The 112696-nt window shown below is 69.5% G+C and carries 100 protein-coding genes, 2 tRNA genes and 1 pseudogene (2 of these 103 cut by a window edge); 41 read left to right on the top strand and 62 right to left on the bottom strand.

Annotated elements, in window-relative coordinates; genetic code table 11:
* A protein-coding gene (locus JM664_RS09160; protein ID WP_227419604.1) for an EamA family transporter crosses the window boundary here: on the bottom strand, positions 1-682 show its 5' portion. Its footprint begins 218 nt before the window's first position; the window shows 682 of its 900 coding nt (coding positions 1-682); the start codon lies at positions 680-682; the stop codon falls past the left edge of the window.
* 57 nt (positions 683-739) lie between these two features.
* On the opposite strand from JM664_RS09160, the gene JM664_RS09155 reads away from it, so the two are divergent.
* Complete coding sequence (locus tag JM664_RS09155; RefSeq protein ID WP_227419603.1) at positions 740-1237, top strand: MgtC/SapB family protein; 498 nt, start codon at positions 740-742, stop codon at positions 1235-1237.
* Positions 1238-1241: 4 nt separating this feature from the next.
* Here JM664_RS09155 and ftsY read toward each other — a convergent pair whose 3' ends face one another.
* Together ftsY and JM664_RS09145 are read right to left on the bottom strand one after the other, a co-directional pair.
* A complete protein-coding gene (ftsY, locus tag JM664_RS09150; RefSeq protein ID WP_227419602.1) occupies positions 1242-2648 on the bottom strand; it encodes a signal recognition particle-docking protein FtsY in 1407 nt (468 codons plus the stop codon).
* A 142-nt stretch (positions 2649-2790) separates the two neighbouring features.
* The gene (locus JM664_RS09145) at positions 2791-4458 is read right to left on the bottom strand and encodes an NAD(P)H-dependent oxidoreductase subunit E (RefSeq protein WP_227419601.1); all 1668 of its coding nucleotides are present in this window, start codon (positions 4456-4458) and stop codon (positions 2791-2793) included.
* Between the two features lie 156 nt (positions 4459-4614).
* Between JM664_RS09145 and JM664_RS09140 the strand changes: the two genes are divergently transcribed.
* Positions 4615-4688 (top strand) — tRNA-Gly (locus JM664_RS09140).
* Positions 4689-4714: 26 nt separating this feature from the next.
* Here JM664_RS09140 and JM664_RS09135 read toward each other — a convergent pair.
* Together JM664_RS09135 and JM664_RS09130 are read right to left on the bottom strand one after the other, a co-directional pair.
* Positions 4715-6748, bottom strand: a complete 2034-nt coding sequence (locus tag JM664_RS09135; RefSeq protein WP_227419600.1) for a tetratricopeptide repeat protein — start codon at positions 6746-6748, stop codon at positions 4715-4717.
* An 11-nt stretch (positions 6749-6759) separates the two neighbouring features.
* On the bottom strand, positions 6760-7239 hold the full coding sequence (locus JM664_RS09130) for a hypothetical protein (RefSeq protein WP_227419599.1): 480 nt from the start codon (positions 7237-7239) through the stop codon (positions 6760-6762).
* A gap of 284 nt (positions 7240-7523) precedes the next feature.
* Between JM664_RS09130 and JM664_RS09125 the strand changes: the two genes are divergently transcribed.
* From JM664_RS09125 to JM664_RS09115, 3 genes are all read left to right on the top strand, one after another.
* A complete protein-coding gene (locus JM664_RS09125) occupies positions 7524-9305 on the top strand; it encodes an ABC transporter transmembrane domain-containing protein (RefSeq protein WP_227419598.1) in 1782 nt (593 codons plus the stop codon).
* Between the two features lie 106 nt (positions 9306-9411).
* Positions 9412-11298 (top strand): acyl-CoA synthetase, encoded by a 1887-nt coding sequence (locus tag JM664_RS09120; protein WP_227419597.1) that lies wholly within the window; start codon positions 9412-9414, stop codon positions 11296-11298.
* A 1-nt stretch (position 11299) separates the two neighbouring features.
* Positions 11300-12361 (top strand): ATP-grasp fold amidoligase family protein, encoded by a 1062-nt coding sequence (locus JM664_RS09115; protein ID WP_227419596.1) that lies wholly within the window; start codon positions 11300-11302, stop codon positions 12359-12361.
* Here the strand turns inward: JM664_RS09115 and JM664_RS09110 are convergent.
* Positions 12349-14025: a PRC-barrel domain-containing protein gene (locus JM664_RS09110; protein ID WP_227419595.1), complete on the bottom strand. Its 1677-nt coding sequence runs from the start codon at positions 14023-14025 to the stop codon at positions 12349-12351. The two genes, JM664_RS09115 and JM664_RS09110, sit on opposite strands and share 13 nt — an antisense overlap.
* Before the next feature lie 206 nt (positions 14026-14231).
* A complete protein-coding gene (gene purD, locus JM664_RS09105; RefSeq protein WP_227419594.1) occupies positions 14232-15476 on the bottom strand; it encodes a phosphoribosylamine--glycine ligase in 1245 nt (414 codons plus the stop codon).
* Between the two features lie 156 nt (positions 15477-15632).
* Between purD and xseA the strand changes: the two genes are divergently transcribed.
* Positions 15633-17183 carry an exodeoxyribonuclease VII large subunit gene (gene xseA, locus JM664_RS09100; RefSeq protein WP_227419593.1) on the top strand — a complete coding sequence of 517 codons (1551 nt, stop codon included), beginning with the start codon at positions 15633-15635 and terminating at the stop codon, positions 17181-17183.
* Positions 17184-17195: 12 nt separating this feature from the next.
* Here xseA and JM664_RS09095 read toward each other — a convergent pair whose 3' ends face one another.
* Together JM664_RS09095 and JM664_RS09090 are read right to left on the bottom strand one after the other, a co-directional pair.
* A complete protein-coding gene (locus JM664_RS09095) occupies positions 17196-17582 on the bottom strand; it encodes a hypothetical protein (RefSeq protein WP_227419592.1) in 387 nt (128 codons plus the stop codon).
* Between the two features lie 40 nt (positions 17583-17622).
* On the bottom strand, positions 17623-18279 hold the full coding sequence (locus tag JM664_RS09090; protein ID WP_227419591.1) for an SOS response-associated peptidase: 657 nt from the start codon (positions 18277-18279) through the stop codon (positions 17623-17625).
* A gap of 170 nt (positions 18280-18449) precedes the next feature.
* Between JM664_RS09090 and JM664_RS09085 the strand changes: the two genes are divergently transcribed.
* Positions 18450-19790 (top strand): sensor histidine kinase, encoded by a 1341-nt coding sequence (locus tag JM664_RS09085; protein ID WP_227419590.1) that lies wholly within the window; start codon positions 18450-18452, stop codon positions 19788-19790.
* A complete protein-coding gene (locus JM664_RS09080) occupies positions 19790-20161 on the top strand; it encodes a response regulator (RefSeq protein ID WP_227419589.1) in 372 nt (123 codons plus the stop codon). The genes JM664_RS09085 and JM664_RS09080 overlap by 1 nt, the downstream gene beginning before the upstream one ends.
* Before the next feature lie 35 nt (positions 20162-20196).
* Here JM664_RS09080 and JM664_RS09075 read toward each other — a convergent pair whose 3' ends face one another.
* The gene (locus JM664_RS09075) at positions 20197-21756 is read right to left on the bottom strand and encodes a bifunctional metallophosphatase/5'-nucleotidase (RefSeq protein WP_227419588.1); all 1560 of its coding nucleotides are present in this window, start codon (positions 21754-21756) and stop codon (positions 20197-20199) included.
* A gap of 109 nt (positions 21757-21865) precedes the next feature.
* Here JM664_RS09075 and JM664_RS09070 point away from each other — a divergent pair, with 109 nt between their 5' ends.
* Both JM664_RS09070 and JM664_RS09065 read left to right on the top strand, forming a co-directional pair.
* A complete protein-coding gene (locus JM664_RS09070) occupies positions 21866-22195 on the top strand; it encodes a DUF952 domain-containing protein (protein WP_227419587.1) in 330 nt (109 codons plus the stop codon).
* A 4-nt stretch (positions 22196-22199) separates the two neighbouring features.
* A complete protein-coding gene (locus tag JM664_RS09065) occupies positions 22200-23240 on the top strand; it encodes a quinone-dependent dihydroorotate dehydrogenase (protein ID WP_227419586.1) in 1041 nt (346 codons plus the stop codon).
* Between the two features lie 82 nt (positions 23241-23322).
* On the opposite strand, the gene JM664_RS09060 is transcribed toward JM664_RS09065, so the two are convergent.
* The 3 genes from JM664_RS09060 to JM664_RS09050 are packed head-to-tail and all read right to left on the bottom strand — an operon-like array spanning position 23323 to position 25623.
* On the bottom strand, positions 23323-24654 hold the full coding sequence (locus JM664_RS09060; RefSeq protein ID WP_227419585.1) for an MATE family efflux transporter: 1332 nt from the start codon (positions 24652-24654) through the stop codon (positions 23323-23325).
* Entirely contained in the window at positions 24647-25150 is a 504-nt protein-coding gene (locus JM664_RS09055) for a PaaI family thioesterase (RefSeq protein ID WP_227419584.1), read from the bottom strand. Before JM664_RS09055 ends, JM664_RS09060 begins: the two co-directional genes overlap by 8 nt.
* Positions 25147-25623, bottom strand: coding sequence for a PaaI family thioesterase (locus JM664_RS09050; protein ID WP_227419583.1), 477 nt, complete (start codon positions 25621-25623; stop codon positions 25147-25149). The genes JM664_RS09055 and JM664_RS09050 overlap by 4 nt, the downstream gene beginning before the upstream one ends.
* A gap of 93 nt (positions 25624-25716) precedes the next feature.
* Here JM664_RS09050 and JM664_RS09045 point away from each other — a divergent pair, with 93 nt between their 5' ends.
* The 8 genes from JM664_RS09045 (at position 25717) to JM664_RS09010 (ending at position 34198) form a co-directional block, all read left to right on the top strand.
* A complete protein-coding gene (locus tag JM664_RS09045; protein ID WP_227419582.1) occupies positions 25717-26082 on the top strand; it encodes a MerR family transcriptional regulator in 366 nt (121 codons plus the stop codon).
* A gap of 173 nt (positions 26083-26255) precedes the next feature.
* The gene (locus tag JM664_RS09040; RefSeq protein WP_227419581.1) at positions 26256-26654 is read left to right on the top strand and encodes a MerR family transcriptional regulator; all 399 of its coding nucleotides are present in this window, start codon (positions 26256-26258) and stop codon (positions 26652-26654) included.
* An 11-nt stretch (positions 26655-26665) separates the two neighbouring features.
* Positions 26666-28444 carry an acyl-CoA dehydrogenase C-terminal domain-containing protein gene (locus tag JM664_RS09035; RefSeq protein WP_227419580.1) on the top strand — a complete coding sequence of 593 codons (1779 nt, stop codon included), beginning with the start codon at positions 26666-26668 and terminating at the stop codon, positions 28442-28444.
* Between the two features lie 163 nt (positions 28445-28607).
* Complete coding sequence (locus JM664_RS09030; protein WP_227419956.1) at positions 28608-29249, top strand: glutathione S-transferase family protein; 642 nt, start codon at positions 28608-28610, stop codon at positions 29247-29249.
* Complete coding sequence (locus JM664_RS09025; protein ID WP_227419579.1) at positions 29246-30457, top strand: acetyl-CoA C-acetyltransferase; 1212 nt, start codon at positions 29246-29248, stop codon at positions 30455-30457. The genes JM664_RS09030 and JM664_RS09025 overlap by 4 nt, the downstream gene beginning before the upstream one ends.
* Complete coding sequence (locus JM664_RS09020; protein ID WP_227419578.1) at positions 30457-30924, top strand: cupin domain-containing protein; 468 nt, start codon at positions 30457-30459, stop codon at positions 30922-30924. Before JM664_RS09025 ends, JM664_RS09020 begins: the two co-directional genes overlap by 1 nt.
* Entirely contained in the window at positions 30921-33107 is a 2187-nt protein-coding gene (locus tag JM664_RS09015; RefSeq protein WP_227419577.1) for a 3-hydroxyacyl-CoA dehydrogenase NAD-binding domain-containing protein, read from the top strand. Before JM664_RS09020 ends, JM664_RS09015 begins: the two co-directional genes overlap by 4 nt.
* A gap of 77 nt (positions 33108-33184) precedes the next feature.
* Complete coding sequence (locus tag JM664_RS09010) at positions 33185-34198, top strand: hypothetical protein (protein WP_227419576.1); 1014 nt, start codon at positions 33185-33187, stop codon at positions 34196-34198.
* 4 nt (positions 34199-34202) lie between these two features.
* On the opposite strand, the gene upp is transcribed toward JM664_RS09010, so the two are convergent.
* From upp to JM664_RS08975, 7 genes are all read right to left on the bottom strand, one after another.
* Positions 34203-34835, bottom strand: a complete 633-nt coding sequence (gene upp, locus JM664_RS09005) for a uracil phosphoribosyltransferase (protein WP_227419575.1) — start codon at positions 34833-34835, stop codon at positions 34203-34205.
* 67 nt (positions 34836-34902) lie between these two features.
* The gene (locus JM664_RS09000; RefSeq protein WP_227419574.1) at positions 34903-35217 is read right to left on the bottom strand and encodes an MmcQ/YjbR family DNA-binding protein; all 315 of its coding nucleotides are present in this window, start codon (positions 35215-35217) and stop codon (positions 34903-34905) included.
* Positions 35214-36167, bottom strand: coding sequence for an adenosine deaminase (locus tag JM664_RS08995; RefSeq protein ID WP_227419573.1), 954 nt, complete (start codon positions 36165-36167; stop codon positions 35214-35216). The genes JM664_RS09000 and JM664_RS08995 overlap by 4 nt, the downstream gene beginning before the upstream one ends.
* On the bottom strand, positions 36164-37357 hold the full coding sequence (locus JM664_RS08990) for a phosphopentomutase (protein WP_227419572.1): 1194 nt from the start codon (positions 37355-37357) through the stop codon (positions 36164-36166). Before JM664_RS08990 ends, JM664_RS08995 begins: the two co-directional genes overlap by 4 nt.
* A gap of 97 nt (positions 37358-37454) precedes the next feature.
* Positions 37455-38744, bottom strand: coding sequence for a thymidine phosphorylase (locus tag JM664_RS08985; protein ID WP_406675787.1), 1290 nt, complete (start codon positions 38742-38744; stop codon positions 37455-37457).
* Entirely contained in the window at positions 38744-39151 is a 408-nt protein-coding gene (locus JM664_RS08980) for a cytidine deaminase (protein WP_227419571.1), read from the bottom strand. Before JM664_RS08980 ends, JM664_RS08985 begins: the two co-directional genes overlap by 1 nt.
* 69 nt (positions 39152-39220) lie before the next feature.
* Positions 39221-39793 (bottom strand): transglycosylase SLT domain-containing protein, encoded by a 573-nt coding sequence (locus tag JM664_RS08975; RefSeq protein ID WP_227419570.1) that lies wholly within the window; start codon positions 39791-39793, stop codon positions 39221-39223.
* A 165-nt stretch (positions 39794-39958) separates the two neighbouring features.
* Between JM664_RS08975 and gatB the strand changes: the two genes are divergently transcribed.
* On the top strand, positions 39959-41470 hold the full coding sequence (gene gatB, locus JM664_RS08970; protein WP_227419954.1) for an Asp-tRNA(Asn)/Glu-tRNA(Gln) amidotransferase subunit GatB: 1512 nt from the start codon (positions 39959-39961) through the stop codon (positions 41468-41470).
* A 76-nt stretch (positions 41471-41546) separates the two neighbouring features.
* Positions 41547-41921 (top strand): DUF4177 domain-containing protein, encoded by a 375-nt coding sequence (locus JM664_RS08965; RefSeq protein WP_227419569.1) that lies wholly within the window; start codon positions 41547-41549, stop codon positions 41919-41921.
* 9 nt (positions 41922-41930) lie between these two features.
* Here JM664_RS08965 and JM664_RS08960 read toward each other — a convergent pair whose 3' ends face one another.
* Entirely contained in the window at positions 41931-42188 is a 258-nt protein-coding gene (locus tag JM664_RS08960; protein ID WP_227419568.1) for a BolA family protein, read from the bottom strand.
* Between the two features lie 66 nt (positions 42189-42254).
* On the opposite strand from JM664_RS08960, the gene JM664_RS08955 reads away from it, so the two are divergent.
* Positions 42255-42884 (top strand): J domain-containing protein, encoded by a 630-nt coding sequence (locus JM664_RS08955; RefSeq protein WP_227419567.1) that lies wholly within the window; start codon positions 42255-42257, stop codon positions 42882-42884.
* Here the strand turns inward: JM664_RS08955 and JM664_RS08950 are convergent.
* The 3 genes from JM664_RS08950 to msrB all read right to left on the bottom strand — a co-directional run bounded on the left by JM664_RS08950 (position 42859) and on the right by msrB (position 44611).
* Entirely contained in the window at positions 42859-43320 is a 462-nt protein-coding gene (locus JM664_RS08950; protein ID WP_227419566.1) for a PACE efflux transporter, read from the bottom strand. The genes JM664_RS08955 and JM664_RS08950 overlap by 26 nt on opposite strands.
* A gap of 143 nt (positions 43321-43463) precedes the next feature.
* Complete coding sequence (locus JM664_RS08945) at positions 43464-44054, bottom strand: exopolysaccharide biosynthesis protein (protein WP_227419565.1); 591 nt, start codon at positions 44052-44054, stop codon at positions 43464-43466.
* Between the two features lie 53 nt (positions 44055-44107).
* Positions 44108-44611 (bottom strand): peptide-methionine (R)-S-oxide reductase MsrB, encoded by a 504-nt coding sequence (gene msrB / locus JM664_RS08940; protein ID WP_227419564.1) that lies wholly within the window; start codon positions 44609-44611, stop codon positions 44108-44110.
* Positions 44612-44856: 245 nt separating this feature from the next.
* Here msrB and cobS point away from each other — a divergent pair, with 245 nt between their 5' ends.
* Positions 44857-45828: a cobaltochelatase subunit CobS gene (gene cobS, locus JM664_RS08935; protein ID WP_227419953.1), complete on the top strand. Its 972-nt coding sequence runs from the start codon at positions 44857-44859 to the stop codon at positions 45826-45828.
* 46 nt (positions 45829-45874) lie between these two features.
* Here cobS and JM664_RS08930 read toward each other — a convergent pair whose 3' ends face one another.
* The gene (locus JM664_RS08930) at positions 45875-46750 is read right to left on the bottom strand and encodes a prolipoprotein diacylglyceryl transferase (RefSeq protein ID WP_227419563.1); all 876 of its coding nucleotides are present in this window, start codon (positions 46748-46750) and stop codon (positions 45875-45877) included.
* Positions 46751-46951: 201 nt separating this feature from the next.
* Here JM664_RS08930 and cobT point away from each other — a divergent pair, with 201 nt between their 5' ends.
* From cobT to JM664_RS08915, 3 genes are all read left to right on the top strand, one after another.
* Positions 46952-48826: a cobaltochelatase subunit CobT gene (gene cobT / locus JM664_RS08925; protein ID WP_227419562.1), complete on the top strand. Its 1875-nt coding sequence runs from the start codon at positions 46952-46954 to the stop codon at positions 48824-48826.
* A 72-nt stretch (positions 48827-48898) separates the two neighbouring features.
* Entirely contained in the window at positions 48899-50692 is a 1794-nt protein-coding gene (locus JM664_RS08920; protein ID WP_227419561.1) for an aminopeptidase P family protein, read from the top strand.
* 58 nt (positions 50693-50750) lie between these two features.
* On the top strand, positions 50751-51089 hold the full coding sequence (locus JM664_RS08915) for a DUF427 domain-containing protein (protein ID WP_227419560.1): 339 nt from the start codon (positions 50751-50753) through the stop codon (positions 51087-51089).
* Positions 51090-51157: 68 nt separating this feature from the next.
* Here the strand turns inward: JM664_RS08915 and JM664_RS08910 are convergent, their stop codons facing one another.
* Positions 51158-52819: a chloride channel protein gene (locus JM664_RS08910; RefSeq protein ID WP_227419952.1), complete on the bottom strand. Its 1662-nt coding sequence runs from the start codon at positions 52817-52819 to the stop codon at positions 51158-51160.
* 121 nt (positions 52820-52940) lie between these two features.
* On the opposite strand from JM664_RS08910, the gene JM664_RS08905 reads away from it, so the two are divergent.
* A complete protein-coding gene (locus JM664_RS08905) occupies positions 52941-54314 on the top strand; it encodes an FAD-binding oxidoreductase (protein WP_227419559.1) in 1374 nt (457 codons plus the stop codon).
* On the top strand, positions 54311-54760 hold the full coding sequence (locus JM664_RS08900) for an SgcJ/EcaC family oxidoreductase (protein ID WP_227419558.1): 450 nt from the start codon (positions 54311-54313) through the stop codon (positions 54758-54760). Before JM664_RS08905 ends, JM664_RS08900 begins: the two co-directional genes overlap by 4 nt.
* A gap of 208 nt (positions 54761-54968) precedes the next feature.
* Here JM664_RS08900 and recN read toward each other — a convergent pair whose 3' ends face one another.
* From recN to JM664_RS08790, 22 genes are all read right to left on the bottom strand, one after another.
* On the bottom strand, positions 54969-56618 hold the full coding sequence (recN, locus tag JM664_RS08895; RefSeq protein WP_227419557.1) for a DNA repair protein RecN: 1650 nt from the start codon (positions 56616-56618) through the stop codon (positions 54969-54971).
* Between the two features lie 4 nt (positions 56619-56622).
* Positions 56623-57465 carry an outer membrane protein assembly factor BamD gene (locus JM664_RS08890; protein WP_227419556.1) on the bottom strand — a complete coding sequence of 281 codons (843 nt, stop codon included), beginning with the start codon at positions 57463-57465 and terminating at the stop codon, positions 56623-56625.
* A 97-nt stretch (positions 57466-57562) separates the two neighbouring features.
* A complete protein-coding gene (gene lpxC / locus JM664_RS08885) occupies positions 57563-58483 on the bottom strand; it encodes a UDP-3-O-acyl-N-acetylglucosamine deacetylase (protein ID WP_227419555.1) in 921 nt (306 codons plus the stop codon).
* Between the two features lie 171 nt (positions 58484-58654).
* The gene (gene ftsZ / locus JM664_RS08880; protein WP_227419554.1) at positions 58655-60178 is read right to left on the bottom strand and encodes a cell division protein FtsZ; all 1524 of its coding nucleotides are present in this window, start codon (positions 60176-60178) and stop codon (positions 58655-58657) included.
* Positions 60179-60544: 366 nt separating this feature from the next.
* Positions 60545-61879, bottom strand: coding sequence for a cell division protein FtsA (ftsA, locus tag JM664_RS08875; RefSeq protein WP_227419553.1), 1335 nt, complete (start codon positions 61877-61879; stop codon positions 60545-60547).
* A gap of 13 nt (positions 61880-61892) precedes the next feature.
* On the bottom strand, positions 61893-62747 hold the full coding sequence (locus JM664_RS08870; protein ID WP_227419552.1) for a cell division protein FtsQ/DivIB: 855 nt from the start codon (positions 62745-62747) through the stop codon (positions 61893-61895).
* Positions 62735-63658: a D-alanine--D-alanine ligase gene (locus JM664_RS08865; protein ID WP_227419551.1), complete on the bottom strand. Its 924-nt coding sequence runs from the start codon at positions 63656-63658 to the stop codon at positions 62735-62737. Before JM664_RS08865 ends, JM664_RS08870 begins: the two co-directional genes overlap by 13 nt.
* 61 nt (positions 63659-63719) lie before the next feature.
* Positions 63720-64634, bottom strand: coding sequence for a UDP-N-acetylmuramate dehydrogenase (gene murB, locus JM664_RS08860; protein ID WP_227419951.1), 915 nt, complete (start codon positions 64632-64634; stop codon positions 63720-63722).
* 39 nt (positions 64635-64673) lie between these two features.
* The gene (locus tag JM664_RS08855) at positions 64674-64913 is read right to left on the bottom strand and encodes a DUF2484 family protein (protein ID WP_227419550.1); all 240 of its coding nucleotides are present in this window, start codon (positions 64911-64913) and stop codon (positions 64674-64676) included.
* Positions 64914-65000: 87 nt separating this feature from the next.
* Positions 65001-66401, bottom strand: a complete 1401-nt coding sequence (gene murC, locus JM664_RS08850) for a UDP-N-acetylmuramate--L-alanine ligase (RefSeq protein WP_227419950.1) — start codon at positions 66399-66401, stop codon at positions 65001-65003.
* A 22-nt stretch (positions 66402-66423) separates the two neighbouring features.
* On the bottom strand, positions 66424-67530 hold the full coding sequence (locus tag JM664_RS08845; protein ID WP_227419549.1) for a UDP-N-acetylglucosamine--N-acetylmuramyl-(pentapeptide) pyrophosphoryl-undecaprenol N-acetylglucosamine transferase: 1107 nt from the start codon (positions 67528-67530) through the stop codon (positions 66424-66426).
* Between the two features lies 1 nt (position 67531).
* Positions 67532-68698 carry a peptidoglycan glycosyltransferase FtsW gene (locus tag JM664_RS08840; protein ID WP_227419548.1) on the bottom strand — a complete coding sequence of 389 codons (1167 nt, stop codon included), beginning with the start codon at positions 68696-68698 and terminating at the stop codon, positions 67532-67534.
* A gap of 112 nt (positions 68699-68810) precedes the next feature.
* On the bottom strand, positions 68811-70217 hold the full coding sequence (gene murD / locus JM664_RS08835; RefSeq protein WP_227419547.1) for a UDP-N-acetylmuramoyl-L-alanine--D-glutamate ligase: 1407 nt from the start codon (positions 70215-70217) through the stop codon (positions 68811-68813).
* A gap of 109 nt (positions 70218-70326) precedes the next feature.
* Entirely contained in the window at positions 70327-70983 is a 657-nt protein-coding gene (locus JM664_RS08830) for an SDR family NAD(P)-dependent oxidoreductase (protein WP_227419546.1), read from the bottom strand.
* The gene (gene mraY, locus JM664_RS08825; protein WP_227419545.1) at positions 70983-72068 is read right to left on the bottom strand and encodes a phospho-N-acetylmuramoyl-pentapeptide-transferase; all 1086 of its coding nucleotides are present in this window, start codon (positions 72066-72068) and stop codon (positions 70983-70985) included. Before mraY ends, JM664_RS08830 begins: the two co-directional genes overlap by 1 nt.
* Complete coding sequence (locus JM664_RS08820; protein ID WP_227419544.1) at positions 72068-73531, bottom strand: UDP-N-acetylmuramoyl-tripeptide--D-alanyl-D-alanine ligase; 1464 nt, start codon at positions 73529-73531, stop codon at positions 72068-72070. Before JM664_RS08820 ends, mraY begins: the two co-directional genes overlap by 1 nt.
* Positions 73532-73643: 112 nt before the next feature.
* On the bottom strand, positions 73644-75134 hold the full coding sequence (locus tag JM664_RS08815) for a UDP-N-acetylmuramoyl-L-alanyl-D-glutamate--2,6-diaminopimelate ligase (protein WP_227419543.1): 1491 nt from the start codon (positions 75132-75134) through the stop codon (positions 73644-73646).
* A 13-nt stretch (positions 75135-75147) separates the two neighbouring features.
* Positions 75148-76929, bottom strand: coding sequence for a peptidoglycan D,D-transpeptidase FtsI family protein (locus JM664_RS08810; RefSeq protein WP_227419949.1), 1782 nt, complete (start codon positions 76927-76929; stop codon positions 75148-75150).
* Positions 76926-77273, bottom strand: coding sequence for a cell division protein FtsL (ftsL, locus tag JM664_RS08805; protein ID WP_227419542.1), 348 nt, complete (start codon positions 77271-77273; stop codon positions 76926-76928). The genes JM664_RS08810 and ftsL overlap by 4 nt, the downstream gene beginning before the upstream one ends.
* Before the next feature lie 46 nt (positions 77274-77319).
* Entirely contained in the window at positions 77320-78273 is a 954-nt protein-coding gene (gene rsmH, locus JM664_RS08800) for a 16S rRNA (cytosine(1402)-N(4))-methyltransferase RsmH (protein ID WP_227419541.1), read from the bottom strand.
* A gap of 1 nt (position 78274) precedes the next feature.
* On the bottom strand, positions 78275-78778 hold the full coding sequence (gene mraZ / locus JM664_RS08795; RefSeq protein WP_227419540.1) for a division/cell wall cluster transcriptional repressor MraZ: 504 nt from the start codon (positions 78776-78778) through the stop codon (positions 78275-78277).
* Between the two features lie 941 nt (positions 78779-79719).
* Positions 79720-82173 (bottom strand): ATP-dependent helicase, encoded by a 2454-nt coding sequence (locus tag JM664_RS08790; protein ID WP_227419539.1) that lies wholly within the window; start codon positions 82171-82173, stop codon positions 79720-79722.
* 196 nt (positions 82174-82369) lie between these two features.
* Between JM664_RS08790 and JM664_RS08785 the strand changes: the two genes are divergently transcribed.
* Positions 82370-83518, top strand: a complete 1149-nt coding sequence (locus tag JM664_RS08785) for an alpha-hydroxy acid oxidase (RefSeq protein WP_227419538.1) — start codon at positions 82370-82372, stop codon at positions 83516-83518.
* A 16-nt stretch (positions 83519-83534) separates the two neighbouring features.
* Here the strand turns inward: JM664_RS08785 and JM664_RS08780 are convergent, their stop codons facing one another.
* Complete coding sequence (locus JM664_RS08780) at positions 83535-83930, bottom strand: EF-hand domain-containing protein (protein ID WP_227419537.1); 396 nt, start codon at positions 83928-83930, stop codon at positions 83535-83537.
* Between the two features lie 172 nt (positions 83931-84102).
* Between JM664_RS08780 and JM664_RS08775 the strand changes: the two genes are divergently transcribed.
* Positions 84103-87540 carry a pyruvate carboxylase gene (locus JM664_RS08775; RefSeq protein ID WP_227419536.1) on the top strand — a complete coding sequence of 1146 codons (3438 nt, stop codon included), beginning with the start codon at positions 84103-84105 and terminating at the stop codon, positions 87538-87540.
* Positions 87541-87543: 3 nt separating this feature from the next.
* On the opposite strand, the gene JM664_RS18700 is transcribed toward JM664_RS08775, so the two are convergent.
* The gene (locus JM664_RS18700; protein WP_264465592.1) at positions 87544-87666 is read right to left on the bottom strand and encodes a hypothetical protein; all 123 of its coding nucleotides are present in this window, start codon (positions 87664-87666) and stop codon (positions 87544-87546) included.
* A 246-nt stretch (positions 87667-87912) separates the two neighbouring features.
* Here JM664_RS18700 and JM664_RS08770 point away from each other — a divergent pair.
* The 3 genes from JM664_RS08770 (at position 87913) to ccoS (ending at position 90981) form a co-directional block, all read left to right on the top strand.
* Positions 87913-87987 (top strand) — tRNA-Gly (locus JM664_RS08770).
* Positions 87988-88582: 595 nt separating this feature from the next.
* The gene (locus JM664_RS08765; protein WP_227419535.1) at positions 88583-90760 is read left to right on the top strand and encodes a heavy metal translocating P-type ATPase; all 2178 of its coding nucleotides are present in this window, start codon (positions 88583-88585) and stop codon (positions 90758-90760) included.
* Positions 90757-90981 (top strand): cbb3-type cytochrome oxidase assembly protein CcoS, encoded by a 225-nt coding sequence (gene ccoS, locus JM664_RS08760; RefSeq protein WP_227419534.1) that lies wholly within the window; start codon positions 90757-90759, stop codon positions 90979-90981. The genes JM664_RS08765 and ccoS overlap by 4 nt, the downstream gene beginning before the upstream one ends.
* Here the strand turns inward: ccoS and JM664_RS08755 are convergent.
* Genes JM664_RS08755 through ccoN form a run of 6 tightly spaced genes read right to left on the bottom strand, consistent with a single transcriptional unit; the run spans position 90951 to position 95513 of the window.
* The gene (locus tag JM664_RS08755) at positions 90951-91790 is read right to left on the bottom strand and encodes a DUF2189 domain-containing protein (RefSeq protein WP_227419533.1); all 840 of its coding nucleotides are present in this window, start codon (positions 91788-91790) and stop codon (positions 90951-90953) included. The two genes, ccoS and JM664_RS08755, sit on opposite strands and share 31 nt — an antisense overlap.
* Before the next feature lie 12 nt (positions 91791-91802).
* Complete coding sequence (locus JM664_RS08750) at positions 91803-92006, bottom strand: hypothetical protein (protein ID WP_227419532.1); 204 nt, start codon at positions 92004-92006, stop codon at positions 91803-91805.
* A complete protein-coding gene (ccoP, locus tag JM664_RS08745; RefSeq protein ID WP_227419531.1) occupies positions 92003-92878 on the bottom strand; it encodes a cytochrome-c oxidase, cbb3-type subunit III in 876 nt (291 codons plus the stop codon). The genes JM664_RS08750 and ccoP overlap by 4 nt, the downstream gene beginning before the upstream one ends.
* On the bottom strand, positions 92869-93039 hold the full coding sequence (locus tag JM664_RS08740) for a cbb3-type cytochrome oxidase subunit 3 (RefSeq protein ID WP_227419530.1): 171 nt from the start codon (positions 93037-93039) through the stop codon (positions 92869-92871). The genes ccoP and JM664_RS08740 overlap by 10 nt, the downstream gene beginning before the upstream one ends.
* Positions 93040-93043: 4 nt before the next feature.
* Positions 93044-93853: a cytochrome-c oxidase, cbb3-type subunit II gene (gene ccoO / locus JM664_RS08735; protein WP_264465590.1), complete on the bottom strand. Its 810-nt coding sequence runs from the start codon at positions 93851-93853 to the stop codon at positions 93044-93046.
* 4 nt (positions 93854-93857) lie between these two features.
* A complete protein-coding gene (gene ccoN / locus JM664_RS08730; protein WP_227419529.1) occupies positions 93858-95513 on the bottom strand; it encodes a cytochrome-c oxidase, cbb3-type subunit I in 1656 nt (551 codons plus the stop codon).
* A 327-nt stretch (positions 95514-95840) separates the two neighbouring features.
* Here ccoN and JM664_RS08725 point away from each other — a divergent pair, with 327 nt between their 5' ends.
* Positions 95841-96200: a hypothetical protein gene (locus JM664_RS08725; RefSeq protein WP_227419528.1), complete on the top strand. Its 360-nt coding sequence runs from the start codon at positions 95841-95843 to the stop codon at positions 96198-96200.
* On the top strand, positions 96193-96795 hold the full coding sequence (locus tag JM664_RS08720) for a DedA family protein (RefSeq protein ID WP_227419527.1): 603 nt from the start codon (positions 96193-96195) through the stop codon (positions 96793-96795). The genes JM664_RS08725 and JM664_RS08720 overlap by 8 nt, the downstream gene beginning before the upstream one ends.
* A gap of 196 nt (positions 96796-96991) precedes the next feature.
* Here JM664_RS08720 and JM664_RS08715 read toward each other — a convergent pair whose 3' ends face one another.
* Together JM664_RS08715 and JM664_RS08710 are read right to left on the bottom strand one after the other, a co-directional pair.
* Positions 96992-100054, bottom strand: coding sequence for an efflux RND transporter permease subunit (locus JM664_RS08715; RefSeq protein WP_227419526.1), 3063 nt, complete (start codon positions 100052-100054; stop codon positions 96992-96994).
* Entirely contained in the window at positions 100051-101241 is a 1191-nt protein-coding gene (locus JM664_RS08710; protein ID WP_227419525.1) for an efflux RND transporter periplasmic adaptor subunit, read from the bottom strand. The genes JM664_RS08715 and JM664_RS08710 overlap by 4 nt, the downstream gene beginning before the upstream one ends.
* 113 nt (positions 101242-101354) lie before the next feature.
* Here JM664_RS08710 and JM664_RS08705 point away from each other — a divergent pair, with 113 nt between their 5' ends.
* Positions 101355-101909: a TetR/AcrR family transcriptional regulator gene (locus JM664_RS08705; protein ID WP_227419524.1), complete on the top strand. Its 555-nt coding sequence runs from the start codon at positions 101355-101357 to the stop codon at positions 101907-101909.
* Positions 101910-102308: 399 nt separating this feature from the next.
* A pseudogene (locus tag JM664_RS08700) lies at positions 102309-102428 on the top strand (integrase core domain-containing protein); the annotation flags it as partial.
* A 189-nt stretch (positions 102429-102617) separates the two neighbouring features.
* On the opposite strand, the gene JM664_RS08695 reads toward JM664_RS08700, so the two are convergent.
* The 4 genes from JM664_RS08695 to JM664_RS08680 all read right to left on the bottom strand — a co-directional run bounded on the left by JM664_RS08695 (position 102618) and on the right by JM664_RS08680 (position 108227).
* The gene (locus JM664_RS08695; RefSeq protein ID WP_227419523.1) at positions 102618-104453 is read right to left on the bottom strand and encodes a putative bifunctional diguanylate cyclase/phosphodiesterase; all 1836 of its coding nucleotides are present in this window, start codon (positions 104451-104453) and stop codon (positions 102618-102620) included.
* Positions 104450-105892: a sensor histidine kinase gene (locus JM664_RS08690; protein ID WP_227419522.1), complete on the bottom strand. Its 1443-nt coding sequence runs from the start codon at positions 105890-105892 to the stop codon at positions 104450-104452. Before JM664_RS08690 ends, JM664_RS08695 begins: the two co-directional genes overlap by 4 nt.
* A 66-nt stretch (positions 105893-105958) precedes the next feature.
* Positions 105959-107296: an aminotransferase class I/II-fold pyridoxal phosphate-dependent enzyme gene (locus JM664_RS08685; protein ID WP_227419521.1), complete on the bottom strand. Its 1338-nt coding sequence runs from the start codon at positions 107294-107296 to the stop codon at positions 105959-105961.
* Between the two features lie 97 nt (positions 107297-107393).
* Complete coding sequence (locus JM664_RS08680) at positions 107394-108227, bottom strand: outer membrane protein (protein WP_227419520.1); 834 nt, start codon at positions 108225-108227, stop codon at positions 107394-107396.
* Positions 108228-108485: 258 nt separating this feature from the next.
* Between JM664_RS08680 and JM664_RS08675 the strand changes: the two genes are divergently transcribed.
* From JM664_RS08675 to hisA, 5 genes are all read left to right on the top strand, one after another.
* A complete protein-coding gene (locus JM664_RS08675; protein WP_227419519.1) occupies positions 108486-109931 on the top strand; it encodes a sensor histidine kinase in 1446 nt (481 codons plus the stop codon).
* Positions 109932-110118: 187 nt separating this feature from the next.
* Positions 110119-110730 (top strand): LysE/ArgO family amino acid transporter, encoded by a 612-nt coding sequence (locus JM664_RS08670; RefSeq protein WP_227419518.1) that lies wholly within the window; start codon positions 110119-110121, stop codon positions 110728-110730.
* Between the two features lie 356 nt (positions 110731-111086).
* Positions 111087-111674: an imidazoleglycerol-phosphate dehydratase HisB gene (hisB, locus tag JM664_RS08665; RefSeq protein WP_227419517.1), complete on the top strand. Its 588-nt coding sequence runs from the start codon at positions 111087-111089 to the stop codon at positions 111672-111674.
* On the top strand, positions 111671-112306 hold the full coding sequence (gene hisH / locus JM664_RS08660) for an imidazole glycerol phosphate synthase subunit HisH (RefSeq protein WP_227419516.1): 636 nt from the start codon (positions 111671-111673) through the stop codon (positions 112304-112306). The genes hisB and hisH overlap by 4 nt, the downstream gene beginning before the upstream one ends.
* Positions 112307-112516: 210 nt before the next feature.
* Positions 112517-112696, top strand: partial view of a 1-(5-phosphoribosyl)-5-[(5-phosphoribosylamino)methylideneamino]imidazole-4-carboxamide isomerase gene (hisA, locus tag JM664_RS08655; protein ID WP_227419515.1) — the beginning only. 561 nt of this gene lie beyond the right edge of the window; the window shows 180 of its 741 coding nt (coding positions 1-180); the start codon lies at positions 112517-112519; its stop codon lies off the right edge, out of view.

The raw sequence follows: 112696 nt of genomic DNA, 5'->3' as shown, positions 1-112696 counted from the left end.
CGCGCACCGCCAGGCCGAGGTCGAGCGGCGTCCGGTCGTGCCGCCACCGCACCGCCACGATGAGCGGCATGAACCAGGCGTCGAGCAGGAAGAACCAGACGACGAAGGTGAAGGGGTCCGCCGTCGCCCGGATGCCGTAGGCGTCGTAGGTGGTATAGAGCGCCACGAAGCAGCCCGTCAGCACCGCAAGCCATAGCGCCAGCGGCAGTCGCTCGCGGTCCGCAACGATGTTGCGCAGGTTGTAGAGGGCGAGGCCGTAGATGCCGGCGAGCAGGACGCCCACGCCGCCCCACTGGACCAGCGTGAACCGCTCGCCGAAGATCAGGTAGGCGCCGATCACGGTGAAGAGCGGCCCGGTCCCGCGTACCACCGGATAGACCACCGTGTAGGCCCCGCGCGAATAGCACCAAGCCTGCGACAGCTTGTAGCCCTGGTGGATCACGAAGACGCCGACGAAGATCGGCCACATGTGCGGCTCCGGCCACGGCACCACGAAGAGCGCGAGCGGCAGCGCGATCAGGAAGGCGAATACGTCGATCGCGCCGCGGCTCATCCACGGGTCGTGCCGACCCTTCTGCAGCGCACCGAAGAGCGCGTGCAGAACGGCCGCCGACAGCGCGAGCACCGTGGCCAGCTGCCGCCCCGCCTCCGTCCCCTCGAGCGAGACGAGCCACTCGCTCATGCGGTGGAACAGGCGCCGGGTTCGGGCGTCATATTGTCGCTAAAAGGGACTATCCGGATGTTCGACGAATTCATCACCGACTTCGGCGACCCGTTCGCCGCGGTATCGTGGCAGGTCGCCTCGATGCGAATGCTCTTCGCGCTGCTGCTCGGCGGGATCATCGGCTGGGAGCGCGAGGTGGCGACCAAGCCGGCGGGCCTGAGGACGCACATGCTCGTCTCCCTCGCGGCGTGCATCTTCACGCTGCTCACCTTCGAACTGATGCAGCTCGAGGTGGCGGGCGGCAGCGACGCCATGCGCACGGATCCGATCCGCCTGATCGAAGCGATCACCAGCGGAGTCGCGTTCCTCGCGGCCGGCATGATCTTCACCGACCACGACAAGGTGCGCGGCCTGACCACCGGCGCCGGCCTGTGGCTCGGCGGCGCGATCGGCGTCGCCTGCGGGCTGGGGCAGCTGATGCTCGCGAGCCTCGCGACGGGCGTCGCGCTGATCGTGCTCTGGCTGATGCGGCTCCTGCTCGCGAGGCTCACGTCGCAGAAGGAGCCGCGCTGACGCGTCAAGCCGCGGCGCCCGTCAGGGCGCGGGCAAAGTCCTGGGGATCGAACGGCTGCAGGTCGTCGATCTGCTCGCCGACGCCGATCGCGTGGATCGGCAGGCCGAAGCGGTCCGCCAGCGCGACGAGGACGCCGCCCTTGGCGGTGCCGTCGAGCTTGGTCATCACCAGGCCCGACACGTCCGCCATCCTTCGGAACGTCTCGACCTGGCTCAGCGCGTTCTGACCGGTGGTGGCGTCGAGCACGAGGATGGTGTTGTGCGGCGCGTCGGGATCCTTCTTGCGCAGCACGCGGACGATCTTGGCCAGCTCCTCCATCAGGTCGGCGCGGTTCTGCAGCCGCCCGGCGGTGTCGATCATCAGGAGGTCCGTCCCCTCCGCCTGCGCCCGCGTGAGCGCGTCGAAGGCGAGGCTGGCAGGATCGGTCCCCTGCTCGGCCTTCATCACCGGCACGCCGGCGCGCTCGCCCCAGACCTGGAGCTGCTCGACCGCCGCCGCGCGGAACGTGTCGCCCGCGGCGATGATGACCGACTTGCCGGCGGCGCGGAACTGGCTCGCCAGCTTCCCGATGGTGGTAGTCTTGCCTGACCCGTTGACGCCCACGACCAGCACCACCTGCGGCTTCCTCGGATAGAGCGGCATCGGCCTCGCCACCGCCTCCATGACGCGGGCGATCTCGGCCGAGAGCAGGCCCTTGATCTCCTCGACCGAGAGCTTCCGTCCGAAGTGCCCCTCGGCCAGGTTCGCCGTCACCCGCAATGCGGTGTCGACGCCCATGTCGGCGGAGATCAGCAGTTCCTCGAGGCTCTCGAGCATGTCGTCGTCGAGCGTCCGCCGGATCACCGGCGCGGCCGCGCGGCCCCGGCCCAGCAGGCGGTCGAAGAAGCCCGGACGCGGGCTCTCGGCCGCCGGCGAGGCCGGGGCGTCGGCGACGGTGCCGCCCGGCGTGGGCGGCACCTCCATCGGCGGCGTCTGGCGCGTCGGCTCGGGCTCGCGCGGGGGCACGCCCGGCGGTTCGGGCGCCGGCTGCGGCTCGCGTACCGGCGGCTCTTCCGGCTGCGGCACGTCCTGCGGCACCTCTTCCGGCGTGGCCGGCGGCACCGGCTCCGGCTCCTCGGCGGGCGTGGGCTCGGTCTCCGGCGGCCGCACCGGGTCCGGCGTCGAGGGCGGCACCTCGTCCGGCCCGGGCTCGGGTCCCGGGCCCGGCACCGGCGGCTCCCCCGGCGGCAGGTCGGGCTCCGTCGGCGTCGGCTGCGACGGCGGGATGTCGGGGCCCGGCGCCGGCGGTCCGGGGTCCGGCACGTCCGAGGCCGCGACTTCGCCGCCCTCCGCCACGATCGCGTCGAGCCCCTCCTCGAGCTTCGAGGAGGACTTGAAGAGCCGGTCCTTCAGCTTTCCGAAAAACGACATGGGCAGATCCTCTCGCGGTTCACCTAAGCCAACGCCCGGCCGAGCGAAAGGTGCCGCCACCCCGCGCCCACAGCCGACGCCGCGCGGAGGCGCGGGCGGCGGAACATGTCTCGCGCCGCAAGGCGCACATTCAGGCAGCCGGTCAGACCTCGTCGGGGAAGTGCTTCATCGTCAGCAGGAACGGATTCGACGCCGCCTGCCCCAGGCCGCAGATAGAAGCGTCGCGCATCACCTCCGCCAGCTCCTCCAGCAGCGGCCGGTCCCAGCGCTCCGCCCCCATCAGCTTCACCGCCTTCTCGCAGCCCACGCGGCAGGGCGTGCACTGGCCGCAGCTCTCGTCCTCGAAGAACCTGAGCATGTTCAGCGCCGCGCCGCGCGCCGAATCGTGCTGGCTCAGCACCACGATCGCCGCCGAGCCGATGAAGCTGCCCTCCCCCGCCAGGGTGTCGAAATCGAGCGGCAAGTGGTCGAGCCGCGCCGGCAGCAGCCCCGAGGACGGCCCGCCCGGCTGGTACGCCTTCAGCTCGTGCCCATCAGCCATGCCGCCGGCCGCCGCAATCACGTCACGGACCGTCGAGCCCGCCGGCAGCAGGTACATGCCCGGCGCCCGCACCCGGCCGCTGACCGAATAGGACCGGAGCCCCCGCCGGCCGTTCAACTCCACCCCGTTCAGCGTCTCCGGCCCCTCGCGGCAGACCCGTGCGACCCAGTAGAGCGTCTCGACGTTGTGCACGAGCGTCGGCCGCCCCCAGAGCCCCACCTGCGCGACGAACGGCGGCCGGTGCCGCGGCATTCCGCGCTTGCCCTCGATCGACTCAAGCATGGCGCTCTCCTCGCCGCAGATGTAAGCGCCCGCGCCGCGTCGGATCTCCAGAAAGCCCGGCGCCGCGATCTCCGCTCGCTCCAGCGCCGCGATCTCCCGCCGCAGGATCTCTATGGCGGCAGGATACTCGTCGCGGATGTAGAGGTAACAGCGGTCGACCCCGACTGCCCACGCCGCGATCAGCGTCCCCTCGAGGAAGACGTGCGGCGTCCGCTCGAGGTAGTAGCGGTCCTTGAAGGTGCCGGGCTCGCCCTCGTCGCCGTTCACCGCGAGGTAGGTCGGCGGCTCGGCTCCGCGCACGAAGCTCCACTTCTTCCCGGTGGGAAAGCCCGCGCCGCCGAGGCCCCTCAGGCCCGATTCCACCACCTGCGCCTGCACCGCGTCCGGGTCGCCGCCCCGCCTGAGCTCCGCCAGCGTCTCGTAGCCGCCGGTCCGCAGATAGGCGTCGAGCCCCTCGTAGTCCGGCATCCGCGGATGCACCGCGCCCGCCTCGACCGCCGCCAGCACGGCCTCGGGCGTGGCGCGGTCGACATGGTTGTGCCCGACCTCGGCGGTGGGCGCGACGTCGCACCGGCCCATGCAGGGCGCGCGCACCACCCGCACCTCCGCCGGATCGGTCCGGCCCATCAGCGCCGCCATCAGCTCCCGCGCCCCCGCCATCTCGCAGGAGAGCGAGTCGCAGACCCGCACCGTCAGCGGCGGCGGCGGCAGGTCGCCCTCCCGCACCACGTCGAAGTGGGCGTAGAAGGTCGCGACCTCGTAGATCTCCGCCTGCGGCAGCGTCATTTCCTCCGCCAGCGCCCGGATGTGCGGCGCCGAGATGTGGCCGTGCGCATCCTGGATCAGGTGCAGGTGCTCGATCAGAAGGTCGCGCCGGCGCGGCCGCGTGCCCAGCAGGTCGCGCACCTCGCGCAGCGCCTCGTCGTCGAGCTGCCGCCCCTTCGGAACCGTCCGGCCGCGCCGGACGGTGTCTTGCGGTGCTGCCATGTAATCCTCCCATCGGCAGACTAGCCTCTGGAGCGCAAACCGCCAGCCCGTCGGCACGGCTCGCTCCCGGCCCCGCAGCGCCGGTCGTATCGCTCCGCAGGCGACGCGTGGCGCAACTTGACGGAGACGGCCGGCGGACGTAACTCAAGGGCGCGCGCGGGTATGGTGTAATGGTAGCGCCCCTGCCTTCCAAGCAGGTCGTGCGGGTTCGATTCCCGCTACCCGCTCCACGCTTCCGGACGTCGCGCCTTGACCCTCAGGCGCCGGGACCGGCAAGCCGCCGGCTTATCTCGACGTGCTCCGCCTCGAGCGCCCGCGCCCTGTCGTGCTCGCCGCAGGTTTCGAGCACCACGGCGAGGTTTGCGAGGCACGTCGCGGTTTCGGGATGCTCGCCCGGGTGCAGCGTGCGCCGGATTGACAGCGCATGGTCGAGGAGCTGCGCCGCCCGCCGGTTCCGGCCGGCGAGGAAGGCGGCGTGGCCGAGGTTGTTGAGCGCCGTCGCCGTGACCGGGTGCCCATCCCCGACCGCACGCCGCGCCGCGCGCAGGGCATGCCGCGCGGCCGGCAGAGCCGCGCGCAGGTCGCCGCGGTCGAGATGGAGGCGCGCGACGTTGCAGAGGCCCTGCGCCACCGCGACATGATGCTCGCCGAATGACCGCCGCCAGACCTCCAGCGCCGCGAGATGATCGGTCTCCGCCTCGTCGAGGCGCCCCACCGCCTGGCGGAGGCTGCCGCGGAGGCTGAGGCTATCGGCCGTCGACGGATTGCCCGCGCCGAACTTGCCCATACGGATCGCCAGCGCGCGCGCACACGCCGCCTCCGCCGCCTCCAGGTCCCCGAGGCGGAGAAGCGCCCCCGCAAGGTTGTGAATCGCGTCGCCGCAGTCCGGGTGGTCCTCTCCCAGCGCGGCGGTCAGCATCTCGACCGCCGTGCGAAAGGATTCGCGCGCGCGGTCCGTCTCGCCCGCCTCGAGCTCGACGCAGCCGAGGTTGTTCCACGCCTGCCCGACATCGGGATGCCGCTCACCCAGGGTGCGGCTCGCGAGCGAGATGGCGCGCTTGTAGAGGTCGCGCGCCCTGGGCAGGTCCCCCCGCTCGGCGGCGAGGCCCGCGAGATGGTCGAGGCTGGTGGCGACGTCCGGGTGCGTCGGGCCGAGGACGCGGACGAGGGTGGCGTGCGCCTCGTCACAGAGCGCCTCGGCCGCGCCGAGAGCGCCCGTGCGGCGGTGAACGAGGGCGAGGTCCATCATCGCGCGCGTCGTCGCGGGATGGTCGCGCGGCAGCGCGTCGCGCCGGATCTCCAGGCAGCGCCCCAGCGCATCGGCCGCGGCGCCCCAGTCTCCGGCCGCGAAGCAGGTACGCCCCAGCCCGTGCAGCAGCCGCGCCAACGCCAGTTGCGCTCCGCCGCCCGCGTCGGCCAGTGCGCCCCCCAGCTCATCGAATGCGGCGCGGGCGCGCGCGATCCGGCCACGGTCGCGCATCAGGTCGGCCCGGTCGATCATCAGCTCGACCCGCGCGTCTGCGTCCGGGCCGGCGTCGGCAAGCGCGGCGTCGAGTGCGGCCTCGGCACCGTCATAGTCGCCGAGCTCTCGCAGGGCGCGTGCGCGCAGCCACCGGCTCCGCGCCGTCGGCCATTCGGGCGAAGCCTCTGCGAAGCCCAGCGCCTCGTCCGCAGCGACGAGCGCCTCGCGGAAGCGGCCGGACAGCCGTTCGGCCTCGCTCAGGCGCTCGAGATAGCCGGCGCGCTCGGTGGCGCGCCGCGGCAGCAGGCCCAGCGCCTCGCGCAGGATCTCCGCGGCTGCGGCATAGTCGAGCTGGGTCATAGCGAGGTCGGCGCGCATCGCCGCCAGGTTCGCCGCGCCCGAGAGCCGCGCCTCGGCGGCCCGCTGCGCCGCCCGCGCGCGCTCGACCTCCAGCCGCTGTGCCGCCAGCAGGCGGCGCCCTGCCTCGTCGAGCTCGCCCGCCTCGACCGCCTGCGCCGCCGCGTCGCGCAGCGCCTGGACCTCCACGTCGTCCGGGCGGAACGCGCGGAGTTCGGCGCGCAGCCGCTGGTAGCTTGTCGCGATCCGCCGGAGCTCGTCGTCGAGCCGCTCGGGCGGCACCGCCTCGCGGTCGAGCGTGCGGAAGAAGCTGGCAAGCGCCTGCTCGCTGACGTCGAGCTCGCGCGCGTAGCTCTCGAAGAGCTCGAGCGAGATGGCATAGCCGCGGACGATCCGAACATCGCCGTCGCCAAGATGCGTGACGGCGACACCGCCATCATGCGCCACCGTCTCGATTCGCTCGCCCGGCATCCGCACGGCCGTCAGGCGCCGCGGCCCTTGCGGCGCAGCCGGGCATCCAGCGCCTGCAGCTCGACCCGTGCAGCCGCCGGATCGTCGCTTTCCAGCGCTTCGGCGAGCGCATCCCAGGCGCCGCCGTCGCTTTCGGTGCGCAGATCCGCCGTCAGCGCATCGACGCGATCGGGCGAGAGCTGCGCCGCATCCATCGCGCGCACCAGCCGCGCCGTCGCGGTACGCGACAGGCCGAGCCGGGTGCGCCACTCCTCGAAACGATCCGTCGAGACCGTTTCGTTCAGCCGCACGTCCACGTTGCCGTTGCCGATGCTCGTGACCGCGGCCGAGCCGCCGCTCGCCTCGGTGCGGATCCCGCCGCGGTCGTCGCTCTTGCCGCCAATCAGCTGCCGCACGATCAGCGTCCCGGCTCCGCCCGCCCCGAACAGCGCCAGGACCGCGATCACCAGTGCCTCCTGGTTCGAGAGCCAGTCGAGCATCAGGTATGCCAACGCCTCAGGGCGACGAACGTGCTCTGGCCGAGGAAGTCGTACCTGACGAGAGTGCCCTGATCTGCGACGACGCGCGCGAGGAGGACGCGTTTCCGGAGCTGCATCGCGAGACTCCTCCCGAGGTTGAAGGTGACTTTGAGTTAATCACGTTCGCCCGTTTCTGTGTAGCGAATCCCCTCTCGCCGGCGCCTTCTTCGATCCGCCTCGCCGCGCAGCGCACCGGTCCGCCCGCGGCTTGCCGCGCGAGCGGGACGCGGCTAATCCTGCGCGGCGGCGGAGGTGTCATGGCGCAGGCGGTGAGCGAGCGGGACAGATCCAGGCGCGTCGGCGCGCTGGCGGCGCTGTGGCCGTTCCTCAGCCCCTACCGCGCGCTGCTCATGGCGGCGCTGGCGGCGCTGGTGCTGACCGCATCCGTTTCGCTGATGCTGCCGATTGCGGTCCGCCGCGTCGTCGACGGATTCGAGACCTCGGCGGTAGCGCTGCTCGACGAGTACTTCATCGCGGCGCTCGGCCTGGCGGCGCTGCTCGCGGTGGGAACGGGCCTGCGCTACTACCTCGTGACGCGGCTGGGCGAGCGGGTGGTGGCGGACATTCGCAAGGCGGTCTTCGACCGGGTCATCGGCCTCTCGCCGGCGTTCTACGAGCGGATCATGACGGGCGAGGTCCTGAGCCGCATCACCACCGATACCACCGTGATCCTGTCGGTAGTCGGATCGTCGGTGTCGGTGGCGCTGCGCAACGTCTTGATCCTGATCGGCGGGCTCGCGCTGCTGTTCTGGACCTCGGCGAAGCTGGCCGGGCTGGTGCTGCTGATCGTGCCGGCGATCATCGTGCCGATCGTGGTTCTGGGCCGCCGGCTGCGCGTCCTGAGCCGGCAGAACCAGGACTGGATCGCCGCCTCTTCCGGCAGTGCGTCCGAGGCGCTGCTGGCGGTGCAGGCGGTGCAGGCATACACCCACGAGCGCGCGAGCCGCCGCGCCTTCGCCGACGTGACCGAGCGCAGCTTCGACGCCGCGCGCAAGCGGATCGGCGTCCGGGCGGTGATGACGGTGATCGTGATCCTGCTCGTCTTTTCGGGCATCATCGGCGTGCTCTGGGTCGGCGCCCGCGACGTGCGCGCGGAGGCGATGAGCGTGGGCGAGCTGGTGCAGTTCGTGATCTACGCGGTGATGGTCGCAGGCTCGGTCGGCGCGCTGAGCGAGATCTGGGGCGAGCTGCAGCGCGCCGCCGGAGCGACCGAGCGGCTGGTCGAGCTGCTCGGCACGACCGACGCAGTGCAGGATCCGCCCGCGCCGCGCGCGCTGCCGAAGCCGGTCCTGGGGCGGGTGACGCTGGAGAACGTCACCTTCCGCTATCCGTCGCGCCCCGAAGACGCCGCGCTCGAGGGCGTCAGCGTCGACATAGAACCGGGCGAGACCGTGGCGCTGGTCGGCCCGTCCGGGGCGGGCAAGACGACCGTGATCCAGCTCCTCCTGCGGTTTTACGACCCGCAGGGCGGCGCGGTCCGGCTCGACGGGGTGGACCTGCGCGAGATGGTGCGCGCCGACTTCCGCCGCGCCATCGCGGTGGTGCCGCAGGACCCGGTGATCTTCGCCACGACGGCGCGCGAGAACATCCGCTTCGGCCGGCCCGAGGCGTCCGACGCCGAGGTCGAGGCAGCCGCCCGCGCCGCCGCTGCACATGACTTCCTCGCCGACCTGCCGCAGGGCTATGACACCGAGGTCGGCGAGCGCGGCGTGATGCTGTCGGGCGGGCAGAAGCAGCGCGTGGCCATCGCGCGGGCGATCCTGCGCGACGCGCCGGTGCTGCTGCTCGACGAGGCGACCAGCGCGCTCGACGCCGAGAGCGAGGCGGCGGTCCAGCGCGCAGTGGACCGGCTCAGCCGTGATCGCACGACGCTGGTGGTCGCGCACCGGCTCGCGACGGTGAAGCGGGCCGACCGCATCCTGGTCTTCGACAGGGGCCGGATCGTGGCGGAGGGGACGCACGACCGGCTGGTGGCACAGGGCGGACTCTACGCCCGGCTCGCGCGGCTCCAGTTCACGGAGGGCATCGCGGCCGAATAGGCCGCAAGGTCGCGCTTTCCGGCGCTGCGACCCGTTGCTAGTGTCGGGCACCGATGGCGCCGCCCGGGTGGCGCAGCCGAAGGACGACAGGGGAGGGTCGCCCGCCATGGCTTCATTCGCGTCCAAGGCAGATGCCGAGGCGATCCAGAACGAGATGCCGTGGAACGCGCGCGGCGTCCCGCAGACGATCTACCGGATGTTGAGCGAGACGGCCGGACCGCACGGCGCCCGCAGCGCGGTCAGCTACCAGATCCAGTCGGGTCCGCGCGACAAGGCGATAACGCTGACGTGGAGCGAACTGCACGCCCAGGTGACGCAGGCCGCGAACCTCTTCCGCAGCCTCGGCGTGGGAGAGCGCGACGTGGTGGCCTTCGTGCTGCCCAACTCGGTCGAGACGGCGGTAACGCTGCTCGGCGGCGCGGTGGCGGGCATCGTCAATCCGATCAACCCGCTGCTCGAGTCCGGACAGATCGCCGGGATCCTGCGCGAGACGCAGGCAAAGGTCGTGGTGACGCTGCGCGGCTTTCCCAAGACCGACATCGCCGCCAAGGTCGCCGCCGCGCTGGAGGAGGCGCCGGGGGTGGAGACGGTGCTCGAGGTCGACCTGCGGCACTACCTCGCGCCGCCGAAGTCCTGGCTCGTGCCCCTGATCCGGCCCAGGACCAGGGTGCGCCACAAGGCGCGCGTTCTGGACTTCGCGGCGGAGGTCGCGCGCCAGAACCGCACCCTCGACTTCGCCGACAGCGCCGGCGACCGGGTGGCGGCCTACTTCCACACGGGCGGCACGACGGGCCTGCCCAAGATCGCGCAGCACCGCTATTCCGGCATGGTCTACAACGGCTGGATCGGCGCGACGCTGCTCTTCCGCGAGGACGACAACCTGATCTGCCCGCTGCCGCTGTTCCACGTGTTTGCCGCTATCGTGGTGGTGATGTCCTCGCTCGCCTCCGGCGCACACGTCGTCTACCCCACGCCGGCCGGCTATCGCGGCGAGGGCGTGTTCGACAACTTCTGGAAGCTGATCGAGCGCTGGAAGATCAGCTTCGTCATCACCGTCCCCACCGCGATCAGCGCGCTGATGCAGCGCCCGGTGGACGCCGACGTCTCCTCGCTCAAGCTCGCCTTCTCGGGCTCGTCGCCGCTGCCGGTCGAGCTCTACAACCGCTTCGAGAAGGCGACCGATGTAAACATCGTCGAGGGCTACGGCCTGACCGAGGCGACCTGCCTCGTCTCATGCAACCCGCCGGGCGGCAGCAAGAAGATCGGCTCGGTTGGGATCCCGTTCCCCTACACGGACGTCAGGATCCTGCTGCACCGCCATGGCGAGGTGCAGGAGTGCGCGACCGACGAGGTGGGCGAGATCTGCATCGCCAGCCCCGGCGTCAATCCCGGCTCGACCTACACGGAGCGGGACAAGAACAACGACCTCTTCCACCACGACGTCTACCTGCGCACCGGCGACCTCGGCCGGATCGACTCGGACGGCTACATCTGGATCACCGGCCGCGCCAAGGACCTCATCATCCGGGGCGGCCACAACGTCGACCCCGCGCTGATCGAGGAAGCGCTGGCGGGGCACGACGCCGTCGCCTTCGTCGGCGCCATCGGCCAGCCGGACGCGCATTCGGGCGAGCTGCCCTGCGCCTACGTCGAGCTCTGCGAGGGCGCCGAGGCGACGGTCGAGGAGTTACGCGCCTTCGCCCGCGAGCGGATCACCGAACGGGCGGCGATGCCTAAGTACATCGAGATCCTCGACGAGCTGCCGAAGACGGCCGTGGGCAAGATCTTCAAGCCGGATCTGCGCAAGCGCGCCATCGCCCGGATCTACGACCAGGCGCTCGCCGCCGCCGGGCTGGAGACGCGGGTGGCCGAGGTGATCGATGACCGCAGGCGCGGGCTCGTGGCTCGCCTGCACCGCGCCGGCCCGGAGGAGGACGTGCGCGTGGCACAGGTGCTCGGCGACTATACCCGCCCCTGGGAGTGGGCCGACTGACATGAGCACCAACTTCGGGCGCAAGCTCAGCGGCGCGTTCGATGCCGCGCTCTTTCTCGCCGTCGATCTTCATGCCTGCCTCTCGCACCCCGTCGCGGCGCGCTTCGCCTACCGCCACGGGGGCCGGCGGCGCCCGCGCATCGCGATGCCGCAGACAGTCAACGAAAAGTTCGCCTGGCGAAAGATCTTCGACCACGATCCGCGCTTTCCTGTGATCTCGGACAAGCTCGCGGTGAAGGCATGGGCGCGGAGGGTCGTCCCGAACCTCGTCGTGCCGCGAACGCTCTGGTCGGGAACCGAGCCCGATCAGATCCCCGAGGAGGTCTTTGCCCACGACGTCGTCGTCAAGGCGAACCACGGCAGCGCGATGAACCTCGTCGTCCGCCGGGGCGAGCTGGACCGCGCGAAGCTGCGAAGCAAGGCGGTGCGCTGGCTCGCCGCCGACTATGCCGGCTACTGTGGCGAGTGGGGCTATGCCCAGATCCCGCGCCGCCTGTTCGTCGAGGAGCATGTCGGCGCCCCCGGCACGACGCTGCACGAGCTGAAGTTCTACACCTATGGCGAGCGGATCCTGCGGATGGTGCAGATCGTCGGGCGGTTCGGCGAGATGGCCGGCCGCCGCTACGCCTGTGACGCAGACGGCATGCGCCTTGTCGACACCGGCCAGCGTGCCGACGTTTCCGACAAGCTGTGGGAGGGCGGCCTGCCCGCGACCTTCGACGTGGCCGAGGACGTGGCGAGGCGCCTCGGTGCGCAGTTCGACCAGATGCGGGTGGACCTGCTGACGGACGGGCGCACCGTCTGGCTAAGCGAGCTGACCGTCTACAACATGGGCGGCCGGCTGAGCGCGACCGGCAACGAGGCTGCCGGCCCAGAGACCGAGGCCTGGGATATCCGCCGATCGCACTTCCTGCGCCATCCGCCCGCCGCCGGCTGGCAGGCGTTCTACGCGCGGCGCCTCGCCCTCGCCCTCGACCGCCAAGACAAGGCGAAGGGTCAGCATAGAAAAAGGGCCGCCCGGAGGCGGCCCCTTCCCGAAACGGAGAGCGCTCACCCTTCGTAGGCTTCCATCGCCTCTAGCTCTTCCTCGGTCGCGTCGATGTAGACACGCAGGTCGTCACCGGCTTCCGAGCGCAGCAGCGTCAACTGGTCGAAGGGGACCATGACCTGCTTCTCGCCCAGGCCAAGGAAGCCTCCGACGCTGATGATTGCGCCTTCGACCATGCCGTCGGCCGACAGGATCAGGTCGCTGACCTCGCCGACGTCCTCGTCGTTCATGCCGTAGACATCGGTGCCGGTGAGGTTCTCGACGTCGACCTCGTTCACCTCGACCATCGCATAGCCTTCACGCTCGACCATGCCGGCACCCATTCCGGCGCCCATGCCCTGGGCGGCGGGCTCGGCAACCGGGTCGGCGACCGGCTCGAGCTCGGCCTCGGCTCCTTCGACGGCCTGTTCGGCCTCCTGGCCAGCCTCCTGCATCTCGGCTTCGACGCCTTCGACTGCCTGCTCGGCCTCCTGGCCAGCCTCCTGCATCTCGGCCTCGACGCCCTCAGCCGCCTGCTCGGCCTCCTGACCGACCTCTTCAGCGGCCTGCTCGACCTCCTGTCCGGCCGCGTCCATTTCCGCCGCGGCGTCCATCTCTGCCTCGGCCTGCTCACCCTCGGCCAGCGGCATCTGCTCTGCGCCCTCGGGCTGCTCACCCTCGGCGGCCTGCATCTGCTCGCCTTCCTCGGCCTGCTCGCGGAAGGTCACCTGGGGCTCGCCCACCTGCGTGAACTGCACCTGCGGATCACCTGCGGAGCTGAACTCGACCGTCGGCTCGGCGCTCTCGAAGCGGATCGTCGGCTCAGCCCGCTCGACCTGCACGTTCGCCTGCTGCGAGCCTTCCTCGGCGGCATAGCTCACGCGGGCCTGCGCTTGGGTCATGTTGACCTGCGCCTCTTCGGCCTGACGCTGCTCGCCCTGCGCGATGGTCTCGCCGGTGGCGCGGTCCTGCACCTGGACGCCCTGCGGCTCTTCGCCCTCCTCGACCCGACGCAGCTCCAGCTCCACGTTCGGGTTGGTCTGCGTCACGCGGACCGTCGGCTCGGCCTGACGGACCTCGATCTGAGGACGCGCGCTCGCCACATCGACGCCCGGCGGCGGCATGGTCACGATGATCTCGGGCGCGGGGTTCTCGATCGTGATCGTGGGTTGGGGCATGTCGACGCGGATCGTCGGCGACGCCTGGCGGATCAGGATCTCAGCCGGCTGCTCGCGCACGGTGACGTCCGGCGCGGTCTCGTTCACCACGACCTCCGTCTCGCCCTGCTCGATGTCGACCTGCGGCGCGGTGCGCTCGAGGAACACGAGGCCCTCGATGACGACCTCGTCCTCGAGCTGGACGCGCGCGGTCGAGGTTTCGGCCAGCTCGCCCTCGGCGGCGACCTCACCTTCGGCCTGCTCGGTCTCCTGAGCCTGGTCGGTCTCGCCGGCGGCCTGCTGCTCCTCCTGCAGGCGTCCGATCTCTACGGCGACCACACGGCACTGCTCGAGGTCGGCCGCCTGGATGATCTGGTTCAGCTCCTCCTCGGTCTGGCTGACGCCTTCAGGGAGATCCTGCTGCAGGAACTGCTCCAGCTGGACGCAAGGGTCCTCCTGAGCGGCGGCGGGCGTGACTGCAAAGGCGGCGGGCAGCGTCAGGGCCGTACCCATCATCAGCCGCTTCAAATGTACCGAAACCATGTTCGTCCTCCGTAGCGTGGTGGTTCTGGCTCACCAATCGGTGAAGCGCCAATATGTTCCGCTACCGCCTGGATGGCTGCGTCGCATGCACCGCCGCGCAGTCGCCTTTCTGCGCGAAGGCGGCAGCTGAAGCTATTGATGCTGACGCATTTTTTGCGACGGCAGGAGTGCACTCCGCCGCTGCGCGGCGTGAGGTCCGTGACGGATCAGCCGTCGAGCGCCCGCCAGCCGATGTCCCGCCTGCAGCGGCCCTCGGGCCACTCCACGGCATCGACCATCGCGTAGGCCCGGTCGCGCGCCTCGGCCAGCGTCGCGCCGCGGGCCGTGACGTTCAGCACGCGCCCGCCGATGGCTACGATCCGACCGTCCCGCTCGGCGGTGCCGGCGTGGAACGTCATGTGGCTGCTGTCCTCGGGCAGCGCGTCGAGGCCGCGGATCTCGCTGCCGCTCTCGTAGGTGCCGGGATAACCCTCCGCCGCCAGCACGACCGTCAGCGCATGATCGTCGGCCCAGTTGACCCGCGCCTCGTCCAGGCGCCCCTCGGCGCAGGCCTGCATCAGGTCCAGCGCTTGCGCGCCGAGGCGCATCATCAGGACCTGCGCCTCCGGGTCGCCGAAGCGGACGTTGTACTCCACGAGGCGCGGCTGTCCATCCTCGATCATCAGCCCGGCATAGAGCAGCCCGCGATAGGGCGTGCCGCGCCGCACGAGCTCCACCAGGGTCGGCCGGACGATGCGCTCCATCGTCAGGGCCGCGATCTCGTCCGTCAGGACCGGCGCGGGCGAGTAGGCGCCCATGCCGCCCGTGTTCGGTCCGCGCTCGCCGTCAAGGGCGCGCTTGTGATCCTGCGCCGTGCCGATCGGCAGCGCCATCTCGCCGTCGCAGAGCACGAAGAACGAGGCCTCCTCGCCCGTCATCATCTCCTCGAGGACCACCGGCCCGTCGAGCGCCTCGAGCGCCGCCAGCGCCTCCGCCTCCGTCAGCGCCACGGTGACGCCCTTGCCCGCGGCGAGGCCGTCCGCCTTGACCACGATCGGTGCGCCGTTCATCCGCACATGCGCCGCCGCCGCGGCGGGGCCGTCGAAGCGCCACCAGGCGGCGGTCGGCACGCCCGCCGCGTCGCAGATCTCCTTGGTATGGGCCTTCGACGCCTCGAGTCGCGCGGCCGCGGCGCTCGGGCCGAAGACGGTGATGTCCGCCTCCGCCAGCGCGTCCGCCACGCCCGCCACCAGCGGCGCCTCGGGGCCGACGATCACGAAGTCGACAGCGTTGTCTCCCGCGAACTGGACCACCGCCGCCGGGTCGAGCACGTCGATCCGCGCGCATTCCGCGATCGCGGCGATGCCGGCATTGCCCGGCGCCACGATCAGCCGGTCGCACTTCGGGTTCTGCATCGCGGCCCAGGCCAGCGCATGCTCGCGCCCGCCGCCTCCGAGTATCAGGATGTTCACAGGGACGCCTCGCTTAGCTCCGGCCCCTGCCTAGGAGAGGACGCCACCCGCGGCAAGCGCCGGCCCCCTCGGCGGGACGGGGTGGGCGGGCGGGCGGCCCGCCGAGGGGGCCGGCGCCGGGCTTGATCCGTCCGGGCGGGGCTGGCACCAAGCGTCATGTCCGACCTCATCGAAGACATCGCCGGCGGCAACGCGCCCGAGTTCACCGTCTCCGAGCTCTCCGGCGCCGTGAAGCGCACGATCGAGGGCTCCTTCGACCACGTCCGGGTGCGCGGCGAGGTCGGGCGCGTCTCCCGCCCGCGCTCCGGCCACGTCTATCTCGACCTCAAGGATGACCGCGCCTGCCTCGCCGGGGTGATCTGGAAGGGTCAGGCGGCGCGGCTGGAGACCATGCCCGAGGAGGGGATGGAGGTCATCGCCACCGGCCGCCTCACCACCTTCCCCGGTCAGTCCAAGTACCAGATCGTGATCGAGACCATTGCCCCCGCCGGCCTCGGCGCGCTGATGGCGATGCTCGAGAAGCGCCGCGCCGCGTTGCAGGCCGAGGGACTCTTCGCGCCTGAGCGCAAGCGCCCGCTGCCGTTCCTGCCCGAAGTGATCGGCGTCGTCACCTCGCCCTCCGGCGCCGTGATCCGCGATATCCTGCACCGCCTGCGCGACCGCTTTCCGCGCCGCGTCCTGATCTGGCCGGTCGCGGTGCAGGGCCAGTCCTGCGCCCCCGAGGTCGCCCGCGCCATCGCCGGGTTCAACGCGCTCGCGCCCCGCGGCCCGATCCCGCGGCCCGACCTCCTGATCGTCGCGCGCGGCGGCGGCTCCATCGAGGACCTCTGGGGCTTCAACGAGGAGGCGGTGGTGCGCGCCGCGGCGGCGTCGCAGATCCCGCTGATCTCCGCGGTGGGGCACGAGACCGACACGACGCTGATCGACCATGCCGCCGACCGCCGCGCGCCGACCCCGACCGCCGCGGCCGAGATGGCGGTGCCGGTGCGCCGCGAACTGATCGCCTGGGCCGACGGCCAGGGCGCGCGCCTCTCCCGCGCTCTGGCGCAGGGCTTCGGCACGCGCGGCCAGCGGCTCCGCGATCTCTCTCGCGCGCTGCCCCGGCCGGATACGCTGACCCAGACGCCGCGCCAGCGCCTCGACTGGGCATCGCAACGGCTGCCGGCGGCGCTGCGCGCGGTGGTGACGCGGCGCCGGGCCGAGCTGCAGGCGGCGGGCAGCGTGCTCCGGCCCTCGACGCTGAAGGCGCGCAACGACCGCTGCCATGATCGGCTGGAGACCCTCCAGCGGCGGCTCGGGTCCGCTGTGGCGAATGGCGAGAGGCTGCGCCGGAGGGAGCTCGAGCGCTGCGCCGCGCGCCTCAGGCCGCAGGGCCTCGTGCGTCAGCGCGACCGCACCCGCCTCCGCCTCGAGGAGGCGCTGCGCCGGCTGTCGCGGATCGCCGCGACACGCACGGCCGAACAGCGGACGCGGCTCGAGGCGCTCGACCGGATGCGCGAGTCACTGGGCTACGAGGCGACGCTTGGGCGCGGTTTCGCGGTCGTCTGGTCCGGCGACGAGGTGTTGACCGAGGCGGCGGCCGCGCGCGCGGCGACTACCCTCAGGGTGCAGTTCCGCGACGGCGACGTCACCGTCGCGCCCGAAGGCGCGGCGCGGCCGAAGCGACGTCCAGGCCGCAAGCCACCGGCACAGGGCTCGCTTTTCTGAGCGTTTCGCGGCTCAGACGCCGAGGTCGGGGCCGGGGCAGACGAGCGGATCGGTCTGCTCCACGGCGGTCAGGTCGCGCTCCGGCGGATCGCCCGCGAAGCGGGCGGCGAGGCGGCCGTCTTGGCGATAGAAGGTCCAGCACTGCAGGTCGTCGAGCGCGTTGTAGCGAAAGCAGATCATGTCGCCCGCCGGGAACCACTCGCCCTCGATGCACGCGCCGTCGAGGTAGGACCAGCGCACGCGGCGGTTCGGCAGGTAGTCCTCGGCGCCGTAGGGCACACCCTGCTCGGAGTAGAGGAAGGTGCGGCCGCGGGTCAGGGCGTCGAAGGCGTCGGCGCCGAGCGACGTTTGCGCGGGGGCCGCGACGGCGGACGCGAGGAGCAGCAGGATGGCCTTCAATTCTCGTTTCCCGGCAACGGGTTGCGGACAGCGCGGGCGTTCATGCCGCCAGCGGCTCGACGAGGTGCGGACCGCGGGCGCGATTCGAGTTCACGGCCGGGTCGACGCGATGGTAGTCGAGGGTGCCGTCGGGGGCGCCGCCGAGCAGCCGGGCCGCGCCGGGGCCCGCCTCGCCCAGCCAGAGGGGCCAGTCCACGGGCTCGAGGATGACGGGCATCCTGTTGTGAAGGCTCAATATTTCGGCGTTGGCGGCGGTGGTGACGATGGCGACGGTGGGCTGGCGTTCGCCTTCGCGGCCCCAGTCCTGCCAGATGGCGGCGAGCGCCATGGGCGCGCCGTCGCGGCGGGTGATGTACCACGGCAGGCGGTTGCCGTCGGTGTCCTTGGTCCATTCGTAGAAGCCGCTCGCCGGGACGAGGCAGCGGCGCTCGCGCACGGCCTGCCGGAAAGCCGCTTTATGTTCAATGCCTTCCGCACGGGCGTTGATGAGGAGCGGGCCGTCGTTCGGCGCCTCGTACCACGAAGGGATCAGGCCCCAGCGCATCGAGACAAGGCGGCGGCCGGCGGTGGCGACGTGTATCGGATCGGTGGGGCAGACGTTGTAATTCGGCACTTCCGGCAGGTCATTCGCCGGGAGCGCGTCGAAGAGCTGCGCCATCGCATCGTGGGGCAGCGTGATCGCGAACCGTCCGCACATGCGCCGGATTCTTGCAACTTCGTACAAGAATGGAAGGCGTCATATGCAAGTTCGTGCAACTTTTCAATATGATTCCCGATGTCGTCGGACCTAGGTCGGCGGGCAGTCAGACCGGGCGTGGCGGGAACAGCCGGCGCAGTTCCCTCGTTACGAAGGAGGAGGTAACACGAATGTCATCGAGCGACACCCGCTACGCGGAGCAGATCGTGGCGACGGTGTCGCAGCCAATCGTGGTCCTGACGGGCGACCTCGAGGTGGAAATGGTGAACGAGGCCTTCTGCCGGGCCTTCGCCGTGACGGCGGAGGAGACGGAGAAGCGCCGGCTCTACGACCTCGGCAACGGACAGTGGAACATCCCCGAGCTGCGCCGGCTGCTGCAGGAGGTGCTGAGCGAGCAGGAGGCGGTGCACGACTATCGCGTCGCGCATGACTTCGAGCAACTGGGCGAGCGGATCATGCTATTGAACGCGCGGCGGATGCATCGTCCCGAGCGTGGCGACCGCATCGTCCTCGCAATCAACGACATCACGGAGAGCGAGCGCCAGCGCGACGAGATCGAGGGCCGCAGGGAGTTCGGCGAGAAGCTGATCGACAGCGTGCGTGAGGGCCTTCTGATTCTCGACTGGGATCTCTGCGTGCGTTCGGCGAACCAGCCGTTCTACGAGCAGTTCGATGTCACGCCGGAGGAGACGGAGGGCCGCAAGATCTACGAGCTCGGCAACGGCCAGTGGAACATTCCTGATCTGCGCGAGGTGCTGGAAAGGATCCTGCCGGAGGAATGGTCGTTCGACGACTACGAGGTCGAGCACGATTTTGAAGGACTCGGCCGTCGCACCATGATGCTGAACGGCCGCAGGCTGGACCACCTCGACCTCATCATCCTCGCGATCCGCGACGTAACGGAGAGGCGGAAGCACGAGCGGCGGCAGCAGGTCTTCATGGCCGAGCTGCAGCACCGGGTGAAGAACATACTTAACAACGTCCGCGCGCTCGCCAACCAGACGCGCCGGCGCAACGACACGTTGGACGGCTTCTTCGACGCGTTCATGTCGCGGGTCGCGGCGCTGGGACGTGCGCAGGATCTGCTGCTGAAGAGCCCGGAGGACGAGGTCGAGCTGGCCAAGATCGTGCGCGTGGAGCTGGAGGCGGTCGGCGCCGAACGCGGCGTGAGCTACACCGCCGACGGGCCGTTCCTGTGCCTGAGCCCGCATAACGCACAGGCGCTCGCCATGGCGGTGCACGAGCTGGCCACGAATGCCGGCAAGTACGGCGCGCTCAAATCTGGCGGCCGCGTCGCCGTGACGTGGCGCGTGGAACGCAATGGCGGGAATGTTCATTTCCACTGGCGTGAGACGGGGGTGGAGATCGATGAATTGACGCCCATTCGCGGCTTCGGAGCCGAGATCATCAAGCGGAGCGTGCCGCACATGCTGGATGGCACATCGGAATTCACGCTGCACTCGGACGGCGCCGAATGCCGGATCGTGTTTCCCTTGCCCAAGGACGACTGATGACAGAGCGGTTTCTGGAGGGGCGCCGCATTCTCGTCCTCGAAGACGAGTATCTGGCTGCACTCGACGTGCAGCAGATGGTCGAGGAACTGGGCGGCACGGTCGTGGGACCCGCAGGTCGGCTGGAACAGGCACGGGAACTTGCGCGGGCGCATTCGCTTCAGGGCGCGATCTGCGACGTCAAGCTGAACGGCCACACCTCCTACCCGCTGGCGCGGGAGCTCCTGTCGACGGGCGTGCCGGTGGTGTTCCTGACCGGGTACGAGGCGAACTCGCTCGAGCCCGAGTTCCGCGACGTGCCGCGGGTGACGAAGCCCTACGACACGCGCCAGATGCAGGACCTGCTCAGGGCCGTCTTTCGCGCAGGCTGAGGGCCGGGGCAGCTGTGGCCACCCCGGCAGGGTGATCACTCGACGCGGGTGATGCGCCCGTCGGTGTAGGGCTCGTAGGGGCCCTGCTCGGCCAGGTATTCGGCCGTCACGTCGGCGAGGTCGGGGCCGTAGTCGTAGGCGTTCTCGGCATCGACGAACATCGAATAGCCGTCGCCGCCGTTGCGGACGTAGTTGTTCGACACCACGCCGTAGGTGGCGTTGGAGTCGATCGGCTCGCCGCCGACCATCACGTCGCTGACACGGCTGCCGGGGTTGGCGGAGGGGTCGAAGCTGAACGACATGCCGGCGACCTGCGGGAACCGGCCGGCGCCCTCCTCGATCTGGCTGACGCCGTTCTCGAGCGCCTCGACGAGGGTCTCGCCGGTGACCTGGAAGGTCGAGAGCGTGTTCTGGAACGGCAGCACCGTCAGCACCTCGCCCATCGTCACCTCGCCCTCGTCGATCGAGGCGCGAATGCCGCCCGAATTGGCGATGGCGACGTCGATGCCCTGGTCCTGGACGCGCGCGAGCATGGCGTCGGCGATCAGGTTGCCCATCTCGCACTCTTCGGCGCGGCAGACGTCGCGGCTGCCCTCGATCGGGGCCGCGGTCTCGGCGACGACGCGGTTGCGGATTTCCTCCAGCGGCTGGGCCAGCTCACCGATGCGCGAGACGGTCGCCTCGTCCTCCGAGATCGCGGCGTCGAGCAGCAGCGGCTCGCCCTCGGCCGAGATCACGTTGCCCTCGTCGTCGAAGGTGACGTTCAGCTCGCCCAGGAACTTGCCGTAGGCGTAGGCCTGCACGATGGCGGTGTCGCCGACCATCGTCGGGTACGGACCCTGCGCGCCCTCCATGTCGCCGAGGAGCGTGTTGGTGTGGCCGCCCACGATGACGTCGACGCCCGAGGTCTGGTCGGCGACGCGCTGGTCGACGTTGTAGCCCGAGTGGCTGAGCACGATGATCTTGTTGACGCCCTCCTCGCGGGTCAGGCGGTCGACCTCGGTCTGCACCGCGGCGACGGGGTCGGAGAAGGTGACGTTGGGGCCGGGGCTCGCCAGCTCGTGGGTGTCCTGGGGGGTGAGGCCGATGAGACCGATCTTCTCTCCGCCCTTCTCGATGACGGTCGACTTCCGGATCGCGTCGGCGAGGAGCGGCTCCTGCGTGACGTCGGCATTCGACATCAGGATCGGGAACTCGACGGCGTCGACGAACTCGCGCAGCACCTCGGGGCCATCGTCGAACTCATGGTTGCCGACGGTCATCGCGTCGTAGCCCATCTTGTTCATCATCTCGGCCGAGGCCGCGCCCTTGTAGTAGTTGTAGAAGAGCGTGCCCTGGAACTGGTCGCCGCCGTCGACGAGCAGCCAGTTGTTGGTGCGGCGCTTGGCCTCCTCGATCGCGGTGACGAGGCGGCCCGAGCCGCCGAAGCACTCGCCGGCCTCGTTGTCCTCGGGCGCGCAGGTCGAGTCAAAGGCGCTGATCGGCTCGAACCGGGCGTGGAAGTCGTTGGTGTGCAGGATGGTAATCTGGTACTCGGCCGCGGCCGAGCCGGCGCCGAGCGCCAGTACGGCGGCCGAGATCATCAGGCGGTGCATGGTGGTCCCCCTCGTTGGATGCAGGCGACAGATTGGCGTTGCGGCCGTCACCTTGTCCAGCGATTGCTACGCCTTGACGACAGGCCGCCGTCGCGTCATCCCCGTGGCCATGCTGATCTACAAGATCCTGCGCGAGGACGAGTGGCGGGCTCTGGAGCGCGACGGCCAGACCGACGGCGCGCCGGTGGACGTGGAGGACGGGTTCATCCACTTCTCGACCGCCGAGCAGGTGTCGGGGACGCTGGCCAAGCATTTCCAGGGCGAGGCGGGGCTGTGGCTCCTCTCGGTCGAGGCCGACCGGCTGGGCGACGCGCTGAAGTGGGAGCCGGCACGGGGCGGCGAGATGTTCCCGCACCTCTACCGGCCTTTGGAGCGGGCCGAAGTCGAGCGGGCGGTGCAGATCGACCCCGAGGCGCCCCTGCCCCACGTGATCTCCTGAGCCCATGATCGAGCGCGCGGCGCTGGCGCTGATGCACCGGCTGGACCCGGAGCGGGCGCACGGGCTCTCGCTCGCGGCGCTCCGGTCCGGGCTGGTGCCGCTGCCGGGAGTGGTGACGTCCGCGCGGCTGGCGACGCGGGTGGGCGGGCTGGAGCTGCCGAACCCTGTCGGGCTGGCGGCGGGCTACGACAAGAATGCGGTGGCGCTGGGCGCGCTCTCGCGGGCGGGTTTCGGGTTCCTCGAGGTCGGGGCGGCGACGCCGCGGCCGCAGCCGGGCAACCCGCGGCCGCGGCTCTTCCGGCTGGACGAGGACAGGGCGGCGATCAACCGCTTCGGCTTCAACAACGACGGCGCCGAGGCGATCGCGGCACGGCTGAGGGACCGGCCCCGCGGCGTGCCGGTGGGGCTGAACCTCGGGGCGAACAAGGACAGCGCGGACCGTGCGGCGGACTATGCCGAGGTGCTGCGGCTCGCCGGAGCGCATGCGGACTTCGTGACGGTCAACGTCTCGTCGCCCAACACCGAGCGGCTGCGCGACCTGCAGGGGCGCGACGCGCTGGCGGCGCTGCTCGCCGGCGTCATCGCGGCGCGGGGCGAGCGGCGGCTGCCGGTCTGGCTGAAGATCGCGCCGGACCTCGACGAGGCGGCGCTGGCCGACGTGGCGGCGGTGGCGGAGGAGACCGGCGTGGACGCCATCGTGGCGACCAACACGACGCTGTCGCGCGAGGGCCTCCGCTCGCGCCATGCGGGCGAGGCGGGCGGGCTCTCGGGCGCGCCGCTCTTCGAGCGCTCGACGCGGGTGCTGGCGCGGCTGTCGCGGCTGACCGACGTCCCGCTGATCGGCGTGGGCGGCGTCGCCACCGCCGAGCAGGCGCTAGCGAAGATCGAGGCCGGCGCGTCGGCGGTGCAGCTCTACACGGCGATGGTCTTCGAGGGCGTCACCGTCGGCGCGCGGATCGCCCGCGACCTCGACCGCCTGCTGGCCGCGCGCGGCTTCGCCAACGTGGACGAGGCGGTGGGCACGAGGCGCGACCGCTGGCTCTGACCGCCGGGCCGGCGGAACGCCGGGCCGGCCGGCGCGGGACGAGGCGGGGTGGGCGGGCGGGAGCCTCGGCCCGCGCCGGCGCTCAGGTCGCCGCCCGCGCCTCCAGCGCCGGATAGCGCAGCCCCAGCGTCACCGCCCGCGCCGCGTTCAGCACCATCAGCGCGGCCCAGAGGCCGTGGTTGCCGAAGGCCGGAACCAGAACGCCAAGCGCGCCGATGTAGATCGCGACGCTCAGCAGCATCGCGTTCCGCATCGCCCGGGTCTCGGTCGCGCCGATGAAGATGCCGTCGAGCATCCAGGAGGCGATGCCGATCAGCGGCGCCGCGACGACCCACGGCAGGAACTCCCGCGCCGCAAGCCGCACCTCCGGCGCCGTGGTCATCACGTCGATCACCGCCGGCCCGCACAGCGCGAAGAAGATCGCGAGCGGCAGCGACAGGCCCACGCCCCAGAGGCTCGACATCACCGCCGCGCGCCTGAGCCGGTCGCGCCGCCGCCCGCCCATCGCCGCGCCGACGAGCGCCTCGGCCGCGAAGGCGAAGCCGTCGAGCGCGAAGGCGGTGATCTGCAGGAACTGCAGCAGGACCTGGTTCGCCGCGAGGTTCACGTCACCCCGCCCGGCACCGAGGAAGAGGAAGGTGGTGAAGGCCGCCTGCACGAGCACCGACCGGATCATGATGTCGCCGTTGACCTGCGCCATGCGGACGATCCGCGCCCGGTCGAAAATCCGCCCCCAGTCGCGCCAGGCGGTGCCGCCGAACGCCGCGCGGCAGAGCCAGAGGCCGAGCGCCAGCCCGCTCCACTCGGCCGTCAGCGTGGCGACCGCGACGCCCTCGACCCCCCAGCCGAGGCCGAGAACGAACCAGAGGTCGAGCACGACGTTCACGCCGTTCATCCAGAGCTGCAGGAGCAGCACGGCCCGCGTGCGCTCGACGGCGATCAGCCAGCCGGTGACGGCGTAGAGCGCGATGGCCGCTGGCGCGCCCCAGATCCGGATCGCGAGATAGGCGCGCGCCAACCCCTCGACCTCGGCGCTGGCGGGCGCGAGGCGGAACGCGGCCCAGAAGATCGGCACCTGCAGCAGGATGAATACGAGTCCCGCCGCGCCGCCGAGGATGAGCGAGCGCATCAGAAGCGCGCCGCTCTCGGCCACGTCGCCCGCGCCGCGCGCCTGCGCCACCATGCCGGTGGTGCCCATGCGGAGAAATCCGAAGACCCAGTAGATCGAGGTGAGGATCACCGCGCCGATGCCGACCGCGCCGATCGGCGCCGCTTCGCCCATTTGTCCCACGACGGCGGTGTCCACGGCGCCGAGAATCGGAATCGTCGCGTTGGAGACGACGATCGGCAGCGCGATGGCCAGGATGCGGGCGTGGGTGATCGGCGTCTCGGCGGCCGTCGGCCCGTCAGCCATCCGGTCCGGGCATCAGGAAATGACCCGTCGCCTGCGCGAAGAGCCGGGCGCGATTGTCCTGCCACGCCTCGACATGGACGCTGGCGTACCGCCGGCCCGAGCGGTTGACCCGCGCCCGCGCATAGGCGTCACGCGGCAGGCCGGAGCGGAGATAGTCGACGGTGAAGTCGATGGTCTTCGGCATCCAGCGGACCGTGTTGAGGTCGATCTGCTCCGGCGTCATCGCGCCCGATTCGATTTCGGGCCATACGGTGGCCCAGCCGAGCTCGACCAGCGCCGTTGTCTCGAGGAAGGCCGCGGTCACGCCGCCGTGGATCGCCGGCAGGATCGGGTTGCCAATCAGCTTGTCGTCGTAGGGCAGCACGGCCGTCAGCTCGTCGCCGCGGCGGTCGAAGACGATGCCGAGCCAGCGGAAATAGGGCACCCCCTCGTGCAGGGCGCGGAGCGTGGCGTCGCGGCGCTGCTTGATGACCTGCACCGGCTCGGGGCGGCTCATGGCGTCTCGCCCCCGTCGGAGGGCGCGTAGTCAGGCGCTCGCCGCATCCGTCCCCGCTCGACCGTGAAGGCGCCGGTGGCGGTGGCGACGGGCCGGTCGCCATCGTCGTCGTGCGCGACCGCGCGGACGAAGGCGACGCTGCGGGTGACGTGGTAGCAGGTGGCGCGGGCGCGGATCGCCTGCCCCGGCGTCGCGGGACGCATGTAGTCGATCCTGAGGTCGATGGTCGCGGTGCCGGCCGGGGCGGAGGCATGGCTCATCACCGCCGCACCGCCGCAGGTGTCGAGGAGCGCCGAGACCGCGCCGCCGGCGATGACGCCGGTCCGCGGGTCGCCCACGAGCTTCGCGTCGTAGGGCATGATCCCGCAGGCGGTGCCGTCGGAGACCTCGGTGAGCGACATGCCGACCGCGCGGGCGTAGGGAATCGCCTCGATGAACTGTTTGGCAAGCTTGGCTGCGCGATCCTCGCTCATGCCTTCTCTTCGCGCTCCGGCCAGCCGGGGGCAAGGGTGGAATTGGACCGGGTGCGGCGCGATGCTACCCTGAGGTGAAAGGACGGAGCCGAGATGCCGGAGCGACTGACCTTCAAGGAGATGTGCGCACGCTTCGACGTGACGCCGCGGACGCTGCGCTACTACGAGTACATCGAGCTGCTCCGCCCGGAGAAGGAGGGCCGCGCCCGCTACTACGGTCCGCGCGAGACGGCGCGCATGACACTGATCCTGCGCGGCCGCCGCTTCGGCTTCAGCCTCGAGGAGATCCGCCAGTGGCTCGAAATCTACGAGCAGGAGGGGACGGAGGCGCAGATGCGCGAGATGGTCAGGCTCGCAGACCGGCAGCTCGACGCCCTCAGGAACGAGCGCGACGAGCTCAAGGAGACGATCGACGAGCTTCAGAAGCTGCGCGACGAGGTGGCGCGCACGATCGGCTGACCCGGCGCGGAGGCAGGATTGTTGCGCAGGGGGAAGCTTTGGAGCGGTCGCGTTTCCAGTTCCGAACCGTGACGTGACGTTCTCATGACGTAAGCGTCAACGGTATTGCGACGTCAATCCGGAACGGTCATTTCGCTCTGCGCACGTGGAACTCCAACCGGATATCTGACCTGATGACAGACACACTGATGACCATCCGCGAGATGTGCGACGCCTACGACGTGACGCCTCGCACCCTGCGGTTCTACGAATCCAAGGAGCTGCTCTCGCCGATCCGGCAGGGCCAGAAGCGCCTGTTCACGCACCGCGACCGCGCCCGCCTGACGCTGATCCTGCGCGGCAAGCGCTTCGGCTTCAGCCTCGAGCAGATCCGCCAGCTTCTCGACATGTGGGACGGCGGTCGGGGCCAGGTCGCGCAACTCGACCGCACCATCGAAGTCGGCCGCGAGCGGCTCGACGAGCTTCGTCGCCAGCGCGACGAGCTCGACAACGCGATCGAGGACCTGCAGGGCCAATTGAGCGGCGCAGAGCGGATGCTCGACGCGATGCGCACCCCTCACGCTGCCGAGTAAGGAGCGACCGGATGCCCACCTACACCCCGCCCGTCAAGGACATGCAGTTCGTCCTCCACGACGTGCTCGACGTGTCGAAAAGCGGCATCGCCGGGTACGAGGAGCTCGACCGCGACTTCACGCAGGCGGTGCTCGACGAGGCGGGCAAGCTGGCGCGCGACGTGCTCGCCCCGCTCAACCGGGTGGGTGACGAGGAGGGCTGCCGCCTCGAGAACGGGGTGGTCCGCACGCCGACGGGCTTCAAGGACGCCTACGACCGGATGCGCGCGGGCGGCTGGATGGGTCTCGACGCCGACACCGAGTATGGCGGCCAGGGAATGCCCTATCTGCTGAACGCGGCGACGGGCGAGCTTTTCGTCTCGGCCAACATGGCGTTCAACATGTACCAGGGCCTGACCCACGGGGTGATGTCGGCGCTCTACGTCCACGGCTCGGAGGAGCAGAAGCGCACCTACCTGCCGAACATGATCGACGGCATCTGGTCGGGCACGATGAACCTGACCGAGCCGCACTGCGGAACCGATCTCGGCCTGATCCGCACCAGGGCCGAGCCGCAGGACGACGGCACCTACCGCATCACCGGGCAGAAGATCTGGATCTCGGCCGGCGAGCACGACCTGAGCGAGAACATCATCCACCTCGTCCTCGCCAAGATCCCCGGCGGGCCGGAGGGCACCAAGGGCATCAGCCTCTTCATCGTGCCGAAGTTCGTGGTGACGGAGGACGGCTCGCTCGGTAGCCGCAACGCGGTGAGCTGCGGCGGCCTCGAGTCCAAGATGGGCATCCACGGCAACGCGACCTGCGTGATGAACTACGACGGCGCGACCGGCTTCCTCGTGGGCGAGCCGCACAAGGGGATGCGCGCCATGTTCACTATGATGAACGAGGCGCGGCTGGGCGTCGGCCTGCAGGGCTATGCGCAGGGCGTCGTTGCCTACCAGAACGCGCTCGCCTTCGCGCAGGAGCGGCTGCAGGGCCGTGCGGTGACCGGCACGGTGGCGCCCGACAAGGCGGCCGATCCGATCATCGTGCACCCCGACGTGCGGCGGAACCTGATGGACCAGAAGGCCTTCGTCGAGGCCGCCCGCGCCTTCGCCTTCTGGGGCGCGACGCTGATCGACCGCAGCCACCGCAACCACGATGCCGACGCCGAGGCGCTGATCTCGCTCCTCACGCCCGTCATCAAGGGCTTCCTGACCGACAAGGGCTTCGAGACCACCGTGCTGGCGCAGCAGACGCTGGGCGGCTCGGGCTTCACCCGCGAGTGGGGGATCGAGCAGTTCGTCCGCGACGCCCGGATCACCATGATCTACGAGGGCACCAACGGCATCCAGTCGCTCGACCTCGTCGGCCGCAAGCTCGGGGCGAACGGCGGCAAGACGGTGATGGGCTTCTTTGACATCGTGAAGGCCTTCATCGCCGAGAACGACCACGACGCGCGTCTCAAGGCGATCTTCCTCGACCCGTTGAAGGACGCGTCGAAGGACCTGCAGGCGGCGGCGATGTACTTCACGCAGTCGGGCATGAAGGACCCGAACAACGCGCTGGCCGGCAGCTACGACTTCATGCACGTCTTCGGCCATGTCTGCCTCGGGCTGATGTGGGCGCGGATGGCAAAGGCGTCCTACGCGGCGCTCGACGCGGGCGACGGCGACACCGAGTTCCACGAGAGCAAGATCGCGACGGGGCGCTACTACATGACGCGGCTCTTGCCGGCGACGAAGACCCACCTCGCCCGGATCCAGTCAGGGGCCGAGCCGGTCATGGCGCTCGACGCGGCGAACTTCTGAGCCTCGCGCCCCTGCCGCTCCGGCGGCGTGGGCGCTGCCCGTAACGCTGCGTTTCGCACGGGCCGGGATGTTTCCAACGGCGGTGCCGTCTGCGACAAGAGCGCATTCCCGCGGGACGTCGCACCCCTGCGCCCCGCACCAGAACGGTGAGGTCGGTCGGATGATGCAGCTCTACTGTTTCGGCGAGAGCGGAAACGCCTACAAGGCGGCGCTGACGCTGGAGCTCGCCGGGGTGCCGTGGGAGCCGGTCTTCGTGGACTTCTTCCGCGGCGGCGCGCGGGCACCGGAATATCGCGCACTCAACCCGATGGGCGAGGTCCCGGTGCTGGTCGACGGTGACACGGTTCTGACCCAGTCGGGCGTGATACAGGACTACATCATCGAGAAGACCGGCCGCTTCGGCGGCGCGAACCCGACCGAACGGCGCGAGGTCTGGCGCTGGGTGCTTTTCGACAACCACAAGGTCTCCGGCGTGGCCGGCCCGCTGCGGTTCAACCGCAACTTCCTGCCGGTGGAGAAGCGCGACGAGGCGGTCAGCGCCTTCCTCGAGATGCGCCTCCGGTCGGCGCTCGCCGTCCTCGACGCCCGGCTCGACGGCCGAGACTGGCTTGCTGCCCCTGAACCCACCGTCGCCGACTTCTCCTGCTGCGGCTATCTCTACTATCCCGAGCCCTACGGATTCGACCGCGCCGCGTATCCCGCCATCGACGCCTGGCTCGACCGAATCGCCGCCCTGCCCGGCTGGAAGCACCCCTACGACCTGATGCCCGGCCGCCCCTCGGACCGGGAAGGAGCACGCCCATGACCGACGCCTACATCTACGACGCCGTGCGCACGCCGCGCGGCCGCGGCCGCAAGGACGGCAGCCTGCACGAGGTCACGTCGCTGCGCCTCTCCGCGCTCACGCTGAACGCGATCAAGGAGCGCAACGGGCTGGAGACTACCGCGGTCGAGGACGTGATCTGGGGCAACGCCACGCAGGTCGGCGAGCAGGGCGGTTGCCTCGCGCGCTCCGCCGTCCTCGCCAGCGGTTTCGCGGAGACGGTGCCCGGCCTCTCGATCAACCGCTTCTGCGCCAGCGGGCTCGAGGCGGTGAACCTCGCCGCCAACCAGGTGCGTGCCGGGGCCGGATCGGCCTATGTCGCCGGCGGCGTCGAGATGATGAGCCGGGTGCCGATGGGCTCGGACGGCGCGGCGATCGCGGTCGACCCGAGCCTCGCCATGAAGACCTACTTCGTGCCGCAGGGCATCTCGGCCGACATCATCGCCACCGAATACGGCTTTTCCCGCGACAACGTCGACGCCTACGCGGTCGAGAGCCAGCGCCGCGCCGCCGAGGCGTGGGAGGACGGCCGCTTCGACCGATCGGTCATCGTGGTGCGCGACCAGAACGGCCTGCCGATCCTAGATCGCGACGAGTACATGCGGCCGCAGACCGACATGCAGTCGCTCGGGTCCCTGAAGCCGTCGTTTCAGGAGATGGGCGAGGTGATGCCCGGCTTCGACAAGGTGGCGCTGATGAAGTATCCGCACCTCGAGCGGATCAACCACGTCCACCACGCCGGCAACTCCTCGGGCATCGTCGACGGTGCCGCCGCGGTCCTCGTGGGCGACAAGGCGTTCGGCGAGGCGCACGGGCTGAAGCCGCGGGCGCGCGTCCGCGCCACCGCAAAGCTGGGCACCGATCCCACGATCATGCTGACGGGCCCGGTCCCGGTGACGGAGAAGATCCTGGCCGAGGCGGGCATGTCGATCGGCGACATCGGCCTCTTCGAGGTCAACGAGGCGTTCAGCGCCGTCGTCCTGCGCTTCATGCAGGCGTTCGGCGTCGACCGCGACCGGCTGAACGTCAACGGCGGCGCCATCGCGATGGGCCATCCGCTGGGCGCGACGGGCGCGATGATCCTCGGCACGCTCCTCGACGAGATGGAGCGGTCGGACCGCGAGACCGGCCTCGCCACCCTCTGCGTCGCCTCCGGCATGGGCGCCGCGACGATCATCGAGCGGGTCTGATGATCCTGCGAAGGAATAGCGTGCCGGTGACCGAGGGGGTGTCGGGCTATCCGGACCCCTACAATCTCGGGCGCGGCAACCTGTCCTACCGCCACCTGACCGAGACCGGCGGGCTCAGCCAGTACGGCGTCGCGCTCGAGAACCTGCATCCGGGCGGCCAGTCGTCACAGATGCACTGGGAAAGCCATGAGGACGAGTTCCTCTACATGCTCGAGGGCGAACTGACGGTCATCGAGAACGGCGAGGAGACGGTGATCGGCGCCGGTGACGCCTGTTGCTGGCCGGCGGGCGTCGCGGTCGCCCATTACCTCCGCAACCACAGCGGACGCGACACTGTTTACCTGATCATGGGGAGCCGCCGCCCCGAGAATGTCACGCATTATCCGGGCCTCGACCTGCTGGACACGCCGAACGGCTTCACGCATCTCGACGGCACGCCCTACTCCACGGAGGGTGGACACACATGACCGACTTCACGATGGAAACGAGCGACGGCGTGGCCGTCATCACCTGGGACGTGCCCGGCAGGTCCATGAACGTGATGAGCATGGAGGGCTTCGCCGAGCTCGACGCGATGATCGACGAGGCGCTGGCGGACGAGGCGGTGAAAGGCATCGTCATCACATCGGGCAAGGACAGCTTCGCCGGCGGCATGGACCTCAACGTCATCGCGAGGATGAAGGAGGAGGCGGGCGACGATCCGGCGCGCGGCCTCTTCGAGGGGCTGATGCGCACCCATGGCATCCTGCGCAAGATCGAGCGCGCGGGGATGGACGAGAAGAACCGGGGTGGCAAGCCGATCGCGGCCGCCCTCCCCGGCACGTCGCTGGGCATCGGGCTCGAGATCCCGCTCGCCTGTCACCGGATCTTTGCCGCGGAAAATTCGAAGGCCAAGATCGGGCTGCCCGAGATCATGGTCGGCATCTTCCCGGGCATGGGCGGCACGACGCGCGTCAGCCGGAAGCTCGGCGCGATGGCGGCGGCGCCGGTCCTGCTGGAGGGCAAGCTCTCCGACCCGAAGCGGGCGAAGTCGCTGGGCCTGATCGACGAGGTGGTGGCCGACCCGCTCGCCGCCGCGAAGGAGTGGGTGCTGGCCGCGAAGGACGCCGACATCGTCAAGCCGTGGGACCAGAAGGGCTGGAAGATGCCGGGCGGCACACCCTACCACCCGTCTGGCTTCATGACCTTCGTCGGCGCCAGCGCGATGGTCAACGGCAAGACGCAGGGCGTCTATCCGGCAGCCAAGGCGCTGCTGAACGCGGTCTACGAGGGGGCGATGGTTCCGTTCGACACCGCGCTCAGGATCGAGGCGCGGTGGTTCACGCACGTTCTGATGAACCCGTCCTCGGGCGCGATGATCCGCAGCCTCTTCATCAACAAGGAGGCGCTGGAGAAGGGCGCGAACCGCCCCGAGGCGCCGGACCAGAAGGTGCGGGTGCTGGGCGTGCTGGGCGCCGGCATGATGGGCGCGGGCATCGCCCATGTCGCGGCGAACGCCGGCATCCACGTCGTCCTGCTCGACCAGGACGAGAGCGCGGCGCGGCGCGGCAAGGAGGTGAGCGAGGGCCTGCTCGACAAGGGCATCGAGCGCAAGAAAGTGACGCAGGACCAGAAGGCCGAGGTGCTGGGACGGATCACGGCCACGGCGGACTACGCGCTGCTGGAGAATTGTGACCTGATCGTCGAGGCGGTGTTCGAGGACCCGGGCATCAAGGCCGAGGTGACGCGGAAGGTCGAGGAGGTCGTGGGCGAGGACTGCATCTTTGCCACCAACACCTCCACCCTGCCGATCAGTGACCTCGCGCAGGCGTCGCAGCGGCCGGAGCAGTTCATCGGCATCCACTTCTTCTCGCCGGTCGACAAGATGATGCTGGTCGAGATCATCAAGGGACGCGAGACCGGCGACCGGGCCGTGGCCAAGGCGCTGGATTTCGTGCGGCAGATCCGCAAGACGCCGATCGTCGTCAACGACGCCCGCTTCTTCTACGCCAACCGCTGCATCATTCCCTACATCAACGAGGGCGTGCGGATGGTGAAGGAGGGCGTCGAGCCGGCGCTGATCGAGAACGCCGCGCGCCTGGTCGGCATGCCGCTGGGGCCGCTGCAGCTGACGGACGAGACCTCGATCGACCTCGGGGTCAAGATCGCGAAGGCGACGCGGGCGGCTTTGGGCGAGGCCTACGACGACGGCGCGGACGAGGTGCTCTTCGGCCTCTCCGACCTTGGCCGGATGGGGCGCAAGGTCAACGCGGGCTTCTACGCCTATGACGAGGCCGGAAAGCGGCAGGGTCTCTGGCCCGGACTGCGCGACCGCTGGGCGCTCTCGGCGGAGCAGCCGCACCTGACCGAGGTGCAGTACCGCCTGCTGATGGCGCAGGTGCTGGAGGCGGTGCGGGCGCTGGAGGAGGGCGTGCTGACCGACATCCGGGAGGGCGATGTCGGCGCGATCCTCGGCTGGGGCTTCGCGCCCTGGTCCGGCGGGCCGTTCAGCTGGCTCGACATCATCGGCGCGGAGCAGGCGGTGTCGATCTGCGAGGGCCTGGTCCAGCGCCACGGACCGCGCTTCGAGGCGCCTGAGCTGCTGCGCGAGATGGCCGCCAAGGGGCAGACCTTCTACGGCCGTTTTGGCCCGGCAGAGAAGGCCGCCTGAGCCGCCTGCCCCCGATTGTTGCCGCCGCAGCCATCCGGTAGGGTGCGGCGGCAGAAACTGGGGCAGTGACATCGCGCATGACGGCGCTCGCCGACTATCAGCGGCTTGAATCGACGGGCCTGTGGCGGCCGGAGCCGGGGGCGCAACGACGCGAGGTCATCGTCTGCCTTGGCGAGGCGACGCTGGTCATCACCGATCGCGGCGAGAGCGCGCTCGCCCACTGGTCGCTGCCGGCGGTGGAGCGGCGGGGCGCGGACCTGCCCGCCATCTACGCGCCGGGATCCGATTCCGACGAGGAGCTGGAGATCGCGGACGGCGAGATGGTCGACGCCATCGAGACCGTACGCCGGGCGGTCGAGCGGCGGCGCTATCGCCCAGGACGCCTCAGGACCGCCTTGGGTGTTGGCGCGCTGGCCGCGCTGCTGGGCGTGGGGGCGCTCTGGCTGCCTGACGCGCTGATCAGGCATACGGCGCGTGTGGTGCCACAGGCGATGCGCCTGGAGATCGGCGAGGCGATGCTGGGACATGTGCTGCGGGTCGCGGGGCCGCCCTGCGCCACTTCGGAAGACCTGCCGGCGCTGGCCCGGATCAACCGGCGGCTGCGTGGTGCCGAGGCGGGTCCGTTGGTTCTGGTGCCCGGAGAAGGGTTCGAGGCGCTGCACCTGCCGGGCGGCCTCATCGTGCTGAACCGCGTCCTGGTCGAGGACCATGACGAGCCGGCCGTGGTGGCGGGCTACATCCTGGCGGAGGAGGCGCGCGCGGCGGCCAATGACCCGATGCTGCGGCTGCTCGACGAGGCGGGGCCGCTTGCGTCGTTCCGGCTGCTCACCACCGGAGAACTGCCGCCGGAGGTGCTGGAGGCGCATGCCGAGCGGCTGGCGACGGCGGACCCTGCGCCGCTCTCGGGCGCCGAGCTGGTGACGTGGTTCGAGGGGGCGGCGCTGCGCTCGGCACCTTACGCCTATGCGCTCGACATTACCGGAGAGACGACGCTGACGCTGATCGAGGCCGATCCGGCCAAGGCGGGCACCACCACAACGGTGCTGCCCGATGGCGAGTGGGTCGCGCTGCAGGGCGCCTGCGGCGCCTGATGTCCTACTTGGTGCCGAACATCCTGTCGCCCGCGTCGCCAAGGCCGGGCATGATGTAGCCCTTCTCGTTCAGCCCCTCGTCGAGCGCGGCGGTGACGATCGGCACGTCGGGGTGCGCCTCGCGCATCCGAGCGACCCCCTCGGGCGCGGCGAGGAGGCAGAGGAAGCGGATGGTCTTCGCCCCCGTGGCCTTGATCAGGTCGATGGCGGCGGCGGAGGAGTTGCCGGTGGCGAGCATCGGATCGACCGCAATCACCATCCGGTCCTCCATGTCCTGCGGGAGTTTGCAATAGTACTGCACCGGCTGCAGCGTTTCCTCGTCGCGGTAGAGGCCGATGAAGCCCACCCGCGCCGACGGGATGAGCTCGAGCACGCCGTCCATCAGGCCGTTGCCGGCGCGCAGGATCGAGACCAGCACCAGCTTCTTGCCCGCCAGCACCGGCGCCTCCATCCGCGTCATGGGCGTGTCGATGGCGCGCGTGGTCATCGGCAGCTCGCGCGTGATCTCGTAGGCGAGGAGCTGGCTGATCTCCTTCAGGAGCTGGCGGAAGCCGGCAGTCGAAGTGGTCCGGTCGCGCATGATCGTCAGCTTGTGCTGGATCAGCGGGTGGTCGACGACGGTCAGGTGCTCGGTCATGGCGCCTCCGGGGATGGCCTGCGCGAGAGCCCTAGACGCTCGGCGCGTCGCGGAAAAGGGGCTCGCGTCACCCTTCGCGGCCGCCGGCACCGAGCCAGGCGCTGCTCAGCGGACCGGCAATCTCCTCCGGTTCGACCGCGGCAAGGGCGACGGTGGTCCAGCCCCGCGCGCCCCACGAGTTCGGCACCGGGGCGAGCGCGTGGGGCATGAGGCGGCAATAGTGCTCCTGCTCGTCGGGGGGCAGCGCCAGGTTGGCGGAGGCGCCGTCGGCGGCGAGGGTGGCGTAGATGCGTCGCACGCGGAACGCGCGCCGGTCGAAGTGCGCGGCCTCCGTCGTAGCGGGCTGCGCGAGCGCCATCGTCCTGAATGCCTCCGGCGTCACTCCAGCGCCTTCAGCAGGCGCTTTCGGGTCGCCTCGTCGCAGAAGGCGGCGCGCGCGGCGGTGCGGTGGATCTCGGCAAACTCGCCCTCGTCCCAGCCGAAGACCTCGGCGAGGCGCGCGTGCTCGTTCTCCATCGTCGTGTGGAAGAACGGCGGGTCGTCGGTCGAGATCGTCACCGGAACGCCGCGCTCGCGCAGCTTCTCGATCGGGTGGGCGCGCCAGTCGCGGCAGACGCCGAGCGCCACGTTCGAGCCCGGACAGACCTCGAGCACGATACCGCGCTCGGCGAGGTCATCGACCAGGGCGCGGTCCTCGATCGCGCGCACCCCGTGGCCGATCCGCTCGACGCCCAGCGCCAGCGCGTCGCGCACGCTCTGCGGCCCGCCCCACTCGCCCGCGTGGCAGGTCAGGCGCAGCCCCGCCTCGCGGGCGCAGTCGAAGGCCCATGCGAAGTCGCGCTTGGTGCCGCGCCCCTCGTCGCCGCCCATTCCGAAGCCGGTGACGAAATCGCCCGCCGTCTCGGCGGCGCAAAGCGCCGTCTCCTTCGCCGCGTCGGGGCCGAAGTGGCGGACGCAGGTGACGATGCCGCGCATCTCGACCTCGTGCGCCTCGGCCGCCTCGCGGAGCGCGGCGAGGTACTCGCGCCAGGCGGAGAGGTCGCGGCCGCCGCAGAAGTCGGGCGAGAGGAACAACTCCGCGTAGATCACGCCGCTCTCGCCGCACTGGTCGAGGACCGCGGTGGTCAGCCGGGCGTAGTCGCGGGGCGTGCGCAGCACCGAGGTCGCCGCCTCGTAGACCCTGAGGAAATCGAGGAAGCCGTCGAAGCGGTAGGCGCCCCGCTCGTCAAAGATGCCGGAGAGGTCCGCGCCCTTCTCCGCCGCGAGGCCGCGGACGAAGGCCGGCGGCGCGGCGCCCTCGATGTGGAGGTGCAGCTCGACCTTGGGCGTCACAGGAAGCTCCGCCCCGGCCCCTGCGCCGGGACGCCCAGATGCGCGGCGACCGAGGCGGCGACGTCGGCGAAGGCGACCTGCCCGACCGCGCGCGCGCCCACGCCCGCTCCGACCACGGGCACCCGCTCGCGCGTGTGGTCGGTGCCCTGGAAGGTCGGGTCGTTGCCGTGGTCCGCGGTGAAGATGGCGAGGTCGCCGTCGCGCAGGCGCTCCAGCGCCCGCGGCAGGGCGGCGTCGAAGCGCTCGAGCGCGCGGGCATAGCCGGCGGGGTCACGCCGGTGGCCGTAGAGGCTGTCGAACTCGACGAAGTTGGCTAAGGTCAGGCTGCCGTCCTCTGCGGTGGCGGTGAGGTCGACGAGGTGCTCCATGAGCTCGTCGTCCGAGCCCTTGCGGACCTCGTCGATGCCCCGCATCGAGAAGATGTCGCCGATCTTGCCGATGGCGTGGACGCGGCGGCCCGCCCCCTGCACCCAGTCGCAGAGCGTGGGCCGGGGGGGCGCGATGGCGAAGTCGCGGCGGTTCTTCGTCCGGGTGAACTCGCCGTCGCGGCCGACGAAGGGCCGCGCGATCACCCGGCCCACGCGCATGGCGTGGAGTCGCGGGGCCAGCGCGCGGCAGAGGTCGAGCAGGCGGTCGAGGCCGAACGCCTCCTCGTGCGCGGCGATCTGGAAGACGCTGTCGACGGAGGTGTAGCAGATCGGCCAGCCGGTCTCGATGTGCCGGGCGCCCTCCTCCTCGATGATGTTGGTGCCGCTGGCGTGTCGGTTGCCGAGGATGCCCTCGGTGCCGGCGAGGCGGCAGACCTCGGCCACGAGGTCCGGCGGGAAGCATGGGTCCGTCGCGGGGAAGTAGTGCCACTCCCACGGGACCGGGACGCCCGCCAGCTCCCAGTGGCCGGACGGGGTGTCCTTGCCGCGCGAGACCTCGGTCGCGGCGCCCCACAGGCCCTCCGGCTCGTGCCCGAGGCCGGGGGCGGTGGCGCCGGAGGCGAGGTGGATGGCGCGGCCGAGGCCGAGGCGGTCCAGGTTCGGGAGCTGGAGCGGCCCCGCGCGGCCCTCGTCGGCGCGGCCGGCGGCGCAGGTCTCGGCGATGTGGGCGAGGGTGTTGGCCCCCTCGTCGCCGAAGTCCGCGGCGTCGGGCGCGCCACCGCAACCGACGGAGTCGAGGACGATGAGGAAGGCGCGGCTCATGGGCGGGGGTCCCGGTTCCTCGGATTCGACACGTCTTCGGCGGCATCGACGGGAACGGATGGCGTCGGCCGGAGGGGCAGAAACTGAGCGGGGGCCGTCATGGGCCGATCCTCTCGATGACCAGCGGCATCGGCGCGGCGGTCTCGCCCAGCCGGATCGCCTCTCGCACCGCTTCGGCCGCTCTGTCGGCAGCGGCTTCGTCGGGGGCGTGGATGCGCGCGAGCGGGTCGCCCTCGGAAAGCCGGTCGCCCAGCCGGGCGATACGGTCGAGGCCGACGGAGAGGTCCAACGTCTCGCCGCCGCGGAGCCGGCCGCCGCCCAGGTGCACCACCGCCATGCCGAGGGCGCGGCCGTCGATGGCGACGACGGTGCCGGCCGAGGGCGCGGGCACGTCGCGGATCACGGGGGCCGCGGGCAGGTCGCGGCGCCACGTCGAGGCGAAGTCCGCCGGGCCGCCCTGGGCGCGGACCATGCGGGCGAAGCGGTCCATCGCGCTGCCGTCGTCGATGGACGCGGCGATGCGCCCCTCCCCGCCCGCGATGCCGACGAGGTCGAGGAGCGCGCCGCCCAGCGCCACGGTCAGGTCGCGCAGCGCACCTGGCGCGCCCTCCAGCGCCTCCATCGAGGCGGCGACCTCGAGCGCGTTGCCGGCGCAGGGCGCGAGCGGCCGGTCCATCGCGGTGACGAGGGCGGCGGTGCGGCAGCCGGCGGCGTTCGCCGTCTCGACCAGCGAGGTGGCGAGCGCGCGGGCGTCGTCGAGGTCGGGGAGGAACGCTCCCGAGCCCGCCTTGACGTCGAGGATCAGCGCCTCGAGCCCGGCGGCGAGCTTCTTCGACAGGATCGAGGCGGTGATCAGGTCGACGCTCTCGACGGTGCCGGTGACGTCGCGGATGGCGTAGAGGCGGCGGTCGGCCGGCGCGATCTCGGGCGAGGCGGCGACGATGGCGGCGCCAGTCTCCTCGACAATGCGGCGAAAGGCGGCCTCGTCCAGCTCCACGCCGAGGCCGGGGATCGCCTCGAGCTTGTCGAGGGTGCCGCCGGTATGGCCGAGGCCCCTGCCCGACACCATCGGGACATAGACGCCGCAGGCGGCGAGCGCGGGGGCGAGGACCAGCGAGACGCAGTCGCCGATGCCGCCGGTGGAATGCTTGTCGACCACGGGCCCGGGCAGGTCCCAGGCGAGGACGTGGCCGGTGTCGCGCATGGCCGCCGTCAGCGCCGCCCGCTCCGCCGGGTCGAGCCCCTTGAGCCGGACGGCCATGGCGAAGGCGCCGGCCTGCGCGTCGGTGACCGACCCGTCGGCAAGGCCCGCGGCGAACCACGCGGCGGCGTCGGCAGAGAGATGCCCCGACGCCGCGAGGTCGCCGATGATGCCGCGCGCGTCGATCAGGCGGCCGGGCCCGCGGCCCGCTCCATCTGGGCGGCGTCGAAGGCGCCGGGCAGGAGGTCGGCGACGCGGCGGGTCAGCGTCTGTCCCTCGGTGGTGGCCATCGTGACCTCGACGTCGGGGCCGGCGAACTCGGCGATCTTCTGGCGGCAGCCGCCGCAGGGCGCGACCGGCGTCGGGCTGTCGGCGATGACCGCGATCTCGTCGATGCGGGTGTCGCCGCCCGCGACCATCGCGGCGATGGCGCCCGCCTCGGCGCAGGTGCCCTCGGGATAGGCCACGTTCTCGACGTTGCAGCCGACATAGACGCGGCCGGAGGCGGCGCGGATCGCCGCGCCGACCTTGAAGCGGGAATAGGGAACCCAGGCGTTCTCGCGCACTTCGCGCGCGGCCTCGATCAGCGACATCAGGACCTCCGTCAGGCTCGGGTCATGGTGCCGGGGCGCGGTGCGGGGAGCAAGACCCGCCGAAGGGGATCAGGCCGTGCAGTAGGGCTGGGCGCGGACCCAGCTCGCCATCTCGGCGCGCTTGGCCGCGCGGGTGAACGGGCCCCAGTCGGCCGCGATGCCGCCGCCGCCCGCCGCGACCACGCCGTCACGCGGCACGGTGCGCGACATGATACGGATGGCGCAGGCGAGGTTGGCAGCGCCGTTCTTGAGTTCGGCAACGCTGGTCGCCTTGCAGCCATATCCGCGGGCGGTTGCCGGCGCGATCTGCAGCAGGCCGATCCAGCGGCCGCCGCCGCCGGCAGCCTCGGGGCGCCAGGTGCTCTCGTGCTTGGCGAGCGCGGACAGAAGGCCCGCCCAGAAGAGCCGCCGCTCCTCGACCGAAGCGTCCTCATACCCGGGGCACCAGGTCTCGATGTCCTGCGGCACGGTCGAGGGCAGCGCCGCGCCGTGGGTGCTGAGCGCGCCGAGCGCGGCCTGGGTCCACATCGTGCCTTCGGGGCGGTGGTCCCACTGCATCACCGCCGGGCGCGCCGACGTCGAGGCCGCCTCGGTGCAGGCGACGGGAAAGATCAGAAGAAGAGCAACAAGCAGACCGCGCATTAGCCATCCTCGATCGCAGCCAAGTCACCCGCAGGTAGGCGGAAGGCCCGCGATCGCGCAATGCTGCAGTGCAGCGACAAGCGGTTCTCCGCCGACCGGCGGCGGCTTGCCGGGCCCCGCGCCCTGCCCTACAAGGCGCGGCGACACCATCCCGCGGAGGCGCCGATGCTCGATCTCGCCCACGAGGCCCCGAAACCCAAGGTCATCTCAGGCGCCAAGAGCGACTGGGAGCTGGTGATCGGGCTGGAGGTCCACGCGCAGGTTTCCTCAAAGGCCAAGCTCTTTTCCGGCGCGTCGACCCGCTTCGGCGCCGAGCCCAACAGCAACGTGGCCTTCGTCGACGCGGCAATGCCGGGGATGCTGCCGGTGGTGAACGAGTTCTGCATCGCGCAGGCGGTTCGGACCGGGCTGGGCCTGAAGGCTCAGATCAACCTTGTGAGCGCGTTCGACCGCAAGAACTACTTCTATCCGGACCTGCCGCAGGGCTATCAGATCAGCCAGCTCTACCACCCGCTGGTGGGCGAGGGCGAGGTGCTGGTGGACATGGGGCCGGGCGTCGCGCGACGAGTCCGGATCGAGCGCATTCATGTCGAGCAGGATGCCGGCAAGTCGATCCACGACATGGACCCTACGATGTCGTTCGTCGACCTCAACCGCACCGGCGTCGCGCTGATGGAGATCGTCAGCCGCCCCGATATCCGCGGGCCGGAGGAGGCGGCCGCCTATGTCGCGAAGCTGCGGCAGATCATGCGCTACCTCGGCACCTGCGACGGCAACATGCAGAACGGCAGCCTGCGCGCGGACGTCAACGTCTCGGTCTGCAAACCCGGCGACTACGAGCGCTATCAGGAGACGGGCGACCACCGGGTGCTGGGCACGCGCTGCGAGATCAAGAACATGAACTCGATGCGGTTCATCCAGGCCGCGATCGAATACGAGGCGCGGCGGCAGATCGCCATCCTGGAGGACGGCGGCAGCATCGTGCAGGAGACGCGACTCTACGACCCCGACACCGGCGAGACCCGCTCGATGCGCTCGAAGGAAGAGGCGCACGACTACCGCTACTTCCCCGATCCCGACCTCCTGCCGCTCGAGATCGAGCAGGATTGGGTGGACGAGATCGCGGCCACCCTGCCGGAGCTGCCGGACGAGAAGAAGGCGCGCTTCGTCACCGAGTACGGCATGACGGAATACGACGCGGGCGTGCTGACGGCCGAGACTGAGAACGCGGCCTTCTTTGAGGAGGTGGCGCGCGGCCGCGACGGCAAGGCGGCGGCGAACTGGGTCATCAACGACCTCTTCGGCCGGCTCCGCAAGGAGGGCCACGGCATCGGCGAGAGCCCGGTGAGCTCGGGCCAGCTCGGCGGCATCCTCGACCTGATCGCCAAGGGCGACATCTCCGGCAAGATCGCCAAGGACCTCTTCGACATCGTCTACACCGAGGGCGGCGACCCGGCGGAGATCGTCGAGGCGCGCAGGATGCGGCAAGTGACCGACACCGGCGCCATCGAGGCCGAGGTCGACAAGATCATCGCCGCGAACCCGGCGCAGGTCGAGAAGGCAAAGGCCAACCCCAAGCTCGCCGGCTGGTTCGTGGGCCAGGTGATGAAGGCGACCGGCGGCAAGGCGAATCCGCAGGCGGTCAACGAGATCGTGTCGCGCAAGCTCGGCGACTGACCGCGGATCAGGCTAGTCCCGTGTGGACACCGCAGGCGCGGTGGGTATGCTGCCGCGGCCGCAAGACGAGGTCTCCATGCGCTCCGAATACAAGGTTGTTCCTGCGCCCCACCGCCACCGCCGCATCAAGGGGGTGAAGGGGGTCGAATCGCGCTTCGCCATGACGGTGGAGGAGCTCATCAACGAGAACGCCACCGAAGGGTGGGAGTACGTGCGCGCCGACCGGCTGCCGTGCGAGCATCGGAGCTGGCTGCGCCGGCGGGTCGAGGAGCATACGCTGCTGATCTTCCGCCGCACGCGCGAGGACGAGCCGCGGCAGGTCCTGGCGGCCGCGCCCGCCGCGCCGAGCCCGCGCCTCGCCAGCTCGGCGGAGCGGGCATTGGGCCGCCGCGTGGCGATGCCGCACCTGCGGGCGCCGGCGGCACAGCGGGACGAGCCGCCGGTGGAGTGATGGGCGCCCTCAGGCCTCGATCTGCAGAGCCAGCGCGTGGATTCTGCCGACGAGGTCGCTGCCCAGCGCCCGGTGCACCGCGCGGTGCCGCTCGATCCGGCTCAGCTTGGCGAAATCGTCTGACGCGATCTCGACGCGGAAATGCGTCTCGCCACCCTCGCGCCAGCCGGCGTGTCCGCGATGCTGCTCGCTTTCGTCCGTGACCGAAAGCAGGCGCGGCGAGAAGGCCGCGTCGAGCTTTTCCCGGATCTCATGCTCTACGCCCAAGACATTTCCCCTTCCATCGACGGTAGTGGACACTAAACTCGCGGGTCCGAGTCGAAAAGGTGACCCATGCCGAAAAACGACCCCTTCGGATTCGACCTGCGCGTGTCGGCCGACAAGAAGAAACGGCAGCGCGGGCGGCGCGGCATGTCCGGCGCAGTCGACACCTCCACACGCGTCTGCGACCATCCGGACTGCGAGGAGGCGGGACAGTACCGCGCACCGAAATCGCCCGACACGCTCGACGACTACTTCTGGTTCTGCAAGGACCACGTGCGCGAATACAACCTGCGCTGGAACTTCTTCCACGGCCAGACCGAGGAGGAGTTCATCGACATGATCGACAACGATCGTGTGTGGGGCCGACCGACCCAGCCCTTCCGCAAGCCGGGCGAGGAGCAGCGCGCCTGGTCGCGCCTCGGCGTGGACGACCCGCACCAGATCCTGGGCGAGAACGCGACCCGCAACCCCGGCCGCGGCACCCAGGCGGCACGGCGCCTGCCCCCGACCGAGCGGCGCGCGCTCGACATCCTGGAGGCGCGCGACCACTGGACCCGGAGCGAGATCCGCAAGCAGTACAAGTCGCTGGTCAAGGACCTGCACCCCGACATGAACGGCGGCGGCCGCGCGGACGAGGAGCGCCTGCAGGAGGTCCTCTGGGCCTGGGATCAGATCAAGGACAGCCGCAACTTCCAGTAGCAAACCCGCGGCGGTCTCCTTCTGCCGCAGGTGGCGGCACCAGCCGGTCGTAGGCCCAGGTGAAGACGAAGGCGTAGACCACGTAGAAAGCTGCGAAAACCACGTCCATCGCCAGCGCCTGCGCCAGCGAGACGTCCAGCCACCACGCGATCACCGGCAGCATCAGGACGAGCAGCCCGCCCTCGAACGCCAGCGCATGCACGACGCGAAGGGGCAGCGTCTTGTCGGTCCGGCCGCGGGCTGCCAGCAGCAGGCGGTCGAAGCTCCAGTTGAAGGCATAGTGCCAGAAGGTGGCGAGGCTCGCGCCGATGACTGCGAGCACGCCAACCTCCCCCATGTGGCCCCCGAAGAGCCATGCGATCAGAGGGGTGACGACGGTGAGGCCGATCGCCTCGAACGCCAGCGCCTGTCTGATCCTGTCGCGAGTGTTGCGCATCGAACAGCCCTCTTGCAGCGGGCCGTCCCGAATGCTGCCCCGTCAGGGGAGAGGTCGTCCTCTCGCGGTTCAGATGGCGGGACTGCCGCAGAGATGCAAGGGGGGCTACGGGACTACGGCGTCGCCGGGATGCTCCCTGGCCCTCAGCCGCTGAAGCCGAAGTGCCAGACCGCCACCGGCACGGCGAGCAACAGCGCCAGGGAGACGACCACCAGCCCGCCGTCACGGGTCAGAAGGCCTGCCGCAAAGAGCGCGATCACCGCCGACGCGATCGAGCCGGAGGTCGGGACGATCTCCATCACCGGCATGAAGATCGTGAGCCCCAGGATCAGCGTGAGCGGCAGGAAGATCCACGGCCGGTGCAGCAGCCACGTCAGCCGCGCCTTGAGAAACCGCTCGACGAAGCGCACCGGCTTTCGCATCCAGCCGATGCCCTTGCAGAGCTTCGAGGTCGACAGCTTGCGGCGCAGGACGAAGTCCGGCAGCCAGACGCAGTCCCGCCCGATCATGAGCTGCACGACAAGCACGAAGACGATGGCCGCCACGATAGCGGTGACGCCGGGAATGCCGCTCGCCGGGGACGTCGAGATCAGGGAGAAGACGAGCATCAGCGAGGCGAAGGACTTGCGGCCGAGCCTCTCGACCACCTCCCGCACAGTGATGCTTTCGTCATGAATCGAGGCCTCGAGCTGGTCGAGGACCTCGCTCAGGGCGCGGGTCTGCTGATCCGGCATGGGTCACCCCCTTTGCGACGGCAACCGCCGTCGCCGCGACGGGGTTCCGGAATTCAGCCGGTGGTCTGCGCCGCGTCCGCGGCGGGCCGGAAGGTCAGGCTCACGCCGTTGATGCAGTGACGCTTACCGGTCGGCGGCGGGCCGTCGTCGAAGATGTGACCGAGATGGCTGCCGCAGCGGTCGCAGTGGACCTCGGTGCGGACCATGAACCAAGACCGGTCGGGTTTCGTCGCGACCGCGTCGTCGAGTGGCGCCCAGAAGGACGGCCAGCCGGTACCGCTCTCGAACTTGGTGTCGCTCGGATAGAGCGCCTGGTCGCAGCCCTTGCAGTGGAAATTCCCGGCGCGCTTCTCTTCGTTGAGCGGACTGGTGAAAGCGCGCTCGGTGCCCTCCTCGCGCATGACCTCGTATTCGAGATCGCTCAGCATCGCGCGCCATTCCTCCTCGGTGCGCGTCACCTCGAACGTCTCCTCAGCGGCCCAGCCTGTGCGCAGGGCCGGCACGGCGGCGAGGGTGCCGCCCGCGAGGCCGGTCAGCATGAAGTGGCGGCGTCTCATGGCGTCCTCCTTCGTTCTGCGGGGCCTCCCACGCCGTTCTGCGGGGCCTCCCACGCGCCCACATCGTTCTGCGGGGCGTCTCACGCGCCCGCTTCGGAATATGCAGCGCCGGCGGCTTGAAGCGTAGTGACCTGTCGTCATCGTGAAGCGGCGGGAGCGGTCGCCAACCTGCGCCTCGCCCTTGTCCTCACCCAGGATATGTTGCAGGCAGACGCGACCCTGTGAAGCGCGAGGTGGACGGCAATATGGACGCTGCGGCCAAGCCAACCGAAGAGGTCTCGGTCCGGGAGGTGTTCGGGATCGAGAGCGAGATGAAGGTCAAGGCCTTCGCGCAGAAGACGGATCGCGTCCCCCTGCTGGACGAAACCTACAGGTTCGACCCCGACACCACCTTGGCGATCCTCGCCGGGTTTGCCTACAACCGCCGCGTGATGATCCAGGGCTACCACGGCACCGGCAAGTCCACCCACATCGAGCAGGTGGCCGCGCGACTCAACTGGCCCTGCGTGCGGGTGAACCTCGACAGCCACATCAGCCGGATCGACCTGATCGGCAAGGACGCGATCAAGCTGCGCGAGGGCAAACAGGTGACCGAGTTCCAGGAGGGTATCCTGCCCTGGGCGCTGCGCAACCCCGCCGCGATCGTTTTCGACGAGTACGACGCGGGCCGTGCCGACGTCATGTTCGTAATCCAGCGGGTGCTGGAGACCGACGGCAAGCTGACGCTGCTCGACCAGAACGAGGTCATCACGCCGCACCCGTCGTTCCGCCTCTTCGCCACCGCGAACACCGTCGGCCTCGGCGACACGACGGGCCTCTACCACGGTACGCAGCAGATCAACCAGGGCCAGATGGACCGCTGGAGCCTGGTGGCGACGCTCAATTACCTCAGCCACGACGCCGAGGCGGCGATCGTGCTGGCCAAGTGCCCGCACTACAACACCGCCAAGGGCCGCAAGACCGTAAGCCAGATGGTGACCGTTGCGGACCTGACGCGGACCGCCTTCATGGCGGGCGATCTCTCGACGGTGATGAGCCCGCGGACCGTCATCGCGTGGGCGCAGAACGCCGAGATCTTCCGCGACGTCGGCTACGCGTTCCGCCTGACGTTCCTCAACAAGTGCGACGAGCTCGAGCGGCAGACTGTCGCCGAGTTCTATCAGCGCTGCTTCGACGAAGAGCTGCCGGAGAGCGCCGCCTCGATGGCGCTCGGCTGACGCGACGCGGGCCGCCGGAGCGGCCCGCCTCCGGGGCTCAGGCGCATCAATTGCCGCGCTGGCCCTCCTCGTTCGCCCGCATCATCTGCTCGATGAGCATTTCGGCGGTGACACCGGGCGGCAGGACGATGATCGAGCCGCGCTCGCCCGTCATGCTGCGCGCGGGCATGTCACCCTGCTGGGCCGCCAAACCCTGCGGCTGCTCCATGCGCTCCTGCTGGCTCAGCGGCTGCTGCGTGCTGTCCTGCTGACCCATCCGCTCATGCTGGGCGCGCATCCGCTGCTCCATCTCCACCATGAATCGTTCCCGCGCGTCGGCGATCCCGCGGAGATAGCCCTGCCGGTAGCCGCGCTCGTAGATCGCCTGGCTGTAGCCCTCGATGTCCAGCATGATCGTCCCGCCCTGCTGGTTCTGCACACCGGACGAGGCGATGTCGGACAGGTCCTGTCCCTGCGGCGTCGCGGCCTGCGGCATCTCGGCGCCGCCGGACGTTCCGGGGCTCGCGGTCGTCGCGCCGCCCCCGTGCGTGGTATCGGTCGTTGGCGCGGCCTCGGTCTGGCTCGGCTCGACGTCTGCCGCATCCCGACCCGCGGCGCCCGACTGTTCGGCGTCGGACTGGCCCGCGCTCTCCGGGTTCGCCTCGTTCGGGTTCGCCGGTTGCTCCTGGGCTCCGTCCTGTCCGGCGTCCGCGCCTTCCTCCTCGACGTCTCCCGCAGCATCCTCCCGGTTCGCCGCCTCAGTGTCCGCCTGCGCGTCCACGGCACCCTGCCCGGACGGCGGCGCAGTCTGCGTCGTCTGCGACTGGTCCGCGTTCTGGTTCGCCTGGTCCTGCTGAGCAAAGGCCGCCGGCGCCGCCATCAGGAGGGCGCTGAGGGAAGCGGCCAGCGTGGTTCGGCCTAACTTGTGGTGCATGTCATGCATAATGGTCTCCTCCCGTTTCGCTTGTGCGCCGGCAACCCGCCGGCGCTGCGCCTTTCCAGCGATGGAGCGGCTGCATATGTTTCCGGACTGAACCTCACGCCTCCGTGAGCATCGGGCCTGCCGAGACCCGAGACCGGTGCGTCGACCTTGCCGTGCCGATGTGAGAGAAGCACATTCGACAAGAGCACGATCGGGCGCGACATGAGCCAGAACGACAACCCTGCGGAACCGTTCAAGAAGGCGCTGGCCGAGGCGACGCGCGTCCTCGCCGATGACCGCGAGCTGGGGGTGACGTTCTCCGTCGACCCTCCTGGGCAGACGGAGGAGCAGCTGCGCCTGCCGCAGGTGACGCGGCGGATGACGCGGGACGAGGTTCTGCTGGCGCGCGGTACCGCCGACGCCTTCGCGCTCCGTCACCGCTACCACGACGCCGCCACCCACCGCCGCTATGCCCCGCAAGGCGAAATGGCGCGCGACCTCTACGAGGCGATGGAGACGGCCCGGTGCGAGGCGGTCGGCGCGCGCGTGATGCCCGGCACCGCCAAGAACATCGACGCCAAGATCGGGGTGGAGGCCGCCCGGCGCGGCTATGCCGAGATCAGCGAGGCCAAGGGCGCGCCGCTCGCTGCTGCAGCAGGCTACCTCATCCGGCACCTGGCGACGGGACGCGACCTGCCGCCCGGCGCATCGAACGTGATGGATCTCTGGCGCGGCTACATCGAGGAGCAGGCGGGCGGCACCCTGGCCGGCCTTGAGGAGACACTCGCCGACCAGAGCGCCTTCGCCCGCTTCGCCCGCAAGATCATCGAGGATCTGGGCTACGGCGACCAGCTCGGCGACGACCCCGACGAGAGCGACGAGGGCGAGGACGACGCCGAGGAGGGTCAGGACGAGGACGGATCCGAGAGCCAGGGCGACGAGCAGCAGGACCAGGACGACGCCGAAGCGGCACCGGACAGCACCCAGGAGGAGCAGCAGGACGCGGCCGAGGCGCAGGTGAGCGCCGAGGGATTGGCCGACGCCGAGATGGGCGAGGACGCCGAGCTGCCGGACGGCGAGGCGCCGCTGGAGCCGCCGCCCCCCGCCTCGATCAGCGAGGCCGACCCGAACTACGAGGTCTTCACGACCGAATTCGACGAGGAGGTCGCGGCGCAGGATCTCGCCGAGCCCGTCGAGCTGGAACGCCTGCGCGCCTACCTCGACCAGCAGCTCGAGCCGCTGAAGGGTGCGGTGAGCCGTCTGGCGAACAAGCTTCAGCGCCGGCTGCAGGCGCAGCAGAACCGGAGCTGGGAGTTCGACCGCGAAGAAGGAATCCTCGACGCGGGCCGGCTGGCGCGGGTGGTGGCGAACCCAACCACGCCGTTGAGTTTCAAGGTCGAGAAGGACACGGAGTTCCGCGACACGGTCGTGACCCTGCTCCTCGATAATTCTGGGAGCATGCGCGGGCGGCCGATCTCGATCGCGGCGATCTGCGCCGACGTGCTGGCGCGGACGCTGGAGCGGTGCCAGGTCAAGTGCGAGATCCTGGGCTTCACCACCCGCGCGTGGAAGGGCGGGCTCTCTCGCGAGAAGTGGCTGTCCGAGGGGCGGCCGCAATTGCCGGGCAGACTTAATGACTTGCGGCACATCGTCTACAAGCCGGCGGATGCGCCGTGGCGGCGGGCGCGCAACAATCTCGGTCTGATGATGAAGGAAGGGCTGCTCAAGGAGAACATCGACGGCGAGGCGCTGGAATGGGCGCACCGGCGGATGGCAGGGCGGCCCGAGGCGCGCAAGATCCTGATGGTGATCTCGGACGGGGCGCCGGTCGACGACTCGACGCTGTCGGTCAACCCCGCGAATTACCTGGAGAAACACCTGCGCGACGTGATCGCGATGGTGGAGCGCAAGAAGCTGGTGGAGCTGGTGGCGATCGGGATCGGGCACGACGTCACGCGCTACTACGACCGCGCGGTGACGATCACGGATGTCGATCAGCTGGCCGGGGCGATCACCGAGCAGCTGGCCGGACTCTTCGACAAGGACCCGAAGCGGGCGCGGGCGGCGATCAGGGGTATCGCGCGCGCGGCGCGCTGAGTCTTGCAACTTCTTGCAAGGACGGACAGGCCTTTTTCAAAGAACCTGCAAGACTTGAAAGGGCCTAAACGGATGTTCCAGAGCTTCGTCGCGACCACGCGGCCCGAGCAGGGCCCGCCCCGGCTGAGGGCGCTCAGGGCCGAGATGGCGCGAGAGGGACTCGACGGCTTTCTCGTGCCGCGGGCCGACGCGCACCAGGGCGAGACGGTGGCGCCGCGCGACGAGCGGCTGGCGTGGCTGACCGGCTTCACCGGCTCGGCCGGCTTCGCGGCGGTGCTGCGGGACGTGGCGGGTGTCTTCGTCGACGGGCGCTACCGGCTGCAGGTGCGCGGTCAGGTGGCGCAGGACTTCACGCCGGTGGACTGGCCGGCGACGAAGCTTGGGCCGTGGCTCATCAGTCACCTGCCGGAGGGCGGTCGCGTCGGCTTCGACCCGTGGCTGCACACCGAGGCGCAGATCGCCGCGCTGCGCGAGGAGCTGGAGGTCAAGGGCATCGCGATGATGCCCTGCGAGAACCTGATCGACCGCATCTGGGAGGATCAGCCGCCGCCGCCGGAGGGGCGCATCGTGCCGCACTCGCTGGAGCTCGCCGGGGAGGCGAGCGAGGACAAGCGGGCACGGCTCGCGGCGGGGCTCCGCGAGGCGGGGCACGAGGCGGCGGTGCTGACGCTGCCCGACAGCATCGCGTGGCTGCTGAATCTCCGCGGCTCCGACGTGGCGCGGACGCCGGTGCCGCACGCCTTCGCGATCCTCTACGAGGACGCTCGGGTGGACCTGTTCGTGGCGCCGCAGAAGGTCGAGGAGCTGGCGCTCGACGCGGGCGTCACCGCCCTGCCGCCGGACGGGCTGGCGGCGGCGCTGACGTTCCTCGGCGGGCCGGTGCGGGTGGATCGCGACACCGCGCCGGTGGCGGTGGCGGACATCCTGCGCGAGGCGGAGGTGGAGATCGCGTGGGAGCAGGACCCCTGCATCCTGCCCAAGGCGCGCAAGAATTCGGCCGAGATTGCCGGCACCGCCGAGGCGCACCTGCGCGACGGGGCGGCGATGGTGCGGTTCCTGGCCTGGCTCGACGCCGAGGCACCGGGCGGCGGGCTGACGGAGATCGAGGTCGCGCGGCGGCTGGAGCAGTTCCGGCGGGAGACGAACGCGCTCGAGGACATCTCGTTCGAGACGATCGCCGGGAGCGGACCGGACGGCGCCATCGTCCACTACCGCGTGACCAAGGAGAGCGACCGCGCGCTGCAGGACGGGAACCTGCTGCTGGTCGACTCGGGTGGCCAGTACCGCGACGGCACGACCGACGTCACCCGCACCATCGCTGTCGGCGAGCCGACGGAGGAGCAGGTTGCCTGCTTCACCCGCGTGCTGCGCGGGATGATCGGGATCAGTACGCTGAGGTGGCCGACCGGTCTCGCCGGGCGCGATCTCGACCCCGTCGCGCGGGCGCCGCTCTGGCGCGCCGGGCAGGATTTCGATCACGGCACGGGGCACGGGGTCGGCGTTTATCTGAGCGTGCATGAAGGGCCGCAGCGCCTGAGCCGGACGAGCGAGGTGCCGCTGGAGCCGGGGATGATCCTGTCGAACGAGCCGGGCTACTACCGCGAGGGGGCGTTCGGGATCCGCATCGAAAATCTCGTGGTCGTGGAGGACGCGCCGAAACTGGAGGGCGGGGATGACCGCAGGATGCTGCGGTTCCGAACACTGACCTTCGTGCCGATCGACCGGCGGCTGATCGACGCGGCCATGCTGGCGCCCGACGAGCGGGAGTGGCTGAACCGCTATCACGCGGAGGTGGCGGAGCGCATCGGGCCCCGCGTGGACGGCGCGGCGGCCGCATGGCTGGCGCGGGCGACGGCGCCGATCTGACATGGAAGCGTCGGGTCCGACGCGCTAGGTTCGCATCTCCACAGCATCGGGAGCAGACATGGCCGTGATCGAGATCAGCAAGGCGAAAGGCACCTGGGTCGTGCGCGGCGGAGGCGCCGTACTGGGCGAGTCCGATCGCGCGTTGGAACTGCGCGAGGAGGGCTACGAGCCGGTGATCTACTTCCCGCGCGAGGACGTGGCGATGGCGATGCTGGAGCCATCGGAGACGGCCTCGACCTGCCCGCACAAGGGTGAGGCCAGCTACTACTCGCTGCAGACCAAGAGCATGCTGGTCGAGGACGTGGCGTGGAGCTATGAGGCGCCGAAGTCGGGGGCCGAGGAGATCGCCGGGCACCTTGCCTTCTATCCCGACAAGGTGACGGTCGAGCACGTCTGACAGGGGCTGGCCGAAGGGGCCGAACCACCTGCGGCCGGGCGCGGCGGAGGCCGCGCGGTCCCTGCTCCTCAGGAATGCTCCTCGGCGGCGGTGGCGGCGAGGGCGCGGTTGTAGGCCCTGAGCGCGTCGACCTGGAACAGCGCGCCGATGAGCTCGGGCGGGCGCCCGTCTCGGGCGAGCGTGACGACCGGGATGAAGGAGAGGTTGGCGCGCTCGAAGATCGGCATCGCCGCCTCCAGCGTGGCGTTGCCATCGAGATAGACGCCCTCCTCGATCATCTTCCAGCAATCCTCGGGCGCGGCGGCGTGTGGATCGTCGGGGCGGCGCATCACCTGCGCCACGCGGAACATCGCGAGGAGGTAGGCCTGCGGCCCCGCCGCGAGGTGGACGCCGCGCCGCTCGAGCTGGGTCAGGAAGAACGAGCGGTGGACGAGGCGCGAGGCGACGGCGGTGGAGATCGAGACGGAGACCATGACGGCGAGGCCGGTCTGCCAGTCGCCGGTGAGCTCGAACACGATGAGGGTGGTCGAGATCGGCGCGCCGAGGACCGCGGCCGCGACCGCGCCCATGCCCGCGAGCGCGTAGAGCGTCTCGGAGCCCGACACCTCGGGGAAGAGCGGCGTGGCGACGAGGCCGAAGGCGAGGCCGGTGAGCGCGCCCATCATCAGCGAGGGGGAGAAGACGCCGCCGCCCATGCGGCCCGCCATGGTGATGGCGACGGCCACCGCCTTGACCGCGGCGAAGACCACCGCCTGGGTCAGGATGAGCTGGCCTGTCAGCGCCTTGGACGTGGTCTCGTAGCCGACGCCGATGATGTGCGGGTAGAGGATGGCGATGGCGCCGAGCAGCGCGCCCGAGATCGCCGGCCGGATCATGCGCGGCAGGCTCAGCCGGCGCTGCATCGCGTTGCCGACGTCCTCGGCCCAGAAGATGGCGCGCATCAGTGCCACCGCGACGAGGCCGGAGACGAGGCCGAGGAGCAGGAAGGCAGGGAGCTCGACGTAGAAGCTGAGCGTGTTTTGCAGCAGCGTGAATTCGGTGACGCCGCCGTATTCGATCCGGTTGATGACGGTGCCCGCGGCGGAGGCGATCACGATGGGCGCGAAGGCGTGCACGGCAAAATGGCGCAGCACCACCTCGAGCGCGAAGAGGGCGCCGGCGATGGGGGCGTTGAAGCTGGCCGAGACGGCGGCGGCGACGGCGCAGCCGAGGAGGTCTCGCCCGGTGATGCCATCGGCGTGGATGCGCCTGCAGACCCAGGTGGAGATCAGGCCGGCCATGTGGACGACCGGCCCCTCGCGCCCCGTCGAGCCGCCGGAGCCAAGCGTGATGAGTGAGGCGGCGATCGAGGCGAGGCCGGCGCGACGCTCGACCCGGCCATCGCGGAGCGCGGCGCCCTCGATCACGTCGGCGACCGTGCGGACGCGCGCATCGGGCGTGAACCGACTGAGGATGAATCCGACGGCGAGACCGCCCCCGATCGGGATGCAGAGGATCCAGTACCACGGCAGCGTCTCGGCGAAGCTGTGGAGCGTCGCGGGGTCGTCGGTGCCGTAGAGCGCCGACTGCAGCGTCTCGATCCCCTTGCGGAAGAAGAGGGCGGCGAAGCCGGCGGCGATGCCGATGGCGAGCGCGATGAACCAGAACTGCACCTGGCTCGGGCCGCGGCGGCGGACAATCTGGAGCGCCTCGCGCCACGTCTCGCGCGCGGCACGGGCATGGCCGGCGATCCGGGAATGCGGCGTATCGCTCACCCTCAGCCCCTCCTCTGGCGGGCCTCTCGTGAGCGGCCTTTTCCCGCCGGCGCGCCTGGCCTAGTGTCGCCGGCGCCGGCGAAGGAGGATCCCCCGCGTGACGCTGCCTGCCGCCCTGACCGAGCTCGCCTCGTTCCTAGGCGATCGACTCAGCCGCTCCAAGTCCGATCTGGCGATCCACGGCCGCTCGGAGGCCCACTTCGCCGAGACGGCGCCGGACGCTGTCGCCTACCCCGAGACGACGGAGGAGGTTTCGCGGCTGGTGCAGGTGTGCGCCGCGAATGGCGTGCCGGTGGTGGGCTGGGGCGCGGGGACGTCGCTGGAGGGGCACGCGCTGGCTGTGCGCGGCGGGGTCGTCGTCGATTTCGGCCGGATGGCGCGGTTGCTGTCGGTCGATGCCGACGACATGCTCTGCACCGTCGAGCCGGGCGTTACGCGCCGGCGGCTGAACGAAGAGCTGCGGGCGACGGGGCTCTTCTTTCCGGTCGATCCGGGCGCCGACGCGTCACTGGGCGGGATGGCCTCGACGCGGGCGAGCGGGACCACCGCGGTGCGCTACGGCACGATGCGGGACAACGTGCTCGGCCTGACGGTGGTGCTCGCCGACGGGCGGGTGATCCGCACCGGCAGCCGCGCGCGGAATTCGGCGGCGGGCTACGACCTGACCGCGCTCTTCGTCGGCGCGGAGGGAACGCTCGGCCTGATCACCGAGCTGACGCTGAGGCTGCGGGGCCAGCCGGAGGCGGTGACGGCGGGAGTCTGCGCCTTCCCCGACACGGCGAGCGCGGTGGCGGCGGTGATCGCGACGATCCAGTCGGGGGTGCCGATGGCGCGAATCGAGTACCTCGACGCCGCCTCCGCGGCGGCCTTCAACGCCTATGCCGGCGCGGACTTCCCGGAGCTGCCGCACCTGATGGTGGAGTTCCACGGCTCGGAGGCCGGGGCGGCCGAGGACGCCGCGCGCTTCGGCGAGATCGCGGACGAGTTCGGCTGCCTCGGCTTCCGCTGGTCGGCCGAGGCCGAGGCCCGCAACCGCCTCTGGCGGATGCGGCACGACGCCTACCACGCGATCATCGCGACGCGGCCGGGGGCGCGACCGCTCGTCACCGACATCTGCGTCCCGATCTCGCGCCTCGCCGAGGCGATCGAGGAGACGGCGGCGGAGATCGCGGCCTCGCCCATAGCGGGACCGATCCTCGGGCATGTCGGCGACGGCAACTTTCACGCGACGCTGCTGATCGACCCGGAGGCGCCGGGCGAGCTGGAGGCCGCGCGGACGCTCGCGGCGCGGATGAACGAGCGGGCGCTGCGGCTCGGCGGCACCGTCACCGGCGAGCACGGGATCGGGATGGGCAAGATGCGCTACATGGAGGGCGAGCACGGCGCGGCCTGGGCCGTGATGGCGGAGCTGAAGCGGGCGCTGGACCCGGCGGGCATCATGAACCCGGGCAAGGTCGTCGAGGCGGATTGAGCGGCGTCGGCGCGCCGGAGGATTTCCCCGCTGCCTTCGCGCAGGCGTGGATGGCACGGGACGCCGTGGCACTGGCGGGGCTCTTCGCCGAGGATGCCGATTTCGTCAACGTCGTCGGGATCTGGTGGGAGACGCGGGAGGCGATCGAGGCGGCGCACCGGCGGGGGCTGGAGACGTTCTTCTCACGCTCGCGGCTCGCGGTCGGGCGGGTGAAGGTGCGCCGCCTCGGTGCGGACAGCGCCGTGGTCCATGCGCGGGTTCGGCTGACGGGCCAGCTGCGCCCGGACGGCGCGGAGGGCGGCGCGCGCACCACGGTCCTCGTCTTCGTGCTGGAGCGGAAGCCGGACGGATGGCAGGCGGTGGCAGCACAGAACACCGATGTGCATGCGGGGGCGGAGACATGGCTTGCCGGACCCGAGGGGATGGCGCCGCGGGATTACCGCTGAAGGGGGCCGCTCCCGGCTCGACGAGGCCACAGGTGCCCCGCGCTCGCCGTGAGCGGCGCGCGGTGCGCCGCACGCGGGACCGGCCCCGGACGTGGCGCGCGGAGGGAGTCGATGCACGACCGCGCCGCGGCCGGACCGGCCGCGGCGCCCGGCCCAGCCGCCGGCAAGCGCGGCAGCGCGCAGTCCGGCGGGCGGGAGTTCCCCCGCCCTAGCCCGCGAGCAGCGCGCGTGCGGCGCCGCGGGCTTCGTCCGTGACCGTGTCGCCCGCCAGCATCCGCGCGATCTCGTCCACGCGCGACGCCGTGTCGAGCGGGATTACAGTGGAGGTCGTCGTCGAGGGCAGGACCCGCTTCTCGACCCGCCAGTGGTGATCGGCCAGCGCCGCCACTTGCGGCGAGTGGGTCACGACCAGCACCTGTGCCTGCCGCGCCAGCGCTGCGAGGCGGCGGCCGACCGCGTCGGCCGTGGCGCCGCCGACGCCGCGGTCGATCTCGTCGAAGATGAGCGTGAGGCCCGGCACCTCGTTCGTCAGGCAGACCTTCAGCGCCAGCAGGAAGCGGCTGAGCTCGCCGCCCGAGGCGATGCGGTTGAGCGGTCCGGCCGGCGCTCCGGGGTTCGTCGCGACGGTAAAGGTCACGCCGTCGCGGCCGCCGGGGCCGGGCTCGGCCGCCTCGACGACGGTGCGGAACGCGGCCCGTTCCATCTTCAGGGGCGCAAGCTCGGCCGCCATCGCCGCATCGAGCCGCTCGGCAGCCGCCTGCCGGGCCGCGCTCAGTGCGTCGGCCGCGGCGTCGTAGGACGCGCCGGCGGCCGCCTCGTCCGCCGCGAGCCGCGCGAGATCCGAGGCGCCGCCGTCGAGCGCCTCCAGCCGCGTGCGGAGATCTGCGGCGTAGGCAGCGAGGTCGTCCGGCAGCACGCCGTGCTTGCGCGCGAGGCCGCGGATCGCGAAGAGCCGCTCCTCCACGCGCTCCAGCTCGCCCGCATCGAACGTCATCTCCTCCAGCGCCGACTCCACCCCCGACTGCGCCTCGCCGAGCTGGTCGAGCGCGCGGTCGAGCGCCGCCATCGCCGCGTCGAGCCGGCCCTCGGCGCCGTCCGCGGCGCCATCGAGCCAACGGGAGGCGTCGTGCATCCGCCCCTCGGCACCGTCCGGTCCCAGCGCCTGATGCGCGCGGGCGATGTCCTCTCGCACCCGTGCCGCGCCCTGCATCAGCCGGCGGCGGGCGTCGAGCTCCGCCTCCTCGCCCGGCTGCGGGTCGAGCGCATCGAGCTCGGCGGAGGCGAAGCGCAGGAACTCCTCCTCGGCCCGCACGGATTCGAGCGAAGCCTCCGCCGCGCGCCGCCGCTCCCGCGCCGCGTGGAGCGCGCGCCAGGCGCCGCGGGTCGCCTCGACCGCGCGCTCGAACCCGGCAAAGGCGTCGAGGAGGGCGCGGTGGCCGGACGGATTCAGGAGGCCGCGGTCGTCGTGCTGGCCGTGGAGTTCCACCAGCGTATCGGAGAGCCGCCGCAGCACCTCGCCGCTGGTGCGCCGGTCGTTGACCCAGGCGGTCTTGCGCCCGTCGGGCGTGTTGACCCGGCGCAGGATCAGCTCGTCTCGGTCCGGCAGCCCCGCCTCCTGCAGGACCGCGCGCGCGGCGTGTCCCTCGGGCAGGTCGAACCACGCAGTCACCTCGCCCTGCTCCGCCCCCTGCCGGACCAGCTCGGCCCGGCCGCGCCAGCCGAGCACGAAGCCGAGCGCGTCGAGCAGGATCGACTTCCCGGCCCCAGTCTCGCCCGTCAGGACGTTGAGGCCCGGCCGGAACTCGATCTCCAGCCGGTCGATGATGAGCATGTCGCGGATGTCGAGGCCGCGCAGCATGGGGTCAGAGCCACTCGCCCCGCACCACCTGCCGATAGATGTCGGAGAGGAAGCCCTCGCCGGCCGGCTCGAGCGTCAGGCCGCGCCCGGTGAGGAGCGCGTAGCTGTCCTGGTACCACTCGGTCCCGCGGAAGTTCAGGCCGAGGATCGCGCCTGCGGTCCGCGCCTCGTCCTCGAGGCCGAGCGACAGGTACGCTTCCACCAGGCGGTGCAGCGCCTCGGGCGTGTGCGTGGTGGTCTGGAAGTCCTCGACGACGATGCGGAAGCGGTTGATCGCCGCGACGTAGTGCCCGCGCTTGAGGTAGTAGCGCCCGATCTCCATCTCCTTCGCCGCGAGGTGGTCGAAGGCGAGGTCGAACTTCAGGATCGCCGAGCGGGCGTACTCGCTTTCGGGATAGACCTCGATCACCTCGCGCAGGGCCTGCAGCGCCTGGAAGGTCAGGCCCTGGTCGCGGCCAACGTCGTCGATCTGGTCGTAGTAGCTGAGCGCCAGCAGGTACTGGGCGTAGGCCGCGTCCTCGTCGGCCGGGTAGAGGTCGATGAAGCGCTGCGCGGTTGCGCGGCTCGCGTCGTAGTCACGCTCGCGGTGATAGGCATAGGCCTGCATCACCAGCGCGCGCTTGGCGTAGCTGGAATAGGGATAGAGACGCTCGATCTCGCCGAAGAGGCGGGCGGCGTCGTCGGGATCGTTCTGCGCAAGCTCCAGCTCGGCCTGCTGGAAGATCTGCTCGGCCGGCTGGTTCTCCAGCGGCTGCTCCCGGCTGACGAAGGGGTTCGGCAGACGGCTGCACCCCGCGACCGACGCCGAAACCGCGAGAGCCCCGATCAGCAACCAAACCCTTTTCATGCCGCGCCCACTCCTGCTTCCAAGAGCGGCTTAGCATAGCGAAAAACGGCTTGAAACGTGTTTGCGCGCCTTGCCACCCCGGCCGGTGCCCGCGCCGTCAGGCGGCGAGCGCCGAAAGGTCGGAGCGGGTCACGCCCGCACCGGGCAGCCGCGCCGAAAGATGCCCTCCGCAGGCGACAAGCCGCACGGCATCGGGGCGCGCAAAGACCTCGCGCAGCAGGAGGTTCGTCATCGCGTGGCCGGCGCGATGGCCGACATAGCGGCCGATGATCGGCGCGCCGGCGAGCGCGAGGTCGCCCAGCGCATCGAGCATCTTGTGCCGCACCGCCTCGTCCGCGTGGCGCAGGCCGCCCGGCGTCAGCACTTCGGCGCCGTCGACCACGACAGCGTTCTCGACGCTGCCGCCGAGGATCAGACCCTGCGCGCGCATCGCGCTGACGTCCGAGTTGCGGCAGAAGGTGCGGCTGTCGCAGAGCTCGCGCACGAAGGCGCCGTTCGCGAGGTCGAGCGACATCGCTTGCCGTCCGATGGCCGCGTCTGGGAAATCGATGTGAAATTCCATGCCGAAGCCCTCTGCGGGCTCGAGCCGCGCAACGGCGTCGCCGCGGCGGACCTCCACCGGCTGCATGACGCGCAGCGCGCGCACGGGTGCGTTCTGGCGCACCAGTCTCGCGGACAGGATCCCGGCGACAAAATCGGCCGCGCTGCCGTCCATGATCGGAACCTCGGGGCCGTCGATCTCGACGATCACGTTGTTCAGGCCGCAGCCGGCGATCGCGGCCATCACATGCTCGATCGTCGAAACCGAGACGCCAGCCTCGTTCACCACGAGGGTGCAGAGCTGCGACGGAGTGACCGCGTTCCAGCGCGCGCAGATCCACGGATTGTCGCGCACGTCGATCCTGTTGAACCACACGCCCGCCTCGGCCATCGCGGGCCGGAGCGTCATCCTGACCTGCTGCCCGGTATGGAGGCCGACGCCGGTAAAGGTGACCGCTGTTTTCAGCGTGGTTTGCATGACTGTCCCCTGCCACTTTGGCACGGTCACAGCTATGCCCAGCCTTGGCGTGTCACAAATCAAGGTTTGCAACGGCTTGTAACACGAAGCTGCCACGTGGAGCGGTACCGTTGCCGCACGACGAAAGGGGCGGCCAAAGCCGCCCCCAAAGCTGCTCGTTCCTGTTCGCGTTTAGTTGGCCTGACGCCTCAGGAATGCGGGGATTTCGATGCGTTCGTCCTCGCCCGACATCGCCTCGTCGGACTCTTCCGGCGCCACCTGACCGTGGGCCACGCCATGCCTGCTCTCGTGCCCGGTCATTCGACCGATGAGCGAGTTTATGCCGAAATGGCGCCTGTCGGCCGAGGCCGTGCCGCCGGGAACCGGCTGCGTGCCGGGCGGGACCTTGCGAACGGCGGCCTGGAGACGCGCAAGCGCCTCGGCGCTCGGTTGTCCCGGCGCGCGCGGGGTCTGCAGCGGCGCGACCTGCGGCGTCTGCGCGGCGGCGGGCCGCTGGTAGGCCGGCGGCGGCAGGCCGTCGGCGGTGGTGGGCTCGGCCGGCTCCTCGAAGAGGTCCGGCTCGGGCGACTGGATCCGCACCGGCTGCGGTTCCGGCCGGGGCGCTTCCTGCGCGACCACCGGCTCGGCCGGCGCCTGGTCCACCACGGGCTCGGGCTGCGGCTCCGGCTTCGCTTGCGGCTGGGCCGTCATCCGGCGGCGCGGCATCGGAGTCTCGGCATAGCCCTCGACCGCGTCGATGCCGGTCGCGACGACCGAGACGCGCATCCGACCCTCCATGTCCGCGTCGAGGGTCGAGCCGACGATGATGTTGGCGTCGGGATCGACCTCCTCGCGGATGCGGTTCGCCGCCTCGTCGAGCTCGAAGAGCGTGAGGTCGTAGCCGCCGGTGATGTTGATGAGCACGCCCTTGGCGCCACGCAGACTGATCTCGTCGAGGAGCGGGTTCGCTATGGCCTTTTCGGCGGCCTGCGTCGCGCGATCCTCGCCCTCGGCCTCGCCAGTGCCCATCATCGCCTTGCCCATCTCGTCCATCACGCTGCGGACGTCGGCGAAGTCGAGGTTGATGAGGCCCGGGCGCACCATCAGGTCGGTCACGCCCTTCACGCCCTGGTAGAGCACGTCATCGGCGAGGGAGAACGCCTCGGTGAAGGTCGTCTTCTCGTTCGCCAGCCGGAACAGGTTCTGGTTCGGGATGATGATCAGCGTGTCGACCATCTTCTGCAGCGCCTCGACCCCCTCCTCGGCCTGGCGCATCCGCTTGCCGCCCTCGAACTGGAAGGGCTTGGTCACGACGCCGACGGTCAGCACGCCCATCTCGCGCGCGGCCTGAGCGATGATCGGAGCGGCCCCGGTGCCGGTGCCGCCACCCATGCCGGCGGTGATGAAGCACATGTGCGCGCCGGAGAGGTGGTCGATGATCTCCTCGATCGTCTCCTCGGCGGCGGCGGCGCCGACGGAGGGACGCGCGCCCGCGCCCAGCCCCTCGGTCACCTTGACGCCCATCTGGATGCGCTGGGGCGCGGTCGATTGCTGCAGCGCCTGCGCGTCAGTGTTCGCCACCACGAACTCGACGCCCATCAGCTCCTTCGCGATCATGTTGTTGACCGCGTTGCCACCGGCGCCGCCCACGCCGAAGACCGTGATCCGGGGCTTGAGGTCGTCGTCCCGCTCGGGAACCGTCAGATTGAGTGCCATGATGTTCCGCCTGTTCTTCTGCCAATGAGCCCGGCCTTTGCGGCCGGATCGCTTCTTTGTTTCTCCCAAGCTTACGCGCTGATCGCGTCACCGTCACCCGAAAATCGCAGGTCAAGCACCAAATAGCGGCAGCATTGTCCATGAGACCGGCGAAGTGTTGCGCACGCCACGATATGTTGCGGTCCGTCGCACGGGCACGACGAATGGGGCGACGCAGGACCCCTGCTCACCCTCGCGCGGCGAGAGCCGCCTTTCCAGCGATGTGGGTGCGACTGCTCGTGCCGCAGGCCGGGCCGTTGACCGCCCGTGCCACCGTCGACGCTAGCCGAGCCGCACCGGGGCGTCACCCCCCGAGTTGCGAAAACCTCACCAGTTGTCGCGGAACCAGCGGACCGCGCGCCGGAGCGAGCGCGCGGGGTAGCGATCGGCCGGGATCTCGAAGTCCCACCACTCGTCCTGCGGATGGGTGGCGAAGAGACAGAGGCCGACGGCGCTCGCGAAGGCCGCGCCGCTCGCCCGCTCGGGCAGGCCGCGGACGCGGAGCGGCCGGCCGATGCGGACCTGTTGCCCCAAGATGCGAGGCGCCAGCGTGTCGAGGCCAGGGATCTCGCTGCCGCCGCCGGTCAGGACGATCTGCTGCGTCGGCAGGTGGTCGAAGCCGGCGGCGTCGAGGCGGGCGCGGACCTCCTCGAGGATCTCCTCCACGCGCGGGCGCATGATGCCGATGACCTCGGACCGGCTGACGGTGCGGCGGTCGCGCTCCCAGTCGCCGGTGCCGCCGCCGACCTCGATCAGCTCGCGGTCATCGACGCCGGTGGCGACGACCCCGCCGTGAAACGTCTTGACCCGCTCGGCGGTCGCCCAAGGCACGTGCAGCCCCTTGGAGATGTCGGTGGTGACCTGGTCGCCGCCGAGCCGCACCGCGTCGGCGAAGATCATGTGCTTCTTCATGAAGACAGAGATGCCGGTCGCACCGCCGCCCATGTCGATGCAGGCGGCGCCGAGCTCCTGCTCGTCCTCGACGAGCGCGGCGAGGCCGGAGACATAGGCGGACGAGGCAAGCCCCGCAAGCTCCAGGTCGCACCGCGTGATGCAATGGAGGAGCGCGCGGATCGTGTCGCCGTTGACGGTGAGCAGATGCATGTCGCAGGCGAGCTTCTTGCCAATCTGGCCGCGCGGGTCGGCGAGGCCGCTGCGCTGGTCGAGGGCGAAGTTCACCGGCTGGGCGTGCAGCGTCTCGCGCCCGTCGCCGATGTCGGGCACATCGCAGGCGGCAAGGACGCGCGCCACGTCCGCCTCGCTCACCACGTCGGTCGGCACCAGCACCGAGCCGGCGAGGCCGTAGCTGCGCGGCCGCCCGCCCGAGACGCAGGCGATGACGTGGTCGACGCGGATGCCGGCCATCTTCTGCGCCGCCTGGACCACGGTGCGAATCGCCCGCTCGGTCTCGGCCGCCGCGTCGATCTCGCCGAGGCGCATCCCGCGCGAGCGGGTGGTGGCGGCGCCGACTACGCGGAACGAGGTCTGCCCCGCCATCGGGCCGACGCCATCGTTCATCCGGTCGCGCTCGGGCCCGTCAAAGCGCAGGATCAGGCAGGCGACCTTGGACGTGCCCACGTCGAGCACCGCGATGGTGCCGCGCTGGATGGCCGCGCGCCGGATCGCGCGCATGGCCCGCTGCGCCTCGTGGAACTGCGTCATCGTCCGGCCCCTCCTATCTGTCGGATCTTGCTTGCAGAAGCTGCTCGGTACCGTGCCTGCCGAGGCGCAGGGTCGGGCGGCGCGGGTTGCGCAGGTCGACCACGTCGACGTCGCGCGTGAGCAGGTCCTGCGCCTGGTGAAGGGCGATCGCCTGGTCGAGCGCCCTGAGGGCACCCGCCTCGGGCAGAAGGATGCGCCGGCCGCCAGAGAGCACCACGTCCCAACGCCGCTCGCCCACGCGGACAAGGCCGCGCATCTCGGGCGCGATCGGCTCGGCGGCGGCATAGAGCGCCAGCGCCTCGGGCACCGCCCGCGACGCGCCCGTGCCCGCGACCAGCGGCAGGTCCGCCCGATCCTCGCGCGCCGCGAGCGGCGCGACCGGGTGCCCGGTCGCGTCGAGCAGGACCAGTCCCTCGGACCGACGCTGCACGATCGCCGGCACCCGCTCCTCGACGTCGACCTGCAGCACGCCGCCCGGCCGCACCGCCACCCGCACGCCCGCCACCGGGTCGAGCGCGGCGACGAGATCGCGGACCTCCTGCAGGTCGAGGTCGAACGAGCTGACCGGCAGGCGCAGATGCAGGATCTCGCGGATCTCTGCGGCGAGCGGGTCAGAGGCGCCCTCGACCGCCATGATCTGGACCATGAACTCCGGCCGCTCCTCGATCTGGCGGCGCAGCTCGGTCGCGCCTTCGACGAGCGCCTGCCGCCGGTCGGCGTCGGAGAGCCAGAGCCCGGTGCCGCCAAGGACCAGCGCCAGCGGCAGCCCCCAGAGCAGCGCCCGCCAGAAGAGCGGCGTCAGCAGGAGCCGCTGCATCCGGTAGGCAATGCGCGACGGGGCGGGATCGCGGCGCGTCACCTGTCGCACGATGCGTCCTCCACAAGGAAGCGGCAAAGCGGGCCGAAGCCCATGCCGGAATGCGCTGCCTGCTCGGGCACCAGCGACGTCGGCGTCATGCCGGGCTGGGTGTTGATCTCCAGCAGGATCAGCCCGTCCGGGCCCCGCGCTTCGTCCCAGCGGAAGTCGGCGCGGCTGATCCCGCGGCAGCCGAGCACTCGGTGCGCGGTCAGCGCGTGGTCGCAGCAGGCGCGGGCAATCTCGCCGGGGATATCGGCCGGCAGGACATGGCGCGAGCCGCCCGGCCGATACTTGGCGTCATAGTCGTACCAGCCATCGGTCAGGATGTCGGTCACGGTCAGCGCCCTGTCACCGACCACCGTCACCGTCAGCTCGCGCCCCGGCACGAAGCGCTCGACCAGCACGGTTTCGGGCATCTCGGGCCCCAGCGCAGGCGGGCCGTTCGCCGCCTCGTGCACGAGATAGACGCCGACGGACGATCCCTCGGCATTGGGCTTCACGACGTAGGGCGGCTCCATCGCGTGCGCCCGCGCAGCTTCATCGCGCGGGACGAGGCGGCCCTCGGCCACCGGCAGGCCGGCGGCGGCGAAGATCTGCTTGGAGCGCTGCTTATCCATCGCGAGCGCGGAGGCGAGCACGCCGGAATGGGTGTAGGGCAGGCGCATCCACTCGAGCAGGCCCTGGACGCAGCCGTCCTCGCCCCAACGGCCGTGCAGCGCGTTGAAGACGGCGTCCGGGCGCACCTCGGTCAGACGCGCGGCGAGGTTGGGCCCGGCATCGAGCTCGATCACCTCATAGCCTTCGTCCCGCAGGGCGGCCGCGCATTCGCGCCCTGACGACAGCGACACCTCCCGCTCGGCGGAAGGGCCGCCCTTCAGGACCGCCACCCTGGGGAATGTCCTGCCCGACAATCCCGCCACTCGTCGCCTCATCGGGCCGCTGACCGGCCCCTGTTGTCGCGGTGCCCGTGGGCCCGCCATTTCAAGGGGCCGGTTCGCCGACCCTCATAATTTCCCACTCTAGCGTGATGCCGTGCGTCTGCGCCACCCTTTCCCGCACCCTCTCGCCCAGCGTCTCGAGGTCGGCCGCCGTGGCCCCTCCGGCATTGACGAGAAAGTTCGGGTGCTTGGCGCTCATCTCGGCGCCGCCCTCGCGCGCGCCGCGCATTCCGGCGGTGTCGATCAGGCGCCAGGCCTTGAGCTCGTGGCTGTCGTCGGGGCCGCCGGTCGAGGAATGGCCGGCGGGGTTGCGGAAGGTCGAGCCGGCGCTGCGCTCCCGCGTCGGCTGCGTCGCGTCGCGCTGGGCAAGCTGCTCTTCCATCCGCCGCTTCAGCGCCTCGGGCGCACCGGCCTCGGCGCGGAACTCCGCCTCGACGACCACGGTGTCGGGCGGCAGATCGCTCTGCCGATAGGCGAGGTGCAGGTTGCTTGCCGGCAGGGTCAGCACGTCGCCGTCCCGCGTGACCACCCGCACCGAGACCAGCGCATCCGCGACGTAGCGGCCGTAGCAGCCCGCGTTCATCCGCACCGCGCCGCCGATCGCGCCGGGAATGGTCCGCAGGAACGTCAGGTCGCGGCCGGCGGCGGCGGCCTGCATCGCGACGCGCGAGTCGAGCGCCGCGGCGCCGGCCACCACCCGTTCGCCCTCGACGCGGATGCCGGCGAAGGCGCGGCCGAGGCGGATGACGACGCCGCGCCAGCCGCCGTCCCGCACGATGAGGTTCGAACCGACGCCCATCGGCAGCACGGGGATCGACGAGTCGAGCGCGCCGAGGAAGGTCGCCAAGTCGGCCTCGTCCGCCGGCTGGAAGAGCCAGTCCGCCGGCCCCCCGACGCGCAGCCAAGTCAAGTCGCCCAGAGGACGCGCGGGCGTCAGGCGGCCCCGGACCTGCGGCAGATCGCGCAACGTGTCAGCGCGCCGGGTGGGTAGGCGGGGTCAGTCGGCCCTGCGGGCGCGGTCGACGCGGGACGCCAGCCAGCGCAGCATCGCGGCGCCCACTGCGAGCGCCAGGACGCCCGCGCCCGGACCGTGCTGCAGCGTCAGGTATCCCACGATGGGTATCCCGGCGCAGACGAGCAGAAAGGTGGTCGGCAGGTGATCGCGACGGCTTGGCAGCATCGCCGCCACGTTCGCGCCGACCACCCAGAGGCAGAACAGGAGCAACGAGTGACTCATGTCTTCGACCTTTCCTGAGGGGTTGCGGGACGTGGTTCACGGATTGCGCCCGGACGCGGTGCCCTGGGCGGATCTTCGGCGTGGCCGTCACTGCGACAGCCTCGCGGCAAGGTTGTTGGCCCAGGCGCTGATGGTGCCGGCGCCGAGGCAGACGACGATGTCGCCCGGTCGCGCCTGCTCGCGCACGAGGCGCTCGAGGTCGTCCTCGGAGACGACGGCGCGGGCGTGGCGGTGGCCGTGGCGGATCAGGCCGGCAACCAGCGCATCGCGGCTCGCGCCCTCAATCGACGCTTCGCCGGCGGAATAGACCTCGGCGATGGCGACGACGTCGGCGTCGTTGAAGCAGGCGCAGAAATCGTCGAAGAGGGCGCTGAGGCGGCTGTAGCGGTGCGGCTGGTGGACTGCGATGACGCGGCCCTTCGTCGCCTGCCGCGCGGCGCGGAGGACGGCGGCGATCTCGACCGGGTGGTGGCCGTAATCGTCGATGATGGATATGCCGTCGACCTCGCCCACCTTGGTGAAGCGCCGGTTTACACCTTTGAACGCGGCGAGCGCGGCGCGGATCTCGGCGCGCTTCATCCCAAGGTGCCGCGCCACGGCCACGGCGGCGAGCGCGTTCGAGACGTTGTGGTCGCCGGTCATCGGCAGCGTGCAGCCCTCGATCGTGCTGCCCTCGGCTTGCAGTGCCACGTCGAAATGCGCGCGCCCGTCCTCGAAGCGCAGGTTCACCGCGCGGATGTCGGCCTGGGCGTTGAAACCGTAGGTGACGATGCGGCGGTCGGTGACGCGGCCGACGAGGGCCTGCACCTCGGGATGGTCGGTGCAGCAGACGGCGAGGCCGTAGAACGGGACGCCCGAGACGAAGTCGTCGAAGCCCTTGCGCAGGCGCGCCATGTCACCCCAGTGCTCCATGTGCTCGGGGTCGATGTTGGTCACGACGGCGATGGTGGCGGGCAGACGGTTGAAGGTGCCGTCGCTCTCGTCGGCCTCGACCACCATCCACTCGCCCTGCCCCGCCCGCGCGTTCGAGCCGTAGGCGTGGATGACGCCGCCGTTGATGACCGTGGGATCGAGGCCGCCCGCGTCGAGGAGGGTCGCAACCATGGTGGTGGTGGTTGTCTTGCCGTGGGTACCGGCGATGGCGACGTTGGACTTCAGCCGCATCAGCTCGGCCAGCATCTCGGCGCGGCGCACCACCGGCATCTTGCGCGCCCGCGCGGCGTCGAGCTCGGGGTTGCCGCACTTGATGGCGGAGGAGATCACCACGACCTCGGCATCGCCCAGGTTCGCAGCGTCCTGCCCGACGAAGATCCGCGCGCCCAGCGTCTCGAGCCGCTCGGTGATCGCCGACGCCTTCAGGTCCGAGCCTTGTACGGTGTAGCCGTGGGTCAGCAGCACCTCGGCGATGCCGGACATGCCGATCCCGCCGATCCCCACGAAGTGGATCGGGCCGAGGCCGGTGGGCAGCTTCGTCACGGCGGCATTCATGGGTGCGCTTCCGTCCATCGCCTCAGGTCTCCTGTCTGTTCAGGTCGCCGGCCGCAAGGGCCTCGACCAGGTCGGCCAGCCGTTCGGCGGCGTCCGGCTTGCCCTGCGCCAGCGCGGCGCGCGCCATGCGCGAGGCGGCGTCGGGGTTCTCGAGGATGAGCGCCATCTGCTCGGACAGCGTCTCGGCGTCGGCCTTGCGCTCGGGCAGCAGGATCGCGGCGTCGGCCTTGGCGAGGCCGCGCGCGTTGGCGGTCTGGTGGTCCTCGGCGGCGGCGGCGAAGGGGATCAGGATGCTCGGCCGGCCAATCACGCTGAGGTCCGCAACCGACGAGGCGCCGGCGCGGCTGACGACCAGTTGCGCCTCGCTCATCCGGCGGGCGATGTCGTCGAAGAAGGGGCGCACCTCGGCGTCGATGCCGGCCGCGGCATAGGCGCCGGAGACCCGCGCGCCGTCCTCGGCGCGGGCCTGGTGCGCCACGCGGATGTTGCGCCTCAGCGCCTCGGGCAGCCGCGCCACCGCCTGCGGCACGACGTCCGACAGGACCCGCGCGCCTTGGCTGCCGCCGATCACGAGGAGCAGCATCGGGTAGTCGCCCGGCGCAATGTAGGGCGCGCCCTCCCGCTCCAGCACCGCGGCGCGGACGGGATTGCCGACGTGGATGCCCTTGACCCCCTCCGGCAGCTGCGTGGGCCAGGTCCCGCAGGCCACCGCCGCGACGCGGCTGGCGAAGGCGCGGTTCACCCGCCCCAGCACGCCGTTCTGCTCGTGGATCATGCGCGGGCGGCCGAGCGCGACCGCCGCGCTCAGCGCCGGGATCGTCGGATAGCCGCCGAAGCCGATCACCGCATCGGGCCGGTCGCGCAGCATCCGCAAAATCGCCCCACCGACGCCGCCCGCGATCCGCAGCGGCACCAGCGCCCGCTCCGCCGCGCCGCCGCGCGCGGGCGTGGCCGAGGCCATCCGGTCGACCGGCACCGCGTCGGGGAAGCCGCCGGCGTAACGCGCGCCGCGCTCGTCGGTCGCCAGCCGGACGCGCCAGCCGCGCCGGAGCATCGTCTCGGCCAGCGCCTGCGCAGGAAACATGTGGCCGCCGGTCCCTCCGGCGGCGATGGTCACGAGCCGCGCCACCCTAGCGCCCCTGCCGCAGCAGGACGTCGCCGATCTGCCCCTGCGGCCGGTTGCGGGTGAAGGCCAGCAGCATCCCCAGCATCAGCCCCCCGGCGATCAGCGACGAGCCGCCGTAGCTCACGAACGGCAAGGTCATGCCCTTCGCGGGCAGCAGCCGCACCGCGACGCCCATGTTGATCATCGCCTGAACCCCGAACGTGCAGGCGAGCCCCGTGCCCGCCAGGCGGATGAACGGGTCCCGCTCGCGCGTCAGCCGTGCCAGGGACCGGATCACGACGGTCGCATAGAGGGCGATGATGGCGAGCACCAGCACCAGACCGTATTCCTCGGCGGCAACCGCGATGATGAAGTCGGTGTGCGCGTCGGGCAGCGACCACTTCACCTGCCCTTCGCCCACGCCGACGCCGAAGAAGCCGCCCTCGATGATGGCGTTGGTGGCGTAGCCGAGCTGCGTCGTCGGCTCGACCTCGGCGGAGAGGAAGCCGTCGATGCGCCGCGCGAAATGCTCGGAGTTCTCGTAGGCCATGACGCCCGCGCCGACCGCCAGCCCGCCCAGCGCGACCAGCAGCGTGATCGGCGCGCCAGCAACGAAGTACATCACGCCCCAGGCGAAGAGGATCAGGCAGGCCTGGCCGAAATCTGGCTGCATCGCCAGCATCGCCGCGATGAGAACCGCCAGCGCCAGGGACATGCGCTTGCCCGGTGGGCCGCCGACCTCGGTGCTCGCCGCCAGGAACCAGGCGGCCACCACGACGAAACCCGGCTTGATGAACTCCGATGGCTGCACGCTGCCGAAGCCGAGCGAGTACCAGCGCACGGCCCCCTTGCCGAAGTCCGTCCCGAAGAGCGGCAGCCCCGCCATCGCCACGAAGCTCGCCGCAAAGCCGATGACCGCGAGGCGCCTCACCAGCACCGGCTGCATCATCGTCGTCAGCAGCATCGCGATCAGCGCAATGCCGCCAAAGAGGATCTGACGCTCGACGTAATGGAAAGGCGCGAAGCCGTTGCGCTGCGCCAGCGGCGGCGAGGCGGCGAGTCCGAGCAGGAGCCCGATGCCGAACAGCAACAGGACACAGGACATCGACCACTTGTCGACCGTCCGCCACCATCGTGGCAGGATCGGTTCGCCGTCCCTCAGAGGGACCGCGCCATGGGCCATCTCGGTCATGGAGCGCGCCTCAACACTGCCCGTTTCGCCCGTTCTCCGGGTCTCGCGACGAAGTCTAGACCGAAGCGCCGGCGCGTGCCAGCCAATTCAGGCACTCCCGCGCAGGTTGATTTCATTCCATGGCCAGAACCTGTCGCACCTGCGCCGCGAAATCGTCGCCCCGTGCCTCGAAATCGGCATACTGGTCGAAGCTGGCCGCAGCCGGCGCGAGCAGCACCGTCTCGCCCGGCTCGGCCTCGGCGGCGGCGCGCGCGACGGCGGTCGCCATGTCGCCGCAGATCTCGCTCGGGGTCTCGCCGAGCTGCAGCGCGAACTCGCGCGCCGAATGCCCGATCAGGTAGGCCTTTGCGACATGGCCGAGATGCGGCGCAAGAGAGGCGATCCCGCCCTCCTTGCCCAGGCCTCCGGCAATCCAGCGGATCCGTTCGAACGCCTGCAGCGCCTTGGCCGCGCTGTCGGCGTTGGTCGCCTTGCTGTCGTTGACGAAGACCACGCCCCCCGCCTCGGCGATGCGTTGACTGCGGTGCGGGAGGCCCGCGAAGCTCTGGAACGCCGCCTCGATCCGCCGCGGCGAGAGGCCGAGAGCGCGCGCGGCGGCGAAGGCGGCGCAGGCGTTCTGGTGGTTATGTGCGCCCGGCAGTCCAGCGATCGCGCGCAGGTCGATCGACGCCACCTGCCGCCCCTTGCGCCGCTCGGCGAGGAAGCCCTTACGCGCCGCGACCGACCAGCCGACACCCTCGATCCTTGCGGCGGCGGAGATCCGGATCACGCGGTCGTCCGCCGGCCCCTCGGCCATCCGATCGGCCAGGAACAATCCCTCAACCTCGTCCACGCCGATCACCGCGCGATCCGGCCCGCCCTCGGCAAAGAGGCGTCGCTTGGCCGCGAAATAGCCGCCAAGCCCACCGTGCCGGTCGAGATGATCAGGCGTCAAGTTGGTGAAGATCGCGATGTCCGGCGTCAGCGCCCGCGCCAGCTCGATCTGGTAGGACGACAGCTCCAGCACCACCACGCCACCGTCGCCCGGCGGCTCGATGTCCAGCACGCCGCGGCCGATGTTCCCGGCAAGCTGCACCTCTATCCCCTCGGCCGCCAGCACATGCGCGATCAGCGCCGCCGTCGTCGACTTGCCGTTCGAGCCGGTGACCGCCACCACCCGCGGCACCCGGTCGAACCGCGCCCATTCGTCGGTCGCGTGCGAGCGGAAGAAGAGCCCGATGTCGTTGTCGAGCGGCACCTGCGCCCGGAGCGCCGCGGCCACGACGCGGTTCGGTGCCGGGTAGAGGTGCGGGATCCCCGGCGAGACGATCAGCGCCTGGACCCCGCTCCAGACGTCCGGCCGCCCCAGGTCGGTCAGCGCGAAACCGTCCGCCTCCGCCCGCGCCCGCGCCTCGCCGCTCTCGTCCCAGGCCAGCGCCTCCGCTCCGCCGGCTTCCAGCGCCCGCACCGTGGCCCGCCCCGACCGCCCGAGGCCCAGCACCGCGACGCGGCCGCCCGCGTGACCCTGCACCGGGATCATCGCCGCGCCTCCCGCGTGCGCGACCGCAGGCGCGCAAGCGCCTGCGCGGCCCAACGGGAGGAGGCTACCGCCGCAGGCGGATGCCGACGACGGGCGGGAGCCGCCCCGCTCACCATCCCACCCGTTCCCGCCGGCGAAAGAACCCGCCCGTCGGTCCGTCCTCCGGCAGCGTCGCCAGCCACACCGCCGTCTCCGCCGACTCCTCCGGGCTGCTCGAGGCGTCCGGCCCGCCCATCCGCGTCCTGACCCAGCCCGGATCCATCGCGTTGATCTTGATGGTCGCCGGCAACTGCTGCGACAGCGCCAGCGTCAGCGCGTTGAGCGCCGCCTTGGCGACCCCATAGGCACCCGGCCCCCGGAGGCCGCGCGCGAAGGATCCGTAGCCCGAGGAGAGATTCACGATCCGCCCGCGTCCCCGCGCCGCCATCCCCGGCGCCGTCAGCCGGATCAGCTCGTAGGGCCCGCGCACCATGACCTGCATCGCCGCGGCAAAGCCCTTCGGATCCTCCAGCATCGGCACCTTCCGCAGGAGGCCCGCATTGTTGACGAGGATCGACACCTCGCCCGCCTCCGCGACCGCCTCGCTCAACTCCTGGGGCCGCTCGAGGTCCAGCACGACCGACCGGCACCCGATTTCGTCCGCCGCCGCCCGGCCGGCGGCCGGGTCGCGCGCGCCGATCACCACCTCGTGCCCCTGCCGCGCCAGCGCCGCCGAGATGGCACGTCCGATTCCGCGATTGCCGCCGGTGACGAGCGCCACCGCCATCAGCGCACCTTGAGCGTCGCCAGGCCGATCAGCGCCAGGATCAGCGAGATGATCCAGAAGCGGATGACGATCTGCGGCTCGGCCCAGCCCTGCTTCTCGAAATGGTGGTGGATCGGCGCCATCAGGAACACGCGCTTGCCGGTTCGCTTGAAGTAGAACACCTGGATGATGACGCTCAGCGCCTCGACCACGAAGAGGCCGCCCACGACCGCCAGTACGATCTCGTGCTTGGTCGCCACCGCGATGGCCCCGAGCGCGCCGCCGAGCGCAAGGCTGCCGGTGTCGCCCATGAACACCGCCGCCGGCGGCGCGTTGTACCACAGGAACCCCAATCCGCCGCCGATCAGCCCCGCCGTGAAGATCAGGATCTCTCCCGTCCCCGGCACGTAGTGCACCTCGAGGTAGTCGGTGAAGTCCACCCGTCCGACCGCGTAGGCGATGACGCCCAGCGTCGCCGCCGCGATCATCACCGGCATGATCGCCAGTCCGTCGAGCCCGTCCGTCAGGTTGACGGCATTCGCCGCGCCCACGATGACCAGCATGGCGAAGGGCACGAACACCACCGAGAGGTTCAGGAGCACGTTCTTGAAGACCGGGAACGCCAGCTGCCAACTCAGATCGGCCGGGTGCAGGAGCCCGGCCCAGGTTCCGGCGATGGCCGCCACGCCGAGGCCGATGGCGATGCGCATCCGCCCCGAGAGCCCCTTGGAGTTGCCCCGCGTGATCTTGTGGAAGTCATCCACGAAGCCAAGCGTCCCGAAGGCGATCGTCACGAAGAGGATCATCCAGACGTAGCCGTTGTCGAGCCGCGCCCAGAGCAGGGTCGACACGACCACCGCGCCCAGGATCAGCATGCCCCCCATGGTCGGCGTGCCGGCCTTGGTCTGCAGGTGGCTTTCCGGACCGTCGGTGCGGATCGGCTGCCCGTTCCGCTGGCGCTTGCGCAGGAGCGCGATCAGCGGCCGGCCGAACAGGAAGCCGAAGACAAGCGCGGTGAAGAACGCGCCGCCGGCGCGGAACGTGATATAGCGGAAGAGGTTGAAGACGTCGCCGCCGTCGGAGAGGGCCGTCAGCCAGTAGAGCATCAGGAAGCCCCGGTTCTGTCGTCCGGCAGCGGATGCCCGAGTTTCCGGATCGCGTCAACGACGAGGCTCACGCGGCTGCCCTTGCTGCCCTTTACCAGCACGACGTCGCCCGCGTCGAGCAGCTGATGCACCTGCCGCGCCAGCGCCTCGGCGTCCTCGGTCCAGCGGCCGCGCCGCTCCTCGGGCAGCGCCGCGTGCAGCGCGCGCATCCGCGGCCCCACGCAATGCACGCGCGCGATACGCGCCATCGCCGGATGCCGCGCCAGGTCCTCATGCAGCCGCGCCTCTTCCGGCCCGAGCTCCAGCATGTCGCCCAGCACCGCGATCCGCCGCCCGCGCGAGAACCGGCCGAGCCCGTCCTGCGGCTCGCAGGCGCCGAGCGTGTCGAGCGCCGCCGCCATCGAGGCGGGGTTGGCGTTGAAGGCGTCGTCGAGCAGGTCGATGGTCGCCCGCTCCTCGACCACGTCGAGCGCCAGCGTCTCGCGCAGGCCCCGTCCGCCCGGCGGTGTCCAACGGCCGAGTGCCAGGATCGCCCGCGCCCGGTCCGCCCCGAGCGCGTCCACTACCGCGAGCGCGCCCATCGCGTTCAGCGCGAAGTGCCGCCCCGGCGTCGCGATTTTGTAGAGCAGCGGCGTTCGCCAGGCGCGCCCCTGCGCCACGGTGCTGTCGCGCGAGAGCGTCACCGTCTCCAGCCGATGATGGTTGCCGCATCCCTCGCCGAAGCTCACGTCGCGCGCGCCCGCGGCCTGAGCCGCGCCGCGCAGGATCGGCGTCACCGCGAGGTCGCCCGGCAGCACCGCCACGCCGCCCGGCTCCAGCCCCTCGAAGATCGAGGCCTTCTCCACGGCGATCGCCTCAAGCGTGCCCAGCGCCTCCAGATGCGCCGCCGCGACGGTCGTGATCATCGCCACATGCGGCCGCGCGAGACGCGCCAGCGGGGCAATCTCGCCCGCATGGTTCATGCCGATCTCGACGATCGCGAAGTCCGCGGCTTGCGGCAGCCGCGCCAGGGTCAGCGGCACCCCCCAGTGGTTGTTGTAGCTCGCCTCGGCGGCATGGACCCGGCCCTGCCCCTCGAGCATCGCGCGCAGCATTTCCTTGGTGGAGGTCTTGCCGACGGAGCCGGTCACCGCCACCACCTGCGCCGCCACGCGCGCCCGCCCGGCTCGGCCGAGCGCCGCCAGCCCCTCCATCACGTCCCCGACCATAAGGAGCGGCGCCTCCGACGGCACGTCCTCCGGCACCCGCGAGACCATTGCCGCCGCCGCACCCCTGCGCAGCGCGTCGGCCACGAAGTCGTGCCCGTCCCGCGCCGCGCTCAGCGCGACGAAGAGGTCACCCGGCCGCAGCGTCCGCGTGTCGATCGAGACGCCCGTCGCGGCCCAATTTTTCGTCACCTCACCGCCAGTGGCCGCCGCCGCGTCCGCCGCCGTCCAGAGCGGCCCGCAGCCCGCTGCCGTCACGCGATCCTCCGAGCGGCGCGCCCCGCGGCGGGCGAAGAGGCCGGGGGACCCCAGCGTCCCCCGGCCGGCGAGCCCGCGCCCCCGTGGCGGCCATCGCGCTGCGCTCGGCCGCTCATGCGACCCGTCCGTCAAGCGCCGCGACCGCCACGCTCGCCTGCTCGGCGTCGTCGAACGGATAGACCGTCTCGCCCACGATCTGTCCCGTCTCGTGCCCCTTGCCCGCGATCAGGAGCGCATCGCCCGGCTGCAACGCGTCGACTCCGCGCAGGATCGCCTCAGCCCGGTCCGGAACCTCGATCGCGTCCGGCGCCGCCTGCAGGATCGCGCGCCGGATCGCCGCCCGGTCCTCGGTCCGCGGATTGTCGTCGGTGACGAAGGCAAGGTCGGCGTGCGCCGTCGCCGCCGCCCCCATCAGGGGCCGTTTGCCGCGGTCGCGGTCGCCGCCGGCGCCGAACACCACCACGAGCCGGCCCATCACGTGCGGCCGCAGCGCCTGCAGCGCCGTCGCCAGCGCCTCGGGCGTGTGGGCGTAGTCGACGTAGACCGCCCCGCCGTCCGCCCGCTCGGCCACCCGCTGCATCCGGCCCCGCACGCCCGCGAGGCGTGGCAGCACCGCGAAAACCTCGTCCGGCTCCGATCCCGTGGCGACGGCAAGTCCCGCCGACAGCAGCACGTTGCCGCCCTGGAACCCGCCGATCAGCGCCAGCCTCGCCTGCCGCGTCCGGCCGGCCCAGGAGTATCGCAGCGTCTGCCCCCCCGGCTCGAAGCGCTGGTCCAGGATCCGCAGCGCCGCCGCCTCGTGCCGCCCCACCGTCAGGATGTCCTGCCGCCGCGCCGCCACCCGCTCGGCAAGCACTTGCCCCTTCGCGTCGTCGAGGTTCAGGACCGCCACGCCGTCGTCCGGCAGCACCCGGTCGAAGAGACCCGCCTTGGCGGCGAAGTAGGCGTCGAAGTCAGGGTGGTAGTCCAGGTGATCCTGGCTGAAGTTGCTGAACGCTGCCGCCCTGAGCCGCACCCCGTCCAGCCGCCGCTGCTCGAGCCCGTGCGACGAGGCCTCCATCGCGGCGTGGGTGACGCCCGCCGCGGCCGCCTCGGCCAGCACGCGGTGCAGCGTCACCGGCTCGGGCGTGGTGTGCTTCAGCGGCGTACTCCACGCGCCCTCGACACCCGTCGTGCCGACATTCACCGCGGCGAGGCCGAGCGCCTCCCAGATCTGACGGGTGAAGGTCGCAACCGAGGTCTTGCCGTTGGTGCCCGTCACCGCGACGACCGTTTCGGGCTGCGCGCCGAACCAGAGCGAGGCGGCGAAGGCCAGCGCCTGGCGCGGATCCTCCGTCACCACCAGCGCGGCGCCGCTCGCCCCCATGCCGCTCGCCGCCAGTTGCGCGCCCTCGCGATCGGTCAGCACGGCGGCTGCGCCCATCCTGAGTGCGTACGACACGAACTCGGCGCCGTGCATGCGCGTGCCCGGCAGTGCGGCGAAGAGGTGTCCGTCGCGCACGTCGCGGCTGTCGACCGAAAGGCCGGTCACCCGCGCCTCGCGTCCGTCCCGGGCCGTCAGGCCCAGCTGCGACAAAGTGCGGATTCGGCCCTCTTCGCCCATCGCGCGGCTCCGGTCAGTTGCTGGCCCGGCTTAGCAGGGTCTCTCCGTCCTGTTCAACGGCAGGCCTGAGGCCGAGGAGCGGCGCCACGCGGCGGATCACTTCGGCGGCGACCGGAACGGCCGTCCATCCTGCCGTGCGCCGAGGCTCCTCGCCCGAGGTTTCCTCCGGCTCGTCGAGCGACAGGACGAGGACGTACTTCGGGTCGCTGGCCGGGAAGACGCTGGCGAAGGTGGCGATGACCTTTTCGTCGTAGTAGCCGCCGCTCGGCTTCGGCTTGTCGGCGGTGCCGGTCTTGCCGCCCACTTCGTAGCCCTCGACCTCGCCAAAGCTCGCGGTGCCGCGGACCACGACCTGCCGAAGCATCGACGCCGCCGCCTCGCTGACGGTCTCGGAGACGACGCGCGGACCGGGGTCCGGGGCGTCCTGCGCCAGCAGGGTCGGCGTGACCCGAGTCCCGCCGTTGAGGAGCGAGGCGTAGGCCGCGGCGAGGTGCAGCGGGCTGATCGAGAGGCCGTGACCGTAGCTGATCGTCATCGTCGAGATCTCGGACCAGCGCGGCGGCAGCAACGGGGCCGCGCCCGCCGCCTCGATCAGCTCGACCGGCGTCGGCTGCAGGAGGCCGAGGCTGTCGAGAAAGGCGCGCTGGCGCTCGGCCCCGATCATCATCGCGATGCGGGCGGTGCCGATGTTGGACGACTTCACCACCACGTTCGTGACCGACAGCTCGGGCCCGTAGTTGCGGAAGTCGCGGATTCGGAAGCGGCCCCAGGTCAGCGGGCCCTTGGTCTCAATCGTGGTCGAGGGGTTGACCAGCCCCGCCTCCATTGCCTGCGCGACGGTCACGATCTTCATCGCCGAGCCGAGCTCGTAGACCCCCTGCACCGCCCGATTGAAGAGCGGACTGTCGCCGGCGTCGCCGGCAGTCAGCGGCCGCGGCCGGTCGTTGGGGTCGAAATCGGGCAGCGACATCATGCTGACGATCTGCCCGGTATCGACCTCGATCAGGACCGCTGCCGCACCCTTGGCGTTCATCAGTTTCATGCCGCCCTCGAGCACCCGGCGCATGGCGGACTGCACCGTCAGGTCGATGGACAGGCGCAGCGGCTCGTGCGCGTGCGCCGGATCGCGCAGCCGCTCGTCGAGTGCCTTCTCGATGCCGGCGACGCCGATCACCTCGGCCGAATGCACGCCCTCCCGGCCAAAGCTCGCGCCGCCGAGTATGTGCGCCGCGAGGCGTCCGTTCGGGTAGAGCCGCATCTCGCGCGGGCCGAACAGCAGCCCCGGCTCGCCGATGTCGTGCACCGCCTGCCGCTGTTCGGGCGAGATCGTCTTCTTGATCCACATGAACTTGCGGCCGTCGGTGAAGCGCCGCAGCAGCGCTTCGGCATCCATGTCGGGAAAGATCCGCCCCAGCTCACGCGCCGCGCGCTCGGGGTCCACCATGTCCTGCGGGTGGGCATAGAGCGAGTGTGTGGCGAGGTTGGTGGCCAGCACGCGGCCGTTTCGGTCGACGATGTCGGCGCGGGTGGCGCTGATGCTGGAGGCCGAGGCGAGGAGGCGCGGCTCCTCCGGCTCCGACGCGGCCAGCGCCCCCATGCGGAAGCCGATGAGCAGGAAGGCGCAGACGAAGAACATGCCGAGTACCGTGAGCCGCCCCTCGGCGCGCTGGCGCGAGCGATCGCGCTGACTCTCGCGCCTGAGGCGCAGGTTCTCGCGCTCGATCGCATCGGGATTCTCGCCGCGGGCGCGGGCCTCCAGAATGCGCGGCAGCGGCCGGAGCGGCGTGCGCATCAGGGATACTCCTCGCCCATCTCCGCCAGGTCGACCGGGTCGGGCAGCACCATCGCATCCGCTGGCGGGAAGGCCAGCTCGTCGATCCGGGCGAACTGCTCGGGCCTCAGCGGCAGCAGCCCAAGCCGCTCGTAGTTCATCTCGGCCAGGTCACGCAGGCGCTCGGGCCGGTTGAGCCAAGCCCATTCCGCCGAAAGCACAGAACGCCGCTCGCGCAGCGTGCCAATCTGGGCGCGCAGCAGCTCGACCTCGCGCAACGCCGACTGGGTGCGGAAGTTCTCGCGGTAGGCCCATGCGGCCAGCGCCATCACGCAAAAGACAGAGATGATGTAGACGAGCGGTCTCATGAATGGTGCTCCTCGATACGAACGTGGTTCGGGGCGCGGACGGACGTCATCGCAGGCCTCCCACCTGCGGCAGGCCGAGCTCGCGCGGATCGACCTCCTGCGCCGGTGCGTCGGTCCGCTCCGCCACCCGCAGGCGGGCCGAGCGGGCGCGCGGGTTGCGGTCGGTCTCTTCCTCGTCGGCCGCGACGGCGCGGCCGAGAATGCGCCAGCGGGGAGTCTGCTCCGGGGCCTCTGGGGCAAAACGGTTGGCGCGGCCGCCTCCGCTGGAGCCGGACTGGAAGAAGCGCTTCACCGCCCGGTCCTCGATGGAGTGGAACGTCACCACGGCGAGTCGGCCGCCCGGCGTGAGCGCCCGCTCCGCCGCACCGAGGCCCTGCGCCAGCTCCCCGAACTCGTCGTTCACGGCGATGCGGATGGCCTGGAAGCTGCGCGTGGCCGGATGGCTCTGGCCGGGCTTCGCGCGCGGCAGGCATCGCTCCACCACAGCCGCCAGCTCGCCCGTGGTCCGCAGGGGACGCGCGGCGACGACCGCGCGGGCGATCCGGCGCGAGGCACGCTCTTCGCCGTAACGGTAGAGGATGTCGGCCAGCTGCCCCTCCTCGCTTTCGTTCACCACGTCCGCGGCGGTCGGACCATGATTTCCCATCCGCATGTCGAGCGGGCCGTCCTGTCGGAACGAGAAGCCGCGCTCGCCCTGGTCAAGCTGCATGGACGACACACCCAGATCCAGCACCACGCCGTCGAGCGGCTCCTTCGCCAGTTCGTCGAGCCGGCCGAATGTGCCCTCGACCAGCGTGAGGCGCGGCTCACCGGCCGCCCAGTCCCGCGCAGCGTCGAGCGCCGAGGAATCGCGGTCGACGCCGATGACGCGCTCCGCTCCCGCATCGAGGAGACCGCGCGCGTACCCGCCCGCGCCGAACGTACCGTCGAGCCAGGTGCCGCGCACCGGCGCCACCGCCCGCAGCAGGGGCTCGAGCAGGACAGGGACATGCACTGCCACCTCAAACCTCCGGCGCCCGGTCGAGCAGCGCGAGGATGTCCATGTCCTCGGGCATCTCGTCGAGCAGCGCGCGGGTCTTCGCGGCGTCGACCCGCTCGTAGGTCTCGGGCTTCCAGATCTGGAAGGTGTCGCCGCTGGCGATGAAGTAGGCCTCGCTCTCGATGCCGATCTTGTCGCGCAGCTTCTGCGGCAGGACGAGGCGCCCGTCGCTGTCAACCTCGGTGGGAAGCGACTGCCCTTGCACCAGTTTCTCCAACAGCCGCCGCTCGGGCGAGCCGCGGGGCATGGCGTCGATTCGGGCGTCGACCTCGTCAATCGCCTCGATCGTGAAGCATTCGAGGAACTCGCGGCGGTGATCGCCGTAGACGATGACGAGCTGCGGGCGGAGGCCCTCCTTCCAGTCGGGATCGCCGGCCTCGAGCACGCGACGGAAGAGTGCGGGGATCGAGACCCGTCCCTTTGCGTCGACCTTGTGGCGGCCTTCACCTCTGAACCTGCGCGCCAAGCCCGTTCCTTCGCCGTTCCCGTGAGCTGGTCACGAAAACGGCGGATCGCGCTGCTGCCACTGCCCGATCCGCCGCCCTCGTCCCGTCACCGGGTATGTCCGGTCGCGCGCGCCACCTGGGGGATGTCTGCTCGCCCGCGCGCCGGTTCTGCGATGAGTGAGGGCTGCCTGTATGAAACCTGCTTTGCCTTGTTCGGTGTCCGGGTCTTGGTGCCCGTCTGGCCCGCCTCATCTTGTGCAAACCTTATGTCATGGGATTCCATGGAACTCAAGGGAATTCTTGGGAAATCATGGCACTCGACGTGCAGGTCATGAAGCTCCTTCACCAGATGAGGTGGTTGTTGCCGCACGCGAAACACGAGAGGCACCAGATATAGGCGCAGAACTTTTCGCCGGCAGCGCCCATGACTTCCCGGGCACGGCCCACTGATGCGCCGAATCGCGCCACCGAAATGCGGGCGTGCAGATCCGGCTGTCGAACCCGTGGTGGTCCAGAGACTGCCGCGAAAATTATCACAGCGCCTTCATAATGGTCCCTTGTGCGCCATGCGGTTGCTGCATAGCAGCATTGTAGCGAAACCCATTGTGCAAGCGCAGCATAAAGGTCCAGATAGGGGCAGGCCCACGGTGGATCCTCCCTCCACCACGGGTTCTGACAGAAGGTCCTTCCTCCTCCCTGGGTCTTCTGACTTCTGGCGGCGACACCGACCTCCTCCCCGGTGTCGCCGCTTTTTTTTGCCTCGAGCTCGCAAGCATCGCGCCGCGGACGGTCGCACGTGTGATCTCCGCCGGCGCGCAAGCGCAGGCGGCGGCGAGGCCAAGCCGATCAGAGCCGAAGTCACCATGATCAGGACATCGGGAGTCGTCCGGGGAGAGTTACGGTGGAGACGGCCCCGAGGCGCGCGCTATTGTGCCGCGATGGCTGCGATCCTGCCGAGCGCTCAAAAGGGCACGTCGCCCGCCGCGTCGGCCGCGACAACGAATCTCGCGACGACCTTCTTCGACCCCGCCTTGTCGAAGGCAATGTCGAGCTTGTCGCCCTCGATCGCGCGGATGCTGCCGTAGCCGAACTTCTGGTGAAAGACGCGGTCCCCCGCGTCGAAGGCCGAGACCGCCTCGAGATCGATCACCATATTCGCCTGCTCGCGCGGCTGACTCATGCCGCGGGATTGCCCGCGGGTCTGAAGCCGCTTCCACCCGGGCGAGTTGTAGACGTTGGAACGCGAGGCACGCTCGTGCAGGTCGGAGCCCTGCATCCCGGCCAGCGCGGGCGAGGCCGTCGCCCCCATGCCGGCCGCGCCGTAGCCGCCGCCGTAGAGGCCCGGCGGCGTCAGCACCTCGACATGGTCGGCGGGCAGTTCGTCGATGAAGCGCGAGGGCAGCTGCGACTGCCATTGGCCATAGACCCGGCGGTTCGCAGCGAAGGAGATGGTGCAGAGCTCCTCGGCGCGCGTGATGCCGACATAGGCCAGGCGCCGCTCCTCCTCGAGCCCCTTGAGACCGTTCTCGTCCATCGAGCGCTGGCTGGGGAAGAGGCCATCCTCCCACCCCGGCAGGAAGATCGCCGGGAACTCGAGCCCCTTCGCGGCGTGCAGCGTCATCACGCTGACCCGCGGCTCGCCTGCGTCGGAATCGTTGTCCATGATCAGCACGACGTGCTCGAGGAAGCCCTGGAGGTTGTCGAAGCTCTCCAGCGCCTTCACCAGCTCCTTGAGGTTCTCAAGCCGCCCCGGCGCCTCGGGCGTCTTGTCGTTCTGCCACATCGCCGTGTAGCCCGACTCGTCGAGGATCATCTCAGCCAGTTCGATGTGGGAGCGAACATTTCGGGCCGGCGCGTCCTCCTCGATGACGAGCCCTTCGACTTCGCCTCCGGCAACGAAGGCACCTCCGGCGACATCGCGGTGCCAGCGATCGACCGACTCGACCAGAAGGCGGAGCTCGCGACCGCCCTTGCCGCCGATCTCACCGGACTGGACCAGCAGGCGTGCGCCCTCGTGCAGGCTCACACCACTCTCGCGGGCGGCGATCTGGATCCGCTGCTGCGCCTTGTCGCCGAGACCGCGCTTCGGTGTGTTGACCACGCGCTCGAAGGCGAGGTCGTCGTCGGGGCTGACGGCGAGGCGGAAGTAGGCCATGGCGTCGCGGATCTCGAGCCGCTCGTAGAAGCGCGGGCCGCCGATCACCCGGTAGGGCAGGCCGATGGTCAGGAACCGGTCCTCGAAGGCGCGCATCTGGTGGGCGGCGCGGACGAGGATGGCGATCTGGTCGAGCGGCACGGGCCGGAGGCCGCGGGTGCCTTGCCCCAGCGCCTCGATCTCCTCGCCGATCCAGCGCGCCTCCTCCTCGCCGTCCCAGTGGCCGATCAGGCGGACCCTCGCGCCGGCCTCGGCGTCGGTCCAGAGCGTCTTGCCGAGGCGCCCCGCGTTTGCGGCGATGAGGCCCGATGCGGCCGCGAGGATGTGCGGGGTCGAGCGATAGTTCTGCTCCAGCCGCACGACCTTGGCGCCGGGAAAGTCCTTCTCGAAGCGCAGGATGTTGCCCACCTCGGCACCGCGCCAGCCGTAGATCGACTGGTCGTCGTCGCCGACGCAGCAGATGTTGCGGTGCCCCTGCGCCAGCAGGCGCAGCCAGAGATACTGCGCGACGTTGGTGTCCTGGTACTCGTCGACGAGGATATGGCGGAACCAGCGCTGGTACTGCGCCAGCACATCGTCGTGCTCCTGAAAGATCGTCAGGACGTGCAGCAGTAGGTCGCCGAAGTCGACGGCGTTCAGGGTGCGCAGCCGCTCCTGATAGGCGGCATAGAGCTCGATCCCGCGGCGGTTGAAGGCGCCGCTCTCGGCCACCGGCACCTTCGCCGGGCTCCACGCCCGGTTCTTCCACTGGTCGATATGACCAGCGAGCTGCCGGGCCGGCCAACGCTTCTCGTCGATGTCCGCGGCCGCAATCAGTTGCTTGAGCAGGCGGAGCTGGTCGTCAGTGTCGAGAATGGTGAAGTTCGGCTTCAGCCCCACCAGTTCGGCGTGACGGCGCAGGAGCTTCACGCAGATCGCGTGGAACGTGCCGAGCCACGGCACCCCCTCCACCGTCTGGCCCAGCAGGCGCGCGACGCGATCCTTCATCTCGCGCGCCGCCTTGTTGGTGAAGGTGACGGCCAGGATCTCGTTCGGGCGCGCCGTCCCCGTGTCCAGCAGGTGCGCGATCCGGGCGGTCAGCGCGCGCGTCTTGCCGGTGCCCGCGCCGGCCAGCATCAGCACCGGACCCTGCAGCGCCTCGACCGCCTCCCGCTGCGCCGGGTTCAACTGGTCGAGGTAGGGCGCGGGCCGCGCCGCCATCGCGCGGGAGGACAGCGAGCCCGCCGCCTCAAATGCATCGCCATCATTAAAGCTGCTCATGCGTGCAACCTAGACCAGATGCCGCGCCGGATAAAGCCGCGTTCCACTTCCGTTCTGGCGTTCGTTAATCATGTCGAAACCAACAAATTGAATCGCATGCGCAGACGCGTTATGCGGATGGCGAACGCGAGTTCGTTTGCTGGAAACTGGAGGGGCGGTCCCTGTGCGGGAAGGCCCCTCGACTTTTTTGAGCGCCATGGATCTGGATCTCAGCCACCCCGCCATCGAAGACCTCCGCCGCACCGCCCGACACCGCATCCCTCGGTTTGTCTGGGAGTATCTCGACAGCGGGACCGGGGACGAAGCGTCGCACCGTGCCAACATGGCGGCGCTCGATGCGGTGCGCCTGAGGCCCGCCATCCTGCGCGGCACGGTGGCGCCCGACCTCTCGACCACGATCATGGGGCGCAGCCTGTCGATGCCGGTCGGGATCGCTCCGGTCGGCATGTCCGGACTGGTCTGGCCTGACGCCGAGCGGATCCTCGCCCGGCTCGCGGCCGAGCTCGAAGTGCCCTACGGCCTCTCGACCGTCGCGGCGCAGACGCCCGAGACGGTGGGGCCATGCGCCGGTGACCAGGGCTGGTTCCAGCTCTATCCGCCCGGTGACGCCGATATCCGGCGGGACATGCTGGCCCGCGCGCGAGACGCGGGCTTTCACACGCTGGTGCTGACCGCCGACGTCGCGGTGCCGAGCCGGCGCGAGCGTCAGCGGCGCTCGCGGCTGACGAATCCGATGAAGATGACGCCCGGCATCTTCCTGCAGGCGGCGATGCGGCCGCGCTGGGCGGTCGAGACGCTGCGGCACGGCAAGCCGCGGCTCCGCACCCTCGACAAGTATGCGCGCGAAGACAGGGACATGCCTGCAACCGGGCATGTAGGCTACCTCCTGCGCTGTGCACCGGACTGGGACTACGTCGCGGCGCTGAGGCAGGAGTGGGACGGCTCTCTCGTCGTCAAGGGCGTGCTCGATCCCGAGGATGCGGTGCGCCTGCGGACCGCGGGGGTGGATGGAGTCTGGGTTTCCAACCACGGCGGACGCCAGTTCTCCGCCGCGCCGGCGTCCCTCGACGTCCTGCCGGACGTAAGGGCAGCGGTGCCGGAGATGCCGGTCATATGGGACGGGGGCGTTCGATCCGGGACCGACGTCCTGCGCGCCATCGCGTTCGGCGCCGACCTCGTCATGTTGGGACGCGCTGTGCACTACGGTCTGGCCGCCTTCGGCGCCAAGGGGGCGCGGCACGTCTTTCACATCCTGCGCGAGGGGATGATCGCCGACATGGGCCAGATGGGACTGGCCCGGCCGGAGGAGGCGCGGGGCCGCCTCATGACGGCGGCCCCGGCCTAAGGACCGTCAGGCCGGCCTACTGGGCCTGACGCGCCCGCATGTCATCGCTGTAGGCGCCGAACTCGGCCTCGTCCCACATCTGGTCCTCATTCGCATCAAAGCGGCCGAACTCGCCTTGCGCATGCTCCTCGGCCGAGACATCGCCGGACTGGTCGAAGTCGTATTCCTCGAAGGAAACCATGTCGGAGACCGGCGACTCGATCCATTCCTCCTGGCTGACCATACCGTCTCCGTTCTGGTCGAGTTGCGAGAAGCTGGTCGATGCCATCGTCGCGGTGGCTGCCGTGAACTCTTCTTGGCTGACCATGCTGTCGGCGTCGGTGTCGTAATCCTGCATCGCCTGCTGCGCGGACGCCGCGCCAAGGCCAAGCGCGAGAAGGCCGGCGCCGACGCTAAGATATTTGCCGTTCATGACGTATCCTCTCTTTCGGGCACGTTGCCAATGCCTGCCCAACACCTGAACGTCCCGCGGGTTTCCCGCCCAACTAAATGCTGCGCGAGCATTCGCTCGACGGATCAACCGACGCTGTTTACGCTGCGCCTGCAACGTCGTAGGAATGCTGCACCTGCAAAGTGAGGGCGCCATGCCGGACTTCGCGAAGATCCTCGTCGCCAACCGCGGAGAGATCGCGATCCGCGTGATGCGGGCGGCGAACGAGATGGGCAAGCGCACCGTCGCCGTCTATGCCGACGAAGACAAGCTCTCGCTCCATCGCTTCAAGGCGGACGAGGCGTACCTGATTGGTCAGGGTCTGGGCCCGGTGGCCGCGTACCTGTCCATTGAGGAGATCGTGAAGGCGGCGAAGAAGTGCGGCGCCGATGCGATCCATCCGGGCTACGGGCTCCTCTCCGAGAACCCGGACTTCGTCGAAGCGGTCGAGGCGGCTGGCCTGACTTTCATCGGACCTCGTGCCGAGACGATGCGGCGGCTGGGCGACAAGGCTTCGGCGCGGCAGGTGGCGATCGAGGCGGGCGTTCCGGTCATCCCCGCGACCGACGTGCTGGGTGAGGACATGGCCGAGATCCGGCGGCAGGCCGACGAGATCGGCTATCCGCTGATGCTCAAGGCGTCCTGGGGCGGTGGCGGCCGAGGTATGCGCCCCATCGCCGGACCGGACGAGCTCGAGGGCAAGGTGCGCGAGGGCCGGCGCGAGGCCGAGGCGGCGTTCGGCAACGGCGAGGGCTACCTCGAGAAAATGATCGAACGCGCCCGACACGTCGAGGTGCAGATCCTCGGCGACAGCCAGGGCAACATCTACCACCTCTGGGAGCGGGACTGCTCGGTCCAGCGGCGCAACCAGAAGGTCGTGGAGCGCGCGCCCGCTCCCTACCTCTCCGACGCCCAGCGCGAGGAGCTCTGCGGGCTCGGCCGCCGCATCGCCGAGGCAGTCGGCTACGAGTGCGCCGGCACCGTCGAGTTCCTGCAGGACATGTCCGACGGGCAGTTCTACTTCATCGAGGTCAACCCGCGCGTGCAGGTCGAGCACACCGTGACCGAGGAGGTCACCGGCATCGACATCGTCCGCGCGCAGATCCTGATCGCCGAGGGCAAGAGCCTAGTCGAGGCGACCGGCACGGCCAGCCAGTACGACGTGCGCCTGACGGGTCACGCCATCCAGTGCCGGATCACCACCGAGGATCCGACCAACAACTTCATCCCCGACTACGGCCGGATCACCGCCTATCGCGGCGCGACGGGAATGGGCATCCGTCTTGACGGCGGCACCGCCTATTCCGGCGCGATCATCACGCGGTTCTACGATTCGCTGCTGGAAAAGGTCACGGCCTGGGCGCCGACGCCTGAGGCGGCGATCGCGCGGATGGACCGGGCGCTGCGCGAGTTCCGGATACGCGGCGTCTCGACCAACATCGCATTCGTCGAGAACCTGCTCAAGCACCCGACCTTCCTGTCGAACGAGTACCACACTCGCTTCATCGACCAGACGCCGGAGCTCTTCCACTTCGAGAAGCGGCGCGACCGGGCAACCAAGATCCTGACCTACATCGCCGACGTTACCGTCAATGGCCATCCCGAGACGCAGGGCCGGCCGAAGCCACCCGCCGAGGCGCGCGAGCCGAAACCGCCTGCGCTGCGGGCGGAGCCGGCGCGGGGCACGCGGCAGATCCTCGACGAGACGGGGCCACAAGGCCTGGCCGACTGGATGGCGGCGCAGGACCGCCTGCTCGTGACCGACACCACCATGCGGGACGGACACCAGTCGCTGCTCGCAACCCGCATGCGCTCGATCGACATGATCCGCGTCGCGCCGGCCTACGCCGCGAACCTCCCAGGTCTCTTCAGCGTGGAATGCTGGGGCGGCGCGACCTTCGACGTGGCCTACCGCTTCCTGCAGGAGTGCCCGTGGCAACGCCTGCGCGACCTGCGCACGGCGATGCCGAACCTGATGACGCAGATGCTGCTGCGCGCCTCGAACGGGGTCGGCTACACAAACTATCCCGACAACGTGGTGCGGAGCTTCGTGCACCAGGCGGCGGAGTCGGGGATCGATGTCTTCCGCACCTTCGACAGCCTCAACTGGGTTGAGAACATGCGCGTCGCGATGGACGCGGTGATCGAGGCCGGCAAGGTCTGCGAGGGCACGATCTGCTACACCGGCGACATCGACGACCCGGAGCGCGCGAAGTACGACCTGAAGTACTACGTGACCATGGGCAAGGCGCTGCGCGACGCAGGCGCGCACGTCCTCGGCCTCAAGGACATGGCGGGCCTGCTCAAGCCGAAGGCCGCCGGTCCGCTCGTCAGGGCGCTCAAGGAAGAAGTCGGACTGCCGATCCACTTCCACACCCACGACACCAGCGGCGCGGCGATTGCCACGGTCCTCGCCGCGGCCGACGCGGGCGCAGACGCGATCGACGCGGCGATGGACGCGCTGTCGGGAAACACCTCGCAGCCGACGCTGGGCTCCATCGTCGAGGCGTTCAAATGGAGCGCCCGCGACACCGGCCTCGACATCGGCGCCATCCGCGAGATCTCGAACTACTGGGAGGCGGTGCGCGCGCACTACGCCGCTTTCGAATCTGGGATGCAGTCTCCCGCCTCCGAGGTCTACCTGCACGAGATGCCCGGCGGACAGTTCACCAACCTCAAGGCGCAGGCCCGCTCGATGGGCCTCGAGGAGCGCTGGCACGAGGTCGCGCAGACCTATGCCGACGTGAACCTGATGTTCGGCGACATCGTGAAGGTGACGCCGTCGTCCAAGGTGGTCGGCGACATGGCCCTGATGATGGTGAGCCAGGGGCTGACCCGCGCGCAGGTGGAGGATCGCTCGGTCGACGTCTCGTTCCCCGACAGCGTCATCGACATGATGCGCGGGTCGCTCGGCCAGCCCCCCGGCGGCTGGCCGGAGAACATCCAGAAGAAGGTTCTGAAGGGAGAGAAGCCGCTGCGTGATCGCCCCGGCGCGCACCTCGTGCCGGTCGACATCGAGGCGAAGCGCCGGGAACTGGAGGAAGAGCTGGGGCTCGAGATCGACGACGAGGATCTCAACGGCTACCTGATGTATCCCAAGGTCTTCACGGAGTACGCCCGGCGGCACGAGACCTACGGGCCCGTTCGCACGCTGCCGACGCGCACCTTCTTCTACGGCATGGAGCCGGGCGAGCAGATCTCGGCGGAGATCGACCCCGGCAAGACGCTGGAGGTCAGGCTCCAGGCGGTGGGCGAGACCAACGAGCAGGGGCAGGCCCGCGTCTTCTTCGACCTGAACGGCCAGCCGCGCGTGATCCGCGTGCAGGACCGCAAGGTCGCGGCCTCCGGCGCCATCAAGCCCAAGGCCGACCCCAGCGATGAAAGCCATGTCGGCGCGCCGATGCCGGGCGTCGTCGCCTCAGTCGTCGCCAAGGCGGGCGCCACCGTTCGGCAGGGCGACCTGCTGCTGACAATCGAGGCGATGAAGATGGAAACGGGCATCCACGCCGAGCGCGACGCCACGGTCAAGGCCGTCCACGTCACGCCCGGCACTCAGATCGACGCGAAGGACCTGCTGGTCGAACTGGAGTGAAGTTCAGGGCTCGCGCGACGACGGCACAAGCACCTCTCGATCGAGCGCGGCAAGCGCGTCCGTCAGCCGCTGTCGCATCCTTAGAAGGTGGTTGAACTGCGCGTCGCACCCCGCGATGGGTGCCAAACAGGCTGCAATCTCATCGCGTACCGCAAGGCGCGCCTCTTCGAATCCGCGCCGAAGCAAGTACGTCCTCCACGACGCTTCCCACGGTTGAACCCGCTGATGATGCCCCTCTGGAACAATGCCATCAAGCCGCCGCGTTCGACGCGACGCCCCTCGGTGCTTGACGCCACGACGCCCCGCCATGCCGCCATTTTTTCGCTTGCAGGCCATTCGCTCGCTGGATAGACACCGCGTCACCCAATGGATGCGGGCGTAGCTCAGGGGTAGAGCATTACCTTGCCAAGGTAAGGGTCGTGAGTTCGAATCTCATCGCCCGCTCCAAATTTTTCACGACAATGAGCTTTGATGCGTCGAGAACGTGGGGCGTTTCCGCAGTTTTTTGCGCCGGAGCGCATGAGGGACCGCTTGCCATGCTGCTTGGCGGCAAATCGGACCCGCGCACGGCTGACTTGGTTACCCCTTTTTCGACAGCATCGCATGGTGCAGCGAAATTCCGCGGGTCGAACGCGAGATGCGCCGGACCCTCCGCACCGCGATCGGGCGCATCCATTTCTCAACTCATATGACTGCGAAGGGTCTCGAACTCGGTCCACGTACTAGACCGCGAGGTCGGTGCGTGGCCTGCTGGCGTCCGGCTTGTCGCCACCTCCGTGGTCGATCCCATCTGCCGCAGAGAGATCAATTCCGAGAGGGACGTCCCGATCCCGGCAAGCCAGTGTTCGACGGGACGACTTCGTGAGTGGTATCAGATATACCATCCATTGGAGGGTCCCGAGCTCCGACAGACCAGCGGGGCGTCCCTGGGGGCGACGGAGGAGACCGGACGTTGAGTTGCTGCAGCGATGCGCCTTCGGCAGGCAATGATACCGACACCGATCCTCAATCCCGTCTGGCGTCGGCCGAGCGACGTGTGCGCGTGCGGCAGACAGCCGATGGCCGGGGCGCATGCGTCGTTTCGGTGCCGGGCATCAGCTGCGGCGCCTGCATTGGCACGATCGAGCGGGCGCTGGCGGGATGTGAGGGTGTCGTTGCAGCTCGGGTGAACCTCACGCAGCGGCGCGTCTTGGTGACACTGGAGAGCCCGGAGAGCGACCCTCTGCCCGCGCTTGAGCGGATTCGGACGGCCGGCTATGCGGCCGAGGTCACCGAGAGCGAGATACCGAGCGACGGCGGCGACACGCATTCCGCGGCTCGCCTGCTGCGCTGCCTCGCTGTTGCCGGCTTCGGCGCGGCCAACATCATGCTGCTGTCGGTCTCTGTCTGGTCGGGCGCGGAGGGTGCGGCGCGTGACACGTTCCACCTGATCTCTGCACTCATCGCTCTGCCTGTCGTTGCATACGCCGGCCGCCCGTTCTTCGCCTCCGCGCTGAGCGCGCTGAAGGCGGGACGGCTGAACATGGACGTGCCGATCTCGCTCGCGGTGCTGCTCGCCACCGGGCTGAGCGTTTTTGAGACGATCCGGGGCGGCGAGCACGTGTTCTTCGACGCGGCGGTGGTGCTGCTGTTCTTCCTGCTCATCGGGCGCTATCTCGACCTGCTCATGCGCGCCAGGGCGCGGAGCGCGGTCGTCGGGCTGGCGCGGCTCGCTGCAAAAGGGGCGATGGGCGAGACCGCTGACGGCGCGGTGGCCTACGTGGAGCTCGATGCGATCCAGCCGGGCATGGTGCTGCGCATCTCTCCCGGGGAGCGAATTCCGGTCGATGGCCTCGTCCTCGATGGCACTACCGACCTCGACCGCTCGCTCGTCACGGGCGAGCACGCCCCCGCACATGCCGGCCCCGGCACGCCGCTCGAGGCGGGCATCCTCAACTTGACCGGGCCGATCCGGATGCGTGCCGTGCGACCGGCCACAGAGTCGTTCCTCGCCGAAGTCTCGCGCATGCTCGAGGCGGCAGAGCGGGGCCGCGGCGACTATGTCCGCATCGCCGACCGCGCAGCGCGTCTCTACGCGCCCCTGGTGCATCTGCTGGCAGCGCTGACCTTCGCCGGCTGGGTCGTCGCCACGGGCAACTGGTACGGCTCGCTTTTCGTCGCGATCTCGGTTCTCATCATCACTTGCCCCTGCGCGCTCGGCCTTGCGGTTCCGGTCGTGCACGTCGTCGCCGCGGGTCGGCTCTTTCGCGAGGGCATCATGATGAAAGACGGCTCAGGGCTCGAGCGGCTGGCGACCATCGACCGCGTCGTGTTCGACAAGACCGGCACCCTGACCACCGGTGCCCCGCGTCTTGCCGGCGGTGGCCCTGAGACGGCCGAAGACCGTGCGATTGCACGCGCGCTCGCGGCAGAGTCACTGCATCCGCTGTCCAGAGCGATCGCCGCATCCGTCGACGCGCCGCCCGTCCGGCTTACCAATGTCCGCGAGGTGCCGGGCTGCGGCATCCAGGCCCTGGCCGACGGACGTGCGGCCCGGCTGGGCCGGCCCACCTGGGTAGCCGAAATCGCCGATGGCGCGGCGCCGGCCGCAGACGGCCCCGCCTTCGCGCGTGCCGGAGGTGCGATGTCGTCGTTCCGCATATCCGAAACCCTGCGCCCGAACGCGTCCCGCGTCGTGGAGGCGTTTCGTGACCGGGGGATCCCCGCCGAGCTCCTCTCCGGGGACGGATCGCAGGCGGTCGCCTCGATCGCGCAGCGGATCACGTTCGACGAGGTGCGTCACGGCGCGACGCCGGCCGAGAAAGTCGCCCATCTGGAGGATCTGCGCAGGGCGGGACTGCGCGTGCTGATGGTCGGCGATGGCCTGAACGATGCCGCCGCCCTGGCCGCGGCTCATGTTTCGATGGCGCCAGGCTCCGCATCCGACGCGGGCCGCCTCGCCGCCGACTTCGTCTTCACCCGCGAGAACCTGGACGCGGTCATCGTCGCGCACCGCATTGCACTCAGGTCGGCCCGCCTGGTCATGCAGAACTTCGGCCTTGCCGCCATCTACAATGCCATCGCCATACCGCTTGCGGTGGCCGGCTTCGTCACGCCGCTGGTGGCCGCCGTCGCCATGTCGGGGTCTTCCATCCTCGTGGTCGGCAACGCGCTGCGTTTCGAGGGCTTCGGCACCGGCGCCCGCCGTGCGGCGCCGCAAGCGAAGGAGAGCTACGCGTGAGCATCCTGTCCCTGCTCATCCCGGCCAGCCTGATCCTCGGCCTAGTGGGTCTCGGCGCCTTCCTCTGGAGCCTGCGGAGCGGCCAGTACGAGGATCTTACGGGGTCGGCCGAGCGCATCCTGCTCGACGAGGACGACAAGCCGTTGCCACCGGCGTCGGACGCCCAGCGGCCGCAGGGCTCGTCAGAGAGTCAGGCGCGGCTTTCCCGCTCCGACCAGTAGAACACCCGTTCGCCCCGCGTGGTGCGGATGGCGCGGTAGGCGTGCCATGTCGCGTGGCCGAGAACCGGAAAAATGACGATCAGCCCGGCGAAGACCGTCAGGACCGAAACGGCGAAGAGGCCCACGACGATCGCGCCCCACACCAGCATCACCGGCAGGTTGTTCCAGACGAGCGACAGGCTGATGCCCATGGCAGTCAGCGCGTCGGTTTTCTCCTCGAGCATCATCGGCATCGCGAAGACGCTGATGGCGAAGGCGAAGCTCGCGAAGAGGCCGCCGATGACGGTGCCGGTAACGAGCAAAGACCAGCCGTACCAGGTGGTGAAGAGCATCGGGATGATCTCGTCGAAGCCCGCAAACGCTCGCACACCCATGTGCAGCGCGTAGAGCAGCACCGCCGCCCTCTGCCACAGCATGAAGAGAAGGAGCAGCAGCAATCCCAGGAATACCGCCTGATAGGTAGACGCCGGCCGCACGAAGAGCATCTGCGAAAAGCTGGTGCGCTCCCCCCGCTCAAGCCGGCGGCTCTTTTCGTATAGGCCGGTGGCGATCAGGGGCCCGAGGACCATGAAGCCGCTGAGCGCGGGAAAGAAGAAGTAGTCGACTTCGAACCGGAACATCCCCCAGGTCACGAAGATCGAGACCAGGAAGACGGCGGAGCCGTAGAGGACGCTCGGCAGCGGGTTGGTCCGCAGGTCGCGCCACCCGGCCCCGAGCCAGTCGACGGCAGTCCGCCGCGGCAGGTTCAACGCCTTTTGGTTCGGCCGGGGCAGCGGCGGGACGACCTTTGGGAGAGCTTCGCTTTCCATCGTGCGACTCCGTCAGCAGGCGGACTTGGCGGCGCGGAAGGTGGTGCCTCTCCCGTCCGGCGCCTTGAGGTGGGGCACGCACTCCGGCTGCGAGGCGAGCGAGACGTAGACGAGGTGGACATTCGCCACGGTGAACACCGCCACGATGCCGGCGCCGATCCCGACGAGGGTCCAGCGACCCCTGCGGCCGAGGCGCGGAGACGACGTCTCGCTCATCCGCCCTCCTCCGGCAGGACGTCGAGGAGGTAGACCGCCAGCATCTTGCGCTCGGCCTGGGTCAGCCGGCCCTCCCAGCCAGGCATCCAGCCCATGCGCCCGTCATGAATCGTGACGAACAGCGTCTCGGTGTCGCCGCCGTAGATCCAGGCGTCGTCGGTCAGGTTCGGTGCGCCGAGATCGTTGACGCCGGTCGCGTCCTCGCCGTGGCAGCTCGCGCAATTGTCGGCGAAGAGCATCGCTCCCTCCTCGCGCATCTGCGGCGGCGGATCGGCGAGACCGGAGAGCGACTGCACGTAGGCGACGACGGTGCGGATCTGCTCGCGGGTGAGGATATCGGTCTCACCGAAGGCCAGCATCTGGGAGAACTGCGTTTCGGGATGCGCCGAGTTGATGCCCACGCGGATCGACTCGAGCACTGCCTCGTCGCTGCCGCCCCAGAGCCAGGCATCGTCGACGAGGTTCGGGAACCCTGGGCCCCCGGCGCCCGAGACGCCGTGACAGACGGCGCAATTATCGCCCCAGATCGCCGGTGCGGCGCCGCTGACAACCTCCATCAGCGTCTCATCCTGGCGGATCCCGTCCAGCGACTCGCCCTCGAAGCGCACCACCCAGTGCTCGCGGTAGCGCTCACCCGCCTCGATTTCGCCGGCCACGAGCTCGCGCTGGTCCAGCCCCAGAATGCCCTTGGTGTAGCTCGTCACGAGCGGCCAGGTGGGCAACAGGATCCACATGACGAGCGCCCAGAGATGGGTGATGCCGATGAACCACCAGATCGCCCGCGGCACGCGGGTGTTGAGCTCGGTGATGCCGTTCCACTCGTGACCGGTTGTCTGGTGGCCGGTCAGCGGATCCCGCTCCTTCACAGACATGGGCCGTCCTCGTCTTCGAGCACGCTTCGGGCGGCGCGGTCGAACTCGTCACGCTTCGATGGCCAGAATGCATAGGCGCAGGCCGCAAGGAACATAACGATCAGGTAGAAGAGCCCGAACGTCTTGGCGAAGGCGACGAGGGTTTCGTGGCTGATGTCCATGCGCCTACTCCTGGTCCTCGACCACCTGCTGCGCCGCCTCGATCGCCTCGATGTCGATCAGCCGACCCAGCACCTGCAGGTAGGCCACCATCGCGTCCATCTCGGTCGGAACGCCCGCCAGGTCGTCGAAGTTGCGGATGTTCGTCTCCTCGCCGTAGCGCTCGATCAGGCCATCAACGCGTGCGCCGTCGGGGTCCACCTGCGCGAGCGCGTCCGGGATCGCGTTCTCGATCTGCTCGTCGCTGTAGGGAACGCCGACCATTCGCAGTGTCGCCAGCCGCTCCGGCAGGTCGCGAAGGTCCGCCTCGCGCCGGGCAAGCCAGCGGTAGGCGGGCATCACCGACTCCGGCACGACGTCGCGCGGATAGTAGAGATGCGCGACGTGCCAGGCGTCGGAATACTTGCCACCCACGCGGGCGAGGTCGGGCCCGGTGCGCTTCGAGCCCCAGAGCATCGGGTGATCGTACTGCGACTCGACAGCCAGCGAATAGGGGCCCCAGCGGTCAACCTCGTCGACCAGGGTGCGGACCATCTGACTGTGGCAGGTGGAGCAGCCCTCGCGGATGTAGATGTCGCGCCCCACCTGCTCGAGCGGGGTGTAGACGCGCATGTCGGGCACGTCTTCCACGGTTTCGTCTATGGTGAAGAGTGGCGCGATCTCGACCGCGCCGCCGATGCCGCCGGCGACGACGATGGCGAGGGCGAGGGCCAGCGAGTAGCGCTCGAGCCGGTAGTGGCCGCGGAAGATCAACAGAAAGACCGCGTGGAACGGCGCGACGACCTTCTTGAGCGTCTCGTTCAGCTTGTCGAACATCGCGCTACTCCGCCGGGACGCTGCGGTCGTCTGCCTCGCCCGCGGGCGAGGTCGGGCGGTCGAGCGCGAGATGCGCCTCCGGCGCCTGCCGGATCGTCATCCAGATGTTGAAGACGCCGATCCCGGTGCCGATGAGGAACGCCGTGCCGCCCACCGCCCTGGCGACGTAGTACGGGATCATCGCCGAAACGCTGTCGATGAATGAATACTGCAAGGTCCCGGCATCCGTATAGGTGCGCCACATCAGCCCCTGCAGGATACCGGAGTTCCACATCGCGAAGACGTAGATGACGGTCCCCATGACGGCGAGCCAGAAGTGCCACTCGACCAGGCGGTTCGACCACATCCGCTCGCGCCGCCAGATCACGGGCACTGCCGCGTAGACCGCGCCGAAGATCAGGATGGCGTTCCAGCCGAGAGCCCCCGCGTGGACGTGCGCCACCGTCCAGTCCGTGTAGTGCGACAGGGCGTTTACCCCACGGATTGCCAGGAACGACCCCTCGAAAGTGGTAAGCCCGTAGAAGATCGCCGCGACCATCATGAACCGCAGCGTCGCGTCGTCCCGCACCTTGTGCCAGGCTCCGTTCAGCGTCAGCAGCGCGTTCGCCGCCGTCGCCCAGGACGGCACCAGCAGCATGACGGAGAACGTCATCCCCAGCGTCTGCACCCAGTGCGGCAATGCCGTGTAGTGCAGGTGGTGCGAGCCCGCCCAGACGTAGAAGAAGACGATGCCCCAGAAGCTCAGGATCGACAGCCGGTAGGAATAGATCGGCCGCTCCGCCCGCTTGGGCAGGTAGTAGTACAGCATCCCGAGGAAGCCGGCGGTCAGGAAGAACGCGACCGCGTTGTGGCCGTACCACCACTGCATCATCGCGTCCTGAACGCCGGACCAAAGGATGTAGCTCTGCGACCCGCCGAAGGAGACCGGCACCGCGATGTTGTTGAAGATGTGCAGCACCGCGACGATCAGGATGAACGCCATGTAGTACCAGTTCGCCACGTAGATGTGCGGCTCGTTCCGGCGCGCGAGGGTGCGCATGTAGAGGACGAAGTACGTCACCCAGACGACGACCAGCCAGAGATCGGCGTACCATTCGGCCTCGGCGTACTCCTTGGACTGGTTGATGCCCATCAGGTAGCCGGTGACCGCGAGGATCACGAAGAGCTGGTAGCCGATCAGCACGAACCACGGGCTGAACTCGCCGGCAAGTCGTGCGCGACTGGTGCGCTGCATGACGTGGAACGACGTTGCGATCAGGGCGCTGCCGCCGAAGCCGAAGATCACCGCCGTGGTATGCGCCGGTCTCAGCCGTCCGAAGCTCGCCCAGGGCGCATCAAGGGTCAGGTCCGGCCAAGCCAGCAGGTAGGCTACCCACAGGCCGAAGAACATGCCGATAACGGCCCAGATCATCGACAGGACGATGCCGACCTTGATCGGATCGTCGTAGTACGCGCGCCGTCGCTCCGCCGGAGGCTCCGGGTCGTCAAGACGTGCGAGCACCGCGAAAGACAGAGCGGCGCAGAAGGCGAGGATGATCAAGCCGTGCGCCCCGAAGGCTTCACCAGCTCCCGCCGCCGCCATCGCCAGCCCGACAACGGCACCGAGGATCAGGATGACCAGGCCGGCCTGGCGCTGTCCCACCGTCAGTGCGCCGATCATGTCCCTCTCCTCGAAATCGATTCTTTTCAGCAACTCTCGCCGATCATTCGCGATTTGTGAACCGTCATGCCCGTTCCGGGAGAAGAGCCGAGTAATATTGAACACTCCTGCCCGGTTTTTCACGCAGCGCCGTGCCGGTATCAGGCATGCGCGGCGCCGCCGTAGAGAGCGTGGAGCCACCATGTGCGAGCGCAGCGAGCAAGCACCGGCAAGGCAGGCCGAACTGCCGGCCATGAACCTCGCGACGATACGGCAGTTACCCGGCTGGACTCGTCGACTGACACTTGCCAACGTGTCGAGATCATTGCGCCGGTGAGCCCAGGGCGGATGGAGGCGCGACGCGTGCTCAAGTTCTTCAAGAGCCACCCGATCCTGAGCATGGTGTTCGCCATTGCGCTCGTGGTCACCGCGCTCTTCCTCGTCCGCTTCGCGGTCTCGACGATCGTGTGGTCCGATCCTGATCCTCACCAACAACCGATCGCCGGCTGGATGACACCGCGCTACGTGGCGAGGTCCCGGCAGGTGCAGCCGGAGATCGTCGCCGACGCGTTGGGGCTCGGGCGAGACGGCACCGGACGCCGCCTGACGCTCGACGAGATCGCCGTCTCACAGGACCGGAGCCTCGAGGAGCTGAGACTGGCGCTCGAAGCCGCGGTGAGGGACGCCCGGAGCGAGACGGGTGACTGAGACGCTCTTCGGATACGTCTCGAGCTATGGCCTGCCGGTCATTGCCATCTCCGCCTTCCTTTCCTGCCTCGCGCTCCCCATTCCCACGTTCGCCGTCATGCTGTCCGGCGGGGCCTTTGCCGCGTCTGGCGACCTCGTGCTCTGGCAGGTGCTGTCAACCGCCTACCTTGCCGCCGTGCTCGGCGATCAGTCGGGGTTCCAGGTCGGGCGCTGGAGCGGACGCGCCGCCATCGAGTTCCTGGCGCGGTCTCCGAAGAAAGAGGCGCTGATCGCGCGGGCGAATGCCTCGGTGGCCCGGTGGGGCGGCGCCGGTGTGTTCTTATCGACATGGCTCTTCGCTCCGCTCGGGCCGTGGGTGAACCTCATCGCCGGAGCCGCAGGAATGCCGCGCCTGCAGTTCCTTGCATGGGACTCGACCGGCGAGGCGATCTGGGTCGCCACCTATGTCGGCCTTGGCTTCCTCTTCGGCTCGCGGCTCCCGGATCTGGTCGAGCTCGTCGGAAACTGGGCGGGACTGATATCCTCGATCGGCATCAGCTCCGTGCTGGGCGCCCTCCTCGTCAGAGCGGCTATCCGCCACCGTCGCCGAGAATGACGCGGACCCGCCAGGGCGAGGATCACGGCAGCTCGGCAACCCGGTCAGGCCGGGAGCCACCTTGCGGCCATGCGGCGCCGACGTGCCCGAGGACCAGCGACCGGAATTTCCGTGTCAGCTCGGCCTTACCGACCGCCCAGCACACGAGTTTCGCAAGCGGCGTCCTGAGCCGTCAGCTGCGCCGCCGCATCTGCCGTCACTCGGCGGCAACCGGCGCGGCGCGCGCGTCCGGCGCGTTTCGCGGGCGGGAGATGTACGTATAGAACATCGGGACGACGAAGAGGGTGAAGAGCGTCCCCACCATGAGCCCGGAGAAGATCACGAGGCCCATCGCCTGGCGCGCCGCGGCCCCGGCGCCGGCTGCAATCATCAGCGGCACCACTGCCAGCGCCAGCGCGGCGGTGGTCATCAGGATGGGCCGCAGCCGCACCTTGGCGGACTCGACGATCGCCTCGCGCACAGAAAGCCCCGCCGCCTGCCGCTGGTTTGCGAACTCGACCAGCAGGATCCCGTGCTTGGTGATGATGCCGATGAGCGTGATCAGCCCGACCTGTGTGTAGATGTTGAGCGACCCGAGCCCGAGGTTCAGCGGCAGGATCGCGCCGAAGATCGACAGCGGCACGGACATCATGATGATGAACGGGTCTCGGAAGCTCTCGAACTGCGCGGCGAGCAGCAGGTAGATCACGATGAGCGCAGCGGCAAAGGCCACGAGAATTGTATTGCCCTGCTCGACCTCCAGGCGCGACTGCCCGGAGTAGTCGATGAAGAACCCGTCCGGCAGCGCCTCACGGGCAAGCTCCTGGATCGTCGCCAGGCCCTCGCCGGTCGTGACGCCTGGCAGCGGCAGCGCCGAGATAGTCGCCGAGTTCAGCTGGTTGAACTGCTCGATCGCCGCCGGCGAGGCGTTGGTCGATACGTCGATCACCGACGACAGCGGTATCATCGCCCCGGTGGCCGAGCGCAGGAAGTACTCGCCGAGCCGCTCGGGGTTGGCACGGTAGTCCTGCGGCACCTGCGTGATGACGTCGTAGCTCTGGCTCTCGCGGTCGAACTGGCTGACCGCACCGCCGCCGACGAGGATGCCGAGCGTCGAGCCGATGTCCGCCACCGGCACGTTCAGCGCCGCCGCGCGGTCGCGGTCGATGGTCACCGTCACCTGCGGCGCGTCGAATGCGAGCGAGTTCTGCACCACGATGAACCGCCCGGTCTGCTGCGCCGCCAGCCGGATCTCCTCGGCGACCTCATAGACCTGGGCCGGATCGCCGGTCGACTGGATCACCAGCGAGATCGGCAGGCCTCCGCCCGCGCCCGGCAGCGACGGCGGCGCGAAGACCAGCGCCTCGACCCCGTCGACGGCGGCGATGCGGCCCTGGATCTCCTGCTGGATTTCGGCCTGGCTGCGGTCGCGCTCGGCCCAGTCCCTGAGGCCCCAGATGGCGAAGCCGGAATTGGTCTGCCCGCCCATGCCGACGATCTGGAACTGCGCGCGCACCTCCTCGATATCGCGGGTCAACTCGCCGATCTCGGCGGCGTACTCGAAGGTGTATTCGCTCGTCGCGTAGCGCGGCCCGGTCAACAGCGAGAAGAGGGCGCCCGAATCCTCCTCCGGCGCCAGCTCGCTCGACGTGTTGAGGAACATGAACCCGGTGACGCCGACCAGCACGACGACCATCAGGAGCGTCACGGGCCGGTAGTCGAGCGAGCTCTCGACGCGCCGCTCGTACCAGTTCGACAGCCGGTCGGAGGTGCGATCGACGATCCGCTGAAACCGGCTGTGCCCGCCGGATTTCAGCAGCCGCGCCGACATCATCGGGGTGATCGTCAAAGCGATGAGGCCGGAGATCAGCACCGCCCCGGCCAGCGTGAACGCGAACTCGCGGAACAGCGATCCGGTCAGTCCGCCGGCAAACCCGATCGGCACGAATACAGCGACGAGCGTCAGCGACATCGCCACGATCGGCAGCCAGATCTCCTGCATTCCCCTGATCGCCGCCGCCAGCGGCTTCATCCCCTCCTCGACATGGCGGTGGATGTTCTCGACGACCACAATCGCGTCATCGACGACGAGGCCGATCGCCAGCACCATCGCAAGCAGCGACAGGAGGTTGATCGAGTAGCCCATCAACCAGAGGAAGAAGCAGACGCCGACCAGCGACAGCGGGATCGTCGCGATCGGCATCAGCACCGACCGGAACGAACCAAGGAACAGGAGGATCACCAGCACCACGATGATCACCGCCTCGGCGATTGTCTTGAACACCTCCTCGATCGAGGCCGAGATGGTCTCGGTGGCATCATATACCATCGAGACGGTCATCCCGTCGGGCAGGCTGTCGCGGATTGCGGGCAGCTCCTCCAGAACCCCCGCCGCCACGTCGAGCGGGTTCGCCGCGGGCGACGGGAAGACGCCGATGAAGGTTCCCGGTTCGCCATTGAAGCGCACCACGGTGTCGATCGATTCGGCGGCCAGCTCGACCTCTGCCACGTCGCCGAGGCGCACCACGTCGTCGCCCTCGGCCCGGATCGGCAGCTGTGCGAACGCTTCCGGCGTCTGCAGGGTCGACTGCAGCGTGATGGAATAGCTCACGTACTCGTTCCGGGTCGAACCCGGCGCCGACAGGAAGTTCGACGAATTGATCGCCGCCAGCACCTCGGACGCCGTGACGCCGCGGCTGGCAAGCTTCACCGGGTCGATCCAGACCCGCATCGCGTAGTTCGCCGCGCCGATGATCTGCACCTCGGCCACGCCCTCGATCGTCGACATCCGCGGACGGATCACCCGCTCGAGGTACTCGGTCAGCTGCTCAGGGCTCATGTTCTCGTTCTGGAAGGCGAGGTACATGATCGCGAACTGCATGCCGGTGCCCTTGACGATCACCGGATCCTTGGCCTCGGAAGGCAGCTGGCCGCGCACCTGCTGGACCTTCGACATCACCTCGGTCAGCGCAATGTCGGGATCGGCGCCGAGCTGCATCTGCACCGTCACCGTCGAGACGGACGGCCGGCTCTGCGAAGTCACGTAGCTGACGTTCTCGGTGGTGGAGACGGCGCGCGCGATCGGCGCGGTCACGAAGCCCTGCATCAGGTCGGCGCTGGCGCCCGGGTAGGTCGTGGTGATGGTGATCACCGTCTCCTCAACCTCCGGATACTGGCGCACCGGCAGGTTGAGGAGACCCTGCAGCCCGAGGAGCAGGATCAGCGCGCCCAGCACCGTCGACAGCACAGGGCGGCGGGTGAAGAGTTCGGGCAGGCTCATTCGCCGGCCTCCGCCGCCTGCACGGCTCCCGCCGCACTCTCTTGGGCTGGCGCCGCGTCTTCCGCCGCCGCTTCGCCAGCGTCGCCACCTGCGGCTCCGTCTGCGTCTCCGTCCGCCCGTGCGTCCTCGAGCGTCACCGGCGCGCCATTCGACAGGCGGTTCTGCCCTGCGACGACCACCCGGTCGCCGGCGGCGACGCCGCGCACGATCTCCACCCGATTGTTCTGCCGCGATCCGGTATCCACGAAGACCTGCCGCGCCTCCAGCGTCCCGCCCTCCTCGGCCTCGGCCACCGCATAGACAAAATCGCCGTAGAGACTGGTGGTGATGGTCGTCTGCGGCAGCGCGACGACGCCATCCTCGGCCGGCAGACGCACCTGGACGCGCACGAACTGACCCGGGCTCAGCGCACCGTCGGTGTTGTCGATCTCGGCCCGCACCGAGACCAACCGGGTCGCCGGGTCGATCCGCGGCTCGATCCCGGTGATGAAGCCGGTGGCGTGGCCGCCGGCCTCCGAGATGAGGTCGACCGGCTGGCCGATCTCTATCTGCGGCAGCTCCTGCTCGGGCAACGAGAAATCCACCCGCAGCATGTCGAGGTCCTGCAGCGTCGCGACCGTTGCGCCGGCGGCGACATACTGGCCCTCCTCGACCTTGGGAATTCCGATGTCGCCCGTGAATGGCGCCACCAGCGCCTTCTGCTCGATCAGCGCGCGGGTGCGCTGCACTTGCGCGCGCGCCGAACTCAGCGCCGCCTCGGCCTCGTTGATGGTCGCCTCCGACGCCACGCCTCGATCGCCCAGCGAGTTCACCCGGTCCAGCGTCTGCTGCGCCAGCCGCACAGCCGACTCGGCCGCCGCGAGATCCGCCTGCTCGATCTCGTCGCCGATGCGGACCAGGACCTGCCCTGCCTCGACCGTGTCGTTGGCCTCGAAGCTGACCTCGCGCACGACACCGACCGCTTCGACGGCAAGATCGATGCCGCGCAGCGCGTAGACCGTTCCGATTGCCTCGAGCGTCGGCACCCATTCGCCGGCCTCGGCAACGACGGTGTCGACCGGCAGCGGCTGCACGGGCCGATTGGCGAAGAAGTCCTCGATGGCCTGATCGCGGAACATGTTGAAGCCCACCACGCCGCCGGCCACAAGGCCGAGCAGCACGATGGCGAGAACAAGGCGCTTGATCATCGTACCTGGTCCGTTTTCGTGGCCCTGCGCCGTGCCGGGGCACGTCGCAGCTCTTGCGGCTGTCGGGCAACCTACTGTACCGTCCGGACGGTAATGTCAAGGGACGGGCGTCGATGACACAGACCACAGCAACACGGCCCGACGCGCGTGAGCGCATTCTGGAGGCAGCCTGCGCGCTGGCGGCCGAGTTTGGGCCCGGCAACATCTCCATCGATGCAGTGGCAGCGCGTGCGGGCCTCTCCAAGGGGGGCGTCCTCTATCATTTCCGCGCCAAGACCGACCTGCTCGCGGCGGTGGTGCAAAGCCACATCGACCGCAGCGCCAAGGCGATCGACGATGAGTTCGCCGCCGCCGCAGGCCCCAATGCATTGGCAGTGGCACTCATCGCCGTCCACCGCGAGGAGGACAGCGCCGGGCGACCGCCGGCCGCGGGCGTCCTTGCCGCGATCGCAGAGAACCCCGACCTCCTCGACCCGCTGCGGGAGCACCATTCCGGCATCGTGAACCGCCTCGACTCGGAATCGGCCGACCCCGATCTCGCAACGATCGTCTACCTCGCCCTCGAGGGACTGAAGGCGCACCGTCTGTTCGGCTTTGACGCGACAGGCTGCCGAAGCGAAAAGGCGCTGCTCGCCCGCATGGAGCAGCTCCTGCGCGAGGCCAGCTGAGGGCCGCCCACCGGCACTCGAGCAGGTTTCGCCTTCTAGCCGAGACATGGGCCGTTGCGAGCCGGGATCCTTTGGTCATGGATGATGCAGGAAGATGATCCATGGGCCGCAGTCGGTTCAGGGAGAAGAGGATAATCGGCGGGCCCTAGGAGCACGAGGCGGTGCCAAAGACGGGCGGACGCTGCCCCGGCACGGCATCAGCTCGGCAACGTTCAGCACCTGGCGGAAGCGCTACGACGGCATGGAGGCGGGCGAGGCGGCTGCACAAGCGCGAGGCGGAGAACGTCAAACTGAAGCGCATCTTCGCCGCCCAGATGCTCGACAAGTCAGCGAAGAAGGAGCTGCTGGGAAAGCGCCGGTAATCCCGCGAGGCGGCGATGCCCCGCGGCCTATCTTCCGGTCCAGAATGCCTTCGTCGAAAGCCTGAGCGGCAAGCTCCGCGACCAGTGCCCGAACCTGGACTGGTTCCGCTCGCCCGCCCACGCCCGCAAGATGATCACCTGCTGGCGCCACCGATAGGGCGCCGAACGCCCGCAATCGGCGCTCGATTATCGCGCTACGCGAGAGCCCCTATCGGCTCAACACTCAATCTTGGCCGAAGAATCCCAGTCAAGCCCGCCTCAGAGCGGAGAAAAGGTTACACTGCCTCCGCCTCGGTCAGGATGAAACATCGAACCGGGGCGGCGCCGGTGGAGCGCCGCCAGCCCGTCAGCCTTGGCGCGCCGCGTCCATGTACTTCACCGTGTCCTCGAGCGACAATGGGACGCTCAGCAAGAAGCCCTGAAGTTCCGAGCAGCCGTGAGCGATCACCGCTTCGAGCTGGTCCTCGGTCTCGATCCCCTCGGCCGTCGTCTTGATGCCGATCGAGGTGCCGAGCTGGACAATCGCGCTGATAATCGCTGACGTGTTCGCGTTGCTGTTCAGGTCGCTGATGAAGCGACGATCGATCTTCAGCTTGTCGAAAACGAAGTTCTGCAGATAAGCCATGGACGAATAGCCGGTGCCAAAGTCGTCGATCGCGACCCGCACCCCGAGCTCACGGATCCTGCCCAGGATTTCTACGTTCTTCTCTCCAGCCTCCAGCAGGCACCCTTCGGTGATCTCCACCTCCAGCCGCTCCGCGGGCAGTCCCGATCGCTCGAGAGCGACCTTCATCGCGCTGACCAGATCGGGGTCCCGGAACTGCTCAGGCGACAGGTTGACCGAGACCGGCACCGGCTCCACCCAGGCGGCCGCATCGGCGCAGGCACGCCGGAGCACCCATGCGCCAAGCCGGTTGATGAGGCCGGACTCCTCGGCCGCCGGAACGAACATTCCCGGCGAGATCAGACCCTTCTCCGGATGGTGCCACCGCACCAGCGCCTCGAAGCCGTTGATCTTCTTCGTGCTCGCGTCGATCAGCGGCTGATAGTAGACCGTGAACTCCTCGCGATCGAGGGCGCGCCGGAGGTCGACCTCAAGCAGGCTCCGCTCGCGCTGCTCGTCGAGCAGCCGCTGCTCGAAGACGACGGTGCGTCCACGACCGGCAGCCTTGGCGTTGTACATGGCCAGGTCTGCAGCCTTCATTAGCGTGTCGGTGCGAAAGTCACAGAGCTCGGAGTTCGCCACGCCGACGCTCGCGCTGATGTGCCACCGCGACTCATCATCGTTTTCGAATGGCTCGCTGAGCGTTTCCACAACCTGCTGCGCGCGCTCGAGCGCTCTGTTGGCGACTCCGTCCTCGGCGATCAGCGCCGCAAACTCGTCCCCTCCGAGGCGCGCCACGGCCACGGCATCCTTCAGCGTCGCCGTGAGGCGCGCCCCGACCTGCCTCAGAAGGTTGTCGCCGACGGTGTGGCCATAGACATCGTTGATCGCCTTGAAGCGATCGAGGTCGATGAAGAGGGCGTGGTATCCCCGCTCCACTCGCCGCGGATCTTCCATTGCGCTGGTCATCTTCTCGCGGAACGCGACCCGGTTCATCAGCCCGGTGAGCTCGTCGTGATAAGCGAGGTACTGCAACTGATCCTGCGACCTCTTGCGAGCGCTGGCCTCGCTCTCGAGAAGCGCGCTGGTCCGCTGCAGCTCTTCCCTGTCCTTGGCAGTTTCGAGCGCCTGGCCATCAGCGATCCGCTTGCGGTCGAGTTGCGAGTGGATCCGCGCCAGAGCCACGGTGAAGTCCACCGGCTTTATGATATAGTCGTTCGCCCCCAGGTCGAGGCTCTGGGCCACGTCCTCGCTCAGGGTCTTGGCCGAAACCATGATGATCGGAAGCTGATCGGCGGATAGGGTTCGGCGGATCCTGCGCACGACTTCCGTCCCGTCGATGTCCGGCATCATGATGTCGAGCAGGATGAGGTCGACGTGCTCACGCTCAACGATGTCGAGTGCCTCGGTGCCGTTCTCTGCCTCCAGCATCTCGAACCCACGACGACCCAGGCGGCGCACGAAGATGTCGCGATTGTCTTCGACGTCATCGACGACAAGGATGCGCGCGGGCCGGCCCGGCTCCGATGTCTGGTCCGCCGAAGTCATCTCCGCAGGCGAGGTAACGTTGATGTTCATGCCAAAATTCCTTCGATGGCCGGGCTAGGCTGTACTCGCGCCGGAAGGTTGAGATCTGGTTTCTGAAGACTGTCTTTCTGGGGACCCGTCGATCGGTAGTGAGCCGGGACCTGGGCCACGAAACAGGAGCCCTGTCCCGGCCGGCTGGTCACCGTGATCTCGCCGCCGAGCAGGTTGCAGAAATGCTGCGACAGGGGCAGACCGATCCCGGTTCCGCCGTACTTGGCGACCGTGTCGGCCTCGGCCTGCTCGTAGTTGCGAAATATGCGAGCGATGCCGTCTTCGGAGATGCCGATGCCGGTATCGAGGACCGCCACGCGCAGGTTGTCCCGGCCCGACTGCTCCGTGATGTCGAAGTCGAGCTTTATCACGCCTTCGGTGGTGAACTTCGCGGCGTTGCTCAGCAGGTTGATTACGATCTGCCGTAGCCGCATCGGGTCGCTCGACAGCACGTAGTCCCGCCTGGTGCAGTTCACCACGAACCGGTTGCCGTTCTTCTTGACCATCGGCAGCGCGGTCGCGACGATCTCGTTGCATAGGTCGCCGAGTTCGAAAGCGGCGATCCCAAGGAACTCGTCGTCCTCCTCGATCGCCTTGCTGTCGAGGACGCGTGAGACCAGAGACAGCAGGTGCTTGCCCGCCGCCATGATGCGCGAAACATCCTTGATGCGGACGTCGTCGTTCTTCCCACAATCCTCCAGGTCTTCGATCAGCATCTCGGAGTAGCCGATGATCGAGTTGAGAGGCGTGCGGAGTTCGTGGCTGATCTTGGAGAAGAAGCGCGCGCGCATCTTGACCAGCGCCTCGGTCTTCGTGCGCGCCTCCTCGAGCTCGTAGAACGTCTTGCGGCTCCGATCGGCCTCCGCCTCGAGCTCAGACTTGAGGCCGACGATACGCGAGTAATAAAGCGCCATCCACGTGATGTAGACGGTAGCGGAGCCGGCCGAGAGCCAGAACAGCGCGCCCATCTGCTCGATCGGAATGCTGCTCGAGGTCGAGGTAAAGGCGGCAATGACGAGAAACAGCGCCACGTTCAGAATGAAGATGAAGATTACCGTGAGGGCCCTCTTGCTGCAGTACAGAAGCCCGAGAACCAGGCTCACGATGAGCCACGGCAGGAACGGCGAGTTGAATCCGCCGTAGTGATAGGATGCGAAGAGCGAGGTCATCGCCAGGAGCTGGAACGACATCAATCCGACCAGCCGGATGCGCCCCGTCGCCCTCAGGACGAACGGAAGCGCGACGAAACCCATCGTGCACAATACGAGTGTGGTGAGCACCGCATCGAAGCGAAGGGAGACGTACCAGATGTACGCCCACATCGGTTGAGCCAGCATCGGCCCGAAAAGGTGCGTGAAGACAAAGACGTTTGCCAGCTCCCGGTCCGTCCGGTTCACGAGCTTCGCGGGAACGAACCACTCGACAAGAGTCGAAATCATTGCAGCACCTTCGTCCTTTTCGACCGGCTCCACCGCGGGCGGAGCCGGATCAATGGATTTTGCTCTTCAGCTTGCCTTCGCCAAGAAGACCGGCGAGACGCGCTCCTCAAGCTGGAGTGCGGCCAATTTCATGCCGGCTTCCATGCTCGCCGCAGCGGCTTCGATCTCGTCTGCCGTGTGTCCGGCCATGACCTGCAACCGGAACCGAGCCTGGCCCTTGGCGACGGCCGGAAACTCGACGAGGTTGGCAAGCAGGCCAAGCGCGGGGAGCTCGCGTGCCGTCAGGCGCGCCAGGGCTTCGGCCCCGGTCTTGACCGCGACGATGGCCGACGGGTCGCCGTAGAATTCCATGCCGCGGTTTCGGATCTGCTCGCGGAGCGAAAGCACGTTGCTCATCAGCTTCTCCCGAAGCACCTGCCCCTCTTCGGACCGGACGATCTCGAGCGCCTTGGCGATCGTGGCGACTTGCGCCGGCGACAGGGCATTGGAGAAGGTGCAGGAGGGACTGTAGAACCGCAGGTACTCCTTGACCGCCCGGTTGTCGGTGGCGACGAATCCGCCGTTTGAACCGAACGTCTTGGAGAAGCTGCCCATGATGAGGTCGACCTGGCCGAGCATGCCCTGGGCACCGATGTGCCCCGTGCCGCCAGGCCCGAGGTTGCCGAGATCGTGCGCCACGTCGACGACCAGGAGGGCGCCGTACTGGCGCGCCAGCGTCTGGAATGCCGAGATGTCCGGCACGTCGCTGTCCATCGAGAACAGCCCTTCGGTCACGATCAGTATGCCCGCGTCGGGATTGGCCGAGCGAATGGCGGTGATCTTCTTGCGGGCGTCGTCGACGTTCAGGTGCCGGAACGGCACCACGTTGCGGGTCGCCGCCGCCGCACCGACCTGCAGGCAGGCGTGAGCCAGCGCGTCGATCAGGATGTAGTCGTGGTCGCGGACGAGGCCCTTGATGACGCCAAAACCTGCGGCCCAGCCCGTCGGATAGAGGATCGCCTCGCGCATCTGGACGAAGTCGGCCAGCTGCTGGTCGAGGCCGATCGAGGTCGACGTGTTGCCGACAAGCGCGGGCGAGCCGGCGGAATGGACGCCCATGTCGTCGATCGCCGCTTTCGCCGCCGCGGCAACCGCGGGATGCGACGAGAGGCTCAGGTAGTCCTGCGACGCGAAGTTGACGCCTTCGGCGAGGATGCCGCGGTCATCGCGCACTGCACATGAGGCGCTCGGCCCCTTCTCGGTCGAACGCGAGAACGGCCAGGTGCCGCACTGGCGGCGAACGTCCTGCCACTCATAGAACGCCTCACAGCGTCCGATCAGGTCCGGCCCTTTCTGGACCCGGAAGTCCCTCATACTCCCTTCGAGCGCGCGCTGCGGCACGCTGAACTCTTCACTCGTTCCCATGGTATCACCCCGTTACAGCAGTCGGGGGTGTCCTAGCGTCCGCTTGTTTAAGGGAGCATGAACCGGATGCTTTCGATCTCGGGAATCTGCGAGTCAGTCAGAAATGATAGCTGATGCCCACTTCCGCGATGATGGTATCATTGCCGAACTCGTAGCTCAGGCTCTGGCCAGGAAAGACGACCTCGTCGCGAGCTTCGATCGTCACGTCTTCGAGGTCGTAGTACGACGCCTCGGCCCTCAGGCTCAGGCGGTCCATCAAGCGATGCTCCAGACCGAGGCCGACGACGTAACCGATTCGGGTGCCCTCATCCGACCATGATCCCGAAAAATCGACCTGGTCGCGCGGATCCTCGAGATCGAGCGTGAACTCGTTCTCGACGGCGCCGCCGGCAATTCCGGCCGTGACGTAGAAGAGGCTGCGGTTTCGGCTCAGGCCGGCCCGGAGCCTGAGGCTCGCAAGGTTGTCGAAATCCGTACTGTATCCCGAGACCGTATTGACGCCCTCGAAGTCTGGCAGACCTGTGCCAGGATCGATGCGGCTGAACTCGAACTCGTTTTTTTTGCCCAGTCCGCCGATATCGAGTTCGACGCCTGCGACGAAGCTGCCGCGCTGCGTGTTGAAGCCGACGTGCCCGCCACCGAGCAACGCCCTGTCCTCGTCATCGATTGACCCGGGAAAGAGGCCGAGGGCCACGTCACGCTCGATCAGCCCGCCCACCGCGTCTTCCCTTCGTGCGCGCCCGTCATCGAACGATGCGCCGAGGCTCAGTCCGGCATAAGGCCCGCTCCAGTCGAGAACGGCGGGCGGTCCTGGTGCCACGACGGGCGCATCTGCGATCGGCATCGGTCCCGCGGCCAATGCCGGGCTCGCCAGCGCGAGAACCGCCGCCGTTGCGCGACATACAAGCCTGATCACGGCGGATTTCGTCATGTCGCCGCTCCCTGAATCTATGTGTTCCCGCCGGGTGCAGCGCGAACATCGCACGAGCTTTCGTCGGAATACTTGAGGAGATAGCTGTCCCGCGACAACAGTCCTCCGCAAAGCCCGCGGGTTGTTTCTGCGTCTGCGCCTGAAAGTGCAGCCTTTCCGCTACACTTCGAGTGCAGATCCGGCTTTTCCTCTCCTTAACACGTGCCCGGTAGACCTTGAGCCGGCGCAGGCGAGCGCCGCAGCAGAAGGACAGGACCATTGAGCACGGCGGCCAAGATCTCGACACTGTTCTCGCGATGCTACTGGCACCTTACCGAGTATTTCCTGCCCGACCACGTGGCGGGAAAGCCGGAGGCGACGAACCAGGCCCGCATGTTCCTCTTGAGCCACTTCCTCGGACCCTGCTTCGGTCTCAGCGCCCCGCTGGCGCTCTACCTGCTCGATCCGACGCCGGGATTCGAGATCCTTGTTCTGGCGGCGAGTATCCTGTCCTTCTGGGTCTTTCCGTTCCCGTTGAAGTGGGGTGTCTCCTACCGGAAGCTGGTGATGATCTCGATTGCCGTCGACTGGTTCGCCATCTACTGGGCGTGCTTCCACTTCGGCGGCGCTCATTCGCCAACGCTCATCTGGATACTGATCATCCCGGTCCTGTCGGTGTTCTACATCGGCGGCGATCGCCGGATGACGAGGGACCTCCTCCTCCTCGGTGCCGCCTCGTCGCTCGTCTTCATGGCCGTCTATGTCGTCTTCGAGCCGCCGACAAACGACATCCCGACAGCCGCGTTGAAGGTGCTGGGCGCCGTCTCGGCATTTGCCGTGATGTGCTACGTCAGCGTGATGGCGATCTACTATGCGCGCATCTTCGATGCCGGCGCCGACCTAGAGCAGGAAGTAGCGCGACGGAAGATGATGACCGCAGAGCTCCAACGCTCGCTGCAGGCCGCCGATCGCGCCGCGTCAGCGAAGTCCGAGTTCCTCGCGCGAATGAGCCACGAGTTGCGCAGCCCGCTCAACGCAATCGTGGGCTACGGAGAGCTTCTCCGCGAGTCCTGTAGCGAGGATGGCGACAGGATGCTGGATCGCGACCTCGGCCGCATCCTTGAGGCGGGAGACTATCTCACACGGCTGATCGACAGGATTCTGACCTTGGCCAAGATCGATTCCGGAAAGATGAGGTTCAACCCCAAGCCGCACGACCTCGCTCAGGTCATCGAAGAGGTGATCTCCGGGGAACGTGAGTTGATCGAGACGAACGGCAACAGGGTCACTGTCTCCGTCGCGCCGGAGACGTCCGCCGTGGTCATCGACCACATGTACGTCGTCCAGATCATCGCCAGCATCGTCAAGAACGCCGCGATCCACACGAGGGATGGCGCTATCTCGATCGCAACCGAAGCCACGCGCCTCGGAAACAAGGACGCGATCAAGATTTCCGTCAGCGATACGGGATGTGGCATTGCCCAAGACGTCCTCCCCGTGATCTTCGAGACGTTCCTCACCGAGCGCGAGGCGGCCGCGGGACGCTACGGCGGCACGGGACTTGCGCTCGCCGTCACGAGCAAGCTCTGCCAGGCCATGGGCGGACAGGTGACGGCCGAGAGTGTCGAGGGCGAGGGCAGCACCTTCCACGTCACGCTGCCGAAACGCACTCCGGCCACGCCGCCAATGCAGGCGCAGGCCCTGCGCCTCCCGATGGCGGCCTGAGCGCGTCATCCAAACACGCAAGCCGTTGCCGACACGACTGCGCGTGATCCGGACGCCAACAGAAGCGCCTGCGGCGTCCGGGCCGGCATGGAAAAGAACAGCTCGCGCCGATGGCTGAGGTAGATCGGCTTTGCATCTGCCCTTGCGAGAAGTAGCTCAGGGAAAACTGTCCGAGCCGCGTTGCTGCATGAACCTGCCCGTCTTCTTCACCGGGATGATCATTAGCCTCGGCCTGATCGTTGCGATCGGGGCGCAGAACGCCTTCGTGTTGCGGCAGGGGCTGCGTGACGAGCACGTCTTCGAGGTGTGCCTCGCCTGCGCGCTGTCCGACGCTGTGCTCATCGCCATCGGCGTGACGGGCTTCGGCACCGTCGCAACCCTGTTGCCCTGGATCGAGCCGGCCATGCGGTATGGCGGAGCGGCATTTCTCGTCTGGTACGGCGCGCGCAGCATGTCTTCCGCCCTCCGCTCGACTGACGCGCTGGCGGCGGATGCGGTTCCGGCGGCGGGCACTCGATCCTCCACGTTGGCGGCTTGCCTCGCGATCACTTGGCTGAACCCGCACGTCTACCTCGATACGGTGGTTCTGCTTGGCTCAATCTCGACCCAGTTCGACGGCGCCCGGACGTCGTTCGCCGCCGGTGCGGTATCGGCCTCGTTCCTGTTCTTCTTCGCGCTCGGCTATGGCGCGAGGCGGTTGACACCGCTCTTCACGTCTGCGTCCAGCTGGCGCGCGCTCGAAGCGTTCGTGGCGTTGGTCATGTGGACGATCGCCCTGAAGCTGATCGTTGCGGCGTAATGCCTGCACCGGGCACTATTCCTCTTCTTCCTCCACCGACGGAACGCGGCGCTTGCGCCGGGCCGGCTTCGAATGCAGCTCTGCCAGCCTCAGCTCTCGGGCTACGTACCGATGGAGCCCGGACGGAAATGCCGGCTCAGAAAACGCCGAAGACCGCGAGGAGTGCGAGCGTCAGCACCACCGACACGAGGATCGAGCCGAGGCAGCCGAGCCGGTTGGAAAAGAAGACGAACATTGCTGCTCCGCACGCAAGGCTTCATCCGCTCAAGGCGCGGCGGACCGGGCCGGTTCCGGTGCCGCACCCTTCCGCCCCGCGCGAGCCGGGCATATAAGGGCGGCCGGCCAGTGGAGGGCGCATGAGACGGGCGACGATCAAGCGGCGAACAGTTGAGACCGACATCAGCGTGGAGCTGAACCTCGACGGAGTCGGTCAGCACGACATCCGGACGGGCGTCGGCTTCTTCGACCACATGCTGGACCAGCTGTCGCGCCACGCACTTATCGACCTGACCGTGCGGACTGATGGCGACACCCACATCGACGACCACCACACGATCGAGGATACAGGCATCGCCATCGGGCAGGCGCTGGCGCAGGCGCTGGGCGACAAGACCGGCATCCGCCGCTATGGCGCATGCCTCCTGCCGATGGACGACGCGCTGGTGCGTGCGGCGCTCGACCTGTCGGGACGGCCGTTCCTCGTCTGGCGGGTGGACCTCACGGCCGAGCGGATCGGCACCTTCGACACCCAACTGGTGCGCGAATTCTTTCAAGCGCTCGCCACGCATGGCGGCATTACGCTGCACGTCGAGGCGCTGCACGGCCTCAACGCGCACCATGTCGCCGAGGCGTCCTACAAGGCAGTAGCGCGCGCGCTGCGCGAGGCGGTCGAGACCGATCCGCGCCGCGCGGACGCGGTGCCGTCGACCAAGGGCACGCTGTGACGACAGTCCTGATCGACTACGCCGCCGGCAATCTCCACTCGGCAGAGAAGGCGTTCCAGCGCATGGCGGCCGAGACCGGCGCGGGCGAGATCGTCGTCAGCAGCCTGGCCGAGGACGTGGCCCGCGCCGACCGCATCGTCCTGCCCGGCGACGGCGCCTTTCCCGCCTGCCGCGAGGCGCTGGAGGAGCAGCACGGCCTGCACGAGGCGCTGGTCGAGGCTGTCGAAAAGCGCGGCCGCCCGTTCCTCGGGATCTGCGTGGGCATGCAGCTGATGGCGACCGTCGGCCGCGAGTATTGCACGACGCAGGGCTTCGGCTGGATCGGCGGCGAGGTGGTGCGGATTGCGCCGGGCGTGGGCCTCAAGGTGCCGCACATGGGTTGGAACGACCTCGTGATCGACCGCCCGCACCCCGTGCTGGAGGGCTTGGGAACAGGCGACCACGCCTACTTCGTCCACTCCTATCACCTGCGGGTGAACGATCCGGCCGAGCGGCTGGCCTGGTGCGACTATGGCGGGGAGATCACCGCCATCGTCGGCCGCGACACGATGATCGGCACGCAATTTCATCCGGAGAAGAGCCAGGCGGCCGGCCTCAGGATCATCGCCAACTTCCTGCGCTGGTCGCCCTAGTCGAGCCGGGATCAGCCGGACAACGGCCCGTCGCCCTTCAACTCCTGTTGGAGCTGTAGGTGCGCTCGCGGTCGAGCAGGCAGATCCGGCCCTTGATGTCGCTATGCCGGTCAGCGGGCTGCATTCCTCAACGCGACAGGCGGCGGGTGGCGGCAAGGCTTGGCATTCGGACAGCCGCAGGGCAGAACGCGCGCGAACGGGAGCGTGTGCATGATCCTCTTGCCAGCCATAGACCTCAAGGACGGCCAGTGCGTCCGCCTGCTGCGCGGTGAAATGGAGGCTGCCACCGTCTTCGGCGACGACCCCGCGGCGCAGGCGCGCGCCTTCGTCGAGGCCGGCTGCGAGTGGCTGCACCTCGTCGACCTCAACGGCGCCTTCGCCGGGCGGCCG

Origin of the sequence: Roseitranquillus sediminis, assembly GCF_016918935.1 — a bacterium.
Taxonomy (GTDB): domain Bacteria; phylum Pseudomonadota; class Alphaproteobacteria; order Rhodobacterales; family Rhodobacteraceae; genus Roseitranquillus; species Roseitranquillus sediminis.
The sequence above is the reverse complement of the archived record's forward strand: the minus strand, read 5'-3'. Positions and strand labels throughout refer to the sequence as shown.

What these genes read in the sequence shown, in the direction of transcription:
- JM664_RS09155 (WP_227419603.1), top strand. Translation starts at nt 740, where the DNA reads ATGTTCGACGAATTCATCACCGACTTCGGCGACCCGTTCGCCGCGGTA.
- ftsY (WP_227419602.1), bottom strand. Translation starts at nt 2,648, where the DNA reads ATGTCGTTTTTCGGAAAGCTGAAGGACCGGCTCTTCAAGTCCTCCTCG.
- JM664_RS09145 (WP_227419601.1), bottom strand. Translation starts at nt 4,458, where the DNA reads ATGGCAGCACCGCAAGACACCGTCCGGCGCGGCCGGACGGTTCCGAAG.
- JM664_RS09135 (WP_227419600.1), bottom strand. Translation starts at nt 6,748, where the DNA reads ATGCCGGGCGAGCGAATCGAGACGGTGGCGCATGATGGCGGTGTCGCC.
- JM664_RS09125 (WP_227419598.1), top strand. Translation starts at nt 7,524, where the DNA reads ATGGCGCAGGCGGTGAGCGAGCGGGACAGATCCAGGCGCGTCGGCGCG.
- JM664_RS09120 (WP_227419597.1), top strand. Translation starts at nt 9,412, where the DNA reads ATGGCTTCATTCGCGTCCAAGGCAGATGCCGAGGCGATCCAGAACGAG.
- JM664_RS09115 (WP_227419596.1), top strand. Translation starts at nt 11,300, where the DNA reads ATGAGCACCAACTTCGGGCGCAAGCTCAGCGGCGCGTTCGATGCCGCG.
- JM664_RS09110 (WP_227419595.1), bottom strand. Translation starts at nt 14,025, where the DNA reads ATGGTTTCGGTACATTTGAAGCGGCTGATGATGGGTACGGCCCTGACG.
- xseA (WP_227419593.1), top strand. Translation starts at nt 15,633, where the DNA reads ATGTCCGACCTCATCGAAGACATCGCCGGCGGCAACGCGCCCGAGTTC.
- JM664_RS09090 (WP_227419591.1), bottom strand. Translation starts at nt 18,279, where the DNA reads ATGTGCGGACGGTTCGCGATCACGCTGCCCCACGATGCGATGGCGCAG.
- JM664_RS09085 (WP_227419590.1), top strand. Translation starts at nt 18,450, where the DNA reads ATGTCATCGAGCGACACCCGCTACGCGGAGCAGATCGTGGCGACGGTG.
- JM664_RS09080 (WP_227419589.1), top strand. Translation starts at nt 19,790, where the DNA reads ATGACAGAGCGGTTTCTGGAGGGGCGCCGCATTCTCGTCCTCGAAGAC.
- JM664_RS09075 (WP_227419588.1), bottom strand. Translation starts at nt 21,756, where the DNA reads ATGCACCGCCTGATGATCTCGGCCGCCGTACTGGCGCTCGGCGCCGGC.
- JM664_RS09070 (WP_227419587.1), top strand. Translation starts at nt 21,866, where the DNA reads ATGCTGATCTACAAGATCCTGCGCGAGGACGAGTGGCGGGCTCTGGAG.
- JM664_RS09065 (WP_227419586.1), top strand. Translation starts at nt 22,200, where the DNA reads ATGATCGAGCGCGCGGCGCTGGCGCTGATGCACCGGCTGGACCCGGAG.
- JM664_RS09060 (WP_227419585.1), bottom strand. Translation starts at nt 24,654, where the DNA reads ATGGCTGACGGGCCGACGGCCGCCGAGACGCCGATCACCCACGCCCGC.
- JM664_RS09055 (WP_227419584.1), bottom strand. Translation starts at nt 25,150, where the DNA reads ATGAGCCGCCCCGAGCCGGTGCAGGTCATCAAGCAGCGCCGCGACGCC.
- JM664_RS09050 (WP_227419583.1), bottom strand. Translation starts at nt 25,623, where the DNA reads ATGAGCGAGGATCGCGCAGCCAAGCTTGCCAAACAGTTCATCGAGGCG.
- JM664_RS09045 (WP_227419582.1), top strand. Translation starts at nt 25,717, where the DNA reads ATGCCGGAGCGACTGACCTTCAAGGAGATGTGCGCACGCTTCGACGTG.
- JM664_RS09040 (WP_227419581.1), top strand. Translation starts at nt 26,256, where the DNA reads ATGACAGACACACTGATGACCATCCGCGAGATGTGCGACGCCTACGAC.
- JM664_RS09035 (WP_227419580.1), top strand. Translation starts at nt 26,666, where the DNA reads ATGCCCACCTACACCCCGCCCGTCAAGGACATGCAGTTCGTCCTCCAC.
- JM664_RS09030 (WP_227419956.1), top strand. Translation starts at nt 28,608, where the DNA reads ATGCAGCTCTACTGTTTCGGCGAGAGCGGAAACGCCTACAAGGCGGCG.
- JM664_RS09025 (WP_227419579.1), top strand. Translation starts at nt 29,246, where the DNA reads ATGACCGACGCCTACATCTACGACGCCGTGCGCACGCCGCGCGGCCGC.
- JM664_RS09020 (WP_227419578.1), top strand. Translation starts at nt 30,457, where the DNA reads ATGATCCTGCGAAGGAATAGCGTGCCGGTGACCGAGGGGGTGTCGGGC.
- JM664_RS09015 (WP_227419577.1), top strand. Translation starts at nt 30,921, where the DNA reads ATGACCGACTTCACGATGGAAACGAGCGACGGCGTGGCCGTCATCACC.
- JM664_RS09010 (WP_227419576.1), top strand. Translation starts at nt 33,185, where the DNA reads ATGACGGCGCTCGCCGACTATCAGCGGCTTGAATCGACGGGCCTGTGG.
- upp (WP_227419575.1), bottom strand. Translation starts at nt 34,835, where the DNA reads ATGACCGAGCACCTGACCGTCGTCGACCACCCGCTGATCCAGCACAAG.
- JM664_RS08990 (WP_227419572.1), bottom strand. Translation starts at nt 37,357, where the DNA reads ATGAGCCGCGCCTTCCTCATCGTCCTCGACTCCGTCGGTTGCGGTGGC.
- JM664_RS08980 (WP_227419571.1), bottom strand. Translation starts at nt 39,151, where the DNA reads ATGTCGCTGATCGAGGCCGCGCGCGAAGTGCGCGAGAACGCCTGGGTT.
- JM664_RS08975 (WP_227419570.1), bottom strand. Translation starts at nt 39,793, where the DNA reads ATGCGCGGTCTGCTTGTTGCTCTTCTTCTGATCTTTCCCGTCGCCTGC.
- gatB (WP_227419954.1), top strand. Translation starts at nt 39,959, where the DNA reads ATGCTCGATCTCGCCCACGAGGCCCCGAAACCCAAGGTCATCTCAGGC.
- JM664_RS08965 (WP_227419569.1), top strand. Translation starts at nt 41,547, where the DNA reads ATGCGCTCCGAATACAAGGTTGTTCCTGCGCCCCACCGCCACCGCCGC.
- JM664_RS08955 (WP_227419567.1), top strand. Translation starts at nt 42,255, where the DNA reads ATGCCGAAAAACGACCCCTTCGGATTCGACCTGCGCGTGTCGGCCGAC.
- JM664_RS08950 (WP_227419566.1), bottom strand. Translation starts at nt 43,320, where the DNA reads ATGCGCAACACTCGCGACAGGATCAGACAGGCGCTGGCGTTCGAGGCG.
- JM664_RS08945 (WP_227419565.1), bottom strand. Translation starts at nt 44,054, where the DNA reads ATGCCGGATCAGCAGACCCGCGCCCTGAGCGAGGTCCTCGACCAGCTC.
- msrB (WP_227419564.1), bottom strand. Translation starts at nt 44,611, where the DNA reads ATGAGACGCCGCCACTTCATGCTGACCGGCCTCGCGGGCGGCACCCTC.
- cobS (WP_227419953.1), top strand. Translation starts at nt 44,857, where the DNA reads ATGGACGCTGCGGCCAAGCCAACCGAAGAGGTCTCGGTCCGGGAGGTG.
- JM664_RS08930 (WP_227419563.1), bottom strand. Translation starts at nt 46,750, where the DNA reads ATGCATGACATGCACCACAAGTTAGGCCGAACCACGCTGGCCGCTTCC.
- cobT (WP_227419562.1), top strand. Translation starts at nt 46,952, where the DNA reads ATGAGCCAGAACGACAACCCTGCGGAACCGTTCAAGAAGGCGCTGGCC.
- JM664_RS08920 (WP_227419561.1), top strand. Translation starts at nt 48,899, where the DNA reads ATGTTCCAGAGCTTCGTCGCGACCACGCGGCCCGAGCAGGGCCCGCCC.
- JM664_RS08915 (WP_227419560.1), top strand. Translation starts at nt 50,751, where the DNA reads ATGGCCGTGATCGAGATCAGCAAGGCGAAAGGCACCTGGGTCGTGCGC.
- recN (WP_227419557.1), bottom strand. Translation starts at nt 56,618, where the DNA reads ATGCTGCGCGGCCTCGACATCCGCGACATGCTCATCATCGACCGGCTG.
- JM664_RS08890 (WP_227419556.1), bottom strand. Translation starts at nt 57,465, where the DNA reads ATGAAAAGGGTTTGGTTGCTGATCGGGGCTCTCGCGGTTTCGGCGTCG.
- lpxC (WP_227419555.1), bottom strand. Translation starts at nt 58,483, where the DNA reads ATGCAAACCACGCTGAAAACAGCGGTCACCTTTACCGGCGTCGGCCTC.
- ftsZ (WP_227419554.1), bottom strand. Translation starts at nt 60,178, where the DNA reads ATGGCACTCAATCTGACGGTTCCCGAGCGGGACGACGACCTCAAGCCC.
- ftsA (WP_227419553.1), bottom strand. Translation starts at nt 61,879, where the DNA reads ATGACGCAGTTCCACGAGGCGCAGCGGGCCATGCGCGCGATCCGGCGC.
- JM664_RS08855 (WP_227419550.1), bottom strand. Translation starts at nt 64,913, where the DNA reads ATGAGTCACTCGTTGCTCCTGTTCTGCCTCTGGGTGGTCGGCGCGAAC.
- murC (WP_227419950.1), bottom strand. Translation starts at nt 66,401, where the DNA reads ATGAATGCCGCCGTGACGAAGCTGCCCACCGGCCTCGGCCCGATCCAC.
- JM664_RS08840 (WP_227419548.1), bottom strand. Translation starts at nt 68,698, where the DNA reads ATGACCGAGATGGCCCATGGCGCGGTCCCTCTGAGGGACGGCGAACCG.
- murD (WP_227419547.1), bottom strand. Translation starts at nt 70,217, where the DNA reads ATGATCCCGGTGCAGGGTCACGCGGGCGGCCGCGTCGCGGTGCTGGGC.
- JM664_RS08830 (WP_227419546.1), bottom strand. Translation starts at nt 70,983, where the DNA reads ATGGCGGTGGCGCTCGTCACCGGCGGCAATCGCGGAATCGGACGTGCC.
- mraY (WP_227419545.1), bottom strand. Translation starts at nt 72,068, where the DNA reads ATGCTCTACTGGCTGACGGCCCTCTCCGACGGCGGCGACGTCTTCAAC.
- JM664_RS08815 (WP_227419543.1), bottom strand. Translation starts at nt 75,134, where the DNA reads ATGGGCGAAGAGGGCCGAATCCGCACTTTGTCGCAGCTGGGCCTGACG.
- ftsL (WP_227419542.1), bottom strand. Translation starts at nt 77,273, where the DNA reads ATGAGACCGCTCGTCTACATCATCTCTGTCTTTTGCGTGATGGCGCTG.
- JM664_RS08790 (WP_227419539.1), bottom strand. Translation starts at nt 82,173, where the DNA reads ATGAGCAGCTTTAATGATGGCGATGCATTTGAGGCGGCGGGCTCGCTG.
- JM664_RS08785 (WP_227419538.1), top strand. Translation starts at nt 82,370, where the DNA reads ATGGATCTGGATCTCAGCCACCCCGCCATCGAAGACCTCCGCCGCACC.
- JM664_RS08780 (WP_227419537.1), bottom strand. Translation starts at nt 83,930, where the DNA reads ATGAACGGCAAATATCTTAGCGTCGGCGCCGGCCTTCTCGCGCTTGGC.
- JM664_RS08775 (WP_227419536.1), top strand. Translation starts at nt 84,103, where the DNA reads ATGCCGGACTTCGCGAAGATCCTCGTCGCCAACCGCGGAGAGATCGCG.
- JM664_RS08755 (WP_227419533.1), bottom strand. Translation starts at nt 91,790, where the DNA reads ATGGAAAGCGAAGCTCTCCCAAAGGTCGTCCCGCCGCTGCCCCGGCCG.
- JM664_RS08750 (WP_227419532.1), bottom strand. Translation starts at nt 92,006, where the DNA reads ATGAGCGAGACGTCGTCTCCGCGCCTCGGCCGCAGGGGTCGCTGGACC.
- ccoP (WP_227419531.1), bottom strand. Translation starts at nt 92,878, where the DNA reads ATGTCTGTGAAGGAGCGGGATCCGCTGACCGGCCACCAGACAACCGGT.
- JM664_RS08740 (WP_227419530.1), bottom strand. Translation starts at nt 93,039, where the DNA reads ATGGACATCAGCCACGAAACCCTCGTCGCCTTCGCCAAGACGTTCGGG.
- ccoO (WP_264465590.1), bottom strand. Translation starts at nt 93,853, where the DNA reads ATGTTCGACAAGCTGAACGAGACGCTCAAGAAGGTCGTCGCGCCGTTC.
- ccoN (WP_227419529.1), bottom strand. Translation starts at nt 95,513, where the DNA reads ATGATCGGCGCACTGACGGTGGGACAGCGCCAGGCCGGCCTGGTCATC.
- JM664_RS08725 (WP_227419528.1), top strand. Translation starts at nt 95,841, where the DNA reads ATGGAGGCGCGACGCGTGCTCAAGTTCTTCAAGAGCCACCCGATCCTG.
- JM664_RS08715 (WP_227419526.1), bottom strand. Translation starts at nt 100,054, where the DNA reads ATGAGCCTGCCCGAACTCTTCACCCGCCGCCCTGTGCTGTCGACGGTG.
- JM664_RS08710 (WP_227419525.1), bottom strand. Translation starts at nt 101,241, where the DNA reads ATGATCAAGCGCCTTGTTCTCGCCATCGTGCTGCTCGGCCTTGTGGCC.
- JM664_RS08705 (WP_227419524.1), top strand. Translation starts at nt 101,355, where the DNA reads ATGACACAGACCACAGCAACACGGCCCGACGCGCGTGAGCGCATTCTG.
- JM664_RS08695 (WP_227419523.1), bottom strand. Translation starts at nt 104,453, where the DNA reads ATGAACATCAACGTTACCTCGCCTGCGGAGATGACTTCGGCGGACCAG.
- JM664_RS08690 (WP_227419522.1), bottom strand. Translation starts at nt 105,892, where the DNA reads ATGATTTCGACTCTTGTCGAGTGGTTCGTTCCCGCGAAGCTCGTGAAC.
- JM664_RS08685 (WP_227419521.1), bottom strand. Translation starts at nt 107,296, where the DNA reads ATGGGAACGAGTGAAGAGTTCAGCGTGCCGCAGCGCGCGCTCGAAGGG.
- JM664_RS08680 (WP_227419520.1), bottom strand. Translation starts at nt 108,227, where the DNA reads ATGACGAAATCCGCCGTGATCAGGCTTGTATGTCGCGCAACGGCGGCG.
- JM664_RS08670 (WP_227419518.1), top strand. Translation starts at nt 110,119, where the DNA reads ATGAACCTGCCCGTCTTCTTCACCGGGATGATCATTAGCCTCGGCCTG.
- hisB (WP_227419517.1), top strand. Translation starts at nt 111,087, where the DNA reads ATGAGACGGGCGACGATCAAGCGGCGAACAGTTGAGACCGACATCAGC.